General features: G+C 68.0%; 103 protein-coding genes, 1 tRNA gene, 1 pseudogene and 1 riboswitch (1 of these 106 only partly in view). Of the genes and pseudogenes, 45 read left to right on the top strand and 60 right to left on the bottom strand.

Annotation, left to right across the window (positions count from 1 at the left end; translation table 11 throughout):
• Both ccoN and B5D37_RS08360 read right to left on the bottom strand, forming a co-directional pair.
• Positions 1 to 241, bottom strand: the 5' portion of a protein-coding gene (gene ccoN / locus B5D37_RS08365; protein WP_078758264.1) for a cytochrome-c oxidase, cbb3-type subunit I. 1,271 nt of this gene lie to the left of the window's left edge; 241 of the gene's 1,512 nt are visible here — the first part of the coding sequence; it begins with the start codon at positions 239 to 241; its stop codon lies off the left edge, out of view.
• A 105-nt stretch (positions 242 to 346) separates the two neighbouring features.
• Complete coding sequence (locus B5D37_RS08360; protein WP_078758263.1) at positions 347 to 658, bottom strand: hypothetical protein; 312 nt, start codon at positions 656 to 658, stop codon at positions 347 to 349.
• Positions 659 to 791: 133 nt separating this feature from the next.
• Here B5D37_RS08360 and B5D37_RS08355 point away from each other — a divergent pair, with 133 nt between their 5' ends.
• Together B5D37_RS08355 and B5D37_RS15190 are read left to right on the top strand one after the other, a co-directional pair.
• The gene (locus B5D37_RS08355; protein ID WP_327078554.1) at positions 792 to 1,976 is read left to right on the top strand and encodes an aminotransferase-like domain-containing protein; all 1,185 of its coding nucleotides are present in this window, start codon (positions 792 to 794) and stop codon (positions 1,974 to 1,976) included.
• Complete coding sequence (locus tag B5D37_RS15190; RefSeq protein WP_327078553.1) at positions 1,973 to 2,206, top strand: hypothetical protein; 234 nt, start codon at positions 1,973 to 1,975, stop codon at positions 2,204 to 2,206. Before B5D37_RS08355 ends, B5D37_RS15190 begins: the two co-directional genes overlap by 4 nt.
• Positions 2,207 to 2,274: 68 nt before the next feature.
• Here B5D37_RS15190 and B5D37_RS08350 read toward each other — a convergent pair whose 3' ends face one another.
• The 3 genes from B5D37_RS08350 to nirK are packed head-to-tail and all read right to left on the bottom strand — an operon-like array spanning position 2,275 to position 5,184.
• Complete coding sequence (locus B5D37_RS08350; protein ID WP_078758262.1) at positions 2,275 to 2,880, bottom strand: SCO family protein; 606 nt, start codon at positions 2,878 to 2,880, stop codon at positions 2,275 to 2,277.
• Complete coding sequence (locus B5D37_RS08345) at positions 2,877 to 3,671, bottom strand: formylglycine-generating enzyme family protein (protein ID WP_143814217.1); 795 nt, start codon at positions 3,669 to 3,671, stop codon at positions 2,877 to 2,879. Before B5D37_RS08345 ends, B5D37_RS08350 begins: the two co-directional genes overlap by 4 nt.
• Positions 3,652 to 5,184: a copper-containing nitrite reductase gene (nirK, locus tag B5D37_RS08340; protein ID WP_078758261.1), complete on the bottom strand. Its 1,533-nt coding sequence runs from the start codon at positions 5,182 to 5,184 to the stop codon at positions 3,652 to 3,654. Before nirK ends, B5D37_RS08345 begins: the two co-directional genes overlap by 20 nt.
• 203 nt (positions 5,185 to 5,387) lie before the next feature.
• On the opposite strand from nirK, the gene B5D37_RS14810 reads away from it, so the two are divergent.
• The 7 genes from B5D37_RS14810 (at position 5,388) to B5D37_RS08310 (ending at position 11,594) form a co-directional block, all read left to right on the top strand.
• Positions 5,388 to 5,534 (top strand): hypothetical protein, encoded by a 147-nt coding sequence (locus B5D37_RS14810; protein ID WP_159447366.1) that lies wholly within the window; start codon positions 5,388 to 5,390, stop codon positions 5,532 to 5,534.
• A 5-nt stretch (positions 5,535 to 5,539) separates the two neighbouring features.
• The gene (gene ubiT, locus B5D37_RS08335; RefSeq protein ID WP_234987761.1) at positions 5,540 to 6,409 is read left to right on the top strand and encodes a ubiquinone anaerobic biosynthesis accessory factor UbiT; all 870 of its coding nucleotides are present in this window, start codon (positions 5,540 to 5,542) and stop codon (positions 6,407 to 6,409) included.
• A 25-nt stretch (positions 6,410 to 6,434) separates the two neighbouring features.
• Positions 6,435 to 7,469: a quinolinate synthase NadA gene (gene nadA, locus B5D37_RS08330; RefSeq protein WP_078758259.1), complete on the top strand. Its 1,035-nt coding sequence runs from the start codon at positions 6,435 to 6,437 to the stop codon at positions 7,467 to 7,469.
• Positions 7,469 to 8,911 (top strand): L-aspartate oxidase, encoded by a 1,443-nt coding sequence (locus B5D37_RS08325; protein ID WP_078758258.1) that lies wholly within the window; start codon positions 7,469 to 7,471, stop codon positions 8,909 to 8,911. Before nadA ends, B5D37_RS08325 begins: the two co-directional genes overlap by 1 nt.
• A gap of 143 nt (positions 8,912 to 9,054) precedes the next feature.
• A complete protein-coding gene (gene fabA / locus B5D37_RS08320; RefSeq protein WP_078758257.1) occupies positions 9,055 to 9,570 on the top strand; it encodes a 3-hydroxyacyl-[acyl-carrier-protein] dehydratase FabA in 516 nt (171 codons plus the stop codon).
• Position 9,571: 1 nt separating this feature from the next.
• On the top strand, positions 9,572 to 10,822 hold the full coding sequence (fabB, locus tag B5D37_RS08315; protein WP_078758256.1) for a beta-ketoacyl-ACP synthase I: 1,251 nt from the start codon (positions 9,572 to 9,574) through the stop codon (positions 10,820 to 10,822).
• A 322-nt stretch (positions 10,823 to 11,144) separates the two neighbouring features.
• Entirely contained in the window at positions 11,145 to 11,594 is a 450-nt protein-coding gene (locus tag B5D37_RS08310; RefSeq protein WP_078758255.1) for a CopD family copper resistance protein, read from the top strand.
• Positions 11,595 to 11,614: 20 nt separating this feature from the next.
• Here the strand turns inward: B5D37_RS08310 and B5D37_RS08305 are convergent, their stop codons facing one another.
• Positions 11,615 to 12,499 carry a U32 family peptidase gene (locus B5D37_RS08305; protein ID WP_078758254.1) on the bottom strand — a complete coding sequence of 295 codons (885 nt, stop codon included), beginning with the start codon at positions 12,497 to 12,499 and terminating at the stop codon, positions 11,615 to 11,617.
• Positions 12,500 to 12,509: 10 nt separating this feature from the next.
• Positions 12,510 to 13,508, bottom strand: coding sequence for a ubiquinone anaerobic biosynthesis protein UbiU (gene ubiU, locus B5D37_RS08300; RefSeq protein ID WP_078758253.1), 999 nt, complete (start codon positions 13,506 to 13,508; stop codon positions 12,510 to 12,512).
• 132 nt (positions 13,509 to 13,640) lie between these two features.
• Between ubiU and B5D37_RS08295 the strand changes: the two genes are divergently transcribed.
• Positions 13,641 to 14,129 carry a DnrO protein gene (locus B5D37_RS08295; RefSeq protein ID WP_143814216.1) on the top strand — a complete coding sequence of 163 codons (489 nt, stop codon included), beginning with the start codon at positions 13,641 to 13,643 and terminating at the stop codon, positions 14,127 to 14,129.
• A 9-nt stretch (positions 14,130 to 14,138) separates the two neighbouring features.
• Here the strand turns inward: B5D37_RS08295 and B5D37_RS08290 are convergent, their stop codons facing one another.
• The 21 genes from B5D37_RS08290 to B5D37_RS08190 form a co-directional block, all read right to left on the bottom strand.
• A complete protein-coding gene (locus B5D37_RS08290) occupies positions 14,139 to 15,371 on the bottom strand; it encodes an alginate export family protein (RefSeq protein ID WP_078758373.1) in 1,233 nt (410 codons plus the stop codon).
• 99 nt (positions 15,372 to 15,470) lie between these two features.
• Positions 15,471 to 16,934, bottom strand: coding sequence for a UbiD family decarboxylase (locus tag B5D37_RS08285; protein WP_078758251.1), 1,464 nt, complete (start codon positions 16,932 to 16,934; stop codon positions 15,471 to 15,473).
• A gap of 94 nt (positions 16,935 to 17,028) precedes the next feature.
• Positions 17,029 to 18,126, bottom strand: a complete 1,098-nt coding sequence (locus B5D37_RS08280) for a toxic anion resistance protein (protein WP_078758250.1) — start codon at positions 18,124 to 18,126, stop codon at positions 17,029 to 17,031.
• Complete coding sequence (locus tag B5D37_RS08275; protein ID WP_078758249.1) at positions 18,123 to 18,887, bottom strand: hypothetical protein; 765 nt, start codon at positions 18,885 to 18,887, stop codon at positions 18,123 to 18,125. Before B5D37_RS08275 ends, B5D37_RS08280 begins: the two co-directional genes overlap by 4 nt.
• Positions 18,884 to 24,214, bottom strand: coding sequence for a DNA repair ATPase (locus B5D37_RS08270; protein ID WP_078758248.1), 5,331 nt, complete (start codon positions 24,212 to 24,214; stop codon positions 18,884 to 18,886). The genes B5D37_RS08275 and B5D37_RS08270 overlap by 4 nt, the downstream gene beginning before the upstream one ends.
• 70 nt (positions 24,215 to 24,284) lie before the next feature.
• Positions 24,285 to 24,542 carry a hypothetical protein gene (locus B5D37_RS08265; RefSeq protein WP_078758372.1) on the bottom strand — a complete coding sequence of 86 codons (258 nt, stop codon included), beginning with the start codon at positions 24,540 to 24,542 and terminating at the stop codon, positions 24,285 to 24,287.
• Between the two features lie 71 nt (positions 24,543 to 24,613).
• Complete coding sequence (locus B5D37_RS08260; RefSeq protein ID WP_078758247.1) at positions 24,614 to 26,629, bottom strand: flotillin family protein; 2,016 nt, start codon at positions 26,627 to 26,629, stop codon at positions 24,614 to 24,616.
• A 27-nt stretch (positions 26,630 to 26,656) separates the two neighbouring features.
• On the bottom strand, positions 26,657 to 27,292 hold the full coding sequence (locus tag B5D37_RS08255) for a DUF1449 family protein (RefSeq protein ID WP_078758246.1): 636 nt from the start codon (positions 27,290 to 27,292) through the stop codon (positions 26,657 to 26,659).
• On the bottom strand, positions 27,285 to 28,037 hold the full coding sequence (locus B5D37_RS08250) for a PspA/IM30 family protein (RefSeq protein WP_078758245.1): 753 nt from the start codon (positions 28,035 to 28,037) through the stop codon (positions 27,285 to 27,287). Before B5D37_RS08250 ends, B5D37_RS08255 begins: the two co-directional genes overlap by 8 nt.
• Entirely contained in the window at positions 28,034 to 28,696 is a 663-nt protein-coding gene (locus B5D37_RS08245) for a YjfI family protein (protein ID WP_078758244.1), read from the bottom strand. Before B5D37_RS08245 ends, B5D37_RS08250 begins: the two co-directional genes overlap by 4 nt.
• Positions 28,697 to 28,821: 125 nt before the next feature.
• The gene (locus B5D37_RS08240; protein WP_078758371.1) at positions 28,822 to 29,883 is read right to left on the bottom strand and encodes a PLP-dependent cysteine synthase family protein; all 1,062 of its coding nucleotides are present in this window, start codon (positions 29,881 to 29,883) and stop codon (positions 28,822 to 28,824) included.
• A 26-nt stretch (positions 29,884 to 29,909) separates the two neighbouring features.
• Positions 29,910 to 31,922: a pyridoxal phosphate-dependent decarboxylase family protein gene (locus B5D37_RS08235; RefSeq protein ID WP_078758243.1), complete on the bottom strand. Its 2,013-nt coding sequence runs from the start codon at positions 31,920 to 31,922 to the stop codon at positions 29,910 to 29,912.
• Positions 31,906 to 32,307 carry a SirB2 family protein gene (locus tag B5D37_RS08230; RefSeq protein WP_078758242.1) on the bottom strand — a complete coding sequence of 134 codons (402 nt, stop codon included), beginning with the start codon at positions 32,305 to 32,307 and terminating at the stop codon, positions 31,906 to 31,908. The genes B5D37_RS08235 and B5D37_RS08230 overlap by 17 nt, the downstream gene beginning before the upstream one ends.
• A gap of 31 nt (positions 32,308 to 32,338) precedes the next feature.
• Positions 32,339 to 33,571, bottom strand: coding sequence for an NnrS family protein (locus B5D37_RS08225; RefSeq protein ID WP_078758241.1), 1,233 nt, complete (start codon positions 33,569 to 33,571; stop codon positions 32,339 to 32,341).
• Positions 33,572 to 33,692: 121 nt separating this feature from the next.
• Positions 33,693 to 36,020 (bottom strand): nitric-oxide reductase large subunit, encoded by a 2,328-nt coding sequence (locus B5D37_RS08220; RefSeq protein ID WP_078758240.1) that lies wholly within the window; start codon positions 36,018 to 36,020, stop codon positions 33,693 to 33,695.
• A gap of 184 nt (positions 36,021 to 36,204) precedes the next feature.
• On the bottom strand, positions 36,205 to 36,957 hold the full coding sequence (locus B5D37_RS08215; protein ID WP_234987759.1) for a helix-turn-helix domain-containing protein: 753 nt from the start codon (positions 36,955 to 36,957) through the stop codon (positions 36,205 to 36,207).
• 19 nt (positions 36,958 to 36,976) lie between these two features.
• On the bottom strand, positions 36,977 to 38,374 hold the full coding sequence (gene hemN, locus B5D37_RS08210) for an oxygen-independent coproporphyrinogen III oxidase (protein ID WP_078758239.1): 1,398 nt from the start codon (positions 38,372 to 38,374) through the stop codon (positions 36,977 to 36,979).
• Positions 38,375 to 38,464: 90 nt separating this feature from the next.
• Positions 38,465 to 38,665: a hypothetical protein gene (locus B5D37_RS08205; protein WP_078758238.1), complete on the bottom strand. Its 201-nt coding sequence runs from the start codon at positions 38,663 to 38,665 to the stop codon at positions 38,465 to 38,467.
• On the bottom strand, positions 38,662 to 38,868 hold the full coding sequence (locus B5D37_RS08200; RefSeq protein ID WP_078758237.1) for a hypothetical protein: 207 nt from the start codon (positions 38,866 to 38,868) through the stop codon (positions 38,662 to 38,664). The genes B5D37_RS08205 and B5D37_RS08200 overlap by 4 nt, the downstream gene beginning before the upstream one ends.
• Before the next feature lie 148 nt (positions 38,869 to 39,016).
• Positions 39,017 to 39,394 (bottom strand): sensory rhodopsin transducer, encoded by a 378-nt coding sequence (locus B5D37_RS08195; protein WP_078758236.1) that lies wholly within the window; start codon positions 39,392 to 39,394, stop codon positions 39,017 to 39,019.
• A 124-nt stretch (positions 39,395 to 39,518) separates the two neighbouring features.
• Positions 39,519 to 39,595: transfer RNA gene (locus B5D37_RS08190), tRNA-Met, on the bottom strand.
• 141 nt (positions 39,596 to 39,736) lie between these two features.
• Between B5D37_RS08190 and B5D37_RS08185 the strand changes: the two genes are divergently transcribed.
• The 3 genes from B5D37_RS08185 (at position 39,737) to bfr (ending at position 41,184) form a co-directional block, all read left to right on the top strand.
• Entirely contained in the window at positions 39,737 to 40,336 is a 600-nt protein-coding gene (locus tag B5D37_RS08185) for an RNA pyrophosphohydrolase (RefSeq protein ID WP_078758235.1), read from the top strand.
• Positions 40,337 to 40,400: 64 nt separating this feature from the next.
• Positions 40,401 to 40,598, top strand: coding sequence for a (2Fe-2S)-binding protein (locus tag B5D37_RS08180; protein ID WP_078758234.1), 198 nt, complete (start codon positions 40,401 to 40,403; stop codon positions 40,596 to 40,598).
• A 115-nt stretch (positions 40,599 to 40,713) separates the two neighbouring features.
• Positions 40,714 to 41,184 carry a bacterioferritin gene (bfr, locus tag B5D37_RS08175; protein ID WP_078758369.1) on the top strand — a complete coding sequence of 157 codons (471 nt, stop codon included), beginning with the start codon at positions 40,714 to 40,716 and terminating at the stop codon, positions 41,182 to 41,184.
• A 78-nt stretch (positions 41,185 to 41,262) separates the two neighbouring features.
• Here bfr and B5D37_RS08170 read toward each other — a convergent pair whose 3' ends face one another.
• A complete protein-coding gene (locus B5D37_RS08170) occupies positions 41,263 to 41,844 on the bottom strand; it encodes a DUF4126 domain-containing protein (protein ID WP_078758233.1) in 582 nt (193 codons plus the stop codon).
• 99 nt (positions 41,845 to 41,943) lie between these two features.
• Between B5D37_RS08170 and B5D37_RS08165 the strand changes: the two genes are divergently transcribed.
• The 6 genes from B5D37_RS08165 to B5D37_RS08140 all read left to right on the top strand — a co-directional run bounded on the left by B5D37_RS08165 (position 41,944) and on the right by B5D37_RS08140 (position 46,318).
• The gene (locus B5D37_RS08165; RefSeq protein ID WP_078758232.1) at positions 41,944 to 42,672 is read left to right on the top strand and encodes a DUF6776 family protein; all 729 of its coding nucleotides are present in this window, start codon (positions 41,944 to 41,946) and stop codon (positions 42,670 to 42,672) included.
• 1 nt (position 42,673) lies between these two features.
• Positions 42,674 to 43,099 carry a bactofilin family protein gene (locus B5D37_RS08160; protein ID WP_078758231.1) on the top strand — a complete coding sequence of 142 codons (426 nt, stop codon included), beginning with the start codon at positions 42,674 to 42,676 and terminating at the stop codon, positions 43,097 to 43,099.
• Between the two features lie 53 nt (positions 43,100 to 43,152).
• Positions 43,153 to 43,872, top strand: coding sequence for a DUF6776 family protein (locus tag B5D37_RS08155; RefSeq protein ID WP_078758230.1), 720 nt, complete (start codon positions 43,153 to 43,155; stop codon positions 43,870 to 43,872).
• Positions 43,873 to 43,926: 54 nt separating this feature from the next.
• The gene (gene erpA, locus B5D37_RS08150; protein ID WP_078758229.1) at positions 43,927 to 44,316 is read left to right on the top strand and encodes an iron-sulfur cluster insertion protein ErpA; all 390 of its coding nucleotides are present in this window, start codon (positions 43,927 to 43,929) and stop codon (positions 44,314 to 44,316) included.
• Between the two features lie 79 nt (positions 44,317 to 44,395).
• Positions 44,396 to 45,352, top strand: coding sequence for an NAD(+) diphosphatase (nudC, locus tag B5D37_RS08145; protein WP_078758368.1), 957 nt, complete (start codon positions 44,396 to 44,398; stop codon positions 45,350 to 45,352).
• A gap of 30 nt (positions 45,353 to 45,382) precedes the next feature.
• Positions 45,383 to 46,318, top strand: a complete 936-nt coding sequence (locus B5D37_RS08140; RefSeq protein ID WP_078758228.1) for a regulatory signaling modulator protein AmpE — start codon at positions 45,383 to 45,385, stop codon at positions 46,316 to 46,318.
• Positions 46,319 to 46,336: 18 nt separating this feature from the next.
• Here B5D37_RS08140 and B5D37_RS08135 read toward each other — a convergent pair whose 3' ends face one another.
• Both B5D37_RS08135 and purD read right to left on the bottom strand, forming a co-directional pair.
• Positions 46,337 to 48,253: an MFS transporter gene (locus tag B5D37_RS08135; RefSeq protein ID WP_078758227.1), complete on the bottom strand. Its 1,917-nt coding sequence runs from the start codon at positions 48,251 to 48,253 to the stop codon at positions 46,337 to 46,339.
• Positions 48,254 to 48,260: 7 nt separating this feature from the next.
• A complete protein-coding gene (gene purD / locus B5D37_RS08130; RefSeq protein WP_078758226.1) occupies positions 48,261 to 49,574 on the bottom strand; it encodes a phosphoribosylamine--glycine ligase in 1,314 nt (437 codons plus the stop codon).
• Positions 49,575 to 49,701: 127 nt separating this feature from the next.
• Here purD and B5D37_RS08125 point away from each other — a divergent pair, with 127 nt between their 5' ends.
• Positions 49,702 to 51,201: an alanine/glycine:cation symporter family protein gene (locus B5D37_RS08125; RefSeq protein WP_200809210.1), complete on the top strand. Its 1,500-nt coding sequence runs from the start codon at positions 49,702 to 49,704 to the stop codon at positions 51,199 to 51,201.
• Here B5D37_RS08125 and B5D37_RS08120 read toward each other — a convergent pair.
• The 12 genes from B5D37_RS08120 to B5D37_RS08065 form a co-directional block, all read right to left on the bottom strand.
• Positions 51,198 to 52,271 carry a calcium/sodium antiporter gene (locus B5D37_RS08120; protein WP_078758366.1) on the bottom strand — a complete coding sequence of 358 codons (1,074 nt, stop codon included), beginning with the start codon at positions 52,269 to 52,271 and terminating at the stop codon, positions 51,198 to 51,200. The two genes, B5D37_RS08125 and B5D37_RS08120, sit on opposite strands and share 4 nt — an antisense overlap.
• Positions 52,272 to 52,278: 7 nt before the next feature.
• Entirely contained in the window at positions 52,279 to 53,877 is a 1,599-nt protein-coding gene (purH, locus tag B5D37_RS08115) for a bifunctional phosphoribosylaminoimidazolecarboxamide formyltransferase/IMP cyclohydrolase (RefSeq protein WP_425478041.1), read from the bottom strand.
• Between the two features lie 60 nt (positions 53,878 to 53,937).
• A complete protein-coding gene (fis, locus tag B5D37_RS08110) occupies positions 53,938 to 54,210 on the bottom strand; it encodes a DNA-binding transcriptional regulator Fis (RefSeq protein ID WP_078758225.1) in 273 nt (90 codons plus the stop codon).
• Positions 54,211 to 54,333: 123 nt separating this feature from the next.
• A complete protein-coding gene (locus B5D37_RS14805; protein ID WP_159447365.1) occupies positions 54,334 to 54,795 on the bottom strand; it encodes a DUF3426 domain-containing protein in 462 nt (153 codons plus the stop codon).
• Between the two features lie 371 nt (positions 54,796 to 55,166).
• Positions 55,167 to 56,087 (bottom strand): 50S ribosomal protein L11 methyltransferase, encoded by a 921-nt coding sequence (prmA, locus tag B5D37_RS08100; protein WP_078758223.1) that lies wholly within the window; start codon positions 56,085 to 56,087, stop codon positions 55,167 to 55,169.
• 155 nt (positions 56,088 to 56,242) lie between these two features.
• Complete coding sequence (gene accC, locus B5D37_RS08095; protein WP_078758222.1) at positions 56,243 to 57,610, bottom strand: acetyl-CoA carboxylase biotin carboxylase subunit; 1,368 nt, start codon at positions 57,608 to 57,610, stop codon at positions 56,243 to 56,245.
• 3 nt (positions 57,611 to 57,613) lie between these two features.
• On the bottom strand, positions 57,614 to 58,102 hold the full coding sequence (gene accB / locus B5D37_RS08090) for an acetyl-CoA carboxylase biotin carboxyl carrier protein (RefSeq protein WP_078758221.1): 489 nt from the start codon (positions 58,100 to 58,102) through the stop codon (positions 57,614 to 57,616).
• Between the two features lie 51 nt (positions 58,103 to 58,153).
• Entirely contained in the window at positions 58,154 to 58,603 is a 450-nt protein-coding gene (gene aroQ / locus B5D37_RS08085) for a type II 3-dehydroquinate dehydratase (RefSeq protein ID WP_078758220.1), read from the bottom strand.
• Positions 58,604 to 58,715: 112 nt separating this feature from the next.
• A complete protein-coding gene (locus tag B5D37_RS08080; RefSeq protein WP_425478043.1) occupies positions 58,716 to 59,240 on the bottom strand; it encodes a TlpA family protein disulfide reductase in 525 nt (174 codons plus the stop codon).
• Between the two features lie 68 nt (positions 59,241 to 59,308).
• Complete coding sequence (gene dsbD / locus B5D37_RS08075; protein WP_078758218.1) at positions 59,309 to 61,846, bottom strand: protein-disulfide reductase DsbD; 2,538 nt, start codon at positions 61,844 to 61,846, stop codon at positions 59,309 to 59,311.
• Positions 61,839 to 62,162: a divalent-cation tolerance protein CutA gene (gene cutA / locus B5D37_RS08070; RefSeq protein ID WP_484502518.1), complete on the bottom strand. Its 324-nt coding sequence runs from the start codon at positions 62,160 to 62,162 to the stop codon at positions 61,839 to 61,841. The genes dsbD and cutA overlap by 8 nt, the downstream gene beginning before the upstream one ends.
• A gap of 72 nt (positions 62,163 to 62,234) precedes the next feature.
• A complete protein-coding gene (locus tag B5D37_RS08065; protein WP_159447364.1) occupies positions 62,235 to 62,633 on the bottom strand; it encodes a helix-turn-helix domain-containing protein in 399 nt (132 codons plus the stop codon).
• A 565-nt stretch (positions 62,634 to 63,198) separates the two neighbouring features.
• Between B5D37_RS08065 and groES the strand changes: the two genes are divergently transcribed.
• The 3 genes from groES to glnE all read left to right on the top strand — a co-directional run bounded on the left by groES (position 63,199) and on the right by glnE (position 68,230).
• Positions 63,199 to 63,486, top strand: a complete 288-nt coding sequence (groES, locus tag B5D37_RS08060) for a co-chaperone GroES (RefSeq protein ID WP_078758215.1) — start codon at positions 63,199 to 63,201, stop codon at positions 63,484 to 63,486.
• Between the two features lie 59 nt (positions 63,487 to 63,545).
• The gene (gene groL, locus B5D37_RS08055; protein WP_078758214.1) at positions 63,546 to 65,186 is read left to right on the top strand and encodes a chaperonin GroEL; all 1,641 of its coding nucleotides are present in this window, start codon (positions 63,546 to 63,548) and stop codon (positions 65,184 to 65,186) included.
• 239 nt (positions 65,187 to 65,425) lie between these two features.
• Positions 65,426 to 68,230, top strand: coding sequence for a bifunctional [glutamate--ammonia ligase]-adenylyl-L-tyrosine phosphorylase/[glutamate--ammonia-ligase] adenylyltransferase (gene glnE / locus B5D37_RS08050; protein WP_078758213.1), 2,805 nt, complete (start codon positions 65,426 to 65,428; stop codon positions 68,228 to 68,230).
• A gap of 18 nt (positions 68,231 to 68,248) precedes the next feature.
• On the opposite strand, the gene B5D37_RS08045 is transcribed toward glnE, so the two are convergent.
• On the bottom strand, positions 68,249 to 69,229 hold the full coding sequence (locus B5D37_RS08045; RefSeq protein WP_078758212.1) for a mitochondrial fission ELM1 family protein: 981 nt from the start codon (positions 69,227 to 69,229) through the stop codon (positions 68,249 to 68,251).
• Positions 69,230 to 69,332: 103 nt separating this feature from the next.
• On the opposite strand from B5D37_RS08045, the gene B5D37_RS08040 reads away from it, so the two are divergent.
• Genes B5D37_RS08040 through B5D37_RS08015 form a run of 6 tightly spaced genes read left to right on the top strand, consistent with a single transcriptional unit; the run spans position 69,333 to position 74,051 of the window.
• Positions 69,333 to 69,932 (top strand): malonic semialdehyde reductase, encoded by a 600-nt coding sequence (locus B5D37_RS08040; protein ID WP_078758211.1) that lies wholly within the window; start codon positions 69,333 to 69,335, stop codon positions 69,930 to 69,932.
• A 54-nt stretch (positions 69,933 to 69,986) separates the two neighbouring features.
• The gene (locus B5D37_RS08035) at positions 69,987 to 70,586 is read left to right on the top strand and encodes a YceI family protein (RefSeq protein ID WP_078758210.1); all 600 of its coding nucleotides are present in this window, start codon (positions 69,987 to 69,989) and stop codon (positions 70,584 to 70,586) included.
• Positions 70,587 to 70,595: 9 nt separating this feature from the next.
• Complete coding sequence (locus tag B5D37_RS08030) at positions 70,596 to 71,303, top strand: pirin family protein (protein WP_078758209.1); 708 nt, start codon at positions 70,596 to 70,598, stop codon at positions 71,301 to 71,303.
• A 59-nt stretch (positions 71,304 to 71,362) separates the two neighbouring features.
• A complete protein-coding gene (locus tag B5D37_RS08025) occupies positions 71,363 to 71,560 on the top strand; it encodes a zinc-finger domain-containing protein (RefSeq protein WP_078758208.1) in 198 nt (65 codons plus the stop codon).
• 15 nt (positions 71,561 to 71,575) lie between these two features.
• Positions 71,576 to 72,703: a glycosyltransferase gene (locus B5D37_RS08020; protein WP_234987757.1), complete on the top strand. Its 1,128-nt coding sequence runs from the start codon at positions 71,576 to 71,578 to the stop codon at positions 72,701 to 72,703.
• 22 nt (positions 72,704 to 72,725) lie between these two features.
• Positions 72,726 to 74,051 carry an O-antigen ligase family protein gene (locus B5D37_RS08015; protein ID WP_143814215.1) on the top strand — a complete coding sequence of 442 codons (1,326 nt, stop codon included), beginning with the start codon at positions 72,726 to 72,728 and terminating at the stop codon, positions 74,049 to 74,051.
• Here B5D37_RS08015 and lpxL read toward each other — a convergent pair.
• The gene (gene lpxL / locus B5D37_RS08010; RefSeq protein ID WP_078758206.1) at positions 74,042 to 74,965 is read right to left on the bottom strand and encodes an LpxL/LpxP family Kdo(2)-lipid IV(A) lauroyl/palmitoleoyl acyltransferase; all 924 of its coding nucleotides are present in this window, start codon (positions 74,963 to 74,965) and stop codon (positions 74,042 to 74,044) included. The two genes, B5D37_RS08015 and lpxL, sit on opposite strands and share 10 nt — an antisense overlap.
• Before the next feature lie 61 nt (positions 74,966 to 75,026).
• Between lpxL and waaA the strand changes: the two genes are divergently transcribed.
• The gene (gene waaA / locus B5D37_RS08005) at positions 75,027 to 76,340 is read left to right on the top strand and encodes a lipid IV(A) 3-deoxy-D-manno-octulosonic acid transferase (protein WP_078758363.1); all 1,314 of its coding nucleotides are present in this window, start codon (positions 75,027 to 75,029) and stop codon (positions 76,338 to 76,340) included.
• Between the two features lie 42 nt (positions 76,341 to 76,382).
• On the opposite strand, the gene B5D37_RS08000 is transcribed toward waaA, so the two are convergent.
• The 3 genes from B5D37_RS08000 to B5D37_RS07990 form a co-directional block, all read right to left on the bottom strand.
• Entirely contained in the window at positions 76,383 to 77,798 is a 1,416-nt protein-coding gene (locus B5D37_RS08000; protein ID WP_078758205.1) for a TolC family outer membrane protein, read from the bottom strand.
• 45 nt (positions 77,799 to 77,843) lie between these two features.
• The gene (locus B5D37_RS07995) at positions 77,844 to 78,500 is read right to left on the bottom strand and encodes a protein-L-isoaspartate O-methyltransferase family protein (protein WP_078758204.1); all 657 of its coding nucleotides are present in this window, start codon (positions 78,498 to 78,500) and stop codon (positions 77,844 to 77,846) included.
• A gap of 133 nt (positions 78,501 to 78,633) precedes the next feature.
• A complete protein-coding gene (locus tag B5D37_RS07990; RefSeq protein WP_078758203.1) occupies positions 78,634 to 79,356 on the bottom strand; it encodes a TetR/AcrR family transcriptional regulator in 723 nt (240 codons plus the stop codon).
• A gap of 78 nt (positions 79,357 to 79,434) precedes the next feature.
• Here B5D37_RS07990 and B5D37_RS07985 point away from each other — a divergent pair, with 78 nt between their 5' ends.
• Positions 79,435 to 80,550: an efflux RND transporter periplasmic adaptor subunit gene (locus B5D37_RS07985; protein WP_078758202.1), complete on the top strand. Its 1,116-nt coding sequence runs from the start codon at positions 79,435 to 79,437 to the stop codon at positions 80,548 to 80,550.
• A gap of 12 nt (positions 80,551 to 80,562) precedes the next feature.
• Positions 80,563 to 83,736: an efflux RND transporter permease subunit gene (locus B5D37_RS07980; protein WP_078758201.1), complete on the top strand. Its 3,174-nt coding sequence runs from the start codon at positions 80,563 to 80,565 to the stop codon at positions 83,734 to 83,736.
• A gap of 6 nt (positions 83,737 to 83,742) precedes the next feature.
• Here B5D37_RS07980 and B5D37_RS07975 read toward each other — a convergent pair whose 3' ends face one another.
• Together B5D37_RS07975 and B5D37_RS07970 are read right to left on the bottom strand one after the other, a co-directional pair.
• Positions 83,743 to 84,447: a hypothetical protein gene (locus B5D37_RS07975; RefSeq protein ID WP_078758362.1), complete on the bottom strand. Its 705-nt coding sequence runs from the start codon at positions 84,445 to 84,447 to the stop codon at positions 83,743 to 83,745.
• 65 nt (positions 84,448 to 84,512) lie between these two features.
• Positions 84,513 to 85,462 (bottom strand): annotated as a pseudogene (locus B5D37_RS07970) (homoserine kinase).
• Between the two features lie 132 nt (positions 85,463 to 85,594).
• Positions 85,595 to 85,695: riboswitch (TPP riboswitch) on the top strand.
• Between the two features lie 54 nt (positions 85,696 to 85,749).
• On the opposite strand from B5D37_RS07970, the gene thiC reads away from it, so the two are divergent.
• From thiC to B5D37_RS07950, 4 genes are all read left to right on the top strand, one after another.
• Complete coding sequence (gene thiC, locus B5D37_RS07965; protein ID WP_078758200.1) at positions 85,750 to 87,657, top strand: phosphomethylpyrimidine synthase ThiC; 1,908 nt, start codon at positions 85,750 to 85,752, stop codon at positions 87,655 to 87,657.
• 80 nt (positions 87,658 to 87,737) lie between these two features.
• Positions 87,738 to 90,002 (top strand): winged helix-turn-helix domain-containing protein, encoded by a 2,265-nt coding sequence (locus B5D37_RS07960; RefSeq protein ID WP_143814214.1) that lies wholly within the window; start codon positions 87,738 to 87,740, stop codon positions 90,000 to 90,002.
• A 379-nt stretch (positions 90,003 to 90,381) separates the two neighbouring features.
• Positions 90,382 to 91,314, top strand: coding sequence for a helix-turn-helix domain-containing protein (locus B5D37_RS07955; RefSeq protein ID WP_078758198.1), 933 nt, complete (start codon positions 90,382 to 90,384; stop codon positions 91,312 to 91,314).
• 51 nt (positions 91,315 to 91,365) lie between these two features.
• A complete protein-coding gene (locus B5D37_RS07950; RefSeq protein WP_078758197.1) occupies positions 91,366 to 94,200 on the top strand; it encodes a TonB-dependent receptor plug domain-containing protein in 2,835 nt (944 codons plus the stop codon).
• A 137-nt stretch (positions 94,201 to 94,337) separates the two neighbouring features.
• On the opposite strand, the gene ppa is transcribed toward B5D37_RS07950, so the two are convergent.
• From ppa to B5D37_RS07930, 4 genes are all read right to left on the bottom strand, one after another.
• The gene (ppa, locus tag B5D37_RS07945; protein WP_078758361.1) at positions 94,338 to 94,886 is read right to left on the bottom strand and encodes an inorganic diphosphatase; all 549 of its coding nucleotides are present in this window, start codon (positions 94,884 to 94,886) and stop codon (positions 94,338 to 94,340) included.
• A gap of 136 nt (positions 94,887 to 95,022) precedes the next feature.
• Positions 95,023 to 95,526, bottom strand: a complete 504-nt coding sequence (locus B5D37_RS07940; RefSeq protein ID WP_078758196.1) for a hypothetical protein — start codon at positions 95,524 to 95,526, stop codon at positions 95,023 to 95,025.
• Positions 95,493 to 96,152, bottom strand: coding sequence for a hypothetical protein (locus B5D37_RS07935; RefSeq protein WP_078758195.1), 660 nt, complete (start codon positions 96,150 to 96,152; stop codon positions 95,493 to 95,495). Before B5D37_RS07935 ends, B5D37_RS07940 begins: the two co-directional genes overlap by 34 nt.
• Positions 96,153 to 96,380: 228 nt before the next feature.
• The gene (locus B5D37_RS07930) at positions 96,381 to 98,408 is read right to left on the bottom strand and encodes a sodium-translocating pyrophosphatase (RefSeq protein ID WP_078758194.1); all 2,028 of its coding nucleotides are present in this window, start codon (positions 98,406 to 98,408) and stop codon (positions 96,381 to 96,383) included.
• Positions 98,409 to 98,630: 222 nt separating this feature from the next.
• Here B5D37_RS07930 and B5D37_RS07925 point away from each other — a divergent pair, with 222 nt between their 5' ends.
• Positions 98,631 to 99,137: a hypothetical protein gene (locus B5D37_RS07925; protein WP_143814213.1), complete on the top strand. Its 507-nt coding sequence runs from the start codon at positions 98,631 to 98,633 to the stop codon at positions 99,135 to 99,137.
• 10 nt (positions 99,138 to 99,147) lie between these two features.
• Here the strand turns inward: B5D37_RS07925 and B5D37_RS07920 are convergent, their stop codons facing one another.
• Positions 99,148 to 100,404 (bottom strand): 6-phosphofructokinase, encoded by a 1,257-nt coding sequence (locus B5D37_RS07920; protein WP_078758193.1) that lies wholly within the window; start codon positions 100,402 to 100,404, stop codon positions 99,148 to 99,150.
• Positions 100,405 to 100,538: 134 nt separating this feature from the next.
• Between B5D37_RS07920 and B5D37_RS07915 the strand changes: the two genes are divergently transcribed.
• The 3 genes from B5D37_RS07915 to B5D37_RS07905 are packed head-to-tail and all read left to right on the top strand — an operon-like array spanning position 100,539 to position 103,140.
• A complete protein-coding gene (locus B5D37_RS07915) occupies positions 100,539 to 101,117 on the top strand; it encodes an adenylate kinase (protein ID WP_078758192.1) in 579 nt (192 codons plus the stop codon).
• An 11-nt stretch (positions 101,118 to 101,128) separates the two neighbouring features.
• Positions 101,129 to 102,493, top strand: coding sequence for a UDP-N-acetylmuramate:L-alanyl-gamma-D-glutamyl-meso-diaminopimelate ligase (mpl, locus tag B5D37_RS07910; protein WP_078758191.1), 1,365 nt, complete (start codon positions 101,129 to 101,131; stop codon positions 102,491 to 102,493).
• 44 nt (positions 102,494 to 102,537) lie between these two features.
• On the top strand, positions 102,538 to 103,140 hold the full coding sequence (locus B5D37_RS07905; RefSeq protein WP_078758190.1) for an LON peptidase substrate-binding domain-containing protein: 603 nt from the start codon (positions 102,538 to 102,540) through the stop codon (positions 103,138 to 103,140).
• A gap of 10 nt (positions 103,141 to 103,150) precedes the next feature.
• Here the strand turns inward: B5D37_RS07905 and B5D37_RS07900 are convergent, their stop codons facing one another.
• Complete coding sequence (locus tag B5D37_RS07900) at positions 103,151 to 105,145, bottom strand: bifunctional DedA family/phosphatase PAP2 family protein (protein WP_078758189.1); 1,995 nt, start codon at positions 105,143 to 105,145, stop codon at positions 103,151 to 103,153.
• Positions 105,146 to 105,189: 44 nt separating this feature from the next.
• Here B5D37_RS07900 and B5D37_RS07895 point away from each other — a divergent pair, with 44 nt between their 5' ends.
• From B5D37_RS07895 to B5D37_RS07885, 3 genes are all read left to right on the top strand, one after another.
• Complete coding sequence (locus B5D37_RS07895) at positions 105,190 to 105,861, top strand: protein kinase family protein (RefSeq protein ID WP_078758188.1); 672 nt, start codon at positions 105,190 to 105,192, stop codon at positions 105,859 to 105,861.
• A 110-nt stretch (positions 105,862 to 105,971) separates the two neighbouring features.
• Positions 105,972 to 106,787: an SDR family oxidoreductase gene (locus B5D37_RS07890; RefSeq protein ID WP_078758359.1), complete on the top strand. Its 816-nt coding sequence runs from the start codon at positions 105,972 to 105,974 to the stop codon at positions 106,785 to 106,787.
• Positions 106,788 to 106,798: 11 nt separating this feature from the next.
• A complete protein-coding gene (locus B5D37_RS07885; RefSeq protein WP_078758187.1) occupies positions 106,799 to 107,218 on the top strand; it encodes a VOC family protein in 420 nt (139 codons plus the stop codon).
• Positions 107,219 to 107,235: 17 nt separating this feature from the next.
• Here the strand turns inward: B5D37_RS07885 and B5D37_RS07880 are convergent, their stop codons facing one another.
• Positions 107,236 to 108,108: an ion transporter gene (locus tag B5D37_RS07880; RefSeq protein ID WP_078758358.1), complete on the bottom strand. Its 873-nt coding sequence runs from the start codon at positions 108,106 to 108,108 to the stop codon at positions 107,236 to 107,238.
• Between the two features lie 96 nt (positions 108,109 to 108,204).
• Between B5D37_RS07880 and B5D37_RS07875 the strand changes: the two genes are divergently transcribed.
• On the top strand, positions 108,205 to 109,440 hold the full coding sequence (locus B5D37_RS07875; protein WP_078758186.1) for an aspartate aminotransferase family protein: 1,236 nt from the start codon (positions 108,205 to 108,207) through the stop codon (positions 109,438 to 109,440).
• 12 nt (positions 109,441 to 109,452) lie between these two features.
• On the opposite strand, the gene hemL is transcribed toward B5D37_RS07875, so the two are convergent.
• Positions 109,453 to 110,742, bottom strand: coding sequence for a glutamate-1-semialdehyde 2,1-aminomutase (gene hemL / locus B5D37_RS07870; protein ID WP_078758185.1), 1,290 nt, complete (start codon positions 110,740 to 110,742; stop codon positions 109,453 to 109,455).
• Positions 110,739 to 111,383 (bottom strand): thiamine phosphate synthase, encoded by a 645-nt coding sequence (gene thiE / locus B5D37_RS07865; protein WP_143814212.1) that lies wholly within the window; start codon positions 111,381 to 111,383, stop codon positions 110,739 to 110,741. The genes hemL and thiE overlap by 4 nt, the downstream gene beginning before the upstream one ends.
• Before the next feature lie 67 nt (positions 111,384 to 111,450).
• On the opposite strand from thiE, the gene B5D37_RS07860 reads away from it, so the two are divergent.
• Positions 111,451 to 111,642, top strand: coding sequence for a rubredoxin (locus B5D37_RS07860; RefSeq protein WP_078758184.1), 192 nt, complete (start codon positions 111,451 to 111,453; stop codon positions 111,640 to 111,642).
• Between the two features lie 15 nt (positions 111,643 to 111,657).
• Here B5D37_RS07860 and B5D37_RS07855 read toward each other — a convergent pair whose 3' ends face one another.
• Entirely contained in the window at positions 111,658 to 112,113 is a 456-nt protein-coding gene (locus tag B5D37_RS07855; RefSeq protein WP_078758183.1) for a DUF192 domain-containing protein, read from the bottom strand.
• Positions 112,114 to 112,623: the final 510 nt, after the last annotated feature.

The following is a 112,623-nucleotide window of genomic DNA, read 5'->3' as shown; positions in this document are numbered from 1 at the left end:
GCAGCCGGCCGAAGCTCAGCCACGGGATCTCGAAGTTCAGCGCCGGCCAGTACAGCTGCGCCGCGATCAGCACGCCCACCAGCATGCCCACGATCCCCCAGAAGATGGAGGCGTAGGTGAACTGGCGGACCACCTTGTCGTTGTAGAAGCCCGGATCGTTGGCACGGGGGGCGGGCGTGGAGCGGCCCGCGCCGGCGCGGGCCTGCGTGGGGGCCGTGGCGGCCTCTGGATGCGCGGTCATGGAGAACCCGTGGTTGTGTATGCGCCCATTATCGGGCGGATGAACCGGGCGCGGATTGACCGACGTCAAATTGCCGGGCAAGCGCACACGGTAGGAGAATGGCCTTCACGTGCTGCGGCGCAGCCACCGCCAACGTACCAGCATCGCCAGCGTCATCACGGCCAGGAACATGGCGTAGGACAGCGTCGTGGCCAGCACCTGTTGCCACATGTGACCGTATTGCGGGTCGGCGTTTTCCATCGACCAGTACATGCCCAGCGCGGCCATCACCGTGGCCAGCACCAGGCTGGCCGTGTCGAAGGCCTTGCGCGCCAAGGTGCGCGGCTGCCGAGGAAACAACCAGAACAGCACCGCGAGGATGGCGAACCACGGCACGAACAGGATCAGCGCGAGGTTGAGTTCGACCAGGGGATTCATTGGCGTTTCGGGAAGCGACTGCGTCGGATGACAGGGTAGGGCGACCGGATCAGCGGGCGTAGACTCAGAAATCCGCTGTGGGACCATATCAGTTGGGTCCGTTCAGCTCCATTGGCGCCGTGCCGGGAGTCCCGTGAAGCTCTACGAAGCCCTCGCCGAGGAACTGGCCGATTCGATCGGCCGGAAGGTGCTGAAGCCGGGCGACCGGCTGCCATCGGTGCGCCAGGCCAGCGCCGAGCGCCGCGTGAGCCCCTCCACCGTGTTCCAGGGCTATTACCTGCTGGAGGCACGGGGCCTGGTGGAGTCGCGTCCCCGCTCCGGGTACTACGTCACCCGCGCCGCCGTGGCCCGGCCGCCGGAACCCGAGCAGGCGTCCCGGCCCGATGGCGAATCCCGGCAGGTGGACGTGAGCGAGCTGGTGTTCGAAGTACTGCAGTCGACGATGGCGCATGACGTGGTGCCGTTCGGATCGGCCTTTCCCAGCCCGCTGCTGTTCCCGTTGGCGCGGCTGGGGCGGGTCATGGCGACCACCGCGCCCCATATCGACCCGTGGAGCACGGTCGACGACCTCACGCCCGGGAACGCCGAGCTGCGCCGGCAGATCGCGCTGCGCTACCTGCTGGGTGGCATGCAGGTGGACGCGGACGGCATCGTGGTCACCAATGGCGCACTGGAGGCGCTGAACCTGTGCATCGGCGCGGTGACGTCGCCGGGGGATGCGGTGCTGGTCGAGTCCCCGTGCTTCTACGCCACCCTGCAGATCCTCGAACGGCGCAGGCTGCACGCGATCGAGGTGCCCACGCACCCACGCGAAGGCATCGACCTGGATGCCGTGGAGACCGCCATTTCACGCCACCGGCCCCGCGCCTGCTGGGTGATGAGCAACTTCCAGAACCCGCTCGGTGCGAGCATGCCGGTCCAGCGCAAGCGCGAGCTGGTCGAACTGCTCGCACGGCATGGCATCCCGCTGGTGGAGGACGACGTCTACGCGGAGCTGTACTTCGGCAGGGAGCGGCCCGTGCCGGCCAAGGCCTTCGACCGCGAGGGGCTGGTGATGCACTGCTCGTCGTTCTCCAAGTCGCTTGCGCCGGGGCACCGGATCGGCTGGATGGCGGGGGCAGGTTCACTGCCCGGATCGCCCGGCACAAGCTCACCACCACGCTCAACACCAACGTGCCTTCCCAGCTGGCGCTGTCCCACTACCTGCAACGCGGGGGGTTCGATCGCCACCTGCGGCGCCTGCGGCGGACCCTGGCCGAACAGCAGGCACAGTGCCTGGCCGCGGTGGGTCGCCACTTCCCCCGGGGGACGCGCGTGACGCGGCCGGCGGGAGGCTATTTCCTGTGGCTCGAGCTGCCGGAGGGCACCGATGCGCTGGCGGTGCAGCGGCGTGCCGCGGCCGAAGGCATCAGCGTTGCGCCCGGACCGATGTTCTCGGCCAGCCGAGGCTTCCGTCATTGCCTGCGGTTGAATTGCGGGCATCCGCTGGATGCGCGCGCGCAGGCGGCACTGGCGACGCTCGGCCGGTTGAGCGCGCTGTCTTCGTAGGAGCGGCTTCAGCCGCGACCGGACCTGGACTGCCTTCGCCGACTCCACGATCGCGGCTGAAGCCGCTCCTACAGAGGCTGGCGCAGCGCCTGCTTCACCTTTGCGACGAACTCGGGGTCCGGCTTGCTGCCCATCTGGTCGGTGCGGGCCAGGATGCGGCCATCCGCATCCACCAGGACCAGCGAACTGGTGTGGTTGAACTCGCCATCGGCGAGGGCGCGGTAGCGGGTGTCCAGCACGCCTGCGACGGCGCGGACCTCGCCGGTGGGCGGGCTGGCCAGCGTCCAGCGCGAGGTGTCGAGCTTGCGCTGTTCCACCACCTTCTTCAGCGCTGCCGGGTCGTCGCGCTCCGGGTCCATGCTGATCAGCACGATGCCGATCCGGCCGCGTTCCCGCTCGTCCAGCTGCTTTTCGATGGCCTTGCCGCTGTCGACGATCAACGGGCAGATGTACTGGCACGAGGTGTAGAACATCGCCATCAGCCGGGGCTTGCCGCGAAGGGCACTCCAGGGCTGCGTGCGGCCATCCTGGTCGGTGAGTTGCACCGGCAGCTGGTAGATCGAATCGCGCGGTAGCGGTGACTGCGCGGCAGGCGATTGCGCGGCAACGGCCGGCGCGGCGATGCCGGCGAGAACCACGACGGCTGCCAGCAGCGAAGGGAGCATGCGTTTCATGGGAGGTCCTTGACGCAGCGGAAGCCGAGGTTGCCGGTGGTGTCTTCGGCGCCCAGGGAGGACAGCATCGCCACCCGCATAAGCACCGCGTAGTTGTCGCGATCGTCCATCGACAGCGCCCCGGCGCCGCAGAAGCGCGCGTTGTCGGGGTCGCCCTGGTTGCGGTTGTCCGCATCCACCAGCAGCGAGGAGAAGTCATCGGTCCATTCCCACACCAGGCCATGCAGGTCCTGCACGCCATACACGTTCGGCGTCTGCAGGCCGGCCCGGGGAAGGGCGGCGTTGGAGGGGCGCGAATACCAGGCCAGGATGCGCTCGCGCCAGACCGGGTCCTTGCGCGCGTCGCGGCGGGTTTCATCGGCCGCCGCCGCGTACTCCCACTCTGTCCAGGTCGGCAGCCTTGCGCCTTGGGCCTCGCAGTACGCGGAGGCTGCGAACCAGCTGACCTGGACCACGGGTTGCCCGGCACTGGCCTCGCCCAGCTCGGTCGGACCATCCCAGTGCGACAGGTACCTCGGCTCGGCCATCACCGTGGGGACGCGGTCCCGGCGCCATTGCGGATTCGCCTGCACGAATGCGAGGAACTCGCCGTTGGTCACCGGCCGCTTCATCATCGCGAAGGGGCGGACCCGCAGGTCCGCGCTGATGTCTTCGTAGGCGAGCGTGCTGCGGAAGCTGCCCCCGGGCAGCTCCGCATAACCCTTGTCGGCTGCACCGGCGGCGGTGGAGACCACCGCCGCCAGTAGCGCGGCTGCCGCACGCAGGCCCGGGTCAGTGGCCTTCGGAAGCATTTTCAGGCTTGTTCTTGCGGATCTCGGCCACTTCGGCCTTGGTCACGCGACCACCCGGGTTGCCCCAGCTGTTGAGCACGAAGGTGGAGATATTGGCCACCTCGTCGTCGGTCAGCTGGGCCATCGGCGGCATGATCGAGTTGTACTCGGTGCCGTTGACGGTGATCTTGCCCTGCAGGCCGTGCAGCGTCACGCGGGGCACCGACGTGGGATCATTGGCGATGTAGTCCGAGTTGGCGAGCGGCGGGAAGACCCCGGCCATGCCCTGGCCGTTGGCCTGGTGGCAGGTCGAGCAGGTACCCATGAACAGCGCCTCGCCAGCCTTGACCTGCTGGTCGACGGTGAGGTCGCCGGTGCTGGCGGCCTCGGCAGCGACGGCGACCGCTTCCATGTTCGCCTGCGCGCGGTCGCCGATGTAGACCTCGTCGACCTCCAGGCCCGAGTAGATCTCCTTGTTCTCGGGGCCATCGGCCTTGAGGATGCCCAGCGCGCCCTTGTTGAAGGCACGGAACAGGCTGTGGTCGACCAGCACGTAGCTGCCGGGCACCTCCATGTGGAACTCCATCATGGCCGCGCCGCCCGCCGGGATCAGCGTGGTCTGCACGTTCTCCTGGAAGTGGGTGCCGCCCTCGTACCAGACCTTGTCGAAGATCTCGCCGATCACGTGGAAGCTCGACACCAGGTTCGGGCCGCCGTTGCCGACGTACAGGCGGACGTTCTCGCCGACCGAGGTGGTCAGGGCCTTGTCGCCGGTGATCGCGCCTTCCGATCCGTTGAACAGGACGTAGGTCGGGTTCTCGTCGATCGCCTTCTCCATGTCGAACGGCTGCAGGCCCTTCTCCCGGTACTTGCCGGTGGTGTAGAAGTCGCCCTGCATCACGTAGTACTCCTTGTCGACCGGGGGCAGGCCCTCCGGCGGCTCGACCAGGATCAGGCCGTACATGCCGTTGGCGACGTGCATGCCCACTGGCGCGGTGGCGCAGTGGTAGACGTACAGGCCGGCGTTGAGGGCCTTGAAGGTGAACTGGGTCTTGTGGCCCGGTGCGGTGAAACTGGAGCTCGCGCCGCCACCCGGCCCGGTGACGCCGTGCAGGTCGATGTTGTGGGGCATCTTGCTGTCGGGCATGTTGCGCAGGTGGAACTCCACCGTGTCGCCCTGGCGCACGCGGATGAAGCTGCCGGGCACCGTGCCGCCGAAGGTCCAGAACGTGTAGTCCACGCCTTCGGAGATCGGCATCACTTTCTCGACCACGTCCAGCTCGACCACCACCTTGGCCGGATGGTTGCGGTTGACCGGTGGCGGAACGTGCGGCGGCGACGTCAGCACGGCATTGATCGGATCGCCCTGGGGCGGGCCGAAGTCACCCTTGCGCGAGCCGCCGGTCTCTCCGTCGGCCTCGGCACTGGCCTGGTCGCCTGCGGGACGGGTGGCATCGTTGTCGCCGTCGCAGGCCGACAGCAGCAGCGCCGAAGCGGCCAATGTCGCGGCAATGAAGCGGGGTGCACGTTTCATGGAGTCTCCCTGGAGTAAATGGCTGGCGCCATGACGGCGAGGGTGAGGCATTGCGGTCCCCGGGACCTGATCAGGATCAAATTTCGCGGGCTGGCTTCCAGGCACTTCCCGGCGTGCCGGCCCCGCACTTGATCCAGGTCACTGCCCGGATCCCCGGAATAGCGTCTCCTGTGTGTCGTGAAGACCACGCAGGCAGCGACACCATGACCGAATTCGACTGGCAGTTCCACACGGGGGCGATGGGCCCTGCCACTGGCATGGGTGAGTGGCTCGATGCAGCCGGCATCGACGACCACGTGCCGAGATGGGGCAGCCCGGACGCCGACGCACCGGTACCGCAAGGCCACTGAGCGGCGTGGTTCCGATCGCCACGCTCGGAGGCGTGCGCCGGGGCATCGACGTGGTTGACGACGCTTTGCTGGTGCTGGTGGCGGCGCGCGCACGCCTGGCCGCCACGGCCGGCCGGCTGAAATGCCAGCGTGGCGTTCCCGTGCGTGACGCGCAGCGCGAGGGGGCCGTGCATTCGCGCGGGCAACGGCTTGCCGCCCGGCTCGGGGTGCCACGCGAGACGACCCGCGCCCTGATGGACCTTGTGATCCGCGACGCCCATCGGGCGCAACGCGGGTGGGATGACCTGGGTCAAGGCGACGTCCTGGCCGGCACCGGCATCGTGCCCGCCATGACGACCTCCGCCCACGTGTCCTTCCGTCCCGCCGCCAGGCTGCTGGCCCTGGTTCCGCCGCCCTCCCGCCTGGCGCCGCTGCTTCGACGGCTTCCGCAGCGCACCCGCGCCCGGCTGCTGGAGCGGGCGATGGGGCGGGTGCTGGCCGTACCCATGGCGGGGCCGGACCTGGATTTCATGCGAGACCGGCGGCTGGGCGTGGAAGTCACCGACCTGGGCTTGTCCTGGGTGGTGCAGCGGCAGGGCGATGTGCTGCGGGTGACCACCGACCTGGCCGAAGCCACCGTGCGCGGCACCGCCACCGACCTGCTCCTGCTGGCCAGCCGCCTGGAAGACGCGGACACGTTGTTCTTCCAGCGGCGACTGGTGCTGACCGGTGACGTCGAACTGGGGCTGACGGTGCGCAACCTGCTGGAACGGCTGCCCTGGGAGTCGGTGCCGCTTGGCCTCCGGATCGGCCTGAACCGGGGTGCGCGGCTGGCCAGGGCGGCACGCGCGGCCCACCGCGGCGCGACCGCCGACATGACATCCGACCGCGGCTGAAGCCGCTCCTACCAAGCGAAGCCGCATGACTGCAAACGCATTGGCCGCGCCGCGCTGGCGCGATGGACTCGAGACCGAGTACGCACCGCTGGTGGCGACGCTCGAACAACTGATCCCGTGCATGGAGGTGCCGATGCACCTGCCATGGATCGATGCGATCAATGCGCTCAAGAAGGATCGCGGCGCGGTGATCATGGCGCACAGCTACCAGTCGCCGGAGATCTTCCACGGGGTGGCGGACATCACCGGCGACTCGCTGGCACTCGCCCAGGCCGCGGCGGACTGCGACAGCGACCTGATCGTGCTGTGCGGCGTGCACTTCATGGCCGAGAGCGCAAAGATCCTCGCGCCCGGGAAGACCGTGCTGATCCCGGACCTGGAGGCCGGCTGCTCGTTGGCGGCTTCCATCACCGCCGCCGACGTGCGGGCGCTGCGGACCCGCCACCCGGGCGTGCCGGTGGTCAGCTACGTCAACACTTCGGCCGAAGTGAAGGCCGAATCCGACGCGTGCTGCACCTCGGCCAACGCGGTGCAGGTAGTGGAAGCGATCGCTGCCGAAACCGGCGCCCGGCAGGTCATCTTCCTGCCCGACCGCTACCTGGGTAGCTGGGTGGCTACGCAGACCGAGGTCGAGCTGGTGCTCTGGAACGGCACCTGCGAGGTGCACGAGACCTTCACCGCGCAGCAGGTGCGACATACCCGCGAGCAGTTCGACACGAAGGTCGTCGCGCACCCGGAGTGCTCGCCGGAGGTGCTGGCCGAGGCCGATTTCGTCGGCTCCACCAGTGCGATGGGCCGCTGGCTTGAAAAGGAACAACCCGAGCGGGTGGCGATGATCACCGAGTGCTCGATGGCGGACAACCTGAAGAACCGGTTCCCGCGGGTGCAGTTCATCAAGCCGTGCAACCTCTGCCCGCACATGAAGCGGATCAACCTGCCCAACATCCATGCCTGCCTGCGTGACCTCAGGCACGAGGTGGTGGTGGCCCCCGGCGTGGCCGAGCGCGCACGCCGGGCGCTGGACCGGATGCTGGCGGTGGGCCGGCGCGAGCAGGTCTGATGGCTGGCACGCGGCTGGTGGTGGTCGGCAGTGGCATCGCCGGGTTGAGCGTCGCGCTGGCCGCGGCGCCCCGACCGGTCGTGCTGCTGGGACGGGCCGGTCGCGGACCCAGCGCGAGCGCGCTGGCCCAGGGGGGCATCGCCGCGGCGGTCGGCGCAGGTGACTCGGCCGACGCCCACGCCAGCGACACGCTGGTGGCGGGCGCGTTCCGCAACGATGGGCCGCGGGTACGGACGTTGACGAGGGCGGCGCCGGAGGCGATCTCTTGGCTGCAGTCGCTTGGCGTCGCGTTCGATCGCGATGGCGATCGTCTGCGGCTGGGGCGGGAAGGGGGCCACCGCGTTGCCCGCATCGTGCACGCGGGGGGTGACGCCACGGGTGCCGCGGCCATGGCCGCGCTGTCGAGCGCGGCCCGTGCCGCCGCGCACATCGACTGGTACGAGGGCGACGTGGATGCGTTGCTGATGCAGGGCGGGCGCGCGTCCGGGGTCCGCCTCGCGGGCGATGGGGCCCTGCTGCAGGCAGGCACCGTGGTGCTGGCGACCGGCGGCATCGGTGCCCTGTTCGCCCACACCAGCAATCCGCCAGGTTCAGATGGGGCCGGACTGGCGCTGGCGCTGGCGGTTGGGGCGCATCCGCGCGACTTGGAGTTCGTGCAGTTCCACCCGACCGCGCTGGACGTCGGCAGCGGCTCGTTGCCCCTGGTGACCGAAGCGCTGCGCGGGGCTGGCGCGCGATTGTTCGACGGCGATGGCCGCGCACTGATGGAGGGGGTGCATCCGCAAGGGGACCTGGCGCCGCGGGATATCGTCGCGCGCCGCGTGTGGCAGGCCCGACGCGACACGGGCCGGGTGGTGCTGGACGCGCGCGGCGGGTGGATCGACTGGGAGCGGCGCTTCCCGACGGTGCTGGCCTCCTGCCTCGCCCACGGCATCGACCCGCGGGCGGAGGCGATCCCGGTGACGGCCGCCGCGCACTTCCACATGGGCGGGGTAGCGACGGACGACCTGGGGCGGACCACCGTGCCCGGGCTGCACGCTGTGGGGGAGGTGGCGTGCAACGGCGTGCATGGCGCCAACCGGCTGGCCAGCAACTCGCTGCTGGAGGGGGTGGTGTTCGGGCGAATGCTCGGGGCGCACCTGGCGGGGCTTGGCGCGAGCGAGGGGGCGGGTGCGCGTGCGGTGATCGAGCGGGGGCCGTCGCTGCAGGCCGGGGACCTGCAGACCCTGCGCAGCGTGATGTGGGAGGCCGCAGGGCCGGTGCGCAGCGGCGCCGGCCTTGCGGCGGCGCTGGAAACCGTAACGCCCATGGGCCGGCGGGGATGGCAGGCAGGACTGGCCTGGCGGCTGCTGACCTGTGCACTGCAGCGGCGGGTCAGCACCGGCGCCCACTGGCGCGAGGACGAACCCCTGCCTCCGGCCGTCTCCAGGACCGCCGCCTGAGGCCGGTTTCCGGCACGCACCAGCCCCTCCAACCGGTAACGCGAGCGCCCATACACCGGCGTACGGGGCCAGCGGGTTGATGGCCGTCAACGCAATCATCGCGCCAAACCGGCAAAATCGGGGTTTCCACAGCGCCTGACGACATGAATCGACCTTCTTCGTTCGACTATGAGCAACTGCTGGCATGCGGCCGTGGCGAGATGTTCGGCCCAGGCAACGCGCGCCTGCCGCTTCCGCCGATGCTCATGTTCGACCGCATCACCGAGATCTCGATCGAGGGTGGCAAGTACGGCAAGGGCGTGGTCCGGGCCGAGCTCGACATCCGTCCGGACCTCTGGTTCTTCGACTGCCACTTCCAGGGCGACCCGGTGATGCCCGGCTGCCTCGGCGTGGATGCGATGTGGCAGTTGTGCGGGTTCTACCTGCCCTGGCTGGGCGCCCCCGGGCGCGGCCGCGCGCTGGGCGTGGGCCAGGTGAAGTTCACCGGCCAGGTGTTGCCCGACGCGAAGCTGGTCAGCTACGAGATCGACATCCGCCGGGTCATGCGCGGCAAGCTGGAGCTGGTCATCGCCGATGGCCGCACGCTGGTCGATGGCCGCGAGATCTATACCGCTACCGACCTGCGGGTCGGCCTGTTCTCCTCGACCGAAGGATTCTGATATGGCTGCCATCAATGCCGCTGGAGGCGGTTCCCGCCGCGTGGTCGTGACCGGCATGGGCGTGGTGTCGTGCATCGGCAACGCCGCGGCCAGCGTCACCGAGTCGCTGCGCAAGCTGCGCGCCGGCATCCGCTTCGTTCCCGAATACGCCGAGATGGGACTCCGCAGCCATGTCGCAGGTGCGCCGCAGATCGACCTGGTCGAGCAGATCGACCGCAAGCTCAAGCGTTTCATGGGCGATGCCGCCGCCTACGCCTACGTGTCGATGCGCGATGCGATCGCGCAGGCCGGCCTGGCGGACGAGCAGGTGCGCGGCGAGCGCAGCGGGCTGATCGCCGGTTCTGGTGGCGGCTCGCCCGAGTGGCAGATCGCCACTGGCGACCTGATGCGCCAGAAGGGCGTGCGCAAGGTGGGCCCCTACATGGTGCCGCGCACGATGGGATCGACCGTGTCCGCGGCGCTCTCGACCGCGTTCGGTATCCGTGGGCTGAGCTATTCGATCTCCGCCGCCTGCGCGACCTCTGCCCACTGCATCGGCGCGGCCGCGGATCTCATCCGCCATGGCGTCAAGGACGTGATGTTCGCCGGCGGTGGCGAGGAACTGCACTGGGGCATGACCTCGCAGTTCGACGCGATGGGTGCGCTGTCGACCAAACACAACGACACGCCGGAGACCGCCTCCCGCCCGTACGATATCGACCGCGACGGCTTCGTCATTGCCGGTGGTGGCGGCATGCTGGTGCTGGAAGAGTACGAGCATGCCAAGGCCCGCGGCGCGGACATCATCGCCGAGCTGGTGGGTTATGGCGTCACCTCCGACGGCGTCGACATGGTCGCCCCGTCCGGGGAAGGCGCGGTGCGCTGCATGAAGATGGCGCTGGCGGGATTCGATGGTCGCGAGGTCGGGACCATCGATTACCTGAACACCCACGGCACCTCGACCCCGGTCGGCGACGTGGTCGAACTGGGTGCGGTACGCGAAGTGTTCGGCGAGGACGTCCCGCCGCTGTCGTCGACCAAGGCCCTGACGGGCCACTCACTTGGCGCCGCCAGCGTTCACGAGGCGATCTACTGCCTGTTGATGATGCGCGGCGGGTTCATGGCCGGCTCGGCCAACATCGAGACGCTGGATCCCAAGGCGGAGGGATTCCCGATCCTGCGCGAGAGCCAGGATGCGGAACTGAAGACGGTGATGTCCAACAGCTTCGGCTTCGGCGGCACCAACGCCACGCTGGTGTTTGCCAGGGTCTGATGGACATGTAGGAGCGGCTTCAGCCGCGATCTGAAATCGTGCACCCGCGGGGCCAGTGATCGCGGCTGAAGCCGCTCCTACAAGAGTCCGGTCGAACGCCCCGACGTGTAGGAGCGACGTGAGTCGCGACCTGTACATCCCCCCATGTCCGCAGGCGCGCGAGCGCTGCCAAGAGCGCGGTCGCGACTCACGTCGCTCCTACGACCGAAGCGCCTACAACCGGAGGTTGTCCCCGCGGGAGTCAACAGAGTGCGCGGCGTCGGCTCGCGCAAACTTGACCCTGGTCAGAGTCGCCACCACCCGCGCGCGAGACGATGGCGCCATGCCCACCTCCGCCTATCCGTACCTGCTGTTGCTGCACCTGTTCGGCGCGATCGCCTTCGCCGGCACGGTGTTCTTCGAAGTGGTGATCCTGGAGGGGGTGCGCCGGCACGTGCCGGAGCGGGTGATGACGCTGGTCGAAGGCGGCATCGGCAAACGCGCGCGGCAGGTGATCCCTTGGGTGTTGCTGCTGCTCTACGGCAGCGGGCTGGGGATGGCCTGGCATCACCGCGCGGCGTTGGCGGAGCCGTTTGCGGGCAGTTTCAACCTGTTGTTGACGCTCAAGATCACGTTGGCGCTGAGCGTGTTCGGCCACTTCCTTCTGGCGATGGCGCTGCGGCGGCGGCAGCGGCCGGTGGCGGATGCCTACCGGCGCATCCACTACAGCGTGTTCGCCCACGTGGTGCTGATCGTGCTGCTGGCCAAGGCGATGTTCTACCTGCACTGGTAGCCGCGCGGCCCACTGGCCCGTCAGCCGGGCTCGGCGATGGACATCACCATGCCGGGCTCGCCATGCCAGTAGCCGTTGCGTTCGCCAAGCCGCGCCGGTGCCGTGTCAGAGCTGCGGGCCCGATCGAAGTGTTCGACGATCTCGCGGCTGCCTTCGGCCTGCGGGTAGATCCGGAGCAGGTCGACGCCCAGCGCGCGCAGGGATGGCAGCTCCGGCCCGAGGTCGGTGGTTTCCTCTCCCTGCACCTGGATGCCATTGATGCGCAGGAACGGCCGGCCCTCGCGGGTGGCCAGTGGCATGCCGTCCGGATAATCGATGCAGCGGAAGCCGCACTGGTCCTTGGGCACGTCGAGCGCGCGCGCGGTGAAGCAGCGGGCCGAGAGCGAGAGCGGCAGCCGGCCCCAGGCGATCACCTCGAGTTCGGGCATTGTCTGGCCCGTCTCCAACATCGCATCGCGGAGCTCACGGACCAGGGTTTCGCCCTGCTCGACGCCCGGCACCCAGCGCCGCAGGCCGTCCTCCATCAGCATCGCCAACGCCTCGTGGTTGTAGATGTTGAGCGTGGGGCCCGCCACGAACGGCACGCCCGCTTCCCGGCACAGCTGCACCGCCGAAAGATCGTTCGCCTCGATCCAGCAGCCGCCGTCGGCGACCAGCCGCGAGAGGACGCCGAGTTCGGACTCGGCCTCGATCAGGGCCAGGCTGGACAGCACCACCTGCTTGCCGCTGCCCGCCAGCTCAGCGGCCAGCTCGATCCAGTCGCGGGTGCCGAGCTCGCGGCGCTTGCTGCACACCGTTTCACCGAGGTAGATCACGTCCAGCGGCCAGCCCGCGGCCTCGCGGTAGAAGGCGAGGGTGCGTTCACGCGGCCAGAAGTACTGGAGGGGGCCAAGGCTCAGTTTCATGTCGCGGCCCTCAGTGCCAGGAGCGGTGGTAGGGACCGAGCGTGGTCTGGTGACCCTCGGCGTGCCGGGACAGCGAACGCTGCCATTCCTCGTCCACCGCCCAGGACTCCGGATGCGAGGCATAGCGGTCCAGCGCGGTGCGCCAGGTGCGGGTGATGGCGCTGACGTAGGCCACCCCGCGCTGGCGGCCTTCGATCTTCAGTGCGGCCACTCCCGCCCGCGCCAGCCGCGGCAACAGTTCCATGGTGTTGAGGCTGGTCGGCTCTTCCAGCGCATGGAAGGTCTCGCCACCGACCTCGAACCGGCCCTTGCAGACCGTGGGGTAGCCGGCCGGTTCGCTGGGCTCGAAGCGGTCGATCAGCACATCGTTGAGGCGTGCGGTGCGGCTGCCGTCGTCGAACTCGTCCCAGCGCACGAACTTGGCCGGGGAGCACACGCCATGGCGGTTGGGCGAGGCGCCGGTGACATAGCTGGAGAGCTGGCAACGGCCTTCGACCATGATGCAAAGGCTGCCGAAGGCGAACACCTCGATGGCCACGGGCGAGCGCTGGCACAGCCGCTCGACCTGCTGGATCGACAACACCCGCGGCAGCACCGCGCGGGAGATGCCGAAGCGCTCATGGGCGAAGCGCAGCGCCGGCCCGGTCGTCGCCGAGCCCTGCACGGAGAGGTGGCGTGGCAGGCCAGGATGGCGGCGGGCGGCATAGGCGAGGACCGCGATCTCCGCGGCGATGATCGCATCACAGCCGAAGTCGGCCGCACGGTCGACCGCGGCCTGCCACTGCGGCAGGCGCACGCTGTCCGGATAGGTGTTGAGCGCGAGGTACACCTTGGCGCCCTTGGCGTGGGCGTAGCGGATGCCCGCCTGCAGCTCCTGGTCGGAAAAGTTCAGCCCGGGGAATGCACGGGCATTGGTCTGGTCGCGGAAGCCGGCGTAGACCGCGTTGGCCCCGGCATCGACGGCGGCCTGAAGCGCCGGCAGGTTGCCGGCGGGACATACCAGTTGCATGCGTGCTCCCCGTTCAGTGGATCGGGGATGGTGGCGATGAACGGGTGCCCGCGTCGTTGACCTGGGTCAGGCAGCCCGGCCACGGCCACGGATAGGATCGACAAAGACATGCCGACCGATCCCGGAGACACCATGAAACTGCCGCCCCGATCCATCCTGTTGCCGTTGCTGTTATGCCCCGCCGTGGCGATTGCCGCGCCCGCGCAGGATCCGCACGGCGATGCCCATGCGGCCCATTCCGCACATGCAGCGCACGCAGTGCATGCGCCCGCTGTCGTGGCCCCCGACCACGTGCGCTACGAACCCGATGCGCCCCTGATGGAGGGCATGCGCCGCATGTCCGCGGTGGTCGAAGCACTGGAGCACGCCCGCCACGGACACCTCGGTGCCGCCGAGGTGGAACTGCTTGCAGCCGAAGTCCACGACGCCGCCGCCTTCATGTTCGCCCATTGCGAACTTCCGCCCGAGCCGGACGTGGCGCTGCACGGATTGCTGGCCCGGCTGATGGCCGGTGCACAGGCGCTCGAGGCCGATCCGGCCGATCTCTCCCCCGCGGAGCAGATGCGCGCCGCGGTGGAGGACTACAGGCGGCTGTTCGAGGATCCCGCCTTCCCGGGCTGACCTGCAGGCTCAGTAGGTGTACTGCACCTGCAGCCAGAACTTTTCGGTATCGACGGTCGGGCTGGTGCGATCGGCGTCATGGCGCGCGTATTTGAGCAGCGCGTCCAGCCCGGGCACGCCGGGGATGCCGCGGGCGTAGGACACGTCCAGTTCGGTCCCGTATGAAGCGCTGCCACGTTCGGCGCTGAAGTCGTGGTACCAGGCCTGCAGCGAGCCTCCCGCCACCGGCACCACCGCGCCGGCGTACCGGTCCTGGACGCCATCCGCTGGCGTGGTGACGAACATGTCGGCCCAGCCCTGGAACTTGTGCCGGGTGCCGAGTGGCGTCTGGAACGCACGGTTGCCCGGTCCGCCCGCACCGCCGAGCAACTCCTCCCCGGCTGCGAGCCGTGCCTTGCCGAGCCGGATTCCCAGTTCCACCAGGTGGTAGTGGCTGTCGAGGTCCCACGGGTTGCCGTGCAGCGCATCCTGCCGGGCGAACTCGGCCGCGTAGTCCAGCCGTTCGAAGGTGCCGGCGAGGCGCAAGCCGGTGGTGGCGCTTGAGAGCGAATCCATCGGTGCTCCGGCGGTTACTGCCAGGTCGTCCAGATCCAGCCGGTAGTGGTAACCGGTTGCGACCATGCGCGGCGAGATGGCGTAGCGCAGGTTGAGCAGGTGGCTGTCGCCTTCGGAGTCGGCGCGGTTGACGGCATTGGCACGGGGGCCGTCGTCGGGCCCGAAGACGGTGTTGACCCGTCCGAGCCATGCGTAGGTAGCGCTCAACTTCTTGGTGGGAGTGAGCTGCAGCATGACGCCGTCGTAGGTCTGTTCGTTCTGGCGCCAGCCCACGCCGCCCACGAAACGCTGGTTGTCCAGGTTGATGCGCTGGCGGCCGACGGTTGCCGCCACGCGCTCACCGCCGAAGTGCAGCAACGCCTGGTTGATCGCGGTGCCCTCCGGATCGGCCACGACCGAATGGCCGGTGCGGCCGTTGCGGGTGTCGTTGTAACGGCCGCCCAGCCGCCGGACATCATCGGCTTCGACCAGTGCCGACCAGCCGTTCCACGCGCCGGTGCGGTAACCGACGCGGGTGCGCAGGGTGTGCGCGTCGGCGTCGTCCAGTGCGTTGTCCTGGGTGACGTGTTCGAAGCGGTAGCGCAGGTCGAGGATGGCCCCGCCCTTGCCGGCGGCATCCCCGGCTGCGGCCGGCGCGGACGCCGCCAGCAGTGCCAGGGCAAGCCAGTGGATTCGGAGCGCTTGCATGGGCGTGGTCCCGTCTTTGAAGTTGCGCGGACGATAGGCGCCGGACGGGCCGGGCGGAATGACGCGCATCAAGCAGGCGCCTGATGCTCGCGGTGTGCGCTACGCCAGTTCCTTCCAGAGCGCGTCGACACGCTGCTCGACCAGCGGATCGAGCCGGATCGGCCGGCTCCAGGTGCGGCTGGTCTCGCCGGGCCATTTGTTGGTGGCGTCCAGGCCCAGCTTGGACCCCAGCCCGGGCCGCGGACTGGAGAAGTCCAGGTAGTCGATCGGCGTGTCTTCGACGATCATCGAGTCGCGCGCCGGGTCGACGCGTGTCGATACCGCCCAGATCACCTGCGACCAGTCGCGCACGTCGATGTCGGCGTCGGTGACGATGACGAACTTGGTGTAGGTGAACTGCCGCAGGTATGACCAGACACCCATCATGATGCGCCGCGCATGGCCGGCGTACTGCTTGCGGATCGACACCACCGCGATGCGATAGGAGCAGGCCTCCGGCGGCAGGAAGAAGTCGACGATCTCCGGAAATACCTTGCGCAGGATCGGCACGAAGATGTCGTTCAGCGCCATCGCCAGCACCGATGGCTCGTCGTGGGGTGCCCGGCCCATGTAGCTGCCGTGGTAGATGGCGTCCCGGCGCAGGTGCAGGCGCTCGATGCTCAGCACCGGGAAGTGGTCGGCGGCGTTGTAATAGCCGGTGTGGTCGCCGAACGGCCCCTCCAGCGCCGTGTCGCCCGGACGGATCACGCCCTCGATGAGCATCTCTGCCCCGGCCGGGGCATCCAGTCCCGTACGCTCGCTGTGCCAGACCCGCGTGCGCTCGCCCCGCAACAGCCCGGCGAATTCGAACTCCGACAGCGTGTCCGGCACCGGTGCCACCGCCGCGAGCATGGTGGCCGGGTCGGCGCCGATCGCCACCAGTACCGGGAACGGCCGGTCGGGGTGGTCGGCCATCCAGTCGGCATGGTCGAGCGCACCGCCACGGTGCGGCAGCCAGCGCATGATCACCTTGTCCGGGCCGATCACCTGCATCCGGTAGATCGCCACGTTCTGGCGCGGCTTGCGGGTGCCGCGGGTGATCACCAGCCCGAAGGTGATGAGCCGCGCCGCGTCCTGTGGCCAGCAGTGCTGGATAGGCAGGCGCGACAGGTCGATGTCGCTGCCGCCGAGGGTCTGGTCCAGGAACGCGGCCTCGTGCACGCGCCGGGGCGCAACGTGCGCCAGTTGCGCCAGCTCGGGCCACGTGGACAGGGCCTGCCTGAGGTTGGAGGGCCAGCGCGGCTCCTTGATGGCCGCGAGCAGCTCGCCCAGCTCGCGCAGGCTCGCCAGTGGGCGCCCGGCCAGTGCCGCCTCGATCCGGTCGCGGTGGCCGAACAGGTTACCGAGCAAGGGATGCCGCGCGCCGACCGGCTGCTCCATCAACAGCGCGGGGCCGCCCGACTTGAGCGCACGCAGGCACAGCGAGGTGGATTCCAGGACCGGATCGACCGGCTGCCGCACGCGGCGCAACTGGCCGGCTGCCTCCAGGCGGGCGAGAAACGAGCGCAGGTCGTGGTCGGCCATGGGCGGTCACACAGGCGGCGGGCCCGGCAGTGTCCCGGCCGCCGCCACTGCCCGCCCTGACCCGGGTCAAGCGGCCGGTGCCCGCGCCCGTCCCTCAGTCGACGGTGGGTGCCGCCAGGCGCTTCTGTACGTCTTCCCGCATGCGTGCAAGGTCGGCTTCGGCCTGCCGGCGCTGGTCGATGCCTTCGCGATGGATCTGGCGCACGTCCTCGACCGTCTGGATCAGCTTGTCGTGGGCGTGCTGCAGCGTCTCCAGGTCGATGACACCGCGCTGGTTGGCCTTGGCGGTCGCCACTGAACTCTCGTGCAGCAGGTCGGCATTGCGCCGCATCAGCTCGTTGGTGGCGTCATCGATCGCAGTGGCCAGCTCGACCGCCTGCTTCTGCTCGTTGAGCGACAGCTGGATGGCGAAGCTGCGCTTCCAGGCCGGAATGGTGATGTCACGGACCGAGGTGAACTTCTCGATCAACTGCATCGCGTTGGCCTGGATCATCCTGATCATCGGCAGCGACTGGTCGGCGGCATGCTGCATCAGGAGCAGGTCGCCCACGCGCTTGTCCAGCAGGCGCAATGTGGTGTCGATCTGCTGGCGCCGGGTGCGCGACTGCGGATCATCGGCGGATTCGAGCGAGGCGCGCTCATTTTCGAGTTCGCGCAGCCTCATCTTTCCCGCTGCCACGTGCAGGCCGAGCTGGTGGCGTTCGGTTGCGACCATCTCGTACATGCGGTCGAAATCGCGCACACGCTTGCCCAGGTCATCCTGCTGACGAGACACGTCGCGCATCAGCTGCTCGATCTGCTCGTTGGTGGAGCTGAACTTCTGGACGAGCTCGCCGCGGGAGTCGCGCATGCGGTCAAGCAGGGGACCGACGATCGGCAACTTGGAGCGTGCGCTGAACTTGTGCAGGTTGAGGTTGCGCGCGATGCGCACCACTTCGCCGAGCTTTTCGCCGGTCGCGTCCAGGTCGCGGTTGCGGACCTGGTCGAGCAGCTCGCTGGAGAAGCGGGTGGTGGCCGCGGCCACGTCGCGGCCGTAGCCCTGCGTGTCGGTCGGCGAGAGGTCGGCGAGGCCGGCATGTATCGCGGTGACCTGCTCGAGGTCGGCGGGCACCAGGCCGAGTTGCTTGAGCGTCTCTTCCCCGAGCCCGGCAGGCAGCTGCACGGGGGGAAGGTCGGTGGTGGACTCGGTCATGGCGATGGCTCCCTGTCGGCCGGGTTCGGATGGGTTGGAGTATGCGTGGTGGGCGGGGATGTCTGCAGCGATGCGATCAATCGATGCAGTGCTTGCCGGTCGTTCTCGCCTGCCGGCAGTCGCTCCCGAAGCCGTTCCTCCAGGGCGCCGCCGGCGTGGTGCTGGCGCCAGAGCGGAACCAGCAGGTCGCGCACCTTGCGGTACCGGTCCAGCACCAGGTGGACGTGGTCCACCGCCATCCGGACCTGGGCGCGGGTGTGTCGCCAGGACACGCCGACAGCCTGGAAGCGTTCGAGGTGGCGGTGGGCAAGCAGATGCCGAGGGTCGGGTTCGTCAGGTGCCGGGCCAATGGTGTTCCGGCTGGCTTCCACGAATGCATCCATGGCGTCGATCTGTTGCTGCAGCGGTGAATAGACCGCTTCCAGGGCAGACAGGTGGCTTGCAAGCAGACCTGCATGCTCCGCTGCATGCGCCAGGTGTACCCGTACCCGGTCCGCCGTGGCATCCGGATTGGCGCGTGCCACCAGGTCACGTCCGAGCAGCCGGCCCAGCAACCCGGCCCGGCGCCGGGCACGGCCGGTATCCGAGGCGTCGATGACTTCCACGATCGCGTCGAGTTCCGCCATCAGCGCGGAAGTCGGCAGACCGGCAAGCAGGGTGTTGATCGCGTCCATGTCGACCGCCGCCGATATCCCGCGGCCGCCAAGTTCGATCTCCTCGGGCGTGGCGGCAGGTGCGGGGTGGGCGTAGGGCCTGGTCACGGGCTGGCCGGATCGTCCTTCAGCCCGGCGTGCAGCCGCTCGAGTGCCTCGTCCAGTCGGCGCTCGTCGGGCGTCGGAGTATGCGGCCTGCGTCCGGTGCCCTGGCGCACGCTCATTCCGGCGCGTATCGCGCTGGCCAGGTGGAGCATCGCCGTATTGAGCTGTGCCTGTTGTCCCTGGCTGGAGTGGATGGCGGCGATCAACGGCTCGACCGCCGTCTTCAGCAGCGTGCCGGCACTGTCCGGGCCGGTAGCGTCGGTGGCGTCGTCGGCGGCGCGGCTGGCGAGCACGCGCTCCAGGAGCGCGAGCGCCTCTTTCCACGGCGCAGGATCCGGCTGCGGCGCACCATCGGTGGCAGAAAGTTGCCGGCGAGGGGCGGCCTCGCCCATGGCCTGCAGCCCGCCGGCGATGTCGGCCAGTTGCGCCACCACGCGCCCGCCGACGTCGGCGTCATCGGCCCCCATCGCCTTGTTGCGCAGGAAGTCGCGCTTGATCTGCTCCCAGCGTTCCTGCTCCGCGGATGTCAGGACCCCCCGCAGCTCTCCCAGCTTGAGCAGGTTTTCTTCCGCCCCGACCGTCAGCAGTTGCGCCTCGCCCAGGTAGTGGTCGCCGATCAGCTGCTGCAACTCGTCGTCATTCATCACCGGCGAGATCTTCTCAACCAGCTTGTTCATGTTGCGGTAGCTGCCCTGCAGCTTGAAGGCCGGCTCGGTGCGGTACTTGTCGGCCTGGGCGGCGCTGGCGATGTACTGCTGGTTCACGCGGTAGACCACGTCGCGCACCTTGATCACCCGGACCAGCGTCTGCACGATCTCGTTGATCTCGGCGGCACTGTAGGCATGCGAGAGGTCGTTGGTGGAGACCTCTTCGCCGCGGGCCTTGTCCACCAGCCGGTACAGGTCGGCCAGGTCGCGCGTGGCCAGCGGTGCCAGCACCGGGTTGGAGGTCAGGCTGTTCTCGATGTAGCTCAGCGTGAAGGTGTCCTCCATCCCGCCCAGGACATCGCCGAGGTTGTAGATGTCGGCGCGGTTGGCAAGCATGTCGGGGATCTTGAAGACCTCGCCGGACTCCGTGTACGGATTGCCGGCCATGACCACGCAGAACTTCTTGCCGCGCATGTCGTAGGTCCGGGTCCGGCCCTTCCATACGCCTTCCACCCGGCGGGTACCGTCGCACAGCGAGATGAACTTCTGCAGGAACTCGGGATGCGTGTGCTGGATGTCGTCCAGATAGAGCATCACGTTGTTGCCCATCTCGAAAGCCAGGTTCAGCTTTTCCAGCTCCTGGCGCGAGGTGGCATCGGGTGCCTGTGCGGGATCGACCGAGCGCACTTCATGGCCGAGGGCGGGACCATTGACCTTCATGAAGACGAGGCCGAGGCGGCTGGCCACGTACTCCATGAGCGTGGTCTTTCCGTAACCGGGTGGCGAGATCATCATCAGCAGGCCCATGAGGTCGCTGCGCTTGTCCTCGCCGGCGGTGCCCATCTGCTTGGCGAGGTTGTCGCCGATGATCGGCAGGTAGACCTCGTTGATGAGCTTGTTGCGGACGAACGACGACAACGGGCGGGCCTGGAACTCCGACAGGCGGAGCGCGTCGCGCTCGCGCGCCGCGATCTCGTGCCGCAGCGCGTGGTACCGCCGGTATCCCGGCAGGAAGCGTTCCCTGTGGGTGCGTAGCCGGGCCAGCAGGTCGTCCGCGGCCAGCTGTATCCGGCCTTCGGAAACAAGCGGGTGCTCCCCCAGCAGCCCCTCGACGGTGGTCTGGAGGGCGACGCCGTGGTCCTGGAACGCAAGCGTCTCCCGGGTCAGCATCCAGGCAGCGGCTTCGGGCACATAGGCGGCCATGGAGGCCGCCGCGGCATCGTTGCAGAGCGCCTGCAGCCAGTGCACCACGTGCTGCCAGCGCGCACCGTGGCGGTCGTGCAGCTGCGCCAGGGTGTGCTGGAAGGGGGTATGGAGCCCGGCCGTGCCCATCCTGTCCTGCAGCATCTCCGCCAGTTCGCGGCCGTGGCGTGACAAGGCGAAGGCCTCGTCGCCACCGATCAGCTGGTCGATGAGGAAGCTGGCGGCCGCAGTGGCCACGGATGGCTCGAATGGCAACGTGGCCTGCTCCACGAAGGCCAGCAGTCGCGCCGACATCTCGCTGGTCAGCGCCTCCAGGCTGGCGCGCGAGCCGAACAGTCGTTGCATCGCCGATGCACTGGTCGCGCGGCCCGCCCATTGCGCGACGTCCTCGTCGCTGCGATGGGCTGCCATGAACAGCATCGCCAGCGCACGCGGTGCCGGTGCGTGGACCAGGGTCCCAGCCAGGTCGCGCTGCACCAGGAATGCACGCAGGATGAGCGCCGCGTCGTGGTCGTGGATTCCGCGCTCGTAGCCATCGCGGTAGCGTGGCGCCGCGAACTCGCGGACCGCCGTGGTCAGGGCGGGCAAGTCACCGGACAGCCGCTGCAGAGTGTCCTCTTCCAGCCCCTCGGCGCCGGTCGCCGCGGCGGAGATGATCTCGCCAGCGAGGTACTCGCCCCGGTACAGCGTCGGCGACTCGGACTCCAACCCGGCCTGCCAGTATTCGCGCAGCTCCCCCAGGGCGGGGTCGTCGATCGGCTCCATGAAATCGGTGCCGGTCAGGTGCAGCGCGAGCTGGTCTCCCCGAGGCAGGATGGTCAGGTCCAGTGACTGCGTATTGACGCTGAAGCGGTGGCGGCCGAGCTTGATGACCTGGCCACCGCCTTCGAAAAGATCCACGCGATCGCGAAGGGCACGCACCGCCTGGTCGCGCGCGCCCTTCAGGCGCGCCTCGATGTCGTCGGCCTTCACCGAATCCTTCAGCGCCCGCAGCCGCTCGGCCAGCTCGCGGACCTTGAGGGTCAGCGGATCGCCGGCGAAGAAGGCGTTGAGCTCGTCGGGGTTGGAGAACTTCTCGGTGCGCTTGTCGAGCCCCGCCAGGATGCGATTGGCCGCGTCCAGAACCGACTGCGCCTTGCGGTGGCGATCATCCAGCAAGGCCTGCTTGTGCGCCTCGAAGGTATCCAGCAGCTCCTCGCGCTTGCTGAGGATGACGCCGAGGAACTGTTCGTGTTCGCCGAACTGGCTCTCAAGCTCCTCGAGCTGGATCATCAGGCGCGACAGCTGCTCGTCGGCTTTCTCCGGATCGGTCGCCAATCCGAGGGCGCCGGTGATGGCCTGCCCGAACAGGGTGAACTGGGCAGCGAACTGGGCCACCGCTTCGGCCGACCCCAGTGTCTTGCGCCGTTGTTCGGCCCGGGCACGGGCCTGGTTGAGGCGGCCGTAGATGGCCGATATGGCCTCCACCACCCGGGTGCGCTGGGCGGCGTCATCGACCTTCAGGGTCGCCATGAGCTCGGACAGCATGTCCAGGTCCGCCGACATCGCCCTCAGCGCGGCGAGGCGCTCACCCAGGGCGGTGGCGGTTTCGGCCTTTCCGGCTTCTTCGTCGAGCGCCTGCACCCGGTCGATGAACGGTGCCAGGGCTTTCTCGCCCGCCAGGAACCGGCCAGCAGCGGCGCCGATGCGCTCATGCTCCTCCTGCAGTTGTGCGCCAAGGGCGTCGATGGCGGCAACGTCGATGTAGCGGTACTCGCGGATCGTGAGCAGGTGGCCGCGCTGGCGGGTGATCTCGTTGAGCGCGTCGACGAACTCCTGCACCTGCGACCAGTTGTCGGGCAGAAGGCGCGCCACCAGCGCCGCATGTTCGGTACGCGCATCGACCAGGGCCTGGGCGGACTGCCGGCGGATGCCCTGCACCTTCTCGAACTCATCGAGCATGGACTCGCCGGTCGCGGCGATCTCGCGCAGCAGGCTGGCGACGCCGTCGCAGTGGGCGTCGTCGATCCAGTGGTGGGCATCGAACAGCCGCCGGGTGTCACGCGCGAGCAGCTGGTAGCGCTGCAGCGATACTTCTTCGCTGCCGATCTGCCTCGACAGGTTCATCAGGTTGGAGATGCCGCGCACGAGCTCGGCGTTGCCCAGCCGGCCCAGGTAGGTGTTGCCGGGTGGCCTGCTGGCCGCGAACTCGTCGCTCACGAAAGGCGTCTGCCAGACCTGCATCGGATGGATGCGGGTGGCGCCATCGCCCTCGGCGTGGAAGACCACCATGCGCCCGTCGGCCAGACGCGCATAGCCGTGGCCGAAGACCGGGTTCTGCAGCTCGCGCTGGATCATGTTGTAGACAAACAGGGCCGACTTGCCGGCGTGGTGTTCGTAGAAGATGTACAGCACGTCTTCGCCGTTGGGCGAGCGGATCGCACGCTTGAACTGCATGCCGTCCATGCCCGCGTCGAAGGCCTTGTGCTCGCCGTTCTGCAGGTAGTAGCCGCCCGGGAAGATGATGCCGTGGTCCTCGGGCAGCTGGACGCACGCCTGGATGATCGCGTCGTTGCGCTGTACCCGGCCGGTGAGCGTGTTGTAGATGAAGCCACGCCATTCGTTTTCGCGGTAGGGCAGGACCTTGAGCAGGACAAGCGAGCCGACGCGGGCGAAATCGAAGGTCGCGTCATCGAGCGACTGGGTCTTGTCCTCGACCGGTTCGGAGTGGATGCCCTCGCCGGTCTCGGTGTTGTCCTCGACCTTGATGGTGAGGTCGCCGCCGGTGGTCTCGACGAACAGGGTGTCGAGTACGTTCAGGTGCGGGTGGCGCCCGCTGACCATCAGCTCGCGCGTCGCGCGCGTCCACTCGAAATCGAACGGCGGCGGCATCGTCAGGTCGCGCTCGCCGCGGGCGTCTATGTACTTCACCTCGCCGTGGGCCGTCAGCGCCCATCGGAACACCCGGGTATCGCTGCTGCGCTCGCCGATCTGGAACGAGGCCAGGAGCTTGCCTTCGCGCACGATCAACTGCAGCAGGCGGGCGTCCTTGTAGTAGGCATACAACTCGGTGAAGTCGCGCTGGAACTGGGCATCGCCCAGGAAGCTGCCATCGAGTGCGACCTGCTCCACGTCGAAGGCGCCGTCGTTCTCCACCAGCCGGTACAGTCCGAAGACGTCCTCGACCCGGGTCGTGGTCTTCAAGCCGATGAAGACGTTGTAGCCGAACAGCAGCAGGTCGCCGACCTGGACGATGTCCCGGCCCGTGCAGTTGTTCTCTGTGCGGACGCGAAGGCGGCCGATCACCTCCATCCGGCTGCTGCCGAACTCCTCCAGCCGCCGGGCATTGATCCGCTCGGCGATGCCGCGCAGGCGCGCGCCCTGGTCGGAAAGGCGCCGGCGCAGCACTTCGTAGGCGCCGCCCTGGGCGACGGCCTGGTCGACTGATCCGGTTTCGGGGGCGTTGTCGGGCAGGGTGTCGGTGGTTGCTGAAGACGTCATCGTGGGACCTCGCCCGCGCTATCGGGCGTTCCATGCTGCATTCGGGAGGGCAGGCGGTGGCGGCGGTGGCTCAGGCCGCGGGCTCCGCTGGCGGCCCGATCTTCCGGCGCAGGGCATCCAGGCGCATCTTCATCAATGCATCGATCTCGCCGGGCGTGATGCGCGCGATGATGTTGTGCAGCACGCGGGTCTCGTCCTCGTTGATGGTGCCGTCGCGCTCGGCGATGGCAACGATGCGATCGAGTTCGGCGGCATCCAGCCGGCCGTCGTCGGCGAAGCAGGTGATGGAGTGGAAGGCCATTTCCAGGTGGTCGCGTTCAGCGGTCATCTTGCGGATCCTTGCTTGGGTGGTGGTACCGGCGGCGGCACGGGCTGCCGCCGGCAATGGAGGCGCCCGGGTCAGGCGCCCGCGTCCGGGATCGCCGGCGCGACGCGTTCCCCGGCGCCGTGCCCCGGCAGCTTCGCGGGTGCCGGTTCAACCGCGGTGACGCCCAGGTAGCGGCTCATCAGGTCCTGCACGATCGGGCTCTTGCCTGCCAGGCCTTCGACGGCCTTGCCCAGCGAGAGCGACTTGGAGAAGGCTTCGAACAGGCCGCCGTCGCCACCGACCAGGTCGATGTTCGCGTTGCGCAACGCCGATGCGATGACCTCGGCGTTCTCCTTGGCCACGTCCTTGCCCGCCGAGATCGACGCGAGCGCCTGCTGGAGGTGGGTTTCCAGCGACATGCGGAACTCCTCGTGGCTGCGTGCGTTGACCGACAGCGAGTCGATCGCCTCGAACTTCCGGGTCAGGCCCTCGGCTTCCGCGGTCAGCTTCTTGACCGTCACGTTGGCCTCGGCGCTGCCCACGGCTTCGACCGATGCGGCGTTGGCCTGGCCCTGCTTCGCCGTGCCTTCGGCCTCGGCGGCCATGCGCTCGGCAAGTACCCGGGCATCGTTGGTGCCCTCGACCAGTCGCGCGGCGGCCTTGGCTTCGATCACGCGGGCCTCGGCGACGCCCTGCTTCTCGATCGCCTGTGCTTCCGCCTCGCGCACCTGCACGTCGGCCAGCCCCGGGGCGGCCTGCTCGGCCTTGACGCCGTCGGCGAGTACCCGCTTGGCCTCGGCTTCGCGGGTTGCTGCTTCCAGCTCGGCCTGCGCGAGCGTGGTCCGCTCCACGGCCCGGTGCCTGGCCGCGGTTTCGGCGGCCTCTGCTTCCTTGACCTTGTGGACCAGGGCTTCCTGCGCCGCAGCCTCGGCGGCCAGTACCCGGGCCTGCTTCTCGCGTTCGGCCTCGGAAACGACGCGCACTTCCATGATGCGCTCTTCCTCGATGGCTACCGTCTTGTCGATGGCGATGCGCTCGCGGGTGATGTTGGCCACGTCCTTCTTGCCGACCTCGACCACCTTGTCGCGCTCGACCGCCTGCAGCTGGACTTCGCGATCGGTGGTGACCTTCTCCAGTTCGCGGGCGCGCACTACGCGCTCTTCCTCGATCGCCACCGCACGCTGGCGGTTCTGCTCGGCGACCTCAACTTCCCGATGCACGTTCTGCTCGCGGATCTGGATCTTCTCGTCCGATTCCAGCCGCGCCTGCTCGGCAACCAGCCGCTGTTCCTCGCGGACGCGCGCGGTTTCGGCCTCCTCGCGTGCGCGGATGGTTTCGATCTCCCGCTGCTGCCGGGCTTCGGCCTCGGCCTGCTGGCGCTCCAGCGCCAGGGTCGCCTCGCGTGCTTCGACGTTCTTCTTGGTGATCGCCAGCTTTTCGTTCTGTTCCAGCTCGTTGGTGACGACGTTCTGCGTCGCCGTGATCTGGGTGATCTTCTTGATGCCCTCCGAATCCATGATGTTGTTCGGATCGAGCTCGGACTTCTTGGTCTGCTCGAGGTAGTCGATCGCCACGTCCTCGAGCACGTAGCCATTGAGGTCGTTGCCGATGATCTTGATGATCTCGTCGCGGAACTCCTGGCGCTTCTCGAACAGCTCGGTGAATTCGAACTTCTTGCCGACCGTTTTCAGCGCCTCGGAGAACTTGGCGTTGAACAGCTCGTCGACGGCGGCCTTGTCCGACGCGCGCTCGGCGCCGACGGCCTTGGCCACGCGCAGCACGTCCTGCTGGGTCTCGTTGACGCGCAGGTAGAAGGCAACGGAGATGTCCGCCCGCATGTTGTCGCGGCAGATCAGGCCCTCCCGTCCGCGGCGGTCCACCTGCAGGGTGATCAGGCTGATCTGCATCAGCTCGGCCTTGTAGAGGACCGGGATGATGAGGCCGCCGGTGAAGCGGACCTTGGGCGTGGCGCTGAGATCGTTGACGATCAGCGCCGTGCCCTGCGGCACCTTGACGTAGAAGGCCTTGAACAGGCCGAAGATGCCGAGCATCACGACCAGCAGTACGCCTGCGCCGACTACGAACGGCAGGATCATGGACATACTCATTGCTACCTCTCCTTGGGAATCGAACTCTTACAGGGCCTGGAACTGCCGTTCCGGTATCACGCGGTAGGCATGCTGCGCATCGAGGTATTCGATGAGCACGACCCGGTCGCCGCGTTTGAATCGGCCGGGTTCCTGATCACGCACTTGCAGGACCAGGCCGGCGCCGCCGTCATCGACGGTCGCCATGCCGTAGTCCACGCTTACTTCCGGGGTGCTGACCACCGCTACGCGCCCCAGGATCGAGGGGTCGCGTGGCGGACGCAGCTTGAGCAACCAGCGCCCCAGCGGGCGCAGCAGCGCGGAGGTCGCGAAGATGCCGGGGACCAGCATCGCGACCGCGACCGCCGCGCCGATGACCGGGCGCAGGGTGTCGCCCAGGTGCGCCAATAGCAGCAGGTGCACGAAGTAGGTGCCGAGCCAACCAACGAAGGCCAGCACGGTGATTACCACCATCACCGGCACGCCTGACAGGCCGAGCCTGGACAGCATGGCGGCAGCGCCACTGGAATCGCCGACATCGCCGTCGCCACCCAGCAGGCCATCAAGTGCGTCCGTCTCCACCAGCCCGGTAGCCGCCAGCGCCCAGTAGATCGTGCATACCGCTAGCACCACGCTATAGGCGAGCGTGGGGAAGGTCAGGACGGTCAGCAGGAACTCACTCATCGGGATTCTCCTTGTTTGCCGCGGTGCCGGATCGCTTCCCGGACCGGCCCGGCGGTCGTGCGGTGACTCCTGCCTGTTCCGCCAGCCGGGCCAGGACGGCGTCCACCGGCGACGCCGGCTGCGCGATTCCCGCTTTCCGCAGCTTCTCGTCCAGCGGATCGGGACCTGCGGAACCGGTCGCCAGAGCAGCATCGGACTGCGCGGCGGCCTGTCGCGCCCGCAACAGCTCGGCGGAATCGATGGCGGTGGGGATGCCGGCCCCTTCTCCGGCCTGGCTTCCGGCGAAAGCCTGTTCGGCACTGGCGACCGCTTCCGACGCGCGCAGCAGGTCGAGCTCGTGCTTGAGGCGTCTCAGCGTGTTCTCGCCCTGCCGCACCATCGCCTGGAGGCCAGCCGCCTGCTTCGCGTTGGCCGCCAGTAGCGCCTGCTCGGCCCGGTGTTCGGCTTCCAGGTCGACGATGGCTGCGGCGACCTCCCTTGCCAGCGCCGGATGTCCGGTCCGCAGCGCATCCATCGCCTGGGTTTCCCGCTGCAGGAGCTTGTCTGCCAGGGCATCGCGACGCTCCCGGGTGGTGAGGGCCTGCGCCTTGAGTACGTCCATCTCGCGGCGGAGGGTGCGCAACTCTTCATCGACCCGATGGATCCGATCGTCCAGCTCACGGCCGGCATTCCACCCGCGGGCGATCTCGCCGATGCCCGCGATCTGCGCGCTGAGGCGGCCGAGGAAGGTGCTGCCGGGCTTCATGGGCGTGTCTCGTCCTGCGGCAACACGTCATCGCGCAGGAAGAAGCCGTAGGCGTCGACACAGGCGATGACGTTCTCGGCCAGCGTGTCGATCTCGAAGAGGATGTCGGCAAGGCTCGACTGGGTCCCCAGCGAGCCGAACATGATGTAGCTCGCTACCCCGGCCACAGGCTCGATGCCCATCGTGGTCAGGGGCAGCAGCTTGTGGGTGCGCAGGACGTGGGCATTGAAGGCGGCCGGATCGGTCACGTGGTCGACCGGCCACATCAGTACCTGGACCACGATCTGCCAGCCGCCCACGGCGATAAACACAGGCAGGTCGCCGTACTCGCGCATCACCAGGCGCAGGGTCGGGTCGGCGCCTTCGGAGCGGTGGACTTCGATCCCGCCCGATTGCACAAGGGGAGAGGTTTCCAGGGCGTGCTGGAGCGAGGGCAGGGTCCAACCCGGCGTTGCGGCGGCGTCGTCCCGCTGGGCCGGCGCGGAAGCCGCGGTCGTAGCTGTGCCTGGGATCTGGCGGAATCGCTGTTCCGCCGCCGCCAGGTCCCGGGCGTACTCCGGCCGGATCCAGACGTCCTTCTTGACCAGTCCGGCCTCGCGCATCCGCGCCCGGAATTCCCGGACGTAGACTGCCGACGACTTTGGCTTCCCTGCTTTCATGTAAGTGATCCTAGTTTCTTACATGTAATTAAACAATCGGCATCCACGACGATCCGACGAACGGTCGGTTCGCCGGTTCATTACTTGTGCCTCGCGTGGTCCCGTCCCCCGACGGGTCAGGCCTTCTACAGGCCGTGCCATTCCCCGGTGGCAATGATCGCACGGAGTGCGGCCTCGGCGCCGGACGGGTCCAGCCCGCGTCGTGTCAGCCATGCCGGGTCGTACAGGGTCTGGTCGTAGCGCTCGCCGGGGTCGCACAGCAGGCTGACGATGCTGCCCTCGATGCCATCGGCGCGCATCTGCGCGGCGAGCCGCAGGCAGCCGACGAGGTTGGTGCCGGAGGATCCGCCATAGCGCCGGCCAAGGTGCTCTTCGAGCAGCCGCATGGCGGCGATGGAGGCGGTGTCGGGCACCTCGACGACTTCATCGACGACGTCGAACAGGAAGCCGGGTTCAACACGTGGGCGGCCAATGCCTTCGATCACCGTGGGATGGCTGCAGGTGGCATCGCGATCGCGACGGTGCCAGCCATGGATAAAAGCGCTTCCGGCAGGGTCGGCGACGCACAGGCCGGTGGGCAGGCTGCGGTAGCGCAGGTAGCGGCCGATGGTGGCGGACGTCCCACCGGTACCGGCGCCACAGACGATCCATGCCGGTTCCGGATGTGGTTCTCCCGCCAACTGCCCGATGATCGACTCGGCGATGTTGTTGTTGCCGCGCCAATCGGTCGCGCGTTCGGCCAGGCCGAACTGGTCGAGGTGACAGGCACCGTTGGTGGCATGCCAGGCGGCCCGCTCGTAGACCTGCGCAGGGTCGTCGACCAGGTCGCAGTGGCCGCCCAGCGCCTGTACGTCGGCGATCTTGCGCGGTGCGGTGCAAGCCGGCATCACCGCGGTGAATTGCAGCCCGAGCAACCGCGCGAACCAGGCTTCGGAGATCGCGGTGCTGCCCGAGGAGGCGTCGACCACCGGCTGCCCGCGCCGCAGCCGCCCGTTGCACAGCGCGTACAGGTACAGCGAACGCGCGAGGCGGTGCTTGAGGCTGCCGGTCGGGTGGGCGGCCTCGTCCTTGAAGTAGAAGTCGATGCCGGGGAAGCCCGGGAACTCGAGTTTCAACAGATGGGTGTCTGCCGACCGCGCGGCCTCCTGCCGAAGGCGCGCAAGCGACTGCCGCGTCCACTGGCGCATCTCTTCGGTCGAGGCGGCCGTCGTGCTCACGCCGCCGGGACCAACAACAGGCTGCGGATGCGCCGGCCCAGGTAGGCCAGGTACATGTCGATGTAGCTGATGCCGTTGGCGTGGTCGACCAGGTAGGGGTTCATCAGTGTGTGGCGCAGGATCACCAGACGATCGTTATCGTTGCCACCGTCGGGATCCAGCGTGTCCGGATCCAACCCGATCGCGCCCAGGATCCGTGCCATCTCGACATCGCCGACGGCTTCGGGCCGCAGCGTCGTCATCGAACCGAAGAACTCCTTGAGCTGGAGCGGCTGGCGCGGGTCGCTGCGCAGTTCGTCGTGGATCCTGCGCACGAAGGCGTTGGCCACCGACAGGTCGGCGTTGCCGGCCGGGTTGATCGCCAGGCACACCAGGTTGCTGTCAGGGGCGAACGGCACGGCCACACGGGCCACGCCGTCCAGCTCACGGGCCAGGCCGAGGGTCGCTTCATGCAATGCCTCCGCCGCCAGCACCGTCTGCCGGGGCAGCCGGCCGAAGTTCTCATGGTCCAGCGGCAGCACCTTGTGTGTCACGTATACCGCGGCCGCGGCGGCGCCGGACTTGGAACCCTCGGGCACGAACTGGCCCAGCTGCCGGTAACGCGTGAGGTAATTGCGCGCCGGGTCCGGATCGACCGGCCCCTCGCGGAACACATAGTCCGCCGCCTCCGACAGCAGCGCAGTGGCGCGATGGTCGCGGCAGATGAAAGCGCCGGCGCCGTAGGGCAGGTAGCCGAGCTTGTGCGGGTCGACGGTGACCGAGTCGGTCCGCCCCAGCGCGGCGAAAGCGGCATGTACCTCCGGCAACGGGAAGCGCGCGTAGTCCTCGCGCACCTCGCACAGGCCGCGCAGGCTGCCATCGGGGTTGCGGAACAGGGTGGCGAGGTAGCCGCCCCAGGCGCCGTCGACGTGCACGCTGAAGCCCAGGCCACGTTCGAGTGCGCGGGCGCGTGCGTCGACCACCGCATCGACCGGGTCGACCGTGCCGTATTCCGTCGTGCCCAGTACCGCCACCGCCATCAGCACCGGCTGCCTTTCGCGCCCGCATCGCTGCAGCGTCTCTTCCAGCGCTTCGGCATCCAAGCGCATGCCGCGTTCCGGCAGCAATTCCAGCTGGTCGCGCCCCAGGCCCAGCAGCTTCAGCCCCTTGCTCCAGGAGTAGTGCGCGGTGATCGGCGCGAGCACCTTCGGCACCCGCAGGTCCTGGTGGCGGGCGAAGAAGCCCACCATGCCCAGATGCTCGATCCGCTCGGCCTGCACCGCCTCGCGCCAGCGCCTGCGGTCGCGCGGCGACTGCGCCGCGAGCCAGTCCTGCCACTTCACCAGCAGCTCGGTGCCTGCGTCAGGGCCGGCGTTGAAGGCCGACCAGTCATCGCCGGGCAGCTCGATATCCGGCACGCCCGCCGCCCGCAAGGCCACCGGGAATGCCTTCAACGCAAGCGCGAGCCGCAGCGCCTGGTAGTTGGCGACCGTGCCGCCAGAGGTAAGGTGGCCGAAGGCGCATTGCGGCTGCGCGGGGTCGCTGGGATAACCGAGCATGCGCGCCAGTTGCAGGCCGACCTGCACCTCAAGGTCGATGGTGACCGGTGCCGCGTCCTCGCTGACGTTGTTGGGGTTGTAGGGCAGGGTGAGCATCTGCGCGGCCAGGCCGGGCAGCAGCAGGTCCGAGGCCATGTGGCCGATGTAGCGGGGGCTGTGGAACGGCACCGACTTCTTCAGCGAGGCCGACAGCTGGTGCAGTTCCCGCCGCAGCCGGGCCTCGAAGGCCTGGTATTCCGGCTGCTGGGCCGCGTGGGTCGGGATCGCCGGCGGGTCCTCGGGATGGAAGTTGCGGCGCCAGTAGACGTGGTCGCGCAGGAACTCCACCACCAGCTTCTCCAACAGGGTGTCGTTCTCGCCGTAGGGCCCCAGGAACAGTGCGTCCAGCAACGGCCGGTCCGGATCCCGGGCGGGCCGGGGCGTGGGTGCGGGCAGGCTGCCCGGCACCGGCAGGTCAGCCGACAAGGCCATAGAGGAACCCCATTGGATGGTGCGCGCGGGCAATGGAGTAGACCATTGCGAAGGTGGCCAGGGCGGCGACATAGAAACCCGCGCGCACTGCCCGTGTGCGGCCGCGACGCAGGGCGAAGATGCCCAGCACCACGTACACCACCAGCAGCACCAGCTTGGTCGCCAGCCAGCCGTTGGCGAACATGCCGCCGGGCAGGATGGTCAGCAACATCAGCGCCGCCGTCAGCAGGGTGGTGTCGATGCCGTAACTGGTCCAGCGCACCGCGGTCCATTGCGGCCAGCGCATGCCGGCCAGCGCGCCTGCGCCGCGCAACGCGAACAGCAGGCCGCTGGCGACCGCCATCATGATGTGGACGTGCTTGATCTGGGGGTAGAACTCGATCACGAACGGGTTTCCTTGAAGTGGGGTCGGGATGTCAGCCCGGACGGCCGTCGATCCGCGGGGTCAGGTAGATGGCGCCGATACGGACCACCCAGGGCGCGAAGGCCACCAGCCAGCCGATCGCGGCAGCGGCCTGCCAGGCCATGGCGTCGGGTGCGACTTCCGCCACCACCCGGGTCACCGCCACCAGTTGGATCGCCACGAACGCGAACCACGCCGTGGGCGACATGCTCAGCGGGCGGCCGGAGTGCCCCTGGGTGACGCGCGTCACCATGGCCACCAGCACGCTGCCGAAGAAGCCGATGAACAACGCATGCGCCGGGCCGCGCCCGAGCCAGTAGATGCCGGTCAACTCGTAGGCGATGCTCTGGCCGACGTAGAGGGCGAAAGCGATCGGCAACCAGGCCAGGCCGACGAACAGCACCGCCAGGATCTCCGGCTTCGGCCCGCGCGGCCACCAGCGCCACAGCATCAGCGTCGTGATCGCCAACAGCGGGACGTCGACGATCCACAGCCAGCCGTAGGCATGGAACAGCTCGAGGATCAGGTGGCCGAGCGCCAGCGGCCAGAATGCCGCCAGCAGCCACATCGGCCGCCACTGCGCGTAGCCGGGCACCACCCGGCTGGCGAAGAACGGGAACATGCGATGCGCGACGGTCACGTAGACCGGCAGCAGCAACCCGAAGGTGCCGAGCTTGATGCTGACGAACACCCAGAAGGGCGAGGCACCGAGGTTGAAGGCCGTCCATGCCAGCACGCCGATGAAACCCAGTGCCAGGCCGGCGAAGCAGGAGCGCGCATGCCAGGTGGTGCCCTGCTCGCGCCACAGCACCGGGGCGAGCGTGACCAGGCCGGCAAACCAGCCTGCGATGGTCATCAGCAGGCCGACCATGATCCCGGCCTCCCAGCCGACGGCGCCCAGCAGCGTGGCCAGCTGTCCGCCGAACAGGCCCAGGCCGACCGGGACATAGCGCCAGCGCTCGAAGTCGGGCTGTCCGGTCCACTTGGGAAAGGTGGTGAGCAGGAAGCCGAAGAAGAAGCTGGGCAGTACCTGGTACTGCATCACGAAGGCGTGCAGCCATCCGGCAAAGGGGGAGGGCTGCGGCATCACGAAGCCCGGCCAGCGCGCCGACACCAGCCACGCGGCCCACCAGGCCATGGCGAGCAGCACGTTGGTGGCGCCGATGAAGAACATCAGCCGGTGGGGGGCCTCGCCGAGTATGGCCGGCGACATCCCGGGAGCGGGGCGGGGGGTGGAATTCTGCATGGCGACAGGATGGCTCCTTTGGGCCCGCACGACATTGACCCAGATCAGAGGCGCCGGCGTGCGGAGCTGCGCAAAAAAAAAGGGGCGGCCATCGTGGCCGCCCCCTTCGTTGTTGCCCGGATCAGCCGGCCCGGATGTCGGACCGGTGCTTGTCAGGCTCTTCCAGCTTCGGTCGCACCCAGAGGCGCAGCACGAAGTAGATCAGGGCCAGCGCGCCGATGCTGAAGATCGTATCGCCCGGTACCCGCATCCACACCAGCAGGTCGACGATGGGCTTCTGCATGAACTCGGCCGAGCGTGCATACCAGTAGCCGTGTTCGATCGCCGCCAGAAGCTGCATCGTGCCCAGCGGCAGCAGCGTGAGCACCGCCATCAATGCCAGGCCGATGTTGAGCGACCAGAAGCTGAGCCGCAGTGCCTTCTCGTTCCACACCTGGTTCGGCCGCAGCCCACGCATGCAGAACAGCACCAGTGCGATGCCGAGCATGCCGTACACGCCGAACAGTGCGGTGTGGCCGTGCAGCGGCGTCAGGTTGAGGCCCTGCATGTAGTACAGCGACAGCGGCGGGTTGATCAGGAAGCCGAACAGGCCGGCACCCACCAGGTTCCAGAACGACACCGACAGGAAGAAGAAGATCGGCCAGCGGTAGCGCCGCATCCAGGGCGTTGCCTTGCCCAACCTGTAGGTGTGGTAGGCCTCGAAGCCGATGTAGGCCAGCGGCACCACTTCCAGTGCACTGAAGCTGGCGCCCAGCGCGATCACCGCCGTCGGGCTGCCGACGAAGTACAGGTGGTGCAGGGTGCCCAGCACGCCGCCGGTCATGAACACGATGGTGGCGAACAGCACCGCCACCGCGGCCGTCGAAGTGCGCAGCAGGCCCAGGCGGGTGAAGATCAATGCCATCACCGCGGTGGCGAACACTTCGAAGAAGCCTTCCACCCACAGGTGCACCAGCCACCAGCGCCAGTACTCGACGATCGAGATGTGGGTGTGCTCGCGCCACATGAGGCCGGCGGCGAAGAACACGCCGATGGCGACGGTGGACATGAACAGCAGGCCGACGATCGCCTTGGTGTCGGTCTTGGGGCCGGTCAGGATCGGCCACAACGAACGGCCCACCATCGTCAGCCACAGCAGCAGGCCGATGAAGAGGAACCACTGCCAGAAGCGGCCGATGTCGGCGTACTCCCAGCCCTGGTGGCCAAACCAGAAGTTGTTGGCGATGCCGAGCTTCTGCATCACGGCGAACCACTGGCCGGCGAAGGCACCGACGACGATCACCACAAGGCAGACGAACAGGAAGTTGACGCCGAGCCGCTGGAAGCGCGGCTCATGGCCCGACAGTGCCGGCCCGATGTAGAGGCCCGTGCCCAGCCAGGCGACCGCGATCCACAGCACCGCCAGTTGCGTGTGCCAGGTGCGGGTGATCGAGTAGGGCAGGATCTCCGCCAGCTGGTAACCGTAGGCCTCCTGGCCTTCCACCTGGTAGTGCGCGGTCATCGCGCCGAACAGGATCTGCACCAGGAACAGCGCGAGCACCAGCCAGAAGTACTTGGCGGTGGCGCGCATGGAGGGGGTGATCTTCAGCTGTGCCAGCGGATCCCGGTCGGGGATCTTGTGGGTCGGATCGTTGTCGTGGGTGACCGCATGGTGCCAGCCCAGGATCGCGATGCCGGCGATCAGGAACAGCACGCTGAAGGCCGACCACACCCAGGTGCTCGGTGGCGGCGTGTTGCCTACCAGCGGCTCACCCGGCCAGTTGTTGGTGTAGGTGACGCGACGCTCCTGGACGCCCGGCTGGTCGGGGGTGAGGGTCTCCTCGACGCCGGTGTGGCGTTCCGTGGTTGCCGCCCATGCGGTCCACCAGAAGAACGAAGCCAGGGTCCGGCGATGCTCGGCATCGGGGACCGTGTTGTTCTTCATCGCATACGCTTCGCGCAGCTCGGCGGTCGCCGGATCGTTGCCGAACAGGCTTTCGTAATGGGCCGAGACGTTCGAGATCGCCACCACCCGGTCCATGTCCAGGGTGATCGTCCCGGTCTCCGGGTCGTAGGTGTTCTCGCGCATCATCTCCTGCAGGCGACCCTGCAGCGCGGCACGCTCTCCGGCGGGGAGCTCGTCGTAGGTGGCGGCACCGCCTTCGGCGCGCGCCCACATGTCGAGGATGGCCTTCGCCTCGCGGTGCAGCCAGTCGGCACTCCAGTCAGGCGCAACGTAGGCCCCGTGGCCCCAGATCGAGCCCAATTGCATGCCGCCCATGGTCTGCCAGACCTGTCGGCCCCGCTCCAGGTCGGCACGCGTGTAGATGACGGTGCCGTCCTCGGCCACCACCTGCTCCGGCATTGGAGGCTTGTTCTTGTTGATCTCGCCGCCAGACCACAGCAGCACGCTGAACGATGCGATGAGCAGGGCGGCAAGCCCTATCCATAGCTTTCTTGTGTTCCCCATCGGGTCATCTCCGTGAATGGCTGCTGCATGCTCGCGGCTGCCGGTGGTTACCGCGTTGATACAGGTCAAGCCGCCGTGGCGAGGGATGCCGTTCGCGATCAGGCGATGGCGGGGCGAGGGTTACGCAGATGCCGTCCCCTTCATGTGAAAAGGAGATGAGGGTCCCACTTCGTGGCGTGGCCGATCAGGCGCGGAGCACCGGCTCGGCAAGGTCTTCGAGCTTGTCGCGCTCGATCAGCTCCAGCTCGCGCCGGTCGACATCCAGCAGGCCATCCTTCTGGAACCGGCGCAGCACCCGGCTGACGGTCTCCGGCGCCAGGCGCAGGTAGTTGGCGATGTCGGTGCGCGCCATCGTCAGCTGGAAGCGGTTGGGGGAGAAGCCGCGCGCCGCGAGGCGACGCGAGAGGCCCACCAGGAAGGCGGCCATGCGCTGGTCGGCGGACCAGTCGCCGGCGAGCAGCGCGGCCCGGCCGATGTCGCGGCTCAGCAGCCGGAACAGATGCTTCTGCAGGCCGGGCAGGCGCGTGGCCAGCACGGCGATTTTGGGGAACGAGAACCGGCAGAGCATCACCGTGTCCAGCGCCACCGCGTTGCAGGGGTAGGTCTCGCCGTCGATCGCATCGAGGCCGATCACCTCGCCGGGCAGGTAGAAGCCCAGCACGTGCTCGCGGCCGTCCCGATCGATCACGTAGGTCTTGACGGTGCCGGCGCGGACGGCGGCGATCGCTTCGAACGGATCGCCGACGCGGAAGATGTGGTCACCGGCATGGAACGGCCCGATGTGCTCGACCAGCACGTGCAGGTCCATCAGCGAGCGCTTGTCCATGCCCTCGGCCATGCAGGCCTGGGAGAACGCGCAGGTCGAACAGAACGAGAACTCGTCGCCGTCGTCGGACAGGGTGCGGGCGTCCTGCCGCGGGAATGCGGTCGGCTTCACCCGCGCCCCCACTGCGCGGTCAGATCGCGCGGGAGAATCGGGGGGTGGCCGGGGCCGGGGAGGGGTCTAGGTATCGGTCGAAGCACATCGCCATGTTACGCAGCAACAGCCGTCCGCGCGACGTCGCGACGATCCTTTTCTCCTCGACACGTACCAGGCCGTCCTCCACGAGCGGGTGCAACTTGTCCAGCGCATCGGCGAAATAGTCGGCAAAATCAATCAGGTAGCGGCGCTCAAGGGCATCGATCGGGATCTCGCCCTGGCACATCAGGCTCTGGATCAGGTCCGCCCGCAGCTGGTCGTCCTCGGTCAGGCGCATGCCCCGGAAGACCGGCAGGCGGCCCTCGTCGAGCGCGATCTGCCAGCTCGGCAGGTCCCTCGGGTTCTGGCTGAAACTGTCGCCGATGTGGCTGATCGCACTGACGCCAAGACCCACCAGGTCGGTGTCGGCGTGGGTGGTGTAGCCCATGAAGTTGCGGTGCAACCCACCACGATCCTGCGCGGTGGCGAGGTCGTCGTCGGGCAGGGCGAAGTGGTCCATGCCGATGTAGGCATAACCAGCGGCAGTGAGCTTTTCGATCGCCATCTGCAGCAGCCCGAGCTTGACCTCGGGCGTCGGCAGGTCGGCCTCGTCGATCTGCCGCTGCGGCTTGAACATCGCCGGCAGGTGGGCGTAGCTGTAGACGGCCAGTCGATCCGGCCGCGCCTGCGCCACCGTATCCAGCGTGCGAGAGAAGCCTTCCGGGTTCTGCTTGGGTAGGCCGTAGATGAGATCGACGTTGACCGACCGGAAGCCGTGCTCGCGGCAGGCCTCGATGATCGCCACGGTCTCCTCGACGCTCTGGATGCGGTTGACCGCCTGCTGCACGACCGGATCGAAATCCTGCACTCCCAGGCTGGCACGGTTGAAGCCGATCGCGGCCAGCTCGGCGACATCGGCCGGGGTGACGAAGCGCGGATCCAGCTCGATCGACAGGTCGCGATCGCGCGAGTCGGAGAAATGGAAGTGGCTGCGCAACGTTTCCACCACCTCGCCCAGTTGCGCGGGAGAGAGGAAGTTGGGCGTGCCGCCGCCGAAGTGCAGCTGGATGACCTCGCGATCGCGGTCGAACAGCTCGGCCATCATCGCGATCTCGCGGTACAGGCGGACCAGGTAGGTCTCGCCGCGGCCTAGGTCGCGGGTGATGATGCGGTTGCACCCGCAGTAGAAGCACGGGCTCATGCAGAACGGCACGTGCACGTACAGCGACAGCCGCCTGGGGATCGGGTCGCCGTTGCTCGCTGCCGCGCAGTCGCGCAGCTCCGCCTCGCCGAACGCCGAGGAGAACTGCGGCGCGGTCGGGTAGGACGTGTAGCGGGGACCGGGACGGTCGTAGCGCTTGAGCAGCGCAGCGTCGAATGCGGGGAGTCTGGCCATGGACCGCAGGCTACGCAGCCTGCGGCGGGACCTTCTTGATGTCGATCAAAAACAAGCCACTACGGCGCAATGGCCTTAGGGGTAATGCGTCTACCAGTCGCCGTGGTCGTCCGGATCTCGCATTGCTTCAGCCAGCAGCGTGTGGTCAAAAGAGGCGGCGTTGGTTGCCCGACCTGCGTGGAGGTCGGGCGGCAGGCTGAAAAGTCGGGGTGGGCGTTCCACGTCAAGCGAGGCCGCAAAGCCGATCGCCGCGGCCGGCGCTTCCTGCCAGCCCGCGGCGCGTTCGTTCACGATGCGACCTCACCGTAAGACGGATCAGGCGTCAGGACTTCACGGGCGCCCTTGTAGCTCCAGGCGTCGTAAGCCACCGGCGCCACCAGCGCCCAGTCCCCGTGCTTGGCCGCGTAGTTGCGCCGCCAGCAATTGCTCAGTGCCGGGACGATCTCCGGCCACGTCTTGCCCCCGAAATAGGCTCTTGCCTCGATTCCCAACATGCTGGCCGCGGTTCTGGCAGCATCGGCTGGACCAGCACCGTCGGACTTGTCACCAGCCCTTCGCACGGCGCACCTCCTTGGTTCTATGCGGGGATTCAAGTTAGTCCGCACCGCATGAAGCCGGGGTCAAGAAATCCGAAGCTCCGCGTCAATCCACGGGAAACGCCATGGTCGTCATGAGTGCGTTTTCGGCCTGGCGCGAATCCAGCCGGGTGTGCTGCACCACGATCGGGACGTCCGACCGGATGAGGCTGGCGAACGGGGTGTCCGTCGGGACCGGCTCCGGGTCCTCGAGCTCGTTGAAGCGCAGGTGGGTGGTCCTGCTGGCATCCACCCGTACCTTGTAGGGTCCGGCAGGTCCGCGGTCCGCGAAGTAGATGGTCAGCTCGACGTTGGCGGGTCGATCCCCCGCATTGAGGATGCAGCAGGTCTCGTGGCTTTCCAGCTGCGGTTCCGGGCCGTTGCTCCAGCCGGGGATGTAGCCCTCGGCGATCGCCCAGCAGGTGCGTCCGACGGAGGAGGTCATGGCGTGCTCCGGATTGGCCTGCCACCGAGTCTCCCAGCGCCCGCGTGATCGCACCGGCAAGCCAGAGCCACTGCCGCGGGCACAAAAAAACCCGCGAAATCGCGGGCTTGCGGGCGTTCCCGAATGGTGGCTATGGGTGGACTCGAACCACCGACCCCAGCATTATGAGTGCTGTGCTCTAACCGGCTGAGCTACATAGCCACGGGGAACCGCCAATTTTTCCTGTTCCCGGCGCTGCTGTCAATCCGGCGCGCCATCCGCCGTGGCTCGCTTGTCCGATCATCCACCCCGTGGCAGAGTCGGGTGAAGTGACGCAAGTCAGGCGATCCGGGAGTCCGCGTCGTGATAGATCCGGACGGCTACAGGCCAAACGTAGGCATCGTGTTGATGCACCCCGATGGGCGGCTTTTCTGGGCGCGGCGGGTGCATCGCGATGGCTGGCAGTTCCCTCAAGGCGGCATGAACACCGACGAGACGCCGATAGAGGCGATGTACCGGGAGCTGCGCGAAGAGACGGGATTGCTGCCCGAGCATGTCGAGGTCCTGGGCGAGACGCCGGGCTGGCTCCGCTACCGCCTGCCGCAGCGTGCGATCCGCCGCAATGACCGGCTGGTCTGCATCGGCCAGAAGCAGGTCTGGTTCCTGCTGCGCCTGACCGGACAGGAAACCGACCTGCAGCTGGACCTGACCGAGAAGCCCGAGTTCGATCACTGGCGGTGGGTGGATTTCTGGTATCCGGTGGAACATGTCGTGGTGTTCAAGCGCGGTGTCTATGCGCGTGCGCTGCGCCATCTGGCCCCCGTCGCGCAGCGCGTGGTCGGCGACCAGGCGGTGCCGCTGCCGGCGCCCGACATGCGCGCCACTGGCAGCTGGCATCGCCAGAGGCCGCGGCATCCCGGACAGAGACCTTCGGCGGGCAAGGCGTTCAGGTCTCCTGATTGACAATCATTCTCATCCGTAGTGCAATCGCGATTGCAGCGATCCGGCTGCCAGACCGTCCATTGCCGTGTACATCTGCATCTGCAACGGAGTGACCGACCACGACATCCGCGAAGCCGCGGAAGCCGGTTGCCAGACCATGGCCGAGCTCACCATGCGCACCGGCGCGGGATCCTCCTGCGGCAGTTGCGTGGAGGCGGCCACCGCCCTGCTTGAAGAAGTGCACGCACGGGAGCTCCCCCTGCAGGTCCTGCGCGCCGCCTGACGAGCCGTGCGCCCTCGCGGCTGATTCGCATCCGCGCCTGCACTCGATTCGCGTTTCATCACCGATCGGCCCGGGCCGTTAGAGTGGCGGCATTCCCGCATCAGGAGAAATGGCGATGAAAGGCGACGCCAAGGTCATCGAATTCCTCAACAAGGCCCTCTACAACGAGTTGGTCGCGATCAACCAGTACTTCCTGCACGCCAAGATGCTGAAGAACTGGGGCCTGAAGGAACTGGCCGACCACGAGTACCACGAGTCGATCGACGAGATGAAGCATGCGGACCAGCTGTCCGAGCGCATCCTGTTCCTCGAGGGGCTGCCGAACTTCCAGGCGCTGGGCAAGCTGCGCATCGGCGAAGGTCCGCGCGAGATCCTGACCTGCGACCTGGCGCTGGAGCTCGAAGCTATTCCCCTGCTGCGCGAAGCAGTGGCGCATTGCGAACAGGTCAACGACTACGTGAGCCGCAAGCTGTTCGCCGACATCCTCGAATCCGAAGAGGAACATGTTGACTGGATCGAGACCCAGCTGGAGCTGATCGAACGCATCGGCGAGCAGAACTACCTCGCCCGCCAGATCGAAGGCTGAGCATCTGTAGGAGCGGCTTCAGCCGCGATCGGTTGATCGGCGCGGAACGGCCACGGCAGATCGCGGCTGAAGCCGCTCCTACAGGGGCGTGGTACGGGAGCGGCGCCGGAACAGTTTTCGCCAGGCCCAGCCGAGCGCCAACGCGACCGCCAGGGCGATCGCCAGCAGCAGTCCCAGCGCTACCCAGGGGTAGGTGAACACCAGTGCCAGCCCGCCAAGCGCGGCGACGTCTTCGCTGACGGAGGCCGTCCAGTTGGTCACCGGCTCCGGCGACGTATTGAGCAGCGCCCGCGACCCGGCCTTGAGGGCGTGGCTGGTGAGGGCGAGCCCCGCACCCCCGACCAGTGCGCCGGTTGCGAGGTCACCATCGGGCGACAGCGTGGCCGCCGCGAGGAAAGCACCGGCGGGGATGCGCAGCAGCGTGTGGGCGAGGTCCCAGCCCGAGTCGACGCCCGGTATCTTGTCGGCGAAGAACTCGGCGACGGCCAGCACGCCCGAGACTCCCAGCACCCAGGGCGAAGCGGTGACCTCCAGCGCCTGGGGCAGGTCCAGCCAACCGAAGAACCCGGCCAAGCCCACGCCGAAGACGGTCAGGTAGACCCGGATGCCGGCCAGCCAGGCCAACACTACGCCAACTGCGAACAGGTGCGCATCAGACACGGCCGTTCCTCGCTAGACTCCGGGTCGGAGTATAGGGGGGGCCGCCACCCGGCACCGCGCCTCGCGCAGCGCCGGAGACGACAGGCGAGTTGGGGAGCAATGGGCAGTCGCAGTCATTCCGGTTACGTCATCGTGCCGCGCCAGCGGCGCGGCTATCTCGCATGGGTCCTGCTGGCGCTGGCGTGGTCGATCACCCTCGCCGCCGCCTGGTTGGCCGCCAGCTGGATCGCCGCTCCCACGGTCCCTGGTCTGGCCGGGGATCCGCGCCAGGCGCGACAGGCGCTGGAAGCGGCGGAGAGCGAGCTGGAGGCGCTGCGCCAGCGCCAGGCCACGCTGGAGCGCTCCGACCAGATCAGCCGCGCAGCCAACCGAAAGGTGCAGCAGGCGTTGGCGGAGCGCGACGAGGAAATCGCCGACCTGCGCGAGAACCTTGCCTTCTATGAGCGCCTGGCCGCTGGCGAAGGCAAGCCGCGGGGGCTCAACGTGCACTCGGCCGAATTCGTTGCCGAGGACGCCGGCACCTGGCGTTACCAGATCGTCCTGACCCAGAACCTGGAGCGTGGCGCCGTCAGCGCCGGCAAGTTGAGCTTCTCGATCGAGGGCGTGCGCGACGGCAAACTCGCCACCATCGGCTGGGACGACCTGAAACAACGCAAGGGCGCGCCGGCACAGGCGTATTCATTCCGATATTTCCAGCAGCTCGATGGCAGCGTGATGCTCCCGGCGGGGTTCACGCCCCAGCGGGTGCGGGTCTCGTTGCGCGGCCGCGATGCTTCACTCGACCAGGCCATTGCCTGGGTGCAACCTCCAGCCACCGGGGATACCTGACATGTTCAAGAGCAAGCCCACCATGCCCGAAGGGCAGATCGACACGCTGATCGGACCGCAAGTGGTGATCAACGGCGACTTCCACTTCAGCGGGGGCCTCTACGTGGAGGGCCGCATCGTCGGAAAGCTCATCGCCGAGGAGGGCCAGAAGGCGATCCTGACGCTGGCCGACAATGGCAGTGTCGAGGGCGAGATCCACGCACCGGTGATCGTCATCCACGGCCGGGTCGACGGCGATGTGTTCGCCAGCGAGCGCGTGGAGATGGGCGCCAAGGCCCGGGTGGAAGGCAACGTGCACTACAAGGTGGTGGAAATGGCGGCCGGTTCGGTGCTGTCGGGCCGCCTGCTGCACGTGGAAGCCGGCAAGCGCGCCGCGGATGTCGACGAACCTGAAGCGGTGCACGCGCTGCGTAGCGTTGGCAGCTGACCGGTCCAGCCGGGCGTTGTAGTCTGGCGGCCTGTTCAGATGGCGGGCCGCCCATGACCCAGACTGGATCCAACCAGCGGAAGCTGCGCCTCGCGGTTGCGGGCGTGTTCGTTGCCGCCCTGGTCTTTGGCGGCTGGGGGCTGTGGCGGGTGGTGTCTCCCGCGTCGGCGGACGTGCGCGCCCAGCTGGCCGACAGCAGGCGCGCCCTGGAGCGGCTCCGGGGTGAACACGAGGAGCTCCAGCAGCGCGTGGCGACCCTGTCGCGTTCCGACCAGATCAGCCGCGACGCCAATCGCGACCTGCAGGGCACGTTGTCGGAACGGGACGAGGAGATCGCGGGCCTTCGTGCCGATGTCGCGTTCTACGAGCGCCTGGTGGGCGCCACCGCGCAGCGCCGCGGACTGAGCGTGCATGCGCTCAACATGGTGCCCAACGAGAGCGCGTGGCACTTCCAGACCACGCTGACCCAGAACCTCAACCGCGGTGCCGTCAGCAGCGGCGACCTGACCGTTTCGATCGAAGGTTCGCGGGACGGGCGGCTGGAAACGCTGGACTGGGACGCGTTGCGCCAGCAGGAGGACGCACCTCCGAAGGATTATTCCTTCAAATATTTCCAGCAGGTGGAGGGCGACGTTTTCCTGCCGGAGGACTTCAATCCGGTGCGCGTCACCGTGCGGCTGCAGCCCCGCAGTGGCCGGGCGACCGAACAGTCCTTCACCTGGGCCGACGCAACCCGGTCCAGCGCGCCCGCGATCGCCGCCCCGGCGGAATGAACCATCCCGCCGGCGCCGCTTGATTGCAGCGGCCCGGCCCCCCATCCTCACCGCATGGAAAGTTCCGTCATCCCGCTGCCCGGCGCTCCTGAAGAGCCGGGCTACCAGAGCCTCGACCAGCCACTGCAGTTCACGTCGGCGGCTGCGGCCAAGGTCCGTGAGCTGATCAGCGAAGAAGGCAACGACGCACTCAAGCTGCGCGTCTACATCCAGGGCGGCGGTTGCTCCGGGTTCCAGTACGGCTTCGAGTTCGACGAGGAGCAGGGCGAGGACGACCTCGCCGTGCGGACGGACGGCGTGACGCTGCTGGTCGACCCGCTGAGCCTGCAGTACCTGATGGGCGCCGAGGTCGACTACACCGAGAGCCTGCACGGCGCGCAGTTCGTCATTCGCAATCCGAACGCGAAGACCACCTGCGGCTGTGGCTCCTCCTTCACCGCCTGAGCCGGTGGCGGATATCCCCCGGCCCTTCGCGTTCGTAGAGCAGGAGGCGTACGGGACGCTGCTCCGGGGCAGCGGTTGGTTGCCGCTGGAAGACGATCCGTCATGCCGCGGGGCGCTCGACCGGGCCGACCTCCTGCGCGAAGACAAGGCCGGCCTGGCGGCACTGTGGCCGCGGGCGCGGGTACTGCTGCTGGATGACGAGGGCCTTGCGGTCACCGATGACGACGGGCAGATGCCGGTGCTGCACGGCGTCGATATCAGCGCTGGCCCGGGTGGCCCCGGACTGGCGATCTTCCTGGGTGTCGATTCAGACGGGACCGGCTGGTTCGCGCTGGATGCGCAGGTCACTTCGGTCACCCTTGCGGGCCGCCTCGACCTCCGCAGCGCCGCCGCACGTTGGCCGGCTTTCGAGGCCGCCGTGTTCGCCCAGGCGCGCGCGCTGCAGCACTGGCGCAGGCGGCACCGCCACTGCGGGGCCTGTGGTGGCGAGCTGGCCTTCGAGCGCGGCGGCTGGCTCGGGCGCTGCGGGGCATGCGCGCTGGAGCACTACCCGCGCACCGATCCCGCGGTCATTGTTGCGGTGACAGACGGCAAGCGGTTGTTGCTGGGGCGACAGGCCGGCTGGCCTGCGCGCCGGTACTCGGTACTGGCGGGTTTCGTCGAGCCGGGCGAAACACTTGAACAGACCGTGGCGCGCGAGGTGCTGGAAGAATCCGGCATCCGCATCCGCGCGTGCCGGTATCTCGCGTCCCAGCCGTGGCCGTTTCCCGGCGCGCTGATGCTGGGTTTCATCGCCCTTGCCGAGGCAGCCGAACCGCGCGTGCACGACGAGCTGGAGGAGGCGCGCTGGTTCACCGTGGAAGAGATCCGCGCGGCCGCGGCACGCGACGAGATCGACGACGGTGGTCCGCTGCTGTCGGCGCCCATCTCCATCGCCCGCTGGCTGATCGGGCAATGGCTGGCCGAGATGGAGGCCTCGGGGCCGCCGGCCAGGACCGACCGCCAGCTGGGACCGCTGTCAGGACCAAGCGGCTAGAATCGGACCGACCGCCTACCGGAGCCGCGCATGTCCGTCACCCTGATCGCCGTCGTTGCCGCACTGGTCTTGGGGCACGCCGCGCCATCGCTGGCGAGCGTCAGGCAATTCGGCTGGTACCGGGACCTGGTGGCGTGGCTCAACAGCCACTTCGACGAGGACAGCTTCTGGCGCGGCAACTGGGGCATTGCACTGGCGCTGGCGCCTCCGCTGCTGGCAGTGGGCCTGTTGCAGCGCGCGCTCGACGGGCAGGTCTTCGGGCTGGCCGGCCTGCTGTTCGCGATCATCGTGCTGTTCTACTCCTGGGGACCACGGGACCTGGACCGGGACGTCGATGCCGTACTCGATGCCCCCGATCCCGTCTCCCGCCGCGACGCGGCCGCGCGCCTGGCGGACGACGGCAGCGCATCCGTCGACGGGCCTCGCGTCATCGATGCGGTATTCCGCAATGGCCTGCGTCGCTGGTTCGGGGTGTTGTTCTGGTTCCTCGTGCTGGGTCCGTTCGGGGCGCTGGGGTATCGGCTGGTCGTAGTGTCCGCGCGACGGGATGGCGCGGAAGATCCCCCGGCCACGCCGGTGCCATCGGCGACCGCCCGCGGTGCACGGCGCCTGCTGGCCCTGCTGGAATGGCCGGTGGCGCAACTGATGACGCTCTCGCTCGCCCTGGTCGGCAACTTTGACAGCGTGCTCGGAGCGTGGCGTTCGGCCGGAGGCGCTGCCTTCCATCTCGACAGCCGCTTCCTGGAGGCCGCCGGGCGGGCCAGCGTGCGCAGCGAACTGGCCGACGAAAGCAGCGACTACGCGGCGGGCTCGCTGCGGGACGAAGACATGGGTGCCACGACGCTGCCGGCCGCGTCACTGGGTGAGCTTCCGGAACTGCGTGATGCAATGAGCCTGGTGTGGCGTTGCCTGCTGGTCTGGCTGGCGACGCTGGCGTTGTTCGTGATCGCGGGCTTCGTCAGCTGATCGCCTTGGCGACCGGCACTACGGCTGGTCGCCCCGGAGCTCGCGCACCATGGCCTCGAGCGCGGGTGCCGTGGCCGTGCCTCCATCCACCGCCGGTGCGGCGACCACCTCGACGTGGCCGCGGAAACGGCGCGGTACCCGCATGCGTGCCAGGCGCCCGTCCCGCCTGCTCCACATGCTGGCCCACATGCCACGCAGCGCCATCGGCACCACCGGGACCTGGCGCCGCTCCAGGATTTTCTCGACCCCGGACTTGAACGCGGCCATCTCGCCGTCGCTGGTCAGCCGGCCTTCCGGGAAAATTCCCACCACCTGCGCATCGGCCAGCTCCGCATCGATGCGGTCGAAGGCGCGCTGCATCAGCTCGGGGTTTTCCCTGGCCCCCGCGATCGGAATCGCCTTGGCGGTGCGGAAGATCCACCGCATCACCGGCACGTCGAAGATCCGGTAGTACATGACGAAGCGCACCGGCCGGGGAATGCTCGCCGCCAGGATCAGCGCATCCATGTAGCTGACGTGGTTGCATACCACCAGGGCCGGGCCGTCCTCGGGCACCTCGTCGATGCCCCAGGCACGCAGCCGGTACAGCGAGCGCACCAGCACCCAGCTGAGGAAGCGCATCAGGAACTCGGGCACGATCGTGAAGATCCAGATCGCCACCAGCGTGTTGGCCACGGCCAGCGCCAGGAACAGTTGCGGGATCTCCAGGCCGGGCATCGATACCCGCACCCCGCCCAGCTGGAAGGATTCCATCTGCAGGGTGACGCCCAGCAACGCGGCCAGCACGATGAAACCGGAGTTCTGGATGTTGAGCCCGGCGAACACGCGGGACATTTCCGACTTCGGCGTGCGGTTCTGGATCAGGGCAAACAGCGGCACCACGAAGAAGCCGGTGAACATCCCCACGCCGAGAAGGTCGATCACGGTGCGCCAGCTGCCGGGCTGCCGCAGGAAACCCGCCACGTCGAGGCCGCCCACGGTCGCGGCGGCGGGACGGCCCAGGTAGAGGTCGAGCAGGAACGCGCTCATGCCGAACGCGCCCAGCGGCACCAGCCCGATCTCGACCGTGCGGGCGGAGAGTTTTTCGCAGAGCATCGACCCCACGCCGGTACCGATCGAGAACAGCGCGAGGGCAAAGATGTACAGCGTCGCCGAGCCACCCAGGTTGACCTCCGCGTACGCAGGCAACTGCGAGGTCAGGATGGTGCCGACGAACCAGAACCACGACACCCCCAGCACGGCGTTGCGCACCGCGAGCTGTTTCTTGGCCAGCCTCAACGCCGCAAAGGATTCCGGGATCGGATTCCAGTTGATCTTCAGGTCCGGGGCGCCGGCCCCCGCGGGCGGGATGGCCCGGCTCACCAGGTGTCCCGCAACGGCCAGCGTGACCACCATGCCGCCGGCCACCCACGGGCCGCTGTCGCCGGTGGCGGCGAAGATCGAGCCGCCCAGGATCATGCCGCACAGGATCGCGATGGCAGTGCCCATCTCCACCAGGCCGTTGCCACCGGTCAGTTCGCGTGGCTGCAGCACCGATGGCAGGATCGAGTACTTCACCGGTCCGAACAGGGCCGACTGCACGCCCGTCAAGAACAGGGCGGCCAGCAGCACGACAAGGTTCTGGGTGACGAACCCGACCGCCGCCAGCGACATGATTCCGATCTCCATCCCCGTGGTGATCCGGATCAGGGTCGACTTCTCGGTCTTTTCGGCGATCTGCCCGGCCAGCGCCGAGAACAGGAAGTAGGGCAGGATGAACAACGCCGGCGCCAGGTTGGCGTACAGCGTCTTCTGCTCGCTGCTGACGCCCAGCCAGAACAGCATCCCGATGATCGCCTGCCGGTAGACGTTGTCATTGAACGCCCCCAGCGACTGGGTCAGGAAGAACGGCAGGAAGCGTCGCTGCCGCAGCAGTGCGTACTGGCTGTGCGGCATGTCCAGGTCAGCCGCCCGCTACCTGACCGCTCTTTCCCTGCCGCTCGCGCTCGATCGCCCGCCAGCCGATGTCGTGGCGATGGAACTCGCCATGCCAGGACACCCCGGCCACGGTTTCGTAGGCCTTGTGCTGGGCGTCGGCGACGGTATCGCCCAGCGCGCAGACGCAGAGCACGCGTCCACCCGAGGTCACCACCTGGCCGTCCGCCAGTGCGGTGCCGGCGTGGAACACCTTGCTGCCTTCGGGATCCGGTACGTCCCAGTGGCCGATGGGATCGCCGGTACGCGGCGTCCCCGGATAGTTCTCGGCGGCCATCACCACGCCCAGGCTGGGCCGCGGATCCCAGTCCGCGACGACACCCTGCAGGCGGCCCGCGATTCCGGCTTCGACGAGGTCCAGCAGGTCCGAGCGCAGGCGCATCATTACCGGCTGCGTTTCCGGGTCACCGAAACGCACGTTGAACTCGATCACCCTGGGGGCGCCGGAGGCGTCGATCATCAGGCCCGCGTAGAGGAAGCCGGTGAACGGGATGCCATCGGCAGCCATGCCACGCACGGTCGGTTCGACCACCTCGCGCATGATCCGGTCATGGATCTGCGGGGTGACCACCGGCGCGGGCGAGTACGCCCCCATGCCACCGGTATTGGGGCCGGTGTCGCCGTCGAAGGCGCGCTTGTGGTCCTGGCTGGTGGCCATCGGTAGCGCCGTGTGGCCATCCACCATCGAGATGAAGCTGGCCTCTTCGCCCTCGAGGAATTCCTCGATCACCACCCGCGCACCCGCGCTGCCGAACGCATTGCCGGCGAGCATGTCGGTCACCGCGGCCTCGGCCTCGGCCAGCGTGGTCGCAACGATGACGCCCTTGCCGGCAGCCAGGCCATCGGCCTTGATGACGATCGGCGCGCCCTTGTCCCGAACATGTGCGAGTGCGGCGTCCAACTCGGTGTGGACTGCGTAGTGCGCGGTCGGGATGCCGTGCCGGGCGAGGAAATCCTTGGCAAAGGCCTTGCTGCCTTCCAGCTGGGCGGCCGCGGCGGTGGGGCCGAAGATGCGGTGGCCGGCGGCGCGGAAGCGGTCCACGACCCCCGCCACCAGCGGGGCCTCGGGGCCGACGACGGTCACCGACACGCCTTCGCGCGCCACCAGCGCCAGCAGCCCGTCGATATCGGTCGCGGCGACCGGCACGTTGCGGCACTTGGGTTCCGAGGCGGTGCCTGCATTGCCGGGCGCCACCAGCACCCCTGTCACGCGTGGGGACTGAGCGAGCTTCCAGGCCAGCGCATGTTCGCGTCCGCCCGCGCCGATCACCAGAATCTTCATGCCACCGGTCCTTGCCTCGTTGCTCCGCACACGCGGAAGCCCGGGATTCTACGCAATCGGCGGCGTGCAGGCAGGGCGCGCCCGGCGCGCTGATACGATCGTGCGTCGACGGAAAACCGGGACGCCGATGGACAACCTGCTGGAGACGATAGAAGCCTTGCTGGTGCCGATGGTCGGGCTGGTCAATGCCGTGTTGTGGGACTACGTCCTGGTCTACGGGCTGCTCGCGGTCGGGCTGTACTTCACCCTCAGGCTGCGGCTGCTGCAGGTCCGCTTGTTCCCGCACATGTGGCGGGTCGTGGGAATGGGCCGCAACTCGGATGCCGCGGGCATCTCTCCGTTCCAGGCGCTATGCACCAGCCTCGCCTCGCGCGTCGGGACCGGGAACCTTGCCGGGGTCGCCATCGCGCTGGGTGTCGGCGGGCCGGGCGCGCTGTTCTGGATGTGGTGCACCGCGCTGGTGGGCATGGCGACCGCCTACGCTGAAAGCTCCCTGGCCCAGCTCTACAAGGTGCGCGACGAGCAGGGGCAATACCGCGGCGGCCCGGCGTATTACATGGCACGGGGCCTGAAGAAGCGTTGGATGGGCGTGGCTTTTTCGCTATGCCTGCTGCTGACCTACGGGCTGGTCTTCAGCAGCGTGCATGCCAATGCGATGGCGCAGGCACTCGGGGCGGCGTTCGGCTTCACCCGGGGACAGATCGCCACCGGACTGGTGCTGCTGACGGCGCTCATCATCTTCGGCGGACTGCGTTCAGTCGCACGATTCGCCGAGAAGGTAGTGCCGGTGATGGCGGTGGCCTACCTCGCACTCGCCGGGTGGGTGGTGGCCACGAACCTCGGTGAAATCCCCGCCGTGCTGGGTCTCGTGCTGCGCAGTGCCTTTGGGCTGGAGCCGGCAGTTGGCGGCGTGGTGGGTGGTATCGCGGCGGCCATGCTCAACGGCGTCAAGCGCGGGCTCTACTCCAACGAAGCCGGCATGGGCAGTGCGCCCAACGTGGCCGCCGCCGCGACGCCGGTCCCGCACCACCCGGCCAGCCAGGGGCTGGTGCAGTCGCTCGGCGTCTTCATCGATACGCTGCTGATCTGCAGCGCCACCGGTTTCGTCATCCTGCTGTCGGGCGTGCTCGGCGGGGACGGCGACGGCGTGCAGGTCACCCAGCAGGCGATGACGGTGTACTTCGGCGGGGCGGGCACCTATTTCGTTGCCATCGCGATGTTCTTCTTCGCGTTCACCACGATCATCGGCAACTATTCGTACGCCGAGAACAACCTGCTGTACCTCGGCGGCGGCAAGGCCGGCCTGCTGGTGCTGCGGCTGGCCGCGCTGGCGGTCATCGTCTGGGGCGTCTACTCGAAGGTGCAACTGGTCTGGGATGCCGCGGACGCCGCGATGGCGCTGATGGCCTCGATCAACCTTGTGGCGCTGCTGATGCTCTCGGGCGTGGTGGTGGCGCTGACCCGTGACTACGACGTGCAACTGGCGAAGGGCAGGCTGCCGGAGTTCGACGCCCGGTTGCATCCCTCGTTCGGGGATGGCGTCGATCCCGGCATCTGGCGCGTGCGGGATGGCGCCAGGCCGGACTTGGCGGCCGGCCCCGCAAGCGAGGCCGACGGGCCGCGCTAACCGCGCCTGGCCTGTTGCCGCTCCCGCAATGCACGCGTGACCACGATCGCCAGGGTCAGGATCGTCAGCGGGACCACGAAGTTCATCATCACCGCGCTGAAGGCCTGCAGGGCGCCATGGCCGGCCGAATCCAGCAGCAGGTAGGCGGTATAGGCGATGAAATAGCCCGCGAATACCGCGCCTTCCCAGCGCTGGATGCAGTGGCCAGTGAAGAAGATCGGCAGGCAGGCAACGGCGGCGGCCAGCATCACTGGCAGGTCGAAATGGATCGCGGAATTGCCGACCGGAATGCCGGCCGGTGAGAACACCGCGGTCAATCCGAGCACCGCCAGCAGGTTGAGGATGTTGCTGCCGACCACGTTGCCGACCGCCATGTCGCGCTCGCCGCGGATGGTGGCGATGACCGATGTCGCCAGTTCCGGCATCGAGGTCCCGATCGCGACCACGGTCAGGCCGATCACCAGCTCGCTCAGCCCCAGCGCGGCCGCGATGTCCACCGCGCCGTCCACCAGCCAACCGGCTCCGAGGACCAGCAGGCCCAGCCCACCCAGCAGCAGCGCCACGTTCAGGACCCACCCCGCGGCGTGGGGCTTTTCGCCCACCGGTTCAAGCTCGTCGGGTCTCGCCTCGCGCCGTCCGATGACGACCTGCAGCACCAGGTAGGCAGCGGCCCCGGCCGCCATCACCGCCCCTTCGATCCGGCCGATGCTGCCATCCATCGCCAGCACCAGTACCAGCACCGAGCAGGCGATCATCACTGGCACGTCGATCCTTACCAGCTGGCGCGAGACCACCAGCGGTGCGACCAGCGCGCTGATGCCCAGGATCAGCAGGACGTTGGTGATGTTGCTGCCCACCACGTTGCCCAGCGCGATGTCGGCCGACCCCCGCTGCACCGCGTCGATACCGACCGCGAGCTCGGGTGCGCTGGTGCCGAAGCCGACCACGGTCAGCCCGACCACCAGCGGCGACAGGCCCGTGGCCAGCGCAAGCCGGCTGGCCCCGCGTACGAGCCCTTCGGCACCGGCCACGAGCGCGGCCAGGCCGGCGAGCAGGAGCAGTACCGACATCATCATGTCAGTGCCTGAAGTGGCGCACGCCGGTGAATACCATCGCCAGGCCGTGTTCGTCGGCAGCCGCGATGACTTCGTTGTCGCGCATCGAACCACCGGGCTGGATGACCGCCTTGATGCCTGCCGCCGCGGCCGCGTCGATGCCGTCGCGGAACGGGAAGAAGGCGTCGCTGGCCATCACCGCACCGGCTACGGCCAGGCCCGCTTCCTCCGCTTTCAGGCCGGCGATCTTCGCGCTCACCACGCGGCTCATCTGGCCGGCACCGATGCCGATGCTGCGGTTGTCGCGCGCGTACACGATGGCGTTGGACTTGACGTACTTCGCCACCCGCCAGGCGAACAGCAGGTCGCCCAGTTGCGCATCGCTGGGTGCGGCCTTGGTTACCACCTTCAACTCGTCCCGGCCGACCTCGCGGATGTCGCTGGTCTGCATCAACAGTCCCGATCCCACCCGCTTGACGTCGAAATTGTTGCGGCCCTCGCCGTGCGGGATGCGCAGCACCCGGACATTGGCCTTCTTGCGCGCCACCTCCAACGCCGCCGGCTCGTAGTCGGGCGCGATCAGCACCTCGACGAACTGGCGGTCGAGGATGGTCTTCGCGGTGGCGGCATCGAGCGCGCCGTTGAACGCGATGATGCCGCCGAAGGCGGAGGTCGGGTCGGTGGCGTAGGCCGCCTCGTAGGCATCGCCGCAGCCGGCCGCCGTCGCCACGCCGCATGGATTGGCGTGCTTGACGATCACGCACGCGGGCGACTCGAACTGGCGGACGCACTCCCAGGCGGCATCCGCGTCGGCCAGGTTGTTGAAGCTCAGCTCCTTGCCCTGCAGCTGGGTGAAGGTGGCCAGGGTGCCCGGGACCGGATACAGGTCCCGGTAGAAGGCGCCGGCCTGGTGCGGGTTCTCGCCATAGCGCAGGTCCATGACCTTCACGAAGTTGCTGTTGCTCTGCGCCGGGAACAGCCCGCGCGAGCCGTCCGCGGAGATGGCCGACAGGTGGTTGCTGATGCAGGCGTCGTAGGAGGCGACCCGATTGAACGCGGCCACGGCCAGCGAGAACCGGGTGGCGGCCGAGAGCGCGCCATTGCCGGTCTCCAGCTCCGCAATCAACGCCTCGTACTGCGACGGCTCGGTGGCTACCGCGACCCGGGCGAAGTTCTTCGCCGCCGAGCGCAGCATCGCCGGCCCGCCGATGTCGATGTTCTCGATGACCTGCTCCATCGTGCTGTCGGGATCGGCGGAGACCGATTCGAACGGATACAGGTTCAGCACCAGCAGGTCGATCGGCTCGATGCCGTGCTCGGCCATGACCGCGTCGTCGGTGCCTGCACGGCCGAGCAGGCCGCCGTGCACCATCGGGTGCAGGGTTTTCACCCGCCCGTCCATCATTTCCGGGAATCGGGTGACGTCGCTGACGTCGCGCACCTCCAGCCCGGCTTCACGCAGGGCCTTGGCGGTGCCGCCGGTGGACAGCAGCTCGACGCCGCGCGCAGCCAGTGCATGTGCCAGTTCCAACAGTCCGGCCTTGTCTGAGACGGACAACAGGGCGCGGCGGATCTTCACCGGGTTGGCGGGCAGGGCGCCGGTCTGGTTCGCGGGGGTCATGGGCAGGCTTTCGTGGTGGAAAGCCGCCGATTATAGGCGCCGCCGCGTGGTGGCCGCGGCTCAGGCCAGGCCGTACTCGCGCAGCTTCTTGCGCAGGGTGGCGCGATGGATGCCGAGCATTGAAGCGGCCCGGCTCTGGTTGCCGTCGCAATGCTCGAGGACCTCGGCGAACAGCGGGATCTCCAGCTCGCGCAGCGCGATCTCGTACAGGTCGCCGTTGTCGCATCCGTTGAGGTCGCCGAGGTAGCGACGGATCGAAGTCGCGACATGGTCGCGAAGCGGGACGCGGGGCCCCGCACGGCTGGTGTCGTTGCGGTCTGCTGCTGCGTTCAAAGGTGTCTCCCCCCGGGACATGGTGTCGTCCGCCGTGCGATGTGGCACCGCAGGGCGGGCGTGACGACGGGGGGGAGGAGTCTAGCGCGCCGGGGCCGCCGGCGACACCGCAAAGGTGCCGATTCAGCGGAAGTCGAACGTGAACGCGACAGTCGGGTCCGCGGGTTCGACCACTTCCAGCCGGACGCTGGCGCTCTGCCCCGGAGCCAGCGTCCCGTCCCCCGGCACCTGCTCCTGATAGTCATCGGGAGTGAACGTGCGCTGGGCCACCGGCCGGCCATTGACGTCGGACAGCATCAACAGCAGGTGGGGCCAGTGTTGCGGCCAGCGGGCGTCATTGCGGAAGCTCGCCTCCACCTCCAGCACGCCGGGCCGGGTGGGCGAGGGGGTCACGCTACGTGACAGCATCGTGTAGGCCCCCGGCTCGCGCCATGCCGGCAGTGTGCAGCCGGCGATACCGCAGGCGACTGCCACCCAGGGGCGCCAGCGCTCGCTTGCCGCCAGCTCGTTGCGCTGGGCAAAGAGCATCTGCACGCACAGCAGCAACAGCAGCGCGGTGACGATGGTCCCTTCGATGATTTGCATGCGCCGGGACCGCTGGACGGAGGGACGGCCCGTGCGCCGGGCGAAACTGGGGGCGCGCCGGCCCGAGCCGCCAACGGTGGTCGGCCTGGTGTTGCGCACGGCGCCTTGCACGCGGTCGCTGCCGGTTGCGGCTCCGGACCCTTCGGTGGCCGGCTCTGGTGGCTTGGTGCCCGGTTCGGCGATCTGCGTGGCGTGTGAGGTCGCGGCAAGTGAGGCATCGCCCGCCCCTGAAGCCGCGGCCATGGGTTCAAGCACTGCGCGGCAACGCGGGCAGTGCTGCGGCGACCCGTCTCGGGAGACGATCAGGGCGACCAGGAAACCGCATTCGGGGCACGGGACGAACATCGCTGCAGTCTAGCCGAGCACCCGGATCAGCCGCGCCGGGTCCCGCTGATGCGGATCCAGTCTTCCAACTGCGTCACGGACAGGTCTTCGAAAGCGCCCGCGTAACGCTCCAGTACCTCGTCCTGCTGTCCGGCCAGGATGCCCGACAGCGCAATCCGGCCACCCGGTGCAACCCGCGCAGCGAGGGTGTCGGCCAGCGCCACCAGCGCGGAGGCGAGGATGTTGGCGACCACCACCGGATAGGTGCGCACCGGCTCGTCTTCTGGCAGGTACACGCCGAGGCGATGGTCCACCTCGTTGCGCTGGGCGTTGTCCGCGGTGGCCGCCAGGGCCTGCGGGTCGTTGTCGACGCCGGTGGCGCCAGCGGCCCCCAGCTTGAGGGCGGCGAGCGCGAGGATGCCCGAGCCGCAACCGAAGTCCAGCACCTGCGCGCCATCGAGTTCACCGCTGTCGGCGAGGCCGTCGAGCCACGCCAGGCAGAGCGCGGTGGTGGGATGGGTGCCGGAGCCGAACGCCAGTCCCGGGTCCAGGCGCACCACGGCAGCGTCGTCATTGTCGGCGCCTTCGGGCAGTGCGTGGTTCCAGGGCACGATCCAGGTGCGCCGCCCGAATTGGAGCGGCTCGTACTGGTCCATCCAGGCCCGCTCCCAGTCCTGGTCGGCGACTTCGCGGAACCGGGCGCGGGACCAGTCGACACCTTCATCGGCGGCGGCAAGCGCATGCAACAGCAGTTCGGGCGGGGTGCCACCTTCGAACAAGGCCGTCAGGGCCATCTCGCCCCACAGCGGTGTCTGGCCCACGCCCGGCTCGAAGATCGCCTGCTCGTCGGGGGCGTCGGCGTGCGCGTCGGCCAACGTCATCGCCAGGGCGCCGACGTTCTCCAGCGCACGCTCCAGGCGGGGCTGCTCGGCTTCGCTGCAGGGCAGGGTGAGTTCGAGGAAGGGCATGCGTGGGCTCGTGCTTGCGACCCGGGGGGCGGCTTGGGAATTGTAGGAGCGGCTTCAGCCGCGATCGGATACGCGGTGCCGGTGGTGGATCAGATCGCGGCTGAAGCCGCTCCTACAAGGAGAGGGAGGCCCGGGGCGCGTGGTGCGAAGACGCCTCAGACGATCGAGAGCGACTTCTCCTTCTGCTCCTTGAGCCGCTTCTCGAGGTAGTGGATATTCTGCCCGCCCTGCTGGAATCCGACGTCGGCCAGGATGCGCTGCTGCAGCGGGATGTTGGTCTTGATGCCGTCCACCACCATCTCGCTCAGGGCCACGCGCATCCGGCAGATGGCGGTTTCGCGGTCCGGCCCGTGCACGATCAGCTTGCCGATCATCGAATCGTAGTTCGGCGGCACGCGGTAGCCCTCGTAGATGTGGCTGTCGACGCGTACGCCCGGTCCGCCCGGCGCATGGAAGTGCTGCACCAGCCCCGGACTCGGCATGAAAGTCTCCGGATCCTCGGCGTTGATGCGGCACTCGATCGCATGGCCGTCGAGCACGATGTCTTCCTGCTTCAGCGACAGCTTGTGGCCGGCGGCGATGTTGAGCTGCTCGCGTACCAGGTCGATGCCGGTCACCATCTCGGTCACCGGGTGCTCCACCTGGATGCGGGTATTCATCTCGATGAAGTAGAAGCGCCCGTCCTCGTAGAGGAACTCGAAGGTACCCGCGCCCCGGTAGCCGATGCGCACGCAGGCCTCGGTGCAGACGCGGCCGATCTCGGCCCGCTGCTCGGCGGTGATGCCCGGTGCCGGTGCCTCTTCCACCACCTTCTGGTGGCGACGCTGCATCGAGCAGTCGCGCTCGCCCAGGTGGATGGCGTTGCCCTGGCCGTCGGCGAGCACCTGGATCTCCACGTGGCGCGGGTTCTCCAGGAACTTCTCCATGTAGACCATGTCGTTTCCGAAAGCGGCCTTGGCCTCGGACTTGGTGGTCTGGATGGCGGTGGACAATGCGGCCTCGGTATGGACCACGCGCATGCCGCGTCCACCACCGCCACCGGCCGCCTTGACGATGACCGGATAACCGATCTCGCGGGCGATGCCGATGTTGGTCTCGACGTCATCGCCCAAGGGGCCGCCGCTGCCGGGCACGCAGGGGACGCCGGCCTCCTTCATCGCCCGGATCGCTTCGACCTTGTCCCCCATCAGGCGGATGGTCTCGGCGCGCGGGCCGATGAAGATGAAGCCGGACTCTTCCACGCGCTCGGCGAAGTCGGCGTTCTCCGACAGGAAGCCGTAGCCGGGGTGGATCGCCTGGGCGTCGGTGACCTCGGCCGCGGCGATCAGCGACGCCATGTTGAGGTAGCTCTCGCCCGATGGCGCCGGCCCGATGCAGACCGACTCGTCGGCCATGGCCACGTGCTTGAGGTTGCGGTCGACGGTGGAGTGCACCGCGACCGTACGGATGCCCAGGGCGTGGCATGCGCGCAGGATGCGCAGCGCGATCTCGCCCCGGTTGGCAATGACGACTTTATCCAGCATGGGTCACCCGATGACGAACAGCGGCTGGTCGAACTCGACCGGCTGCCCGTTCTCGGCAGCGACCTTGAGCACGGTGCCGGAGACGTCGGCCTCGATCGGGTTGAACATCTTCATGGCCTCGATGATGCCCAGCGTGTCGCCCGCCTTGACCGCCTGGCCCACGCTGACGAAGGCGGGCTTGTCCGGCGCCGGCGAGGTGTAGAAGGTGCCGACCATCGGGGCCCGGATCACGTGGCCATCGGGCAGCGACTGCCCGGCATCGGCATCCTGCGAGCGCCCCCCGGTGGCGGCGTCGACCGGCGACTGCATCGGCATCTGCGCCGCAGGCGCGGGCGCCGCGGGCGCGGGCGCCGCGGGCGCGTACTGCGGTGCGACCGAGCCCTGGGGGGTGCGGGCCAGCCGCACCGACTCCTCGCCCTCCTTGATCTCGATCTCGGCGAGGTTGGACTCCTCGAGCAGGTCGATCAGCTTCTTGATTTTGCGCAGGTCCATGGTGGGCCTCTTCTTCGTTGTCGTTCGGAGCCGCCGGGCGGCCGGGGAATGTCAGTCGGGTCGGGTCGCGAGCCGCGCCAGCGCGGTGTCGAGGGCATAGCGATAGCTGTCGGCGCCGAAACCGCAAACCACGCCGAGCGCGAGGTCGCTGAAGTAGCTGTGCCGGCGGAACGGCTCGCGGGCGTGCGGGTTCGACAGGTGGACTTCGTAGAACGGGACGGCGACCCCCGCCAGCGCATCGCGCAGCGCCACGCTGGTATGGGTGAAGGCAGCCGGGTTGACCACCATGACGGCGGTGCCGTCGTTGCGGGCGGCCTGCACGCGCTCGACCAGCTCGTGCTCGGCGTTCGACTGCAGGCTTTCGAAAGTGTGTCCGGCAGCCTCTGTCCGCGCGCGCAGGTCGGCGTCGATCTCGGCCAGGGTCACGCGGCCGTACACTTCCGGCTCGCGTTCGCCGAGCAGGTTGAGGTTGGGGCCGTGCAGGACCAGCAGTTTCGCCATGGGTGCCGGGAAGGGTCGAAGGCCGGCAGTGTGGCCGAGCGATAAGCGCCTGTCCAGACGTTCCCTGCCATTTCGCCGAAGTTCCTGCGATTTAAGCGATCGTTTGAATCCGCTATCCGCCCACCCAGCCTTCTATCTCGCCATGCTGGAACGGCCCGATCTTCTGTTTCACCAGGCGGCCGTCGGCGTCGATCAGCGCTGTGTAAGGCAATACGCCCTTGGGATTGCCCAACTGGACCCCGCTGTCACGCGGGCCCGGCTGGTCAAGCAGGATCGGGTACCGCACCGGGGTGTGCTCCAGGAACGCGGCAACCTCCCCGGGCGTATCGAGGGCGATGCCGATCACCTGCACCCCGCCGTCGCCCTGGGTGGCGGCGAACCGGTCCAGCTCGGGCATCTCCTCGATGCATGGGCCGCACCAGCTGGCCCAGAAGTTGATCAGGATCGGCCGCCCTGCGTAGGCGGCGGGCAGCTCCACTGCTTGGCCTTCGAGGTCCGGCAACCGCAGCGTCGGCATCGGGTCACCGCGCCCCGCGACTTGCAGTCCCTCCGGTGCAGGCGGCGCGGTGGCGGACATCGCACCCTGCAAGGCGCGCTGTCCGACCTCGCTGCGCAGCAATGGCCCCGGGCCGTTCATCAGCAGGCCCGCCGCCGCGCCGAGCAGCCCCGCGCCGAGCGCGACCAGCAGGATCTTCGTGGTCGACTTCATTCGTTCACTCCGGCCCTGCGCGCCCGTGCGGCGAAGCCGGCGGCGTCCTCGAACCCGAACAGCCGCAGGTCACGCCGCTCGGCCCCGCCCACGTAGTAGAGGGTAGCCGGGGGGCCGATGATGCCCAGCGCCTTCATCAGCTCCTGGTCGACGGCGTCGTTCGCGGTGACGTCCGCCTTGAGCAGGACGAAGTTTTCCAGTGCTTCGTGGACCTCGGGCTGCGGGAAGGTGTATCGCTCCATTTCCTTGCACGACACGCACCAGTCGGCATAGAAGTCCAGCATCAGTGGCTGGCCGGCCCGTTGAGCCGCAGCCACCTCGCGCTCGAGGTCGGCCAGCGACTTGATGGGCCGGAAAGGCAGCTCCCGCGGCGCCGTTGCCGTGCCCGTGCGCAGTCCGTCCAGCGGCCGCAGCGGATCGGTGCTTCCGGCCAGCGCACCGACCACCTGGGTGGCACCGGTGATCGCCAGCATGGCGGCCAGCGCCAGTCCCGCCACCCGTAGTCCGTACCTGCCCTTGCGGTCGACCGCGGCCAGGCCGAGCGATGCCGCTGCGGCTATCAGCAGCGCGCCCCAGAGTCCCAGGGTCACCGGTCCCGGCAGCATCCGCGACAGCATCCAGATCGCCAGCCCCAGGAACACGAATCCGAACGCGCGCTGCACCCCGATCATCCACGGGCCGCTGGTCGGCAGCCCCTTGCCGGCGGCCACACCGAAAGCGAGCAGCGGCAGGCCCATGCCCATCGCCAGCAGGAACAGGGCTGCCCCGCCGAAGACCGGGTCCTGCGTCTGCCCGATGTAGAGCACGGCCGCGGCCAGCGGTGGGGCCACGCAGGGCCCGACGATCAGGGCCGACAGCGCACCCATGATCGCAACGCCCGCGAGCGAACCTCCAGGCTGGCGGTCGCTCAGCTCCCCGAGCCGGTTGCGCAGCGAAGCCGGCAACTGCAGCTCATAGAGTCCGAAGCTGGAGAGTGCCAGGGCCACGAACAGCGCGGCGAACAAGCCCAGTATCCAGGGGTTCTGGAAGGCGATCTGGAGGTTGGCGCCCACCAGCCCTGCCACGACGCCCGCCACGGTGAACACCAGTGCATTGGCCAGTACGTAGACGAACGACAGGCCCAGGGCGCGTCCCGCCGCCAGGCCGCCGGGGCGGCCTGCCGAAGCGCCTGCAATGAGTCCCGACAGGATCGGGATCATCGGCAGCACGCAGGGGGTGAAGGCCAGCAGCAGCCCGAAGCCCAGGAAGCTCAGTAGAGCGACCCAGCGCCCCGAGCCGGAAAGCGCAGCGGCGAGCCGGCTGTCCTCCGCTTCGCCGATGGCGGGGGCGGCTGCAGCGGGTGCGCGGGTGGGGGTGGTCCCGGTGTCGTCGGCGCCGGGGCCGGTGCCCATGTCCGTGGCGCCGTCCCGGTTGACCTGCTCCAGGCCGTCGCTGCCCGGCAATGGCGCGGCATTGTCGTCGCTGGCAGGAGCCGGTCGGTCCTCTTCGGACGGCTCGGACGCCCCCTCGCCGGTTGCAGCGGTTGCCTGTGCGGGCGGCTTCGCCACTTTCTGGTTTGCAACCCCTGCAGGCAGTTCAAGCTGCACCGTCCGCGTCATCGGCGGATAGCAGATGCCGTCGGTCTGGCAGCCCTGGAAGCGCGCAGTGAGGGTGGCCTTCACCGCCCGCCCATGGGCGCGCTCGAGCGGGACCGGGACGTCGACCTGGTCGAAGTAGACCACCACCTCGCCGAAGTAGCCGTCGCGGTGGCCGGTTCCCGGGGGCCAGAGCGGCTTGCCAGCCGACACGCCATCCGCCTCCAGGCTGAGCCGGGTCTGGTCGCGATAGAGGTAGTACCCGGGCGCGGGGCTGAAGCGCAGCAACAGGGTGTTGGCATCCCCGACAATGGCTTCGAAGCCGAACGCGCGTTCCGGCGGGAGCGGGAGCGCATCGACGGCCCCGCCGCCCACCTTGCCGAGAAGCGGGTTGCCGCTGTTCCCGCCCGGCATGTTTCCGGCCAGCAGCGGATTGCCCGCCCCTCGGGGGGGCGTCGGGACGCTGGTGGCGCCTGCGGCGACGGGGGCTGGCAGGGACACCTGCAGCCGACGGGTCTGCGGCGGATAGCAGATCCCGGCGTCGGCGCAGCCCTGGTACTTCACCGTCAGCGTGGTGGTGGGGGCCGTAGGTTCACCCGGTAGCACCGCTTCCAGTGCGGTCCGGTAGGTCTCCACCTTGCCGAAGAACTCGTCTTCATAGGCTTTGCCCGGCGGCAGCCGCAGCTTGCCGGCCCGGAAGCCCGCATCAGGCTCCACCGAGATACGGTGCCGGTACAGGTAATAGCCATCCGCGATGCGCCAGCGAACGGAGATGGCGGCGCGTTCGTCTCCAGCGGCGGTGGATGCATCCGCGCGCAAGGCGAAAGCCTCGTCCACCGGCAGCAGGTCATCGGGATCGATGGCGGCCGCTGCGGAACCGGAAGCCAGCATGAAGGCGGCGCATGTACCCAGCAGCAGCGCCCGTATCCGGCGGCTGCGGTTCGTCACGATGTCAGTCATCAATTCGTGTCTGTTCGGCCACCCATGCAAGGTAGGGGGCGAGGCCACCGTTGGCTTCGACCGCCAGCAGCTCGGGGAGTTCGTACGGGTGCAGGGCGACCACCCGCGAGGTCAGCGCCTCCAGCCGGGCGTCGGTCGTCTTGATCAGGAGCTGGATCTCGCGGTCATGCGTCAGCTGGCCCTCCCAGCGATAGGTGGAGCGGATGCCTGGCAGTTCGCTGACGCAGGCGGCCAGGCGCTCTTCGACCAGTGCATCGGCGATTGCGCGGGCGCTGGCCTCGTCGGGGCAGGTGCACAGGCATAACAGGACGGACACGGCGAGGGCTCGTCGGGGTGGCTCCATAGCTTAGCCCAGCGGCGACCGCCGTTCCTGATCAGGTGCCTGCGATCAGGTGCGGCCGGTGCCCCGGGGGCGGCCGACCCGGCTGCCCGCCAGTTCCTCGGCGATCTCCACCAGGGGGACGCGGGCCCTCGGCGAGCTGTCCCGGAACGCGCTGATCAGTCGCAACTCAAGCGGATCGTCGACCAGCAATGCCTCGGCGGCGGCGATCGAATCCATCTCCACCTCCTGCGAGAGGTTCATCTTCCCGCGGCCGGTGGCGAGCCATTCGAACTGCACCCCGGTTGCCATTGCTATCTCCCGCAGGTGCGCTGCACTGGGCGACTTGCCCGGGGAAGCCTCCCAGTGGCTGACCGCGCTGCGCTGGACCCCGACTGCCGCGGCCAGGCTGGCCTGGGAGAAGCCGCCGTGGCGTCGTGCAAGGCGAATGCGAAGTTCAAGGCTCATGCAAGCTCCCGTCTGGAGGCGATGGTCGAGGCAGAATCGCGGTATGGGCGGGCTCGATTGAGGCTCTGCTACCATTTGTCACCCTGCTACTTACAATCACATCAAGCAGTTGTCTATTGGTAGCTAAATCCTCGATGAACACCATAGTGCCGGCATCCCGGGGTGTCCATCACAGATGTGTGCTACCGGAAGGGCGCAGCGACGGGCGGTCCATACTCTAGCCACTGGCGATCGGAGAGGCCAAGATCGGCTCCAGTCGACAAGGACGTCGATTTAGACATGGGGGTCTCAGGTCAGGGGAGAGGCGCAGGAGCGCGCCGCGCTCGGAAGCCAATCCCGAAACCGGAAGAACGCGTCTCGCAGGAGGCGCGTTCTTTTTTGTCGCGCCGTCGACGCCCCGGCCACTTTTTCGTGCCGTCCCCCTTGAAACCCGCCATGCCCGCCCCATCTCCGTCGCAGTCCCGGATTCCGGGCGCTGTCGCGCCGGCGGTTGGCACTCCGCCGGGGCGACTGCCAGATTTCAGCGTTTTTCCCCATCCATTCAACCACTTATGAGGTTGTAGACATGAATATCAAGCCGCTGTTCGACCGCGTGGTCATCAAGCGCATGGAAGAAGAAAAGATGTCCGCGGGCGGCATCGTGATCCCCGACTCGGCCACCGAGAAGCCGATCAAGGGCGAGGTGGTCGCGGTCGGCGAGGGCAAGGCCCTGGACAACGGCAGCACCCGTGCGCCGCAGGTCAAGGTCGGCGACAAGGTGCTGTTCGGCAAGTACAGCGGTACCGAGGTGAAGCTCGACGGCAACGAACTGCTGGTCGTGAAGGAAGACGACATCTTCGCGATCCTCGGCTGATCGCGGACCTTCCGTTCAACTGTCCCCCTTTTTCGCATTCTTTTTGAGGTAATCCGCTAATGGCTGCCAAGGAAATTCGTTTCGGCGAAGACGCGCGCTCCAAGATGCTGCGCGGCGTCAACACCCTCGCCAATGCCGTCAAGGCCACCCTCGGCCCGAAGGGCCGCAACGTCGTGCTCGACAAGAGCTTCGGCGCCCCAACGATCACCAAGGACGGCGTGTCCGTCGCCAAGGAGATCGAGCTGGCCGACAAGTTCGAGAACATGGGCGCGCAGATGGTCAAGGAAGTCGCTTCCAAGACCTCCGACATCGCTGGTGACGGCACCACCACCGCCACCGTGCTGGCCCAGGCGCTGATCCGCGAGGGCATGAAGGCGGTCGCCGCCGGCATGAACCCGATGGACCTCAAGCGCGGCATCGACAAGGCCGTGATCGGCGCCGTCGAGGAGCTCAAGAAGATCTCCAAGCCGTCGTCCACCAGCAAGGAAATCGCCCAGGTCGGTGCGATCTCCGCCAACTCCGACACCAACATCGGTGACCTCATCGCCCAGGCGATGGACAAGGTTGGCAAGGAAGGCGTCATCACCGTCGAGGAAGGCTCGGGCCTGGACAACGAGCTGGACGTGGTCGAGGGCATGCAGTTCGACCGCGGCTACCTGTCGCCGTACTTCATCAACAACCAGCAGTCGATGCAGGCCGAGCTGGACGATCCGTTCATCCTGCTCTACGACAAGAAGATCTCCAACGTGCGTGACCTGCTGCCCGTCCTCGAGGGCGTGGCCAAGGCCGGCAAGCCGCTGCTGATCGTCGCCGAGGATGTCGAGGGCGAGGCCCTGGCCACCCTGGTCGTCAACACCATCCGCGGCATCGTCAAGGTCTGCGCCGTCAAGGCCCCGGGCTTCGGCGACCGTCGCAAGGCCATGCTCGAAGACATGGCCGTGCTGACCGGCGGCACCGTGATCTCCGAGGAGATCGGTCTGCAGCTGGAGAAGGCGACCATCAATGATCTCGGCCGCGCGAAGAAGGTGCAGATCTCCAAGGAGAACACCACCATCATCGACGGCGCCGGCGAGACCGGTGGCATCGAGAGCCGCATCAAGCAGATCAAGGCGCAGATCGAGGAGACCTCCTCCGACTACGACCGCGAGAAGCTGCAGGAGCGCGTGGCCAAGCTGGCCGGCGGTGTCGCGGTGATCAAGGTCGGTGCATCGACCGAGATCGAGATGAAGGAGAAGAAGGCCCGCGTCGAGGACGCACTGCACGCGACCCGCGCCGCCGTCGAGGAAGGCGTGGTTCCGGGTGGTGGCGTGGCGCTGGTGCGCGCGCTGGCCGCGATCACCGACCTCAAGGGCATCAACGAAGACCAGAACCACGGCATCCAGATCGCCCTGCGCGCGATGGAAGCCCCGCTGCGCGAAATCGTCACCAACGCCGGTGAAGAGCCGTCCGTGATCCTCAACAAGGTCAAGGAAGGCACGGGCAGCTACGGCTACAACGCCGCCAACGGTGAGTATGGCGACATGCTCGAGTTCGGCATCCTGGACCCGACCAAGGTCACCCGCACCGCGCTGCAGAATGCCGCGTCGATCGCCGGTCTGATGATCACGACCGAAGCGATGGTCGGCGAGCTGCCGAAGAAGGACGAGCCGGCGATGCCGGCCGGCGGTGGCATGGGCGACATGGGCGGCATGGGCTTCTGATCGAGGCTGCACCCTGCTAGAGGAGGCCCCGCTTTGGCGGGGCCTTTTTTTTGGCCATACCGCTTCAATTCCAGTACCGCCCGGTTCTTTTTTGCACTGCAGCGTGCATCCGCACTAACAACTCCTTCACGATCAGGGCGCATCCCGACGTGGGGGAGGGAGCAGGCCCGCTTCCGGTTTCGACCGGAGCGGGCTTTTTACTTTCCGGCCTTCCGTGCCTGCATGCCATCATCGGGTCGATGACCCCGACCACCCGAGAAGCCCTCGCCCCGCCAGTGGACCGCGCGCTGGAGCGATTGGCGCAAGCACTGGGCGATGCCCACCCTAGGCCCCTCGCCCCGCGGCTGCGCGCCATCGCCGTGGCTTCGGATTTCGCGGTCGACACGCTGGTCAGGCAACCGGCGCTGCTGCAGCGATTGCTGGCCGATGACGGTGCGACGGCGCTTGAGGTTCCCTCGCTGCAGCCCGAAGGCCGCCAGGACTGGCAGGCCTTGCTGCGCCGCTTCCGCGCTGCCGAATCAACCCGGATCGTCTGGCGGGATGTGCTGGACCTGGATCAGCTCGAAGACACGCTCGCCGCCACCACTGCGCTGGCCGAGCACTGCCTGCAGGCCGCGCTCGCTGCACTGGAAAAAGAATTTGCCGGCAGGCACGGCCATGTCCGCGACCCGGCTGGAAAACCCCAACGCATCGTGGTGTTCGCCCTCGGCAAGCTCGGCGGCGGCGAACTGAACTTCAGCTCGGACATCGACCTGGTCTACGGCTACGAGCATGGCGGCGAATCCGATGGACCAAGGCCCCTGGATGCCGAGAACTACTATTCGCGCCTCGGGCAGCAACTGGCCAAGCTGCTGGACGAGATCACCGCCGAGGGGTTTTGCCACCGTGTCGACCTGCGCCTGCGGCCCTATGGCAACGCCGGGCGGGTGGCATGGTCGTTCCCGGCGATGGAAATGTACTTCCAGCGCGAAGGCCGGGACTGGGAGCGTTATGCCTGGCAGAAGGCGCGGCCGGTGGCGGGGGACATCGACGCCGGGGAGCAGTTCCTCGATTCCCTGCGTCCCTTCATCTACCGCCGCTACCTCGACTTCGGCGCGCTCGACGGGCTGCGCGAGATGAAGGCGGCGATCAGCGCGGAAGTTGCACGCAAGGAGCTCACCGAGGACATCAAGCGCGGCCCTGGCGGGATTCGCGAGATCGAGTTCCTGGTCCAGGCGCTGCAGCTGATCCGGGGCGGCCGGGAGCCGGACCTGCGATCGCGTGCGCTGCGGCCGGCGCTGGACGCGCTGGTGGAGTCCAACCAGGTGGAGCCCGACGCGGCGGCTTCGCTGGTGTCGGCCTACCGGTTCCTGCGGCGTCTGGAAAACCGCCTGCAGATGCTGCGCGACGCCCAGACCCACGAACTGCCGGGCGATGATACGGATCGCCTCCGGATCGCCGTCGGCCTGGGCTACCCCGGCTGGACCGAGCTGCTGGCGGACCTGACGCATCATCGCAACGCAGTCCGTGAAGAGTTCGCGGCGCTGCTGGCGCCACGCGAGCAACGCAGCGAGGGCACGGCGCTGGACGCCTACTGGCGCGCCTTGCCCGAAGCGGGGGATGCGGATGCGATGGCCGAAGCGGGTTTCGCCGAACCGCGCAACGCCGACGCGCTGCTCAGGGACTTCGCGCGCAGCCCGGGCGTGCAGGGCCTGTCCGACAGCACCCGGGCCCGGCTCGACCGTGTCCTGCCGGCACTCGTCCACGGTGCGGCCAGATCGAGTGAACCCATGCTTGCCCTGCGGCGCCTGCTGGCGATGCTGCACAACATTTTGCGTCGCAGTGCCTATCTCGCCCTGCTGGATGAGCAGCCGGCGGCGCTGGCGCGGCTGGTCGAGGTGGTCACCCACAGCGCGCTGCTGGCGGAACGGCTGGCGGCTTACCCGCTGTTGCTGGACGAGCTGCTCGACGTGCGCATCGGCGGCCCGCTGCCCGACCGGGAAGAACTGGTGGAGGCCTGCGTGGCGGTGGCGAGCGAGGCCGACGACACCGCCGCCGACGATCCGGAAGCGATCCTCAATGCACTCAACGAGCTCAGGCAGGCCTTCAGTTTCCGGATCGCCATGGCGTTCCGCGATGGCAGGCAGGCGGCGGCCGAAAGTGCCCGGCAGCTCGCATGGCTGGCCGACGGCGTGGTGCGGCGGGTGCTGGCGCTGGCCGAGCGCGAAGTCGCCGCTGCGCACGGGCGGTTGCCAGGTGCGCGCTTCGCGGTGCTGGGCTACGGAAGCCTGGGCGGTGAAGAGTTGGGCTTCGGCTCCGACCTCGACCTGGTGTTCCTGTACGACGCCGACGCCCAGGCCACTTCGGATGGCCCGCGGCCACTGGATACCCAGCGGTGGTACGCCCGGCTGGCGCAGAAGGTGGTCGCCTTGCTCGGCACGCCGACGGCCGCCGGACGCTTGTTCGACGTCGACGTGCGGCTCCGCCCGGACGGGGCCAAGGGGCTACTGGTTTCGGGCCTGTCGAGCTTCGCCGAGTACCAGCGGCTGCGCGCCTGGACCTGGGAGCACCAGGCGCTGGTCAGGGCACGCTGCGTCAGCGGAGATGCCGGCCTCTGCGGTGATTTCGAGCAAGTACGCGCGCAGGTCCTGGGGCGCGTGCGGGACGCGGCGCAGTTACGCGCCGACATCACCGGGATGCGGATGCGGATGCGGGCGGAGCTGGATCGCGGCCGGGGCGGCATATTCGATCTGAAGCAGGGCGAGGGCGGCCTGGTGGACCTCGAGTTCCTGCTGCAGGCGCTGGTGCTCGAGCGTGCCGCGAGCCACCCGCCGCTGCTGGAGCCGCGAGCCTCGCCGGCACTGCTCGAGGCACTGCAGGAGGCGGGGACCCTGCAGCCGCAGGTCTGCGAGGCGCTGCGTGCGGCCCATGCCACGTTGCTGCACCGGGCGCTGGAGTGCTCCCTTGATCGTCGCCACAGGCGCGTGCCGACCGATGACTCGCTGGAGGCCGCCCGCGGCGCAATCAGGTCCGCCACCCGCGCGCAGGGGCTCGATTTCCTCTAGAGGCCGCGGCTGCTCGAATCAGTCGTCCCCTGCGCCGCTGTCGAGGCCGAGGCGGCGATGGACTTCCCGCGCGACGCGTGCGGTCTCGCGCAGCGGCGTCACCGGGAACGAGGCCATGTGCTCGTCAAGCGCCCGCACCCGCCCCATGCCCAGCAGGCTGTCGACGAACCTGCGGGGCCGTCCACCGAGGCGGTCGATGCCGGCGACGAATACCGGGACACGGGTGGCACAGGCCTCCGACAGCATGTTCACCGAGTCTGCGGTGCAGACGATGCGGTCCGCGCAGGCGAGCAGCCCGGGGTAGGGATTGGCGCCGTCGCCCGGCCCGGTCCAGACCACGCCCGCACGCCGGCCGAATCGTGCAACGAGGCGAGCGGCCACGTCCGGCGGCGTTCGACGCGAGGCGGTGACCAGCAGGCAACCATCTTCCGCTTCGGCGCGGCGGTGCAGCCGTTCGGCCAGTTGATCCACGAACCCCTGGTCGAATTTCGCGTGCGCACTGTCGCCTCCCAGCAGCACCGCCGTCCGCGGCTGTTGCAGGGTCGATAGTGCCGTGTAGTGCCGTCGCGCGGCCTCCAGCCAGCCGTCGTCCACGGGATGCAGGCTGCCGAGCACGTGGACCACGTTCTGCCCGTGCAGGCCGTCGTGCTCGGGTGCCACCACCACGTCCCAGTGACCGGGCGGGATGCGCGGGTCGAGGATCTGCACCGCCCGGGCGCCGGCGCGCCGGGCGAGGCGCGTGGCAAGGCCCGCTTGGCGGCCGCAGCCGATCGCAAGTGCTGGCGGGCGGGCCAAGGCACCGCGGAAACCGCTGCCGAACGCGCGATCCGCGCCAGGCAACATCCGTGGCGCGAGCTGTCGCCATGGCGCCCGGGCTTGCAGGCTCCATTCCTCGGCCTGCAGCTTCATCGCCAGCGCCAATGCGCGGGCCTGGCGGAGGTTTCCGGCATTGCCGTCCGTCAGGATCCAGGTATCGGGATGGGGGGTGCGTTGTTCCATGGATGTCGTCAATCCGTTGCAAGCCTGCCGGGTGTTGCGCGCCACGTCAGACTCTACACTTGCTGGAGACCGCCGCGACTCCTCGCGGCCCAATGGAGGACCCATGGCCCAGCACCCGCACGAAGCACTCGACCCGCAGGCACTCGACAGGCTCTTCCGCGAAGCGCGGACCCACAACGAGCTTGGCGGCGAGGTCTCCGACGACACCATCCGGGCGCTCTACGAGCTGCTGAAATGGGGGCCGACCAGCGCCAACATGAGCCCGGCGCGCTTCGTGTTCGTGAAATCGCCGGAGGCCAAGGCCCTGCTGGAGCCTGCACTGGACGAAGGCAACCGGGCCAAGACCATGGCCGCTCCGGTCACCGTGATCATCGGACATGACGAGGACTTCCACGAGAAGCTGCCCTACCTGTTTCCGCATGTCGATGCCCGCAGCTGGTTTGAGGGCCCGCGCGAGGGCCGCAGTGCCGCCGCCTTCCGCAATGGCACGCTGCAGGGTGCGTACCTGATCCTGGCCGCGCGCGCGCTGGGCCTGGATACCGGCCCGATGTCCGGCTTCAACAACGCGATGGTCGACGAGACCTTCTTCAAGGACACGACGGTCAAGTCCAATTTCCTGGTCAACCTGGGCCACGGCAACCCTGCGGCCCTGTTCCCTCGTTCCCCGCGGCTGCCATTCGAGGAAGCCGCGCGCATCGCCTGAGTTCCCCGTCCCCCGACACCCGCCGGCCTTGCCCGGCCCACAGAGGATCTCCCCATGTTCAAGCAACTCACGCTGGCCGCCGCCCTGTCCGCCGCCAGCTTCGCCACGCTCGCCGAGCCGGTGACCTACACCATGGACCCGAACCATACCGACGTGATCGCCAGCTGGAGCCACTTCGGCTTCTCCAACCCGATTGCTCACTTCGGCCAGGTCGACGGCACCATCACCTACGACCCCGACAACGTCGGCGCCTCCTCCGTCCAGGTGACCATTCCGCTGGCCGGCCTGGATTCCCACGTCGAGGCCTTCGACGAGCACCTGCGCAGCGGCGATTTCTTCGACGCCGCGAACCATCCGGAGATCACCTTCTCCAGCACCGGCGTCGAAGCCGCGGGCGAGGACCGGCTCAAGGTGGCCGGCGACCTGACCCTGCGCGGCATCACCAAGCCGGTGGTGCTGGACGTCACCATCAACCGGATCGGGACCCAGCCGATGAGTGGCCAGCCGGCGGCCGGCTTCGATGCGACCACCACCATCAAGCGAAGCGACTTCGACATGGGCATGTACGCGCCCAACGTGAGCGACGAGGTGGAGATCCGCATCACCACCGAGGCCACCGTGCCCAAGGCCGGGACGGCCGACGCTGCCGGCTGAGGAACTCCGATGATCATCGAACGCCGGGCAGCCAGCCGCGGCCGGGGCCCCGCCCAGGTCGAGTGGCTGGACAGCCGCCACACTTTTTCGTTCGGCCACTACTACGACCCGGCGTGGATGGGTTTCGGCCCCTTGCGGGTGATCAACGAGGACCGCGTGGCTCCGGGGGCGGGCTTCCCGCCCCACCGCCACGCCAACATGGAAATCCTCAGTTACGTGCTGTCGGGGCGACTCGCCCACCGTGACAGCAGTGGGGCGGAGGGCGTGGTCGGCCCCGGCGAGCTGCAATGGATGGGTGCCGGCCATGGGGTCGAGCACAGCGAGTACAACGCCTCGGCGGACGAGCCCGTGCACTTCCTGCAGGTCTGGCTGCAGCCGGACCGGGTCAACGCGGCGCCTGCCTATGCCAGCCGCGCGCCGGTGGAGGGTGACGGCTGGCAGCTGCTGGCCTCTCCCGATGGTGCCGCGGGCAGCATCGCCATCCGCCAGGATGCGAGGCTCTACCGGGTCGGCCTGCGGAAGGAACAAGTGGCCGGGTTCGACCTGGAGCCGGACCGCAGGTACTGGCTGCACGTGGCCACCGGCGAGGTCGAGTCCGGCGACAGCCGCCTGGCCGCCGGCGACGCCATCGGCATGACCGGGGAGGGTGGACAACTGCAACTGCAGGGTATCGGCGCCCCCGTGAGCGAAATCCTGCTGTTCGACCTGCCGTTGTAGGGCTGCGCCGCGCGGGCGGCTGTTAAACTGCCCGCCTCGCACCATCCGTGGCCCCTCCGATGACCGCAGCCCCCGCCCATCCGATCCAGCCCAATGCCGAGCGTCGCTACACCGTGACCCGCGCGGACCTGCCGCTGAGCTGCCCGATGCCGTCGATGGCGCTGTGGAACTCGCACCCGCGGGTCTACCTGCCGATCGAGGCCGAGCGCGAGTGCGCCTGCCCCTACTGCGGCGCAGTGTTCGTCCTCGAGGACTGAGCCATCCCACGGTCCGTGGGCACGCGCCGGCTGACCGTGGTCCAGTTGCTGCCGGCGCTCGAAGCCGGGGGCGTCGAGCGTTCCACTTTGGAGATCGCACAGGCGCTGGTGGAGGCCGGGCACCGCGCGATCGTGGTGTCGGCTGGCGGGCGCCTGGTCCCGCGGCTGCAGTCGGTGGGCGGTGAACACGTCACGCTGGATATCGGGCGCAAGTCGCCGCTCACCTTTCGCCACGCGTGGACGCTCCGTGCGTTGTTGCAGAGGGAGCGTGCCGACGTGCTGCACGTACGCTCCAGGCTCCCGGCCTGGGTGGGCGCGCTGGCGCTGCGCGGCATGGCGCCGGCCGTGCGGCCAAGACTGATCAGCACGGTACACGGGCTCAACTCGCCGTCCCGCTACAGCGCGGTGATGACCCGTGGCGAACGCGTGGTCTGCGTGTCGCGGACCGTGCACGATTACGTACTGCGACATTATCCGGCCACCGATCCGGCGCGGCTGGTGGTGATCCCGCGTGGCATCGATCCCGCGGCATTCCCGCACGCGCCAGCCTCCGACCCCGATGCAAGGCGGTGGGCGGTTGCGCAACACCCGGAGCTGGACGGTGAAGGGCCGCTGTTGCTGCTGCCTGGCCGAGGCACGCGCCTGAAGGGACATGGTGACGCGTTGGCGTTGCTGGCGGGCCTGCGCTCGACCGGACTCGATGCACGCCTGTGGTTGCCCGGTGCGCGACAGGCGGGGCGGGAGGCGTACATCCAGGAGCTCGAGGACGATGCGGCCGCGCTGGGCCTGGCCGGCGTGGTGTCGTTCTCGGCACCGACCGATGCGATCGCCCGCGCCTATGCCGCCAGCGACCTGGTGCTGCAACTCTCGCGCAAGCCCGAAGCGTTCGGCCGCACTGTCGTGGAGGCGCTCGCGGTGGGGCGTCCGGTACTGGGCTGGGCCCACGGCGGCGTCGGCGAGTTGCTGGCGGAACTGCATCCCGCGGGCGCCGTCGTGCCGTTCGACATGCAGCGCTTGCAGGCCGCCGCACTGGAGCTGCTCGCGCGCGGGCCATCGCCAGCGGCTACGATGCCGGACCTGACCCACTACACCCTGGCGGCGATGCAAGCCGCCACCCTGTCCCTGTATGCCGAATCCGCCTGAACCGACCGCTGCAGCCCCTTCGATGCCCGCAAACCCGCGCGTGCAGGGTTGGCGCTGGGCGCCAGCGTGGGTACTGGCCTACGTGGCGCTGTGGCCGGCCCCCGGTTATGCCGAGGGCATCCTGGTGCTGGGCGCGCTGGTGGCGATCTTCAAGCTGGTGTCCTCGCGCTTCCGCGGCGGCACCCTGCTGCTGAGCCACCAGGCGTGGGCACTGACCAGCGTATTGTTTTTCGCCTACTGGCTGCCCGAGCTGGTGTCTTCCTTCGATGCGGTGGATCCCGGGCGTTCGCTGCGCGAGGCCGCGGCGGACCTGCGCTATCTGCCGTTCCTGTGGTTGGCCGCCTCGGCAGTCGCCAATGCGCGCGGGCGCCGCACCACCTTCGGCGGCCTTGCGATCATCATGGGTATCTGGACCGTCGACGCCCTGCTGCAGGCGATGACCGGCACCAGCCCGCTGTTCGCGGGTATCGACGCCATCAAGCACGCCATCAGCGGGCGCGGCATGTGCACCGCCGAGGAAATTGCAGTGGCAGACCGCCTGAGCGGGATCCTCGGTCCCTGCAACCTCAAGCTCGGCCTGGTGGTCGCCAGCCTTTCGCCTTTCCCGCTGCTTCTGGCCGGGCGTCGCTTCGGCAGCGCGGGCTGGCTGGCGGCGGCTGCGGCGGTGGGCATCGTCGTGGTCCTCGCCGGCTCGCGTGCCTCCTGGCTGACCTACGCGCTGGTACTGGTGTTCTCGGGCTGGCGCCTGCTGGGATGGAAGAAGCTGCTGGCGGTGTTCGCTTTCGGGGCGCTGGTGCTGGTGGCGCTGACGGTGGTCTCCAGCGACGTGAGGGAGCGGGTGCAGCGCACCACCCACGTGTTCGCCGCGGACGAGGAGGGCGTGGATACCGCGTTGTCCGGCCGCAGCCGGATCTGGGGCGCCGCCGTATGCATGGTCCGCAGCCATCCCTTCAACGGTGTTGGAGCACGCGGGTTCCGCGAGGCTTTCCCGCAGTGCGACCCACAGCCCGGTGAAGTGGCGCAGTGGGGCGAGGGGCCGGCTTTCCATGCCCATCAGATCGTGCTGGAAGTTGCCAGCGAGACTGGTGTGTTCGGGTTTCTGCTCTGGCTGGCTGGCGCGGCGCTGGCGTGGCGGGCATGGCGCTATGCCGATGCCGCTGCCCGGGAGCGCGCGCGCCCGGCGATGCTGGCGCTGGTGGTGACGGTATTCCCGCTCAACACCCACCTGGCCTTCTATTCGACATTCTGGGGTGGGCTCACCCTGCTGCTGGCAGCGCTGTATGCCGGAAGCCTGCTGGCGACGTCGACGGAGGACGGAGAGCAGCCGGCAACGGTCGCTCAGCGATAGGGCGGCGCAACCCCTTCTGGCCTGCGCTTGAAGCGCCGGTGGATCCACAGGTACTGGCTCGGAGCTTCGCGGACCATGGCTTCGATGGCGCCGTTGACCCGGGTGCTGTCGAGGGTCGGGTCGGCGGAGGGGAAGTCCTCCAGCGGCGCACCCAGCCTGAGTACGTAGTCCGCTCCCTCGCGACGGTGGTGGAAGGGCACCACGGCGCAGCCGGTCAACCGCGCGAACTGGTGGGTCGCGGTGATCGTCGCCGCCGGCACGCCGAAGAAGGGTGCGAACACCGTCTCCTTTCCCCGCATGTCCTGGTCGGGCGCGTACCAGAGCATGCCGCCCTGCTTGAGGTGGCGCATCGCCGGGCGCAGCTCGGCGTTGGCGAACATCGCCGTTGCGTAGCGGAGCCGGCCGCGCTTGACCGCCCATTCCATCACCGGTCCACGGTGGCGGCGGTACATACCGGCCAGCGGCAACCGGTCGCACATCAGGCGGCCGCAGATCTCCAGGGTCATGAAGTGCCCCGACACCAGCAGCACGCCGCGGCCCTGCGCACGGATCGCTTCGATCGCCTCCACGCCTTCGATGCGGACGGTACGCCGCATCGGTGCCACGGAGCCCCACCACGCACGCGCGAACTCGAACAGGCCGATGCCCAGGTCACGGAAGCTGTCGCGCAGCAATGCTTCGCGTGCGCGCTCGTCCATCTCCGGGAAACACAGCCGGAGATTGGTGCGGGCGGCTTCCCGGCGGTCGGCGGACAGGCGCATCGCCAGCGCCCCGATGCCGGAGCCGAGCCATCGCTGCAGGCGCCATGGCAGGCGCGCGGCCAGCCACATCACGACGACGGCCGACCATGCGGGCCAGTGGCGCGGAGCGAACGGCGGGGATCCGGCGTCGGTGGGGGAGGGGGCATCGGCCATGCGGGGATTCTACCGGTCGCTGCTGTCACGCCTTTTGACGACGCTGAAGTATCCTGCGCGCATGCGGAGTGACCCCATCGAGCGCCTGTTGCGCGGCCTGTACTCGGCCGCGCTCTACCTGTTGGTGCCGGTCACGGTGTACCACCTGATCTGGCGGGGTTTCCGGCATCCGGCCTACTTCATGCGCTGGAGCGAACGCTACGCGCGCTACCACGACAGGCCGCACACCGGGACGCTGTGGCTGCACGCGGTATCGGTGGGCGAAGTCAACGCCGCCATTCCCCTGGTGGCGGCGTTGAAGCGTGGCCGGCCGGACCTGCGCCTGCTGGTCACCACCATCACTCCGACGGGATCGGAGCGGGTGCGTGCGCTGTGGGGCCACGACGTGGAGCACGTCTACCTGCCCTACGACCTGCCCGGCGCGATCTCGCGGTTCCTCGACCACCACCGGCCCCACGCGGGCCTGATCATGGAAACCGAGTTGTGGCCGAACCTGCTGTTCGGCTGTCGGGACCGCGACATCCCGGTGGTCATCATCAACGCGCGGCTGTCGGAGCGGTCGCTGCGCGGCTACAGGGTGCTGGCGCCGCTGGTGGGTCGCGCGCTGCGTACCGTGCGGGCCGTGGCTGCCCAGTCCATGGCCGACGCGATGCGGTTCGTGCGGCTCGGTGCGCGGCCGGAGCAGGTGGTCGAGACCGGCAACCTGAAGTTCGACGTCATGGTGCCGCCCGCCCTTGAGGATTTCGCCGCGGAATGCCGATCGCATTGTGGTGCGCGCCCGGTCTGGATCGCAGCCAGTACCCATGAGGACGAGGAGGGCGCGGTGCTGTCGATTCACCGTCGCCTGCGCAACCGGTTCCCTGGCCTGCTGCTGTTGTGGGCCCCCCGGCACCCGGAGCGCTTCCGGATGGTCGCCGAACAGGCGCGCGTGGCCGGATGGACGGTGACCACCCGCTCGCGTGCCCAATGGCCGGGTCAGGACGACGATGTGTTCGTGGTCGACACCCTCGGCGAGCTGATGCAGTTCTATGCTTGCGCGGATGTCGCCTTTGTCGGCGGCAGCCTGCAACCGATCGGCGGACACAACCTGCTGGAGCCGGCTGCGGCGGGGACCGCCATCGTCACTGGGCCGCACCTGCACAATTTCGCGGAGATCTCGCGGCGGCTTCTGGATGCCACGGCGCTGCTGGTCGGCCAGGACGAGGCGGGGATCGAGGCAGCCCTGGCTCAACTCCTGGCCGATCCGGCAGAGCGCGAGCGGATGGCAGAGGCGGGACGCGCGCTGGTGGAAACCGGACGCGGTGCGCTGGCGCAGACGATGGTGCTGCTCCAGCCCCTGTTGCCGGCATCGAACGACGGGCACGGCCGCGGCTGAACCAGCCGCGGCCGAGAAGCCAAGTGTCGGGATGCCGCCGGTTTACTGCGGGATCGACTCGACCTGGGCGTCGGCGTTGACGGTCAGCAGGCGGTTGATCTGCTGCACGTCTTCCACGTCAAGCGTGCCCGCGGCCTGCTCGAGCAGCAGCCGGTTCTGCAGGTAGTTGTAGCGGGCCAGTGCATAGGCCTGTTGCGCGCTGAACAGGTTGTTCTGGTTGTTCAGCACGTCCAGCACGGTGCGGGTGCCGACCTCCAGGCCCACTTGCGATGCGTCATAGGCGGCCTGCGCCGATACCAGCGCGAGGCGGCGCGCTTCGACTTCGCTGATGCCGGCCACCAGGGTCTGGTAGGCGTTGCGGGTGTTGCGCTCGAGCGCGCGGCGCTGCTGCACCAGTTCGTCGGCACGGATGTCACGCTGGGCGATTGCCTGGCGCACGCGTGACTGGGTGGCGCCGCCGGAGAAGATCGGAACGTTGAGGGTGATGCCGATTTCCGGTCCTCGACTTTCACTTTCGATCGGGCTGGTGATCGAAGTGGGAAGATCACTGCTGCTGAAAGTGCGGTCGCCGGTGGTTTCGCTGTCGTTGTAGCCGCCACTCAGGTAGAGCGTGGGCAGGTGGCCCGCGCGGGCAGTGGCCACGTCGGCCTCCGCCGCCTGTACCTGCAGCTGCTGTGCGCGCAGTGCGGGATTGTTGTCGATGGCGGTCTGCACCCAGGCATCGACGCCTTCCGAGACCGGAAGCTCCGGCTGGAAGTCGGCCGGTAGGCCCTGCAGGTTGCGCACCGGCTGGCCGGTGATTTCCGCCAGTGCCTGGTAGGCATCCGCCACGGCGTTGCGGGCGAGGATGGTGTTGGCGCGGGCGCTGTCGAACTGCGCGCGCGCTTCGTGCACGTCGGTGATCGGTGCAAGACCCACCTCCAGCCGCTTCGAGGCAAAGTCGAACTGCCTCTGCAGGGCGGTCTCGGCGGCTTCGGCGGCGGCAAGTGTTTCCAGTTGCACCAGCACGTTGAAATAGGCGGCCGAGGTGCGGGTGATCAGGTTGTCGCCCGCGGCCTCGAGCTGGTAGTCGCTGGCGCGGCTCAGCGCCTTCTGCCCACGCAGGGTGGTGAAGCGCGTCATGTCGAACAGCATCTGCGTACCGCTGACACCGAAGTTGCGGGTAGTGGATTCGGTTTCGATGTCGCCGTTTACCGTCGGCTCGGTGGGATCGGCCTGGAAGGTCGAGGGCCCTTCGCTGCGCGAGCGCCGAATGCTGGCAGTGCCATCCAGCTGCGGCAGCATCGCCGCGCGGGCCTGCACCGCACCTTCTCGCGTCGCCAGCCGGCTCGACTCCGCCGCGGAGAACTGCGGGTCGCCGGCCCTCGCCAGCTCGTAGGTCTGCAACAGGTCTTCCGCCGCGGCGGTGGCCGGCAGCAGGGCGAAGGCAAGGGCGAGTACGAGTCGGCGGCGGATCATCTTGGGGTCCTTGTGGTGAACAGTCCTGCGAGGGACTCGCGTCGGCTAGAGTTCGAATGCCGGCACGGGCGCCGCGCCGACGAGGTAGGGCAGGTCGGTTTCGAACAACGACTCGGTGCGCGGGCCGTTGACATCATGGTGTACGAGTACGGCTTCCATGGCCGGCGAGCGCCCGCGCACCGCGAACAGGCGGCCCCCCGGCTTCAGCCACTCCATGAACCGCTCCGGCACCTCGAGCACCGCGCCGCTGACGCAGATGGCGTCGAATCGGCGCGAGGTCGTCCAGGCCATGGCGTCGGCCTGGACCACTTCGACATTGGTGATGCGCTGTTCCGCCAGTCGCTCGCGGGCGGCATCGGCGAGTTCGGGATACAGCTCGAGGCTGACCACGTCGCGGGCGAGGCGCCCGAGGCAGGCGGCGAGGTAGCCGCTGCCGGTCCCGACCTCCAGCACTTCCTCGAACGGCTTTGCCAGGATCGACTGCAGCGCGCGGCCTTCCACGACCGGTTTCATCATGCGCTGGCCGTGGCCCAGCGGCAGCGCCAGGTCGGCATAGGCCAACGCCCGGTGCGCCTCGGCGACGAACTGCTCGCGGGGCATCGCCGAGATGACCTCCAGCACGCGTTCGTCCAGTACCTCCCATGGACGGACCTGCTGTTCGACCATCAGTTCGCGGGCCTTGGCGTAATCAATCGTGCTCATGGGAGGCTGTCTCGGTATTCGCGGTTGACCGCCAATTGTAGCGGGGAGGTGGGGCCGCCGGCGCCGTATCGTGGGGCACAGGATCGCCTCGCCGGGGCTCCCCGTTCAGTGCCGGAAGTCACCGAGACCGCGGTCACGGATCGCCAGTGGTGTCCGCCGACGGTGCGTAGGCGCGAAGGAACACGTCCACCGCAGCTTCCAGATGGGTCCGGATGGCCTCGCGCTCCGGCTCGCAACAACCCAGCACCAGCATGGCGTGCAGTTCCCCCTTGAGCAGGGCGCACAACTGGGTGGCGGCGCGGTGCAGCGCTTGCTCGCCGCCGTCGCCGATCGCCAGCTCCCCGGACGCCATCCGCCGTGCGAGGACGCGGGCGATGTTGTCCTGCACGCGCTGCGGCCCCGCCTCCCAGAACAGGTGTGCCAGCGGCGACCCCACCAGTTGCGGGCTGCACAGCATGCGGTGGCCGGCGAGCGCCTCATGGCTGCTGATCATCGAAAACAGGGCTTCGGCGATGGACAGCAGGCGCTCGCGTACGGGCTGCGCCTCGCCAGCCGGCTCGAACAGGTCCGATGGCAGGCCGGTATCGCAGTGGGATTGCACGGCGGCCGCGAACAGCGACTCCTTGTCGCCGAAGTGGCTGTAGACGGTGAGCTTGGAGACCCCTGCTTCGGCGGCGATCTGGTCCATGCTCGCGCCATCGAACCCCAGGCGGGTGAACATCGCCTTGGCCGCCTCCAGGATCGCGGCGCGCTTGCCCGGGTCCTTGGGGCGGCCGGGGCCGGGGGTGCGGGTGGTCGGTGCCGGTGCGGGGGCGTCGGCGACCGGCGGCTTGCTTCGGGAACTGCGGGAAACCATGGTGCCGATAGTAGACTCGCCGGTTCGATATTTATACAGTACCCGCCGGTTCATTAATTGACCCCAGAAGGCGCTCCGATGCGCATTACCGGTTCCGGCAGGTCCTACGCTCCAACCATCGCCATTGCACTGCTGTTGGCGGCCGCGCTGGCGGGCTGTTCCAGCGAGCCGCAGGACGCCCAGGCCGCGCGACCCGTGCTGGTGACCCAGCCGCGGGAGGCCGGGGAAGCATCGAGGTCGTTCGCCGGTGACATCCGGGCGCGCGAGGAAAGCACGCTGTCCTTCCAGGTCGGCGGACAGCTCGTCCAGCGCCATGTGGATGCGGGTGACCACGTGCAGCGGGGCCAGGTACTTGCAACGCTCGACGCCGACGATCTGGATGCGCGCGCCCGCGCCGCCCGCGCCGAGCTCGCGGCTGCCCAGGCTGAACTCGGCCGTGCCCGCGCCGACCAGGTGCGTTATTCCGCGCTGGCCGATCAGCAACTGGTCAGCAGGTCGGCCATGGACGCCCAGGACGCTGCCGCCACCGCGGCCCAGGGCCGGGTCGATGCGGCCCGGGCGCAGTTGGAAGTCGCGGGCAACCAGGCTTCCCGGTCGCAGCTGCGTGCGCCGGTGGACGGCGTGGTGGCCGCGAGACATGCCGAAGCGGGGCAGGTGGTTTCGGCGGGGCAGCCGGTGTTCACCCTCGCCGCCGATGGTGCACGTGAAGTGGTCTTCGCCATTCCCGAGGGAGAGGTCGGTGGCATCCAGCCCGGCCTCGCGGTCGAGGTCGAAGCCTGGGCCGAACCCGGCGCGCGCTGGCCGGCAGTGGTCCGCGAGGTGTCACCGTTGGCCGATCCAGCCTCCCGCACGTTCCAGGCGCGCGCCGAGGTGGAGGCACCCGCCGATGCGCTCGAGCTTGGCCAGAGCGCCCGCGTGTTCGTGGATCGCGACAGCGCCGGCGGCGGCATGAGCGTGCCACTGGCGGCGCTCCAGGAGCAGGGCGACGGTGGTTTCGCCGTGTTCGTGCTGGATCCGGAGCAGTCCACGCTGCGCCTGCAACCGGTGGAGGTCGGCCGGTTCGGCAGCGAGCGGGTGCCGGTGAGCGCGGGGCTGGAGCGCGGTGACTGGGTGGTTGCCGCGGGCGGGCATCTTCTGCGCGAAGGGCAGCAGGTGGTCGGGGTCGACCGCCAGAACCGTCCAGTGCTGGACTGAGGCGGCACCGCCATGCGCTTCAACCTCTCCGAGTGGGCCCTGCGCCACCGCAGCCTGGTGGTCTACGCGATGCTGGTGCTGGCAATCGCCGGTGCATCTTCATACCTGTCACTGGGGCGCAGCGAGGACCCGGAATTCACCTTCAAGGTCATGGTGGTGCAGACGATGTGGCCGGGGGCGACGGCCGAGCAGGTGGCCTCGCAGGTGACCGAGCGCATCGAGCGCAAGGTGATGGAGACCGGCGAGTACGAGTTCGTCCGCTCCTACTCGCGCGCCGGCGAGTCGCAGGTGATTTTCGCTGCGCGTGACTCGATGCGCTCGGGCGAGATACCCGAACTGTTCTACCAGGTCCGCAAGAAGATCGGCGACCTGCGCCCGCAGTTGCCGGCGGACATCGTCGGGCCGTTTTTCAACGACGAGTTCGGCGACACCTTCGGCAACATCTACGCGCTGACCGGCGAGGGCTTCGACTATGCCCTGATGCGCGACCACGCCCGGCGCCTGCAACTGGCACTGGAGCAGGTGCCGGACGTGGGCAAGATCCAGCTGTTCGGCGTGCAGGACGAGAAGATCTGGATCGAGCTGTCCAACACCAAGCTCGCCACGCTGGGCGTGTCCGCGGCGGCGGTGCAGGCCGCGCTCGAACAGCAGAACGCGCTGGTGCCGGCCGGGTTCTTCGAGACCGGCAGCAGCCGGGTGCCGGTCCGGGTTGACGGACAGTTCGACAGCGTCGACGACATCCGCCGCTTCCCGGTCCGCGTCGGCGACCGCACCTTCACCCTCGACGACGTGGCCGATGTGCATCGCGGCTTCGCCGATCCACCGGGTCCGGCGATGCGCTTCATGGGCGAGGATGCGATCGGCATCGGTGTATCGATGCGCGATGGCGGCGACATCCTCGAGCTGGGCGAGTCACTTGAGCGCACCTTTGCCGAGCTCCAGAGGACGCTCCCGGTCGGCATGTCGCTGCACAAGGTGTCCGACCAGCCGGCGGCGGTGCAGGATTCGGTCGGCGAGTTCGTCAAGGTGCTCGCCGAGGCCGTCGCCATCGTGCTGCTGGTGAGCTTCCTGTCGCTGGGCTGGCGCACCGGACTGGTGGTGGCGCTGTCGATCCCGCTGGTGCTGGCGATGACCTTCGCGGTGATGGACCTGTTTGGCGTCGGCCTGCACAAGATCTCGCTGGGCGCCCTGGTGCTGGCGCTGGGCCTGCTGGTGGACGATGCGATCATCGCGGTGGAGATGATGGCCATCAAGATGGAGCAGGGTTTCGACCGGCTCCGCGCCGCGGCCTTCGCCTGGGATTCGACGGCCTTCCCGATGCTGACCGGGACCCTGATCACCGCGGCCGGCTTCCTGCCGATTGCCACGGCCGCATCCAGCACCGGCGAGTACACCCGATCGCTGTTCCAGGTGGTCACCATCGCGCTGCTGGTGTCGTGGGTCGCGGCGGTGGTGTTCATCCCCTACCTGGGTGACAAGTTGCTGCCCGACATGGGTGGCCACGGCCATGTGCCGCCGAAGCCGGAGTCGCTGGCCGCGCGCTGGCGTGCCAGGCGCGAGCGCTGGGCCGATCGATTTCCCGCCTTCGCCGATGTGCTTGCTCCGGTGCCGACCGACAACGGTGCGGGGCATGTGCACGATCCGTACGGCACCCGCTTCTACCAGCGCTTCCGCCGCGCGCTGGTCTGGTGCGTGCGTCGCCGCTGGCTGGTGATCGGGCTGACTGCTGCCGCCTTCTTCGGATCGGTGCTGCTGTTCCGTTTCGTGCCGCAGCAGTTCTTTCCCGATTCGGTCCGTCCCGAGCTGATGGTCGACATGGAGCTGGCCGAAGGCAGTTCGCTACGGGCGACTTCGGAACAGGCGGCGCGATTGGAGGCGCTGCTTTCCAAGCGCGAGGACCTGGTCAACTACACCGCCTGGGTCGGTACCGGATCGCCGCGCTTCTACCTGCCACTGGACCAGCAATTGCCGGCCGCCAACTTCGCCCAGTTCGTGCTGATGCCGGAGGACATCGAGGCGCGCGAGCGGGTGCGCAGCTGGATGATCGAGGAGGTGGTGCCGCTGTTCCCGGAGCTGCAGTTGCGGGTGACGCGGCTGGAGAACGGGCCACCGGTGGGCTACCCGGTGCAGTTCCGGGTCTCCGGCGAGCATATCGACGAGGTGCGCGAAGTCGCGTACGCCGTACGCGAAAAGATCCGCGAGAACCCGCACGTCACCAACGTCAACCTCGACTGGGACGAGCCATCGAAAACGGTGCGCCTGCATGTCGACCAGGCGCGGGCGCGCGCGATCGGCATCAGTTCGGCGGAACTCGCGCAGGTGCTTCGCGGCTCGCTTTCGGGCACCGGGGTCAGCACCTTTCGAGAGGGCGACGAGCTGATCGAGATCATGCTGCGCGGCGGCGGGAGCGACGCTGTCGAGCTCGACGAACTGGGGAGCCTGATGGTGCCGACCGCCAGTGGCACCAGCGTGTCGCTGGCCCAGGTCGCGACGCTCGAATACGGGTTCGAGGAGGGCATCATCTGGCACCGCGACCGCAAGCCGACGATGACGGTGCGCGCCGACATCTACGACGGCACCCAGCCGGCGACGGTGGTCGCGCAGATTTCCCCGACGCTCGACGACATCCGCGACGGCCTGCGCCATGGCTATTCGGTGGAGGTCGGTGGCAGCGTCGAGGATTCCGCCCGCGGCCAGAACTCCATCGCCGCCGGCGTGCCCCTGTTCCTGTTCGTGGTCTTCACCCTCCTGATGCTGCAACTGCGCAGTGCCTCGCGCAGCATCATGGTGCTGCTGACCGCGCCACTGGGATTGATCGGCGTGACCCTGTTCCTGCTGGTGTTCCGGGTGCCGTTCGGTTTCGTGGCGATGCTCGGCACGATCGCGCTGGCCGGCATGATCATGCGCAACTCGGTGATCCTGGTGGACCAGATCGAGCAGGACCGCAGTGATGGCCGCGAGCCGTGGCAGGCAGTCGTGGAAGCGACGGTGCGTCGCTTCCGTCCGATCGTGTTGACCGCGCTGGCGGCGATCCTGGCGATGATCCCGCTGTCGCGCAGTGCCTTCTTCGGGCCGATGGCGGTCGCCATCATGGGCGGCCTGCTGGTGGCCACCGCCCTGACCCTGTTTTTCCTGCCGGCGCTGTATGCGGCGTGGTTCCGGGTCCGGGTGCCCGCGGATACCTGAGCGCCGCTAGTTCGCGGCTGCCGGCTCTTCCTGCTCCGGGTCCGCCGGCTCCATGTCGGCGGCATCCTCCGCTCCCCAGGGGGCCGGGGGCGACGGCACGGTTTCGGTGAGGTCGAACTCGACCCGGAACATGCGTTCCGGTCGCGACAGCTCGTAGGCGAACATGTCGCCGGGCTCGATCTCCATCGCCCAGGTGTTGGTGTTGGACACGTCCATGTCGTTGCGCGAGAACATCGCGCGTGACTCGGCGTCGACCGGGAACTCCTGGCGGGTGGCGCTGCCGGTGGACGATGTCTCGCCACCGTACATCGTGACTTCGTCGTCGCTGCCGTCTTCGTGGCGGTGGTCGTGCTTGAGCCGCAGGCCGGTGGCGGTGCGAGTGAGCACCCAGGTGCGCGAGTGGTCGTCGCCGACGTGGAACGGGATGCGGATCTCGTCGTCGCTGCATTCGCGCACGTGCATCACCAGCGGCTTGTCGCCGAAGGGATCATCGCCCGTGGGCGCGGGGGTGTCCTCGACGACGCGACCGGCGTAGGCGTTGCCACAGAGCCCGGCCACGTTCTGCATGAACGCATCGGCCGGGTGGGCTTCGATAACGGGTGCCGGCGCCGGTGGGGCGGGCTGCGGGCTGGCCACTTCCGGGGACAGGTTCGATCCGCTGTCGCAGGCGGCGAGGGCGAGCGTCAGCAGGGCGAGGGCGGGCAGTTTCAGTGTGTTTTCCATGCGTGGACCGTAATCCCGGCAGCCGGGCGCGGCAAGTGCGCCGCGAGCCACTGCTACTGGAGCAATTGCGCCCGGGGCCCTTCCACCGGCGACACGTAGGCGTCGCTGTGCAGCCCGACACCGGCGAACGCGGCCTGCATTGCCCGCGCCGCGATCCGCGCCTCGCCCTCGCTGTTGAACCAGCCGAAGACGGTGGGCCCGGCTCCCGACAAGCTGGCGCCGAGCGCGCCGCATTCCATGGCCGCGGCCTTCACGGCGGCGAAGCCGGGCACCAGTGGCGCGCGCCGGGGCTCGACCAGTGCATCCTGCAGGCCCGAAGCTATCAGCCCACGATCCCCGCGGCCAGGCCGGTCAGGAACAGCGCGAGGTATCTCGATTGCCTGACGAAGTCGGCGAGCGGGTATGGATCCGTGAGCACGGCACGGGCCTGCCGGGTTTCCAGAGTGAAGTGCGGGTGCACGACCGCGCAATGGAGACCGGGCGCTGACAACCGGATGGCGCGGGCCTCGGTGGCCAGCACCACGCCACCCAGCAGCATCGGACCGACGTTGTCGCCCTGAACGCTGTCGCTGGAGACCGACTCGCCGATCATCGCCAGCGGATACAGCTGTTCCCGCGTCAGCGGATCGTCGAGCACTGCGTTGGCGGCGACCAGCGCCGCCACGCACGAAGCCGCCGATCCGCCCATTCCGGACCCCAGCGGGATGCCCTTGTGCAGGCGCAGCTCGAAACCGTGCTCGATCCCATGCGCCTCCCGCATCGCGATCAATGCCCGGCCCGCGGTATTGCGGTGTGCTTCCAGCGGAATCGACCCCGCGCCATTGCTGCTGCCCTCGACGGCGCTGATCCGTACCGTCGGCGCGGCGATCCTCCTCACCGTGGCGTGGTCGCCGGGCCCTTCGATGCTGTGGCCGAGCAGGTCGAAGCCGACCCCGATGTTGCCGACGCCCGCCGGCGAGAAGGCCCGCGCCTGTCGTCCTTCGTCGCCGTTACTGTGTTTCATTGACGTTCCACGTGGATTTTGCGGCAGTACCGGCCAGGGCGCGGTCTCTAGGCCGGGACGCCCATCAGACGCCAATGCGCCGGACCCTGCAACAGCGTGATTGGCCGTTCGCGACGGTCCGTGTTCCAATGCGCGCTGAAGCGGGGGTACCGCGCGCCGGGCGCGTGGTTGAGACAGACCCTTCGAACCTGACGCGGTTGATACCGCCGTAGGGAAGCTTCGCCGGACGCCCTGTTTGCGGGATCCGTGCGCCGCCGCTTCGTCCATCCAAAGACAGGACGAACGCCATGAACGCAGTCACCCATCCGCCCGTTGCACCGAACGATGGCCAGCGTGAGCTGACCCGGCAGGCCGATCGTCTTTCGGCCGACGTCGTCCGCCCGATCCCGGGCTCCGGCAAGATCCACGTCGCCGGTTCGCGCCCCGACATGCAGGTCGCGATGCGCGAAGTGCGCCTGCAGCGCACCCCCACCATCTTCGGTGGCGAGGAGAATGCCGCGCTCGCGGTCTACGACACCTCCGGCCCCTATACCGACCCGGCGGCCACGATTGATCTCGCCCGAGGGCTGGCGCCGCTGCGCGCGGCCTGGATCGCCGAGCGCGGCGATACCGAGCAGCTCGCCGGCCTTTCCTCGGAGTTCGGCCGCATGCGCGAGCAGGACCCGAAGCTCGACGCCGTACGCTTCGCCAACCGGCCGCTGCCGCGCCGGGCCGTCGCCGGCGCCAACGTCACCCAGATGCACTACGCGCGCCGCGGCATCATCACCCCGGAGATGGAGTACATCGCCATCCGCGAGAACCAGCGGCTGGATGCGGTGCGCGACGCCCGCCTGCGCGAGCAGCACCCGGGCCAGTCCTTCGGCGCCAGCATCCCGCAGGTGATCACGCCGGAGTTCGTGCGCGACGAGGTGGCCCGCGGCCGCGCCATCATTCCGTGCAACATCAACCATCCCGAGAGCGAGCCGATGATCATCGGCCGCAACTTCCTCACCAAGGTCAACGCCAACATCGGCAACTCGGCAGTGTCGTCGGGCATTGCCGAGGAGGTCGAGAAGCTGGTGTGGTCGATCCGCTGGGGCGCGGACAACGTCATGGACCTGTCCACCGGCAAGCACATCCACGAGACCCGGGAGTGGATCATCCGCAACTCGCCGGTGCCGATCGGCACGGTGCCGATCTACCAGGCGCTGGAGAAGGTCGATGGCCGCGCCGAGGAGCTGACCTGGGAGATCTTCCGCGACACCCTGATCGAGCAGGCCGAGCAGGGCGTGGACTACTTCACCATCCATGCCGGCGTGCTGCTGCGCTACGTGCCGCTGACCGCCGGGCGCGTCACCGGCATCGTCAGCCGCGGCGGCTCGATCATGGCCAAGTGGTGCCTCGCCCACCACAAGGAGAGCTTCCTCTACGAACACTTCGAGGACATCTGCGAAATCATGAAGGCCTATGACGTCGCCTTCAGTCTTGGCGATGGCCTGCGCCCGGGCTCCATCGCCGACGCCAACGATGCCGCCCAGTTCGGCGAACTGGAAACACTGGGCGAGCTGACGAAGATCGCCTGGAAGCACGATGTCCAGACCATGATCGAAGGTCCCGGCCACGTGCCGATGCACCTGATCAAAGAGAACATGGACAAGCAACTGGAGGTGTGTGGCGAGGCGCCGTTCTACACCCTCGGGCCACTGACCACCGACATCGCACCGGGCTACGACCACATCACCTCGGCGATCGGCGCGGCCCTGATCGGCTGGTACGGCACCGCGATGCTCTGCTACGTGACCCCGAAAGAGCACCTGGGCCTGCCCAACAAGGCCGACGTGCGCGAGGGCCTGATGGCCTACCGCATCGCCGCCCACGCCGCCGATCTCGCCAAGGGACATCCCGGCGCACAAGTGCGCGACAACGCACTGAGCAAGGCCCGCTTCGAGTTCCGCTGGGAAGACCAGTTCAACCTGGGGCTGGACCCGGAACGCGCCACCGAATACCACGACGAGACCCTGCCCAAGGACGCGCACAAGTCCGCCCACTTCTGCTCGATGTGCGGGCCGCACTTCTGCTCGATGAAGATCACCCAGGACGTGCGCGATTACGCCGCCGAGCATGGAGTGGAGGCGGAAGCCGCGCTGGATGAAGGCATGGCGATGAAGGCCGCGGAGTTCCGTGCCGCCGGTGCGGAGGTATACCGCAAGGCCTGAGGGACGCGCCGGGGAAGCGCAGCGGTCGTATAGTGTCGCGCGCGTCGGAGTCGCTCCAGCGCGCCGACGCCCCGCCCATAATGGAGCCCCCGATTCAGATGGTCGACCAGCATCAACGCGGCACCTCGCCGGGTCGTGAGCCAGGTGGCCGCCTGCGAGTTGGCGGCGCGACCGTCGACCTGGCGAGCAGGGAGGTGACGGGCGTGCCGGGTCGGCCTCCGGGAAGGTTGACGCCAAAGTCCCTGGCGGTGCTTGAAGTGCTGGCGGCGAGGCCGGGAGAAGTGGTGACGCGCGGAGCTTTACTGTCCGCCGTATGGCCGGACACCATGCCCACCGACGACGTGCTCACCCAGGCGGTCACTCAGCTGCGCAGGATGCTGTCGGGGCGAGGTGACCCGCTGCCCTGCATCGACACCATCGCGAAGACCGGCTACCGGCTGGCGGCGCCCGTCGAGTGGGAGACCCACTCACCTGTCGTGGCACCAGGCGTCGGTCCCGGCCCATCGGTGCGCGAAGATCCCGGAACGGCGCGCCCTGGCCGCAGCCGCATGGGAATGAATGCGCGGAGGCTCGCCAAGCGGGGAAGTGCCGGGCTTGCCGGCATCGCTGTGGTGGCCGCGGCGATGTTCATCTGGATCGACCGTGACGCGGGCGATCCACAGCCAACCGCGGCCGGTTCTTCCGGCGCTGCGGCGCCTCTGGAGCTCCTTACCTCCGCTCCGGGTTACGAGCTCGGACCGAGCCTGTCTCCGGATGCTTCCCTGGTTGCCTACTCCGCCACGAGACGCGGTATTCGAGGCACCGCAATCATGGTGCAGGCCACTGGCCAGGCAACACCAAGGCAACTTACGTATCCGCCGCAGGCGGTATCCGACAGGTTGCCCGCCTGGTCCCCCGACGGCCGCGACATCGCCTACGCCCGTGACGTCGGTGGCAATTGCGAGATCAGGATCGCCGCCGTGGACGGAGGTGCCGATCGCGCCGTCGCGCGCTGCCACAGTGATGATTTGTTGAGTTTCAGCTGGGCGCCCGACGGGGGCGGCCTCCTTTTTGGCAGCATGATGGACGGGGGGGAGATGGCGGGCGTCCGGATACTTGATCTGGCCAACGGCCAGTGGCGGCGCCTGCAGTACGGGCGAAAGAGCGGCGACCTTGATCATGTGCCGCGTTACTCGCCGGACGGCGCTTCGATCGTTTTTGTAAGGAATCCCCAACGGGGTGACCTATGGCGAATTGCCGTCGAGGGCGGGGATCCTGAACGGCTGACGGAGGAGAGCGGGGAGATCCGCGGTTGGGACTGGATGCCGGATGGATCCATCGTCTTCAGTCGCCGAATGGGCAGCGGGACGCGCCTTTTCCGGCTCGAGGGTGCAGGCCGGCCGGCCACCGGCCTCGGTATCCTGGACGCGCAGAACCCCGACGTTTCGCCCGACGGGGCCATGGCCTTCGAGCGTCGTCAGTCCCGCTTTGGCATCTATCGCTTCGGGCATGAGGGCGGACGTGGATCCGCGGTCGGGGCAGCCGAGGCCATCTTTCCGTCTTCTGGCCGGGACACCCAGCCTTCACTTGCGCCTGACGGGACGCAACTGGTCTTCACGTCGGATCGGAGCGGACGCTATGCCGCGTGGTGGGCACGAACGAGCGAGCCGGACAGCTTGCGACTCTTCCAGGGCTTCACTCCGTCTGCAGACTCGTTTCCACAATGGTCGCAGGACAGCCGGAGAATCCTGATGGTCGGGAAGATGGGCGAACGGGGCGTCCAAGGACTCCACGAAATCGACGTCAGCGACGGATCCATCAAGCGCCTGCAGGTTCCAGGCGGAAACCCGATTGGCGCGGCCTTTGCCTTGGACGATCGAAGGCTCCTGGTGGTGTCGGAGCGTCCCGGCAGCCCTCCGCGCCTGCTCCTTCTCGATAGCGAAGTCGAGCCGTGGCGCGAGCTGGGGGACATAGGAAACGTGTCCACGATCAGGGTCGATCGGGCGCGCGAGCGAGTGCTCTTCACGAGGGTTGATGAGAAGGGGCTATGGCAGGCAGATCTCGATCTTTCCCCTGGCAGTGTCGCCAGGATCGACACCGCAGCTCCCAGCCAGTGGCGCAGGCACGCGTGGACAGTGGACGCTGCTACGGGAGATGTGCTGCAGCTCGTACCCCGTCCACGCTGCTCCGCATCGCTGGAACACATCGGCGGGGAAACACGGCACGCCACCACTGGGCAGCCGCGCTGCCTCCAACCGCAGCGACTTGCGCACGTCAACGGCTTTAGTGCCGGTGGGCAGGACACCTTTGCCTCGATCGCCACGATGGACGGAACGGACATCGCCTTCATGGCTGCTGTGCCCTGATCCCGGACCAAAAAAATGCGCTCCGTGAGGAGCGCAATATGCTTTGGGGATATGTATGTCTTCGGCGAGAGAGTGCCTGATCGTGTAGCGCCAGACCTTGGCGACGCCACCACCCCGACAAGGTAGGTGGCCGCGCCACCTCGGGCCTGGCAAGGCGTGCCGCATTTATTTGCCGAGTCGGTCGCTTGCGCCTGGGTTTGCAGGTCGCTTCCTCGAGGGAGCTGATGACGGCAACACACTGATTCCACGGGTAAAGGTCAGCTTCGGCAATCTTTCGGACCACCATTCACGATGTTTTCGCATAACTTTTCGACCAATTTCCTGAAGCCTTTGCACGCATCCGGCAAACCGGTAGCCCCTTGTTGGCAACGGGTGAGTCATGGACAGGAAAAGCTGGGCGGATCGTGGACAACTTCTGCAGGTGGACGGGGATGGCGGGCGGGCGGGCAGTGCCCGATGCGTGGCCGTCACCCGTCTTGGCAGTGCGCAGTGCTCCTCTAGTCCCTCCACCATATGGGTCCAGCTGAGAGGCCGGACCTGGGTGGAGTCCGCTGAAGGGCGTTTCCAGCTGCGTCGAGGGGACTGGATCGTACTGGACAGGGAATCATGCCCCCTCGTGCAGTCGGATCGGCGTGGCGTCACGCTGGGGTTAGCCATTGGGGGGGGGCTGGCGGCGGCCGCCGCGCGGCTGACCGAAACGGGACTTTTTGCCGGCCGTGGAGGAGTCGATCGCGATGAGCTCCGGTTGTTCGTGCGTCTCTGGCGCGGCGCCGAGAGGCGGTTGAGCGATCAGGTGTCGCTGGATGGAGCCGGACAGCTTGCCGCGCTGCGTCCCCTCCTGCTGTTCATCGGGGCCATGCAGCGGGAAATGGCGGTGCACATCGCACGCTGCCCGGGAAGGTCCCATCTCCGAAAGAGACAGGTATTCAGCCGCCTGCAGCGTGCACGGCTCTATATCGAGGGCAACTGCGACCGGGTGGTGAGGATCGCCGAGCTCGCCCGGCTGACCAGCTTCTCGACCTGGTACTTCTCCAGAGCCTTCCAAAGCCTCTACGAGGAGAGCCCGCAAGGTGCATCCGTGCGCATGCGCCTCGAACGCGCAGCGCTGCTGTTGCGAACCAGCGGGATGTTGATCGGAGAAATCGCCGCCGCATGCGGATTCGACAACTGCTGCAGTTTTGCCCGTGCTTTCCGTTCCCGCTTCGGTACTTCCGCCAGCCACTACCGACGGACTGCGCTCTCCGGATCACCGACACATTCGGCAAAACCAGGCGGCAGTAACGGCAAAGCACCCATCGTGTCCGGTACGTAGCGTGGGTGAGGCGTTTAACGCGCCAATAACAAATATCTGGAGAAGAGATAGATGAATCACCGCAAATTGCGGCTCGGCCTTTTGCCGACCGGCATCGCCCTGGCTCTGGTGCCGGCGTTTGCCAGTGCCCAGGACGCCGCGCCCACTGATCAGGCCACCACCCTCGATCGAATCCAGGTGACTGGTTCACGCATCCGCGGTGTCGCCATGGAAACCCAGCAGCCGATCGTGACGCTGTCCCGTGAAGACATCGAGCAGCAAGGGTTCAGCTCCGTAGCCGACGTGCTGCAGAACCTGACCTCCGCCGGTTCCCCGGCGATCAGCCGCTCCGAAGCACTCGCTTCGGGCGAGAACGTGGGCGGCTACTACATCGACATCCGCAACCTTGGTGCTACCCGCACTCTTGTGCTGGTCAATGGCAAACGCCTTGGCGCCACCACGGGGGGCTTGCAGGACCTCAGCCAGATCCCGATGTCCGCCATTGACCGGATGGAAATACTCAAGGACGGCGCCTCGGCGCTCTATGGATCCGATGCCATCGCCGGAGTCGTCAACGTCATCACGCGCAAGCGTTTCCAGGGCGCGGAGGCGAACGCTTACGTGGGTCAGTTCAGCGAGGGCGATGGCGGGACGCAGCAGTACTCGTTCACTGTTGGACAGTCGGGCGAGCGCGCGGGCACTACTCTGTCGGTCGAGTACTCGAGGGAACAGCCGGTGTTCGCCGGAGACCGGTGGTTCAGCAAATGGGGCAACGCTGGCCCGGATTATCCCGGTTCAGGCTTCAGCCCGGTCAGCGAGAACGGGTCCTGGTTTGGGCCCTGTGGTCCTGGCGGCGCTGATACGTGGTGCACCCTTGTTGATGGCGGAGATCCCACGAATGCGGCGGACTACCGTCCACACGTCGCCACCGACAACGCCAACCCGAACCTCGAAATGATGTTGCGCACCGGCATCGAGCGGCGTTCCGTCTTCGCGAGCACCAACTACGAGATCAGCGACAACATCGCGTTCGATGCCGACATCCTCTACAACCAGCGGGTCACGGACCAGCAGGTCGCGGGTTACCCATACCAGTCGCTTGCATTCGATACCCAGCTCTCGGGAGACAGCGCGTTCAACCCGGTGGGCCAGGACATCGATTTCCGTCGTCGCTTGTGGGAAGTGCCCCGTACGACCCGAAGCGAGCTGCAAACCTATCGATTCGCCGGCGGCTTCAGCGGCTTCTTCGAGCTTGGCGGGAACTACTGGGACTGGGACGTCGGCGCACTGTTGAACCGCAACAGCCTGAGCAAAACCGGCCACGGCGATGCCAGCCTGATTGCGACGCGGCAGGCCCTCGGGCCTTCCTTCGTCAACGACGACGGCATCGTGCAGTGCGGCAGCGCGCTTGCTCCGATAGCACTGGATGCCTGTCGCCCGTGGAACCCGCTGTTGCCGAGCGGAGTCGCGGGCCAAGGGTCGCTTGCGGATGAAGAGCTCCAGAATCTCCTGTTCCCGTACTTCACGGACACCGGAACCACGCGCACCACCAGCTACACCGCCAACCTGAGCGGGACGGCGATGGAGCTGCCCGCTGGCGACCTCGGCTTCGCGATCGGCTACGAGCATCGCAAGGAACAAGGCCGCTTCGTACCCGATGCTTTCGCGCAATCGGGTGAATATACCGGCCTGGCGGCAACCACCACCCAGGGCGACTATTCCTTGGACGAGTTCTATGTGGAACTGAACGTCCCGGTACTCGCCGACATGGCCCTCGCAAAGGAGCTGACATTCAACGTCGCGAGCCGGTACTCGGATTACAGCAACTTCGGTGACACCACCAACAACAAGCTCGGCTTTACGTGGCGTCCACTCGATGAGCTGCTGATCCGCGGCACCTACGCCGAGGGCTTCCGCGCTCCTTCGATCGACAACCTTTACGGTGGCATTGGCAGCAGCTTCGAGGAGTACACGGATCCCTGTGGCACCGGGGCGGTGAACAGCGTCAATGGCAATGTCGCATGCAATGCTGCGGGCGTGCAGATCGGATACGTCCAGCTCGGCCAGGGACTGGTCCCCTGCACGACATATCCTTGCCAGACACCCGATCAGTTCTTTACCGGTTCGAATCCCAACCTCGTGCCGGAAAGTTCTGAAAGTCGCACGATGGGAGTGGTCTGGAGCCCCGGCTGGCTAGATGGCCTGGACATCACGGTCGACTGGTACGAATACAAGATCGAGAACATGATCATCGCCGACAGTGTCGATCGGATCCTGCGTGACTGCTACGTGCTCGGGGACGGTGGTCGTTGCGCAGGCATAGAACGGGCGGCTGACGGCCACATCACCAACCTGTTCTATGGCCTTGCGAACCTCGGCCAGATGGAAACCGCGGGCTTTGATCTGGGGGCAAGCTACCGTCTTCCGGAAACTTCAATCGGTCAATTCACGGTTGACTGGCAAAATACCTACACAAGTCGATATGACGAAGTCGGTGAGAACGCTGATGGAGAATCGATCATCATCGGGTCCGTCGGCGCTCCAGGTATTTTCCGTCTCCGCTCCAATCTGGGAGTGGACTGGGACCTGAATGATTTCAGCGTTTCGTATCACGCCCGATACTACTCCGGCATGAACGAGTCGTGCGTTGCCGGACGCCCCTGCAATGACCCGGATCGCTACGCCAATGGCGAACCCGACGCGCTCCGGCGACAGGGTTCCAACACATTCCACGACATCCAGCTCAGCTTGAAGACGCCGTGGGGCGCCACGGTGGCAGTGGGTGCCAACAACGTGTTCGATCATCGCGGACCTGTCATGTTTACCCAGCCGAGCAGTAACTATCCGTACTACGGTGGCTACGACATCGGTCGTTTCGTGTACATGAAGTACCAGCAGCGCTTCTGATCGATCCATCGATCGAAGCAGTAACAGGAGGCGGCCCCCGAAACGGGGCCGCCTTTTTTTGTGGGCCCTCGACCGGTATGGCCAAACGAAAGAAGGCCGCCCGGAGGCGGCCTATCGCAATGAAGCGGGTGGGGGAATCAGAAGTTGGGCTTGTCCGCCGACTCCTCGAAACGCTTCATCGAATCCACCAGGATCTGCTTGGCCTCGGCGGCGTTGCCCCAGCCGTCGAGCTTGACCCACTTGCCCTTCTCCAGGTCCTTGTAGTGCTCGAAGAAGTGGCCGATGCGTTCGCACCAGTGCGGGCTGACCTTGTCGATGTCGTCGATGTGGCCGTAGCCGGCGAAGACCTTGTCCACCGGCACCGCCAGCAACTTCTCGTCACAACCAGCCTCGTCGGACATCTTGAGCACGCCGACCGGGCGGCAGCGGATCACCGAGCCGGGGATCAGCGGCAACGGCAGGATCACCATCACGTCGGCCGGGTCGCCGTCACCGCACAGGGTGTGGGGGACGTAGCCGTAGTTGCACGGATAGCGCATCGGCGTGGACAGGATGCGGTCGACGAAGATCGCACCCGACGCCTTGTCGACCTCGTACTTGACCGGCTCGGCGTCCTTCGGGATTTCGATGATGACGTTGATCTCATCGGGGGGGTTCTTGCCGGTGCTGACGAGGTCCAGGCCCATGGGGGTGCTCCAGTGTGGGGTGCAGGTCGCGTGGGTGCGGCCCGTAAAGCCGGCCATTTTACCTTGCCGCCATGGGTAACGCAGCCGGGCGCTTGGCGAACCCCCGGCTGTGGCGGCCGCGCCGCGGCGCGCTGCCTCAGAACCGGTGCGTCAGCCTCACGTAGACGTCGTGGTCGACCCGCGCGCGGGTGCCCGCCGGGTGTTCGAGCTCGCGCCGCTCCCGGATCCGGGCTTCCATCGAGGTCCGCTCGGCGAACTTCCACTGGTAGCGGATCTCGGTCAGGCGATCGTTGGGACGGAAATCCGGCGATATCAGCCAGCCGGCACCCACTTCCCCATGGGCGATCCCCAGGTTGTGGTCGGGAGCCATGTCATACAGGCTCGCGGCGACCTGCCAGGCCAGTCCGTCGGCGTCACCGCCCGACCCGGTGCCGACCACGGCCGACTGCGGGGTGTTGAACGCGTAGGCCACCTCGGTACCGGCCACCAGCTTCGTCCCACGGTCGCCGACCGGCCACGTCGCGGCGATGCGCGCGTCGGCTGTCAGGTAGTCCTCGCGTTGGGGCTGGGCCGTGCCCGCGACAGCGAGGCTGGAGGGCATCCAGGTCAGCGACACCATGCGGAGGGTGAGGGTCCCCATGCCTGCCTGTTCTCCGCACCGAGGAACGCGGAAATCCGACTGTCGCCGTCATCGAAGTCCAGGGGCGAGCGGGCCAGGCCGGTCCCTTGGCGCTGGCGATGTTCGGCGATCGCATGCCCCCGCCAGCCCGCGGCCAGCGGCATCTCCAGATGGATGCCGTCGGTCCAGGTGACATCGGTGTTGGGGCTGTCGTCGCGGTCCAGGCTCTTGGCGGCCACGCCAGGCAGGTTGAATACGGTCTGGAACCGGCCAATGCGCATGCGCGGCCCGTTATCCGGGGCCGTGTATGAAAAATAGGCTTCGTCGAGGGTGATGTCCCCGAAGGCGGCGCCGGTGCGGTTGCCGGCGTAGCCGCGCAGGTAGGCCCGGGTCCCGTCCTGCTCGCTGCTGAAACGGCCGGCGGCCCGGGTGCGAAACGCCCAGCGGTTACTGAAGCTGTTCTCCACGGCGAACCGCAGCCGCGCGTTGAAGGCATCGCTATCGGATTTGCCGCCATCGCGTGCCCTGGTTTCACCGGCGAACCATCCTCCGCGGAAGTCGCCGGACGTCTCCCATCCGTTTTGTTCGGCAGCGAGCACGGGCGCGGTGGCCAGCAGGATGGCCAGCGCCAACACGCGGGCGGGCATCCGTTTACCGCACGCGGCGGGCGAATGGAGGGTGGGGCGGATGGGGGGGGTGTCTGGTCACGGCGGTGTCCTGCGGCTGCAACGGTGTGTGCAGCCACCATGGGCCGTGGCTGCACGGGCATCTTTGATCCGGATCAAGCACTTCGGCCAGGCTCCGGGCTGACGACCCCCGGACAGGAAAAAGGCGACCCGCCGGGCCGCCCTTTCCTGCCCGACAACGGCCGGGTCCTAGAGGAGCGGCACCATCAGGAGCGCGACGATATTGATGATCTTGATCAGCGGGTTGATGGCCGGGCCGGCGGTGTCCTTGTAAGGATCGCCGACGGTGTCGCCGGTCACCGCGGCCTTGTGGGCTTCGCTGCCCTTGCCGCCGTGGTGGCCGTCCTCGATGTACTTCTTGGCGTTGTCCCAGGCGCCGCCGCCGGTGGTCATCGAGATGGCCACGAACAGCCCGGTCACGATGGTGCCGATCAGCAGGCCGCCCAGCGCACGCGGCCCGAGCAGCAGGCCCACCACCACCGGCACGGCGACCGGGAGCAGCGAGGGGATGATCATCTCCTTGATGGCCGATCGGGTCAGCATGTCGACCGCGCGCGAGTAATCCGGTTTGCCGGTGCCCTGCATGATCCCCGGGATTTCCCGGAACTGGCGGCGCACCTCCTCGACCACGGCACCGGCGGCACGCCCGACGGCCTCCATCGCCATCGCCCCGAACAGGTACGGGATCAGGCCGCCGATCAGCAGGCCGATGATCACCTCCGGATCCGACAGGTCGAACGCGTACAGAGTGCCCGGGTTGCTGGCCTGCAGGTTGTGGGTGTAGTCGGCGAACAGGACGAGTGCGGCAAGCGCCGCCGAACCGATCGCATAGCCCTTGGTCACCGCCTTGGTGGTGTTGCCCACCGCATCGAGCGGATCGGTGACGTTGCGCACCTCGGGCGGCAGCTCGGCCATCTCGGCGATGCCGCCGGCGTTGTCGGTGATCGGGCCGTAGGCGTCCAGGGCGACGATCATTCCGGCCATGGACAGCATTGCGGTCGCGGCGATGGCGATGCCGTACAGGCCACCGAGTTCGAAGCAGCCCCAGATGGCGATACAGACCGCGATCACCGGCCACGCGGTCGACTTCATCGAGATCCCCAGGCCGGCGATGATGTTGGTGCCGTGCCCGGTGGTCGACGCCGCGGCGATGTGCTGCACCGGCTTGAACTGGGTGCCGGTGTAGTACTCGGTGATCCAGACGATCGCCCCGGTCAGGGCCAGGCCCACGAGGGCGCAGAAGTAGAGGTTGAGCGGCCCGGTCGCGAAATCGTCCATCAGCATCGTGGTGACCGGGTAGAACGCGATCGCCGCGAGTACCGCGGATACGATCACGCCCTTGTACAGCGCGCCCATGATCGAGCCGCCTTCCTTAACCTTGACGAACATCGCGCCGATGATCGAAGCGATGATCGACACCCCGCCCAGCACCAGCGGATAGAGCGCGCCGTTGGCGCCGACCACGTCGGCCATCAGGTAGCCCAGCAGCATGGTCGCAATGACGGTGACCGCGTAGGTCTCGAACAGGTCGGCCGCCATGCCGGCGCAGTCGCCGACGTTGTCTCCCACGTTGTCGGCGATCACCGCCGGGTTGCGCGGGTCGTCTTCCGGGATTCCGGCCTCGACCTTGCCGACCAGATCGGCGCCAACGTCCGCGCCCTTGGTGAAGATGCCACCGCCCAGGCGGGCGAAGATCGAGATGAGCGAGGAGCCGAACGCCAGCCCGACCAGCGCATGCAGCGCGGCCTCGCCAACGATGCCCATCATTCCCAGCACCCACCAGTAGCCGGCGACGCCCAGCAGGCCGAGCCCGACCACCAGCATGCCGGTGATCGCGCCGCCGCGGAATGCGACGTCCATTGCCGGCCCCATGCCGCGGCGCGCGGCTTCGGCCGTGCGCACGTTGGCGCGGACCGAGACGTTCATGCCGATGTAGCCGGCAGCCCCCGACAGCACCGCACCGAGCAGGAAGCCGACCGCCGTGGACCATCCCAGGAAGAACCCGATGACGATGAAAAGCACCACCCCGGCCACTGAAATGGTCAGGTATTGCCGGTTGAGGTAGGCGCGCGCGCCTTCCTGGATCGCGCCGGCGATCTCCTGCATACGTGGGTTTCCGGCGGGCTGCGCGCTGATCCAGCGCGCGGAGATGATCCCGTAGAGGATCGCGATGACGGCGCACACCAGCGCCAAGGCCAAACCATACTGCTCCAGCATGAACCCCTCCCCATCATTAAGAGTGGACTACGTGGAATTTCCGATCCTGCACCGTTCGTTGTGATCGACCCCAAGCGGGGGCGACGCCGCGACTATGGCACAGGAGCGGGAGCCGGTGGGTTCGCGCCCCGGAGGCTGCCAGGGCGGGGCAGGCCGCCGGCGTGATCGGTTGTTCAGCGGCGTCGTGCGAGCCTTCCGCCGAATCCATGCACCGGAACGACCATGCGCCTGATGCTGATCCCCTTCGTGATTGCCGCCGTCGCCATGCCCGCATTGGCTGCCGATCCAAAGCCCGAGATCGAACGACCGACCGGGAAGGCGCAAGCCGATGGAGCGGCCCACAGCCTGCGTACCATTCCCGAGGCCTGCGCCCGGCTTGAAGGTCGTTTCACGGGCAACGCCGAGTCCGAATACGACTTCAAGGTCGTGCGAACCAGTGCCGGCTGCCAGGCCAGGGCGCGCTTCGTCGACCCCGACGCGGGCCCGGCCACCGCCGATGGCTGGATCCTCAATGACGTGATCACCGTGCCGCGCGCGGAATGTCCGTCGCGGCAGGCCGTGGTCAAGGTGTGGCGTAAGCCCGGACAGGCCACCACGCCGGAACTGGATGCCCAGGGGCGCGCCCGCATCTACCTCGGTGATTCGACCGAAGCGGCCAAGGCCAAGCGGCTGCCGAAGGTGGATGTCTACGCAGCGGAAGTGGCCCTCACGGGCCAAGCTTGCGGTTGACCGGCCGGCCTCAGCCCTCCCAGTCCGGGAGCTTGCGGGCCACTTCCAGGTTCTTCAGGGAGACATAGCGCGGCAGGCCATCCTGCCCGTATGGCGGCGGCGCCTCGCCCCGGATCAGCGGCTCCATGTAGCGCCGGGCCTTGTCGGTGATGCCATAGCCGTCGCGGCGGATGAAGCCGGCCGGCATCTTCTTCTCCTTGTTGGCGATCTTCGACAGCGGCGCGGCTTCGATCTTCCAGCGGTAGGGCGTGTCGCTGGTCCGCACGATCACCGGCATCACCGCGTTCATGCCCTTCAGCGCGTAGTCCACCGCCGCCTTGCCAACCGCGGACGCCTGATCCAGGTCCGTCTTGGAGGCGACGTGCCGGGCCGAGCGCTGCAGGTAGTCCGGTAGTGCCCAGTGCACCTTGTAGCCCAGCTCGTCCTTGACCCGGCCGGCAAGGTGGGAAGCGACGCCGCCCAGCTGCGTGTGCCCGAAGGAGTCCTTGCCGCCGCCGGCGTCCGCTACGAAACGGCCGCTGCCGTCCTGGATGCCTTCGCTGGCGACCACCACGCAGTAGCCGACGCGTTCCACCGTGGCCCTGACCTTGGCGAAGAAGTCCTTCTCGACGAAGGGGCGCTCGGGGAACAGGATGATGTGGGGCGCCTCGTCGGGCCCGTTGCCCGCCAGTCCCGCGGAGGCAGCCAGCCACCCGGCGTGGCGGCCCATGGCCTCGTACACGAACACCTTGGTCGAGGTATCGGCCATCGCGGCCACGTCCAGCGCGGCCTCGCGTACCGACACGGCGGTGTACTTGGCGGCCGAACCGAATCCGGGGCAGCAGTCGGTGACCGCCAGGTCGTTGTCGACAGTCTTGGGCACGCCGATGCAGGTCAGCGGGTAGTCGAATTCCTTCGCCAGCCGCGACACCTTCAGCGCGGTGTCTGCCGAGTCGTTGCCGCCGTTGTAGAGGAACCAGCGCACGTCGTGGGCGCGGAACACCTCGAGCAGGCGCTCGTATTTCGCGCGGTCCTCGTCCAGCGATTTCAGCTTGACCCGACAGGAGCCGAAGGCGCCGCCGGGCGTGTGGGCGAGGCTGCGGATGGAGGCAATCGACTCCCTGGACGTGTCGATGAGCTCCTCGCGCAGCGCCCCCAGGATGCCGTTGCGGCCGGCCAGCACGCGTACTTTCCGGGCGCGTGCGGCCTGGATCACGGCTGAAGCCGTGGCATTGATGACGGCGGTGACACCACCGGACTGGGCGTAGAGCAGGGTTCCCGAAGCCATGAATTTTCCAGGGTTGGTGCCGGGATGCGGTAAGCTGGGCGCCGTTTGCCCCGGCAGGTGGACAGGGCGCTGAGTGTAGCGCCGCTGCCGTGAGGCATATGTTCCGACACAGTTGCAATCCCAGGAGCGACACGATGCGATTGGTTCTTCTTGGCGCGCCCGGCTCGGGCAAGGGCACGCAGGCAGCGCGGCTCAAGGAGCACCTGCAGGTGCCGCACATTTCCACTGGCGACCTGCTGCGCGCCGAAGTGGCCGCCGGCAGCAAGCTGGGGCTGGAGGCGAAGGAAGTCATGGCGCGCGGCGAGCTGGTCTCCGACGCGATCCTGCTCGGCATGCTCGAGGAGCGCTTCTCGCGCGAGGACACCCGTGGTGGTTTCATCCTCGACGGCTATCCGCGCAACCTGGCCCAGGCCGACGCGCTCAACACCTTGATGGAGCGCATCGGGCAACCGATGGACGCGGTGGTGCAACTGGAAGTGCCGACCGAGCTGCTGGTCGAGCGCATCGCCGGCCGCGCGGCGGCCGAGGGCCGTGCCGATGACAGCCCGGATTCGGTGCGCACGCGCTTGAAGGTGTACGAAGAGCAGACCTCGCCCGTCGCGGATTTCTTCCGCCAGCGCGGAAAGCTCAGCGTCGTCGATGGCGTCGGATTGCTGGACGAAGTGTTCGCCCGGATCATCGAGGCGCTGCGCCCGGTTCCGCCGATCGGCTAGGCCGGCGCGCCATGAAACTGCATATCCTCGGCATCGCCGGCACCTTCATGGGCGGCGTCGCGGCGCTGGCGCGGGAACTCGGCCACCAGGTGGAGGGATCCGACCAGGCGGTGTACCCGCCGATGTCGACCCAGCTCGAGCGCCTCGGGATCACGTTGTCGCAGGGCTATGACCCGGCCAACATCTCCGCCGATTGCGACCAGGTGGTGGTCGGCAATGCGCTGTCGCGGGGCAACCCGGCGGTCGAGCAGGTGCTGGACGACGGACGCAGCTATGCCTCCGGCGCCCAATGGCTGGCCGAGAACGTCTTGCCGGGGCGCGACACGATCGCCGTCGCCGGTACCCACGGCAAGACCACGACCACCACCATCCTGGCCTGGCTGCTGCAGGCGGCCGGTCGCGAGCCGGGCTTCCTGATCGGCGGCGTGGCCGAGGATTTCGGCGTCTCCGCACGCATCGGCAGCGGTCGCGAGTTCGTGGTCGAGGCGGACGAATACGACACCGCCTTCTTCGACAAGCGCAGCAAGTTCGTGCACTACCGGCCGCTGGTGGCGATCCTCAACAACCTCGAATTCGACCACGCGGACATCTTCGATGATCTGGCCGCCATCAAGCGGCAGTTCCACCACCTGGTGCGCACGGTTCCGCGGCGCGGGACGCTGCTGGTCAACGGTGAGGACGCGAACCTCGCCGAGGTGCTTGAAATGGGCTGCTGGACGCCGGTGCAGACCTTCGGCATCGACGGCGACTTCCACTGGAACGCCCGGCTGCTTGAGGCCGATGGCAGCCGCTTTGCCGTCGTCCACGAAGGCATCGAGCTGGGCGAAGTGCGGTGGTCGCTGCTGGGGCGGCACAACGTGATGAATGCCCTCGCGGCCATCGCGGCCGTGCACGCCACTGGTGCCGATGCCGCAGCGGCGCTGCCCGCGCTGGCGAGGTTCCGCAGCGTCAAGCGACGCATGGAAGAGGTCGGCACCGCCCGGGGCGTGAGGGTCTACGATGACTTCGCCCACCACCCCACGGCCATCGCGACCACCCTTGAAGGTCTCCGGGCGCGCGTAGGACCGGACGCCCGCATCGTGGTGGCGATGGAACCACGCAGCAACTCGATGCGGCTCGGGGCCCATGCCGGGGCATTGGCGCCATCGCTTGCCGGGGCGGACCTGGTGGTATTCCTGCACCGCCCGGAGCTGGGGTGGGACGCCGGCGCCGTGGTCGGAGCGTTGCGCGGCGAAGGCATCGCGGTGCCGGACGTCGACGCGCTGGTGGACGTGCTGAGCAAGCGGGCCGAGGCAGGAGACCACGTGGTGTTCATGTCGAATGGCGGGTTCGACAACGCGCCCCGGCGGTTCCTTGCCGCCCTGGCCGATGCCTGATCTGCTGCACAAACCGATGACGCGGCTGGTTTAGGCTGTCGTCGATGCAGAACGAATCTCTGTCCCTGTTTCCGCTGCCGACCGTGCTCCTGCCCGGAGCGACTTTGGGCCTGCGCGTCTTCGAGCCGCGCTACCTCGACCTGGTGCGTGATTGCGGGCGCAGGCAGTGCGGTTTCGGTATCTGCCTGATCATGGACGCCGACGAAGGCGAGCAGACCGCCGCGGCCGCCGCCTTCGGCACCGAAGCCCTGATAGAAGACTTCGGCACCGACGACGATGGCCTGCTGACCCTGCAGGTGCGTGGCCATCGGCGTTTCCACGCGCGCAAGGTGCGCGTGCGCGACAACGGGCTGCAGGTGGCCGAGGTCGACTGGTGCGATCCCGATCCGGTGGATCCGGTGCGCCCCGAACATGGGCTGCTGACGACCCTGCTGCAGGGCGTGCTGGACCAGGTCGGCGGCGAACATGCCAAGGCCGCCGGGGCGCGTCTGGACGACGCGGCCTGGGTCGGGTGGCGACTGGCGGAAATGCTTCCCCTGGAAGATGCGCAACGCCAGCAACTGCTGCAGATCGACGACCCACACCTGCGGCTCGATGCCCTGCTTGGATTGCTGCCGGACGCTGCCGACGCCGGAGAAGCCGGCTAGCACTGCAGGTCTAGTGCTCCGGCTCGGTCCTGACCCGGAGTACCGGGACGCCGCTTTCGGGATGGGGCTCGCGCACCTGCGGGAACGCGGCCAGTGCGGTCTCCACGGCACCCAGCGCCGTGCCGTCGTGGTCCGCCGGCCGCCACAGCACGGCGGCACCCAGCGGCTTGGTGACGACGAGCGTCTGCGTGGTGGCAAGCCACAGCGGCGTTCCATCGGACAATGCCGCGGGTGCGGGCCAGAGCCGCAACGCCAACTGCTCGCCCGGGCCGGGGCCAGGACGCAGCAACAGCAGTGTTTCGGCATGGGCATCCAAAGTGGCCGGCAGCACCACCTGGTCCAGCTCGGGGATATCGTCGTCCAGCAGTGCGAGGGCATCACGCCACTCCGCCTGTGGCTGCGCGCGCCAGCCATGCGCCTCCAGCGCTGCACGCAGCGGCGCCAGCGGCCCGGCGACCTGTACGTCCAGCGGCCAGCGCTGGCGTGAGTTGTCCTCGTTGCGCTGCGCCGGCAGGGCGGCCCAGCCAGAGTGCCACCACGCCGACGTCTCGATCGTGTGTGCGGAAGGCACTGCTTCGAACTGCCGCAGCAGGGGTTCGCTCGCCCGCGGCGCATGCCAGAGCGCGGCAAGCGCGAATACGCCGTAGAACAGCCCCGCCAGCGGCCGCATCCAGAACGATCGGGCGACGTGGGACCGGTAGGCGATACCCAGCACCAGCACCCAGGCCATGCCCAACAGGGTCCCGCCGGCGAGGTCGCTGGGCCAGTGTGCACCGAGGTAGAGGCGGGAGAAGCCGACCAGCGTGACAAGCACGCCCGCGAGCAGGTACGGCCACACCCGTTTGCGGCCGGGGAGTTCGCGGGCGATCAGCACCGCGAAGAACCCGAAGACGATGGTCGACATCGTGATCGCGACCGAGGGGAAGCCGAACCCTGCAGGCGCGGTGGGCGGGCGTGGCATATCGACGGCGGCCTCCAGCAGCGTCGTCAGCACCAGGCCGAACACCAGCGCGGCCAGCCAGTGCGCCGACGCCATCCAGCGCTTCCGCCACAGCAGGTAGCCCAGCACCGCGGCCGCTGCCGGGCCCAGCACGGCGAAGTCACCAAGGCTCGCCAGCCCTGCCATCAGGCGATCCGCCAGCGGGTTGCGCAGCGTCCACATCAGGTCGTGGAGCCGGTGGTCCAGTGCTGTCGGCCCGCCACTGGCCAGCAGCATCGCCATCAGCGTGAACCAGCCCCAGCTGATGGCCAGCAGGGACGCGGCCAGCATGACCAGCGACGCCGATTCCGGCCTGTTGGGATCCACCAGTGCGCCCGCATAACGCCCCAGCCGTGGGTGGGTGCGGGTCCAGCGCAGCATCCTGGCCAGCAACGAGTCGGCGTGCCGCGCGAACCAGCGCCAGGTATAGAGCACGATGGCCCAGACCAGGCCAATGGCCACCGCGAGCGCCCCGAGCGCCATCGCCAGCCGGTCGGCCACCGCCGCCACGGCATCATAGGAGGCGCCCAGCACCCAGCCGGGTGCCAGGAACAGAGCGGCCCAGACGACACACGCCACCGCGCTGGCCAGCGCGTAGCGACGGAAGGGCATGCGAGCCATGCCTGCGATGGCCGGCACGATCGGGCGTACCGCACCCACGAAACGGGCGATCGCGATGCTCTTGAGGCCGTGGCGGCGGAGCAGCGACTCGCCGTTGTCGAGCAGTTGCGGGTAGCGTACGAACGGCCAGCGCTGGCGCAGCCCGGGCCCGAGGCGTCTCCCGACCCAGTAGCTCAGGGCATCGCCGGCAAAGGCGCCGGCCGCGGCACACATGATCGCGTACGGACCATTCACGTGGCCCAGGCCGACGAGAACGCCCACTGCGATCAGGATGGGAAGGGCCGGCACCACGATCCCCACTACCAGCAGTGCGTCACACAGCGCTATCAGGAACACCAGCGCGCCGGCCGCGGTGGGGTGTGCGCTGATCCACGTGGTAGCGCTGTCGAGCCAGGCCGGATTCATGCCGGCAATTATGACAGCGCGTGGCGGTTCCGTAGACTCTGCGCATGCCGATATCCCCTCCTGACAACGCCGTCGAAATCAGCGCGCTCAAGGCCGACAGCTTCGGCCGAATTTCCCTGATGCGGGGTGCCAGCGGATTGTTCATCCGGCGCGACCTCGCGCACGTGCCGTGGTGGTTGCGCCTGCCGGCCTGGTGGCTGGCGCGGCGTGAGGCGCGCGCGCTGCGAAGCGTGGCGGGCCTGGGCGCCACCCCCGAGCTGCTGGGATGGGATGGGCGCAAGCTGGACCGCAGCTATCTTGACGGCGCCGCCATGTACCAGCGTCCGCCCCGGGGGGACCTGGCGTACTTCCAGCATGCGCGTCGCCTGTTGCAGCAACTGCACGCGCGCGGGCTTGCCCACAACGATCTCGCCAAGGAGGCCAACTGGCTGGTGCTGGCCGATGGCAGCCCCGCCATCATCGACTTCCAGCTGGCGGTGATAGGCAACGCACGTTCACGCTGGATGCGGTTGCTCGCACGCGAGGACCTGCGGCACCTGCTCAAGCACAAGCGGATGTACTGCCCCGACACCATCACGCCGGTCGAGCGGCGGGTGCTCAAGCGCCACTCGTGGTTGCGCGATGCGTGGTTCGCGACCGGGAAGCCGGTCTACCGGTTCGTGACCCGCCGGCTGCTCAAGTGGGAGGACAACGAGGGGCAGGGGCCGAAGCCTTGATGGGGCCGGGTGCGGTTGCCCCTGCGGCTGCGCCGAGAAGTGGTGGTCGCGACTGACGTCGCTCCTACAATAGGGCGCCCCGATAGCGGGGATCGCCTGGAGTGGAAATCGTGGCCAGCCTGTCCGGAAAGACCCTCTTCATCACTGGTGCATCGCGTGGCATCGGCCGTGCGATCGCGCTACGTGCCGCGCAGGATGGCGCCAACGTCGCCATCGCCTCCAAATCCTCTGCGCCCAATCCCAAGCTGCCGGGCACCATCCACAGTGTCGCCCGGGAAGTCGAGCAGGCCGGGGGTCGTGCCCTCGCCCTGAAGTGCGACATCCGGGAGGAAGAGCAGGTCCTGGCCGCCGTCGCCGAGACTGCGGATGCGTTCGGAGGCATCGACATCCTGGTCAACAACGCCAGCGCGATCTGGTTGCGCGGCACGCTCGATACACCGATGAAGCGCTTCGACCTGATGCAACAGGTCAATTCCCGCGGCAGCTTCCTGTGCGCCCAGGCCTGTCTGCCCTGGCTGCTGCGCGCGCCGGAGCCGCACATCCTGACGCTGGCGCCGCCGCCGAGCCTGGACCCGAAATGGTGGGGGCCCCATACCGGCTACACGCTGGCGAAGATGGGCATGGGTTTCGTCACTCTCGGACTGGCGGCGGAGTTCGGCCCGCAAGGTGTGTCGGTAAACGCGCTGTGGCCGCGCACGATCATCGCGACCGATGCGTTGAACCTGATCCCGGGTACCGATCCCTCGCGCTGCCGCACGCCCGACATCGTCGCCGATGCCGCCCACGCGGTGCTGGTGCAGCCGGCTTCGCGGCGCAGCGGCGAGTTCCTGATCGACGAAGATGTATTGCGGGAAGCCGGCGTCGAGGATTTCACACGCTACGCGGTCGATCCCTCGCAACCCCTGCTGCCCGATCTGTTCCTCTGAAGGAGACACACATGCGTTACCTGCACGCCATGGTCCGGGTCCGCGACCTCGACCGCTCGCTGGCCTTCTACCGGGATGCCCTCGGGCTGGTGGAGACGCGGCGCAAGGATGTGCCACAGGGCCGTTTCACCCTGGTCTACCTGGCGGCACCGGAAAGTCCGGATGCCGAAGTCGAACTGACCTGGAACTACGACGACGAAGACTATGGCGACGCCCGCAACTTTGGGCACCTGGCGTTCGAGGTCGACGACATCCACGCGACCTGCGCGGACCTTCGAGCCAAGGGCGTCACCATCAACCGCCCGCCTCGCGACGGGCGGATGGCCTTTGTGCGCTCGCCCGACGGCATCTCCATCGAGCTGCTGCAGAAGGGCGAGGCACTGGAGCCGGTGGAGCCTTGGTTGTCGATGCCCAACACCGGCAGCTGGTAGCGCAACGCGCGGCTGGTTCAACCCATCGGCGCCGGCAATTGCCCACCGCAACCCCGGCAGTGCAGGGCGTCGGGGTCGTGGCCTTCCAGGCCGCATGACGGACAGCCGCGGTGATCGTGGTGATCCTGTCCGTGCGAGGCCTCGCGCATGCTGCCGACCAGCTCGGCGGTGTAGATGCCTGTCGGCACCGCGATGATGCTGTAGCCGATCAGGATCAGGATCGAGGCGATGAAGCGTCCGACCGGGGTATGCGGTGACAGGTCGCCATAGCCGACGGTGCCGATGGTGACGATGGCCCAGTACATGCCGGTCGGGATCGTATTGAATCCGTACTGCGGGCCTTCGATCACGTACATCAGCGCACCGAAGATCACCGCGATCGTCAGCACCACGGTGATGAACAGCAGGATCTTGCGCCGGCTGCGCCATAGGGCCCCCAGCAACACGCCACTTTCCTCGACGTACTGGGTCAGTTTGAGGATGCGGAACAGCCGCAGCATGCGCAGGATGCGCACCACCAGCAGCGTCTGGCTGCCCGGGAAGAAGATCGACAGGTAGGTGGGCAGGATCGACAGCAGGTCGATCAGCCCCCACAGGCTGAAGGCGTAGCGCCAGGGTCGCCGGACCACCGACAGCCGCAGCAGGTACTCGGCGGTGAACAGCAGCGTGAAGCCCCACTCGATCCCGTACAGGATGCGCGCGTAATCGATGTGCAACCACGGATCGCTGTCCAGCATCACCACGATCACGCTGGCGATGATCGCGACGATCAACAGCAGGTCGAAATTCCGCGACGGCGGAGTGTCGTGCCGGAAGATGATGTCGAACCAGCGGCGGCGCCAGCCGGTCTCGGTGGCGGGATTGAGTTGCGGCGTGAACAAGAAGCGCATGCGGATCCTCCGGCCGGCATTGTGCAGCAAGCGCGGCAGCGATCCGTGTAGGCACGGATCGGGGACAATGGCGGCTGTTTCCCGGAGCCTCCCGACGTGAGCGAAGACACCGCCGCCCTGCATGCGCTGGCCCAGCGCTACTACCTGCCTGTCTACCGGCCGCGTCGCATCGTGCTCGACCATGGCCGTGGCTCGCGGCTGTGGGACATCGAGGGCCGCGAGTACGTCGATTTCGGTGCCGGCATCGCGGTCAACGCGCTCGGCCACGCCCACCCGGCGCTGGTGGCGGCCATCAACGAACAGGCTGGGAAGCTGTGGCACACCAGCAACGTGTTCGTCAGCGGGCCGCCGCTGCGCCTGGCCCGGGCGCTGTCAGAGGCGGCGCCGTTCGATGCGCAGGTGTTCTTCTGCAATTCCGGGGCCGAAGCCAACGAGGCGGCGATCAAGCTGGCGCGCCAGTGGGCGACGTCGCAGGGCCGCGAGCCGGCGCAACGCGTGATCCTGAGTTTCCGTGGCAGCTTCCACGGCCGCACCCTCGCGGCGGTGACCGCCACCGCGCAGCCGAAGTACCACGAAGGCTTCGAGCCGCTCCCGCCGGGCTTCCGCTACTGCGACTTCAACGACCTGGATGCCGCGGCGCAGGCCATGGCGGGTGGGGACGTCTGCGCGGTGCTGGTGGAGCCGATGCAGGGCGAGGGCGGGGTGACCCCGGCGACCGCCGGTTTCCTGGAGGGACTGCGCGAGCTCTGCGATCGCCACCGCGCGCTGCTGGTCTTCGATGAGATCCAGTGCGGCATGGGCCGGACCGGGCGCCTGTTCGCCTGCGAGGATGCCGGCGTGGTCCCCGACGTGGTGACCCTTGCGAAGGCATTGGGAAGCGGCTTTCCCATCGGCGCCATGCTGGTCGGGCCAACGGCCCACGATGCGTTGCGGTTCGGCCAGCACGGCACGACTTTCGGTGGCAATCCGTTGGCCTGCGCCGTCGCCGGGGCGGCGCTGCGCGAGTTGTCGGCGCCGGCGCTGCTGGACAACGTGTCGCGTCAATCAACGGCGCTGCGCGAGGGACTGGCGGCACTCGACACGGAGTTCGGCCTGTTCGATGAAGTCCGCGGCCGGGGCCTGATGCTCGGGGCACAGTTGAGGCCGGAGCATGCCGGGCAGGCCGGGGCCATCCTGGACCTGTGCATCGACCACGGCCTGCTGTTGCTGCAGGCCGGGCCGGATGTCCTGCGGTTCGTGCCAGCGCTGAACATCACCGACGCCGACATCTCCGAAGGCCTGCGGCGACTGCGCGAGGCGCTGGTCGGCTTCCTGGGTGCCCGGCGCGACTGAGCGCGGCGACTGCTACCCGCGGCAGGCGGCGAACGCGCCGCGCGCCGCTTCGATCGTCGCCGTGATCTCCGCCTCGCCATGGGCGCTGGACATGAAGCCGGCTTCGAACGCCGATGGCGCGAGATAGACGCCCCGCTCCAGCATGGCCTGGAAGAAGCGCCCGAACATGGCGGCATCCGACGCCATGGCATCGGCAAAGCCGTGTACGGGACCTTCGCGGAAGTAGAGCCCGAACATGCCGGGCGCGCGCGTGGTGTGGAAGGTGATACCTGCTTCCCGGGCCGCTGTTTCCAGGCCGTCGCAGAGGGCATGGGTGCTCTGTTCCAGCCGCTCGTGGAAGCCGTCCACCTGGACGAGCTCCAGGGTCGCCAGCCCCGCGGCCATCGCCACCGGATTGCCGCTGAGCGTCCCGGCCTGGTAGATCGGGCCGCTTGGAGCCACCTGTGACATCAGGTCGCGGCGGCCACCGAACGCCCCCACCGGCATGCCACCGCCGATGATCTTGCCGAAGGTGCTCAGGTCGGGCTTGACCCCGTAGCGCTCCTGCGCACCCCCAAGGGCCACGCGGAAGCCGGTCATCACCTCGTCGAAGATCAACAGTGCCCCATGGCGCGTGCACAGCTCCCGCAGGTGCTGCAGGTAGCCGTCGCGCGGCAGGATGCAGTTGGCGTTGCCGACGATGGGCTCGATGATCAGGCCCGCGATCTCGCTGCCGGCCTTGTCGAACAGTTCGGTCGCGGCTTCGAAATCGTTGTACGGCAGCGTCAGGGTCAGGTCGGCGAGCGCGGTCGGCACGCCCGGCGAGTTCGGCAGCCCGAGGGTGAGCGCGCCGCTGCCGGCTTTCACCAGGAAACTGTCGCCGTGGCCGTGGTAGCAGCCTTCGAACTTCACGATCCGGCTGCGGCCGGTGGCGCCGCGGGCGACGCGGATGGCCGACAGCGTCGCCTCGGTACCCGAATTCACCATGCGCACCATCTCGCAGCTCGGCACGATCCGGGTGAGGGTCTCGGCCATGGTGACTTCCAGCGCATTGGGTACGCCGAAGCTCAGGCCATTGCGCATGGTCGTGGCCACCGCATCGAGCACGTCGGGATGCGCATGGCCGGCGATCATCGGCCCCCAGGAGCCGACGTAGTCGATGTAGCGGTTGCCGTCCACATCGAACAGGAACGGGCCTTCGGCGCGCTCGGCGAAGAAGGGTTCTCCACCCACGGACTTGAACGCGCGTACCGGGGAGTTCACCCCGCCTGGCAGCAACTCGCAGGCGCGGGAGAACAGGTCGTGGGATCGGGCGTGGTTCATTCTCGGGACTCTCCGGGATGGGGGCTGTCGAAGCAGGTTGCGAACGCGCGTACGGCGGCTCGGGGATCGGGCGCATCGAAGACGCCACTGATGACCGCAAGCAGGTCTGCCCCCGCTTCAACGAGGGGCCGGCCATTGTCGGGGCTGATCCCGCCGATCGCCACCACGGGCACCCCAAGTGCGCTCGCTTCCGACAGCAATGGCGCCGTGGCGCGGCGTGCGCCGGGCTTGGTCGGGGAGGGAAAGAAGGCGCCGAACGCGACGTAGCTGGCGCCATCGGCGACGGCCTTGCTTGCGAGCTCGATGCTGTCGTAGCAGGACGCGCCCAACCACGCGTCCGGCCCCAGGGCGCGACGCGCTGCTGGAAGTCCCCCATCATCCTCACCCAGGTGGGCGCCATCGGCCCCGATACGGGCGGCGAGTCGCCAATCGTCGTTCACCAGCAAAGGCACCCCGTGGCGTCGGCACAACGAAAGCAGTTCCAGCGCCTGTTGCTCCCTCAATCCGGCGTCGGCGTGCTTATTCCGGTACTGGAGCCAGCAGGCGCCGGCCGCGAGCACCGGTTCCACGCATGAAAGCAGGCGGGCTGTGTCCGCAAGGTCGGGCGTGATCGCGTACAGGCCGCGCGGGTGTCGGTTCATGTCGATGCTTTCGCCACTGCAGGAGGGATGGGACAATGGTCGCCCTTTCGTCCGATCCCTGCATGCCATGTCCGATACCGCCACGACCACCGAGTTCCGCACCTGGATGTGCGTGGTCTGCGGTTTCGTCTATGACGAGGCGAAGGGCCTGCCGGAAGAAGGCATCGCGCCGGGCACCCGCTGGGACGACGTGCCGGACACTTGGACCTGCCCGGACTGCGGGGTCACCAAGGACGATTTCGAGATGATGGAGCAGTAGACCGGTTGGACGCGCTCAGGGCCGGGCAATGTCTGGGCCGAAAGTGATCCGTTCGCCGTTCCGCAGTTCCATGCGCAGCGCTTCGCCCGCATCGAGTTCGAGTACGTACCGGGCAGGCGCGCGGCTGGGGTAGGAAGGGCAGGCCGTACCGTCCGGACAGGGCGGGACCTCACGCTGCTGCGCAACCAGTCGGCGCTCCCCGTCGAAGTACAGGATGTCCAGGGGGATGCGCGTGTTCTTCATCCAGTAGGACCGGGGCTCCTCGCGCTCATGGATGAAGAGCATCCCGCGGCCATCGCCCAGGTGTTCACGGAACATCAGCCCCTGGGCGCGCTCCTGGTCGTCGTCCGCGATCTCGACTGCGAACCGCTCGCCCTTCAGCTCCACCCAGGAGCCACTGCCGGATGCGCAACCCGGCAACAGCAATCCGAATGCGAGTACGACTGCAGCCAGTGTGTCCGTGAAGCGCATGACCTTCTCCTTGAACCGATGCAGCGACGATCCGCAACGCAGGCGCGGCGGTCAAGTGCGCGTCGGTGAATGGACGCAAAAAATTTCATCGATCCCCCCTTCCCAATCCGTCACAAGGCGTGCACAATGCGCGGCCCGCCACGGAGCAGTCGGCCACGGCGGGGATCGGCAGGAAAAAGTGGATGTTGAGGTGTTGACGGCCACGAAATCTGCTGTATGATGTGCGGCTCACTCGGGCACTTCGGTGACGGGTACGGGATCAGGCGCTGAGGCCGGTTCCAAGGATCTTTGACAGTGTGCGCAGGTGACTTGTGCGGACGTCTGGCGGGTGGATGGTTGTCCATCGCAGATGTTCGACACAGTCCAAATGAATCAAGAACAAGCATCGCAAGATGCGCGTGAAGAGTAATTTGGGCTGGGACGACACTGCACTCAAAGCATTGGCGAGGACTTCGGTCCGAGCCGGAAACTTCAAGTGAAGAGTTTGATCCTGGCTCAGAGTGAACGCTG

It is taken from the genome of Lysobacter spongiicola DSM 21749, from assembly GCF_900167055.1.
In the GTDB taxonomy this organism is placed as follows: domain Bacteria; phylum Pseudomonadota; class Gammaproteobacteria; order Xanthomonadales; family Xanthomonadaceae; genus Novilysobacter; species Novilysobacter spongiicola.
The sequence above is the reverse complement of the archived record's forward strand: the minus strand, read 5'-3'. Positions and strand labels throughout refer to the sequence as shown.

Excerpts from the sequence above, each read along its gene's own strand:
- B5D37_RS08360 (WP_078758263.1), bottom strand. The coding sequence starts at position 658 with ATGAATCCCCTGGTCGAACTCAACCTCGCGCTGATCCTGTTCGTGCCG.
- B5D37_RS08350 (WP_078758262.1), bottom strand. The coding sequence starts at position 2,880 with ATGAAACGCATGCTCCCTTCGCTGCTGGCAGCCGTCGTGGTTCTCGCC.
- B5D37_RS08345 (WP_143814217.1), bottom strand. The coding sequence starts at position 3,671 with ATGCTTCCGAAGGCCACTGACCCGGGCCTGCGTGCGGCAGCCGCGCTA.
- nirK (WP_078758261.1), bottom strand. The coding sequence starts at position 5,184 with ATGAAACGTGCACCCCGCTTCATTGCCGCGACATTGGCCGCTTCGGCG.
- B5D37_RS14810 (WP_159447366.1), top strand. The coding sequence starts at position 5,388 with ATGACCGAATTCGACTGGCAGTTCCACACGGGGGCGATGGGCCCTGCC.
- nadA (WP_078758259.1), top strand. The coding sequence starts at position 6,435 with ATGACTGCAAACGCATTGGCCGCGCCGCGCTGGCGCGATGGACTCGAG.
- B5D37_RS08325 (WP_078758258.1), top strand. The coding sequence starts at position 7,469 with ATGGCTGGCACGCGGCTGGTGGTGGTCGGCAGTGGCATCGCCGGGTTG.
- fabA (WP_078758257.1), top strand. The coding sequence starts at position 9,055 with ATGAATCGACCTTCTTCGTTCGACTATGAGCAACTGCTGGCATGCGGC.
- fabB (WP_078758256.1), top strand. The coding sequence starts at position 9,572 with ATGGCTGCCATCAATGCCGCTGGAGGCGGTTCCCGCCGCGTGGTCGTG.
- B5D37_RS08310 (WP_078758255.1), top strand. The coding sequence starts at position 11,145 with ATGCCCACCTCCGCCTATCCGTACCTGCTGTTGCTGCACCTGTTCGGC.
- B5D37_RS08305 (WP_078758254.1), bottom strand. The coding sequence starts at position 12,499 with ATGAAACTGAGCCTTGGCCCCCTCCAGTACTTCTGGCCGCGTGAACGC.
- ubiU (WP_078758253.1), bottom strand. The coding sequence starts at position 13,508 with ATGCAACTGGTATGTCCCGCCGGCAACCTGCCGGCGCTTCAGGCCGCC.
- B5D37_RS08295 (WP_143814216.1), top strand. The coding sequence starts at position 13,641 with ATGAAACTGCCGCCCCGATCCATCCTGTTGCCGTTGCTGTTATGCCCC.
- B5D37_RS08290 (WP_078758373.1), bottom strand. The coding sequence starts at position 15,371 with ATGCAAGCGCTCCGAATCCACTGGCTTGCCCTGGCACTGCTGGCGGCG.
- B5D37_RS08285 (WP_078758251.1), bottom strand. The coding sequence starts at position 16,934 with ATGGCCGACCACGACCTGCGCTCGTTTCTCGCCCGCCTGGAGGCAGCC.
- B5D37_RS08280 (WP_078758250.1), bottom strand. The coding sequence starts at position 18,126 with ATGACCGAGTCCACCACCGACCTTCCCCCCGTGCAGCTGCCTGCCGGG.
- B5D37_RS08270 (WP_078758248.1), bottom strand. The coding sequence starts at position 24,214 with ATGACGTCTTCAGCAACCACCGACACCCTGCCCGACAACGCCCCCGAA.
- B5D37_RS08265 (WP_078758372.1), bottom strand. The coding sequence starts at position 24,542 with ATGACCGCTGAACGCGACCACCTGGAAATGGCCTTCCACTCCATCACC.
- B5D37_RS08260 (WP_078758247.1), bottom strand. The coding sequence starts at position 26,629 with ATGAGTATGTCCATGATCCTGCCGTTCGTAGTCGGCGCAGGCGTACTG.
- B5D37_RS08255 (WP_078758246.1), bottom strand. The coding sequence starts at position 27,292 with ATGAGTGAGTTCCTGCTGACCGTCCTGACCTTCCCCACGCTCGCCTAT.
- B5D37_RS08250 (WP_078758245.1), bottom strand. The coding sequence starts at position 28,037 with ATGAAGCCCGGCAGCACCTTCCTCGGCCGCCTCAGCGCGCAGATCGCG.
- B5D37_RS08245 (WP_078758244.1), bottom strand. The coding sequence starts at position 28,696 with ATGAAAGCAGGGAAGCCAAAGTCGTCGGCAGTCTACGTCCGGGAATTC.
- B5D37_RS08240 (WP_078758371.1), bottom strand. The coding sequence starts at position 29,883 with ATGCGCCAGTGGACGCGGCAGTCGCTTGCGCGCCTTCGGCAGGAGGCC.
- B5D37_RS08235 (WP_078758243.1), bottom strand. The coding sequence starts at position 31,922 with ATGGCCTTGTCGGCTGACCTGCCGGTGCCGGGCAGCCTGCCCGCACCC.
- B5D37_RS08225 (WP_078758241.1), bottom strand. The coding sequence starts at position 33,571 with ATGCAGAATTCCACCCCCCGCCCCGCTCCCGGGATGTCGCCGGCCATA.
- B5D37_RS08220 (WP_078758240.1), bottom strand. The coding sequence starts at position 36,020 with ATGGGGAACACAAGAAAGCTATGGATAGGGCTTGCCGCCCTGCTCATC.
- hemN (WP_078758239.1), bottom strand. The coding sequence starts at position 38,374 with ATGGCCAGACTCCCCGCATTCGACGCTGCGCTGCTCAAGCGCTACGAC.
- B5D37_RS08200 (WP_078758237.1), bottom strand. The coding sequence starts at position 38,868 with ATGTTGGGAATCGAGGCAAGAGCCTATTTCGGGGGCAAGACGTGGCCG.
- B5D37_RS08195 (WP_078758236.1), bottom strand. The coding sequence starts at position 39,394 with ATGACCTCCTCCGTCGGACGCACCTGCTGGGCGATCGCCGAGGGCTAC.
- bfr (WP_078758369.1), top strand. The coding sequence starts at position 40,714 with ATGAAAGGCGACGCCAAGGTCATCGAATTCCTCAACAAGGCCCTCTAC.
- B5D37_RS08165 (WP_078758232.1), top strand. The coding sequence starts at position 41,944 with ATGGGCAGTCGCAGTCATTCCGGTTACGTCATCGTGCCGCGCCAGCGG.
- B5D37_RS08160 (WP_078758231.1), top strand. The coding sequence starts at position 42,674 with ATGTTCAAGAGCAAGCCCACCATGCCCGAAGGGCAGATCGACACGCTG.
- B5D37_RS08155 (WP_078758230.1), top strand. The coding sequence starts at position 43,153 with ATGACCCAGACTGGATCCAACCAGCGGAAGCTGCGCCTCGCGGTTGCG.
- erpA (WP_078758229.1), top strand. The coding sequence starts at position 43,927 with ATGGAAAGTTCCGTCATCCCGCTGCCCGGCGCTCCTGAAGAGCCGGGC.
- B5D37_RS08140 (WP_078758228.1), top strand. The coding sequence starts at position 45,383 with ATGTCCGTCACCCTGATCGCCGTCGTTGCCGCACTGGTCTTGGGGCAC.
- B5D37_RS08135 (WP_078758227.1), bottom strand. The coding sequence starts at position 48,253 with ATGCCGCACAGCCAGTACGCACTGCTGCGGCAGCGACGCTTCCTGCCG.
- purD (WP_078758226.1), bottom strand. The coding sequence starts at position 49,574 with ATGAAGATTCTGGTGATCGGCGCGGGCGGACGCGAACATGCGCTGGCC.
- B5D37_RS08125 (WP_200809210.1), top strand. The coding sequence starts at position 49,702 with ATGGACAACCTGCTGGAGACGATAGAAGCCTTGCTGGTGCCGATGGTC.
- B5D37_RS08120 (WP_078758366.1), bottom strand. The coding sequence starts at position 52,271 with ATGTCGGTACTGCTCCTGCTCGCCGGCCTGGCCGCGCTCGTGGCCGGT.
- purH (WP_425478041.1), bottom strand. The coding sequence starts at position 53,877 with ATGACCCCCGCGAACCAGACCGGCGCCCTGCCCGCCAACCCGGTGAAG.
- B5D37_RS14805 (WP_159447365.1), bottom strand. The coding sequence starts at position 54,795 with ATGCAAATCATCGAAGGGACCATCGTCACCGCGCTGCTGTTGCTGCTG.
- prmA (WP_078758223.1), bottom strand. The coding sequence starts at position 56,087 with ATGCCCTTCCTCGAACTCACCCTGCCCTGCAGCGAAGCCGAGCAGCCC.
- accC (WP_078758222.1), bottom strand. The coding sequence starts at position 57,610 with ATGCTGGATAAAGTCGTCATTGCCAACCGGGGCGAGATCGCGCTGCGC.
- accB (WP_078758221.1), bottom strand. The coding sequence starts at position 58,102 with ATGGACCTGCGCAAAATCAAGAAGCTGATCGACCTGCTCGAGGAGTCC.
- aroQ (WP_078758220.1), bottom strand. The coding sequence starts at position 58,603 with ATGGCGAAACTGCTGGTCCTGCACGGCCCCAACCTCAACCTGCTCGGC.
- B5D37_RS08080 (WP_425478043.1), bottom strand. The coding sequence starts at position 59,240 with ATGAACGGCCCGGGGCCATTGCTGCGCAGCGAGGTCGGACAGCGCGCC.
- dsbD (WP_078758218.1), bottom strand. The coding sequence starts at position 61,846 with ATGACTGACATCGTGACGAACCGCAGCCGCCGGATACGGGCGCTGCTG.
- B5D37_RS08065 (WP_159447364.1), bottom strand. The coding sequence starts at position 62,633 with ATGAGCCTTGAACTTCGCATTCGCCTTGCACGACGCCACGGCGGCTTC.
- groES (WP_078758215.1), top strand. The coding sequence starts at position 63,199 with ATGAATATCAAGCCGCTGTTCGACCGCGTGGTCATCAAGCGCATGGAA.
- groL (WP_078758214.1), top strand. The coding sequence starts at position 63,546 with ATGGCTGCCAAGGAAATTCGTTTCGGCGAAGACGCGCGCTCCAAGATG.
- glnE (WP_078758213.1), top strand. The coding sequence starts at position 65,426 with ATGACCCCGACCACCCGAGAAGCCCTCGCCCCGCCAGTGGACCGCGCG.
- B5D37_RS08045 (WP_078758212.1), bottom strand. The coding sequence starts at position 69,229 with ATGGAACAACGCACCCCCCATCCCGATACCTGGATCCTGACGGACGGC.
- B5D37_RS08040 (WP_078758211.1), top strand. The coding sequence starts at position 69,333 with ATGGCCCAGCACCCGCACGAAGCACTCGACCCGCAGGCACTCGACAGG.
- B5D37_RS08035 (WP_078758210.1), top strand. The coding sequence starts at position 69,987 with ATGTTCAAGCAACTCACGCTGGCCGCCGCCCTGTCCGCCGCCAGCTTC.
- B5D37_RS08030 (WP_078758209.1), top strand. The coding sequence starts at position 70,596 with ATGATCATCGAACGCCGGGCAGCCAGCCGCGGCCGGGGCCCCGCCCAG.
- B5D37_RS08025 (WP_078758208.1), top strand. The coding sequence starts at position 71,363 with ATGACCGCAGCCCCCGCCCATCCGATCCAGCCCAATGCCGAGCGTCGC.
- B5D37_RS08015 (WP_143814215.1), top strand. The coding sequence starts at position 72,726 with ATGCCCGCAAACCCGCGCGTGCAGGGTTGGCGCTGGGCGCCAGCGTGG.
- lpxL (WP_078758206.1), bottom strand. The coding sequence starts at position 74,965 with ATGGCCGATGCCCCCTCCCCCACCGACGCCGGATCCCCGCCGTTCGCT.
- waaA (WP_078758363.1), top strand. The coding sequence starts at position 75,027 with ATGCGGAGTGACCCCATCGAGCGCCTGTTGCGCGGCCTGTACTCGGCC.
- B5D37_RS08000 (WP_078758205.1), bottom strand. The coding sequence starts at position 77,798 with ATGATCCGCCGCCGACTCGTACTCGCCCTTGCCTTCGCCCTGCTGCCG.
- B5D37_RS07995 (WP_078758204.1), bottom strand. The coding sequence starts at position 78,500 with ATGAGCACGATTGATTACGCCAAGGCCCGCGAACTGATGGTCGAACAG.
- B5D37_RS07990 (WP_078758203.1), bottom strand. The coding sequence starts at position 79,356 with ATGGTTTCCCGCAGTTCCCGAAGCAAGCCGCCGGTCGCCGACGCCCCC.
- B5D37_RS07985 (WP_078758202.1), top strand. The coding sequence starts at position 79,435 with ATGCGCATTACCGGTTCCGGCAGGTCCTACGCTCCAACCATCGCCATT.
- B5D37_RS07980 (WP_078758201.1), top strand. The coding sequence starts at position 80,563 with ATGCGCTTCAACCTCTCCGAGTGGGCCCTGCGCCACCGCAGCCTGGTG.
- thiC (WP_078758200.1), top strand. The coding sequence starts at position 85,750 with ATGAACGCAGTCACCCATCCGCCCGTTGCACCGAACGATGGCCAGCGT.
- B5D37_RS07960 (WP_143814214.1), top strand. The coding sequence starts at position 87,738 with ATGGAGCCCCCGATTCAGATGGTCGACCAGCATCAACGCGGCACCTCG.
- B5D37_RS07955 (WP_078758198.1), top strand. The coding sequence starts at position 90,382 with ATGGACAGGAAAAGCTGGGCGGATCGTGGACAACTTCTGCAGGTGGAC.
- B5D37_RS07950 (WP_078758197.1), top strand. The coding sequence starts at position 91,366 with ATGAATCACCGCAAATTGCGGCTCGGCCTTTTGCCGACCGGCATCGCC.
- ppa (WP_078758361.1), bottom strand. The coding sequence starts at position 94,886 with ATGGGCCTGGACCTCGTCAGCACCGGCAAGAACCCCCCCGATGAGATC.
- B5D37_RS07940 (WP_078758196.1), bottom strand. The coding sequence starts at position 95,526 with ATGGGGACCCTCACCCTCCGCATGGTGTCGCTGACCTGGATGCCCTCC.
- B5D37_RS07935 (WP_078758195.1), bottom strand. The coding sequence starts at position 96,152 with ATGCCCGCCCGCGTGTTGGCGCTGGCCATCCTGCTGGCCACCGCGCCC.
- B5D37_RS07930 (WP_078758194.1), bottom strand. The coding sequence starts at position 98,408 with ATGCTGGAGCAGTATGGTTTGGCCTTGGCGCTGGTGTGCGCCGTCATC.
- B5D37_RS07925 (WP_143814213.1), top strand. The coding sequence starts at position 98,631 with ATGCGCCTGATGCTGATCCCCTTCGTGATTGCCGCCGTCGCCATGCCC.
- B5D37_RS07920 (WP_078758193.1), bottom strand. The coding sequence starts at position 100,404 with ATGGCTTCGGGAACCCTGCTCTACGCCCAGTCCGGTGGTGTCACCGCC.
- B5D37_RS07915 (WP_078758192.1), top strand. The coding sequence starts at position 100,539 with ATGCGATTGGTTCTTCTTGGCGCGCCCGGCTCGGGCAAGGGCACGCAG.
- mpl (WP_078758191.1), top strand. The coding sequence starts at position 101,129 with ATGAAACTGCATATCCTCGGCATCGCCGGCACCTTCATGGGCGGCGTC.
- B5D37_RS07905 (WP_078758190.1), top strand. The coding sequence starts at position 102,538 with ATGCAGAACGAATCTCTGTCCCTGTTTCCGCTGCCGACCGTGCTCCTG.
- B5D37_RS07900 (WP_078758189.1), bottom strand. The coding sequence starts at position 105,145 with ATGAATCCGGCCTGGCTCGACAGCGCTACCACGTGGATCAGCGCACAC.
- B5D37_RS07895 (WP_078758188.1), top strand. The coding sequence starts at position 105,190 with ATGCCGATATCCCCTCCTGACAACGCCGTCGAAATCAGCGCGCTCAAG.
- B5D37_RS07885 (WP_078758187.1), top strand. The coding sequence starts at position 106,799 with ATGCGTTACCTGCACGCCATGGTCCGGGTCCGCGACCTCGACCGCTCG.
- B5D37_RS07880 (WP_078758358.1), bottom strand. The coding sequence starts at position 108,108 with ATGCGCTTCTTGTTCACGCCGCAACTCAATCCCGCCACCGAGACCGGC.
- hemL (WP_078758185.1), bottom strand. The coding sequence starts at position 110,742 with ATGAACCACGCCCGATCCCACGACCTGTTCTCCCGCGCCTGCGAGTTG.
- thiE (WP_143814212.1), bottom strand. The coding sequence starts at position 111,383 with ATGAACCGACACCCGCGCGGCCTGTACGCGATCACGCCCGACCTTGCG.
- B5D37_RS07860 (WP_078758184.1), top strand. The coding sequence starts at position 111,451 with ATGTCCGATACCGCCACGACCACCGAGTTCCGCACCTGGATGTGCGTG.
- B5D37_RS07855 (WP_078758183.1), bottom strand. The coding sequence starts at position 112,113 with ATGCGCTTCACGGACACACTGGCTGCAGTCGTACTCGCATTCGGATTG.